The sequence below is a fragment of the Roseovarius sp. CAU 1744 genome, assembly GCF_039839345.1.
Taxonomy (GTDB): domain Bacteria; phylum Pseudomonadota; class Alphaproteobacteria; order Rhodobacterales; family Rhodobacteraceae; genus Roseovarius.
In genome coordinates this window covers 1-111,971 of record NZ_JBDOQV010000013.1, presented here as the reverse complement: position 1 = coordinate 111,971, position 111,971 = coordinate 1, and the positions used below count along the sequence as shown (strand labels likewise).

108 protein-coding genes and 1 tRNA gene (1 of these 109 running past the window's edge) are annotated in these 111,971 nt (G+C 62.8%); 49 read left to right on the top strand and 60 right to left on the bottom strand.

Features of this window, described 5'->3' with window-relative positions; translation table 11 throughout:
* On the bottom strand, positions 1-1,142 hold the 5' portion of the coding sequence (uvrB, locus tag AAFO92_RS22160) for an excinuclease ABC subunit UvrB (protein WP_347539064.1). Its footprint begins 1,051 nt before the window's first position; 1,142 of the gene's 2,193 nt are visible here — the first part of the coding sequence; the start codon lies at positions 1,140-1,142; its stop codon lies off the left edge, out of view.
* A 305-nt stretch (positions 1,143-1,447) separates the two neighbouring features.
* On the opposite strand from uvrB, the gene AAFO92_RS22155 reads away from it, so the two are divergent.
* Positions 1,448-1,759: an ETC complex I subunit gene (locus AAFO92_RS22155; RefSeq protein ID WP_347539062.1), complete on the top strand. Its 312-nt coding sequence runs from the start codon at positions 1,448-1,450 to the stop codon at positions 1,757-1,759.
* A gap of 21 nt (positions 1,760-1,780) precedes the next feature.
* On the opposite strand, the gene AAFO92_RS22150 is transcribed toward AAFO92_RS22155, so the two are convergent.
* Positions 1,781-2,587 carry a GNAT family N-acetyltransferase gene (locus AAFO92_RS22150; RefSeq protein WP_347539061.1) on the bottom strand — a complete coding sequence of 269 codons (807 nt, stop codon included), beginning with the start codon at positions 2,585-2,587 and terminating at the stop codon, positions 1,781-1,783.
* A 214-nt stretch (positions 2,588-2,801) separates the two neighbouring features.
* On the opposite strand from AAFO92_RS22150, the gene AAFO92_RS22145 reads away from it, so the two are divergent.
* On the top strand, positions 2,802-4,157 hold the full coding sequence (locus AAFO92_RS22145) for an MATE family efflux transporter (RefSeq protein ID WP_347539059.1): 1,356 nt from the start codon (positions 2,802-2,804) through the stop codon (positions 4,155-4,157).
* An 85-nt stretch (positions 4,158-4,242) separates the two neighbouring features.
* Here AAFO92_RS22145 and AAFO92_RS22140 read toward each other — a convergent pair whose 3' ends face one another.
* Together AAFO92_RS22140 and AAFO92_RS22135 are read right to left on the bottom strand one after the other, a co-directional pair.
* Positions 4,243-5,559 carry an FAD-dependent oxidoreductase gene (locus AAFO92_RS22140; RefSeq protein WP_347539057.1) on the bottom strand — a complete coding sequence of 439 codons (1,317 nt, stop codon included), beginning with the start codon at positions 5,557-5,559 and terminating at the stop codon, positions 4,243-4,245.
* 3 nt (positions 5,560-5,562) lie between these two features.
* Positions 5,563-5,916 (bottom strand): ethanolamine utilization protein EutQ, encoded by a 354-nt coding sequence (locus AAFO92_RS22135; protein ID WP_347539055.1) that lies wholly within the window; start codon positions 5,914-5,916, stop codon positions 5,563-5,565.
* 76 nt (positions 5,917-5,992) lie between these two features.
* Here AAFO92_RS22135 and AAFO92_RS22130 point away from each other — a divergent pair, with 76 nt between their 5' ends.
* Both AAFO92_RS22130 and AAFO92_RS22125 read left to right on the top strand, forming a co-directional pair.
* A complete protein-coding gene (locus AAFO92_RS22130) occupies positions 5,993-6,637 on the top strand; it encodes a TetR/AcrR family transcriptional regulator (RefSeq protein WP_347539053.1) in 645 nt (214 codons plus the stop codon).
* On the top strand, positions 6,634-8,175 hold the full coding sequence (locus AAFO92_RS22125) for a trimethylamine methyltransferase family protein (protein WP_347539051.1): 1,542 nt from the start codon (positions 6,634-6,636) through the stop codon (positions 8,173-8,175). The genes AAFO92_RS22130 and AAFO92_RS22125 overlap by 4 nt, the downstream gene beginning before the upstream one ends.
* Before the next feature lie 47 nt (positions 8,176-8,222).
* Here AAFO92_RS22125 and ald read toward each other — a convergent pair whose 3' ends face one another.
* Positions 8,223-9,341, bottom strand: a complete 1,119-nt coding sequence (gene ald / locus AAFO92_RS22120) for an alanine dehydrogenase (protein WP_347539049.1) — start codon at positions 9,339-9,341, stop codon at positions 8,223-8,225.
* A gap of 142 nt (positions 9,342-9,483) precedes the next feature.
* On the opposite strand from ald, the gene AAFO92_RS22115 reads away from it, so the two are divergent.
* Positions 9,484-9,942, top strand: a complete 459-nt coding sequence (locus tag AAFO92_RS22115; protein WP_347539047.1) for an Lrp/AsnC family transcriptional regulator — start codon at positions 9,484-9,486, stop codon at positions 9,940-9,942.
* Between the two features lie 259 nt (positions 9,943-10,201).
* Here the strand turns inward: AAFO92_RS22115 and AAFO92_RS22110 are convergent, their stop codons facing one another.
* Positions 10,202-11,221 carry an SGNH/GDSL hydrolase family protein gene (locus AAFO92_RS22110; RefSeq protein ID WP_347539045.1) on the bottom strand — a complete coding sequence of 340 codons (1,020 nt, stop codon included), beginning with the start codon at positions 11,219-11,221 and terminating at the stop codon, positions 10,202-10,204.
* 145 nt (positions 11,222-11,366) lie between these two features.
* On the bottom strand, positions 11,367-13,508 hold the full coding sequence (pnp, locus tag AAFO92_RS22105; RefSeq protein WP_347539043.1) for a polyribonucleotide nucleotidyltransferase: 2,142 nt from the start codon (positions 13,506-13,508) through the stop codon (positions 11,367-11,369).
* 314 nt (positions 13,509-13,822) lie between these two features.
* Here pnp and AAFO92_RS22100 point away from each other — a divergent pair, with 314 nt between their 5' ends.
* On the top strand, positions 13,823-14,794 hold the full coding sequence (locus AAFO92_RS22100; RefSeq protein WP_347539041.1) for an asparaginase: 972 nt from the start codon (positions 13,823-13,825) through the stop codon (positions 14,792-14,794).
* A 98-nt stretch (positions 14,795-14,892) separates the two neighbouring features.
* On the opposite strand, the gene hpt is transcribed toward AAFO92_RS22100, so the two are convergent.
* Positions 14,893-15,435, bottom strand: coding sequence for a hypoxanthine phosphoribosyltransferase (gene hpt, locus AAFO92_RS22095; protein ID WP_347539039.1), 543 nt, complete (start codon positions 15,433-15,435; stop codon positions 14,893-14,895).
* A gap of 85 nt (positions 15,436-15,520) precedes the next feature.
* On the opposite strand from hpt, the gene AAFO92_RS22090 reads away from it, so the two are divergent.
* Both AAFO92_RS22090 and AAFO92_RS22085 read left to right on the top strand, forming a co-directional pair.
* Positions 15,521-15,967: a type II toxin-antitoxin system RatA family toxin gene (locus tag AAFO92_RS22090; RefSeq protein WP_347539037.1), complete on the top strand. Its 447-nt coding sequence runs from the start codon at positions 15,521-15,523 to the stop codon at positions 15,965-15,967.
* A gap of 27 nt (positions 15,968-15,994) precedes the next feature.
* A complete protein-coding gene (locus AAFO92_RS22085; protein WP_347539035.1) occupies positions 15,995-17,278 on the top strand; it encodes an MmgE/PrpD family protein in 1,284 nt (427 codons plus the stop codon).
* A 47-nt stretch (positions 17,279-17,325) separates the two neighbouring features.
* Here the strand turns inward: AAFO92_RS22085 and AAFO92_RS22080 are convergent, their stop codons facing one another.
* The 4 genes from AAFO92_RS22080 to AAFO92_RS22065 form a co-directional block, all read right to left on the bottom strand.
* On the bottom strand, positions 17,326-18,504 hold the full coding sequence (locus AAFO92_RS22080) for an ammonium transporter (protein WP_347539033.1): 1,179 nt from the start codon (positions 18,502-18,504) through the stop codon (positions 17,326-17,328).
* Positions 18,505-18,666: 162 nt separating this feature from the next.
* On the bottom strand, positions 18,667-19,137 hold the full coding sequence (locus tag AAFO92_RS22075; RefSeq protein ID WP_347539031.1) for a CinA family protein: 471 nt from the start codon (positions 19,135-19,137) through the stop codon (positions 18,667-18,669).
* A complete protein-coding gene (locus tag AAFO92_RS22070) occupies positions 19,134-19,634 on the bottom strand; it encodes a phosphatidylglycerophosphatase A (protein ID WP_347539029.1) in 501 nt (166 codons plus the stop codon). Before AAFO92_RS22070 ends, AAFO92_RS22075 begins: the two co-directional genes overlap by 4 nt.
* Complete coding sequence (locus tag AAFO92_RS22065) at positions 19,631-20,767, bottom strand: bifunctional 2-C-methyl-D-erythritol 4-phosphate cytidylyltransferase/2-C-methyl-D-erythritol 2,4-cyclodiphosphate synthase (protein WP_347539027.1); 1,137 nt, start codon at positions 20,765-20,767, stop codon at positions 19,631-19,633. Before AAFO92_RS22065 ends, AAFO92_RS22070 begins: the two co-directional genes overlap by 4 nt.
* Before the next feature lie 157 nt (positions 20,768-20,924).
* On the opposite strand from AAFO92_RS22065, the gene dusB reads away from it, so the two are divergent.
* The 5 genes from dusB to AAFO92_RS22040 all read left to right on the top strand — a co-directional run bounded on the left by dusB (position 20,925) and on the right by AAFO92_RS22040 (position 28,163).
* The gene (gene dusB / locus AAFO92_RS22060) at positions 20,925-21,920 is read left to right on the top strand and encodes a tRNA dihydrouridine synthase DusB (RefSeq protein WP_347539025.1); all 996 of its coding nucleotides are present in this window, start codon (positions 20,925-20,927) and stop codon (positions 21,918-21,920) included.
* A complete protein-coding gene (locus AAFO92_RS22055) occupies positions 21,917-23,011 on the top strand; it encodes an ATP-binding protein (RefSeq protein ID WP_347539023.1) in 1,095 nt (364 codons plus the stop codon). Before dusB ends, AAFO92_RS22055 begins: the two co-directional genes overlap by 4 nt.
* Entirely contained in the window at positions 23,011-24,372 is a 1,362-nt protein-coding gene (locus AAFO92_RS22050; protein ID WP_347539021.1) for a sigma-54 dependent transcriptional regulator, read from the top strand. The genes AAFO92_RS22055 and AAFO92_RS22050 overlap by 1 nt, the downstream gene beginning before the upstream one ends.
* Before the next feature lie 100 nt (positions 24,373-24,472).
* On the top strand, positions 24,473-26,734 hold the full coding sequence (locus tag AAFO92_RS22045; RefSeq protein WP_347539019.1) for a PAS domain-containing sensor histidine kinase: 2,262 nt from the start codon (positions 24,473-24,475) through the stop codon (positions 26,732-26,734).
* A gap of 7 nt (positions 26,735-26,741) precedes the next feature.
* A complete protein-coding gene (locus AAFO92_RS22040) occupies positions 26,742-28,163 on the top strand; it encodes a sigma-54 dependent transcriptional regulator (protein ID WP_347539017.1) in 1,422 nt (473 codons plus the stop codon).
* Between the two features lie 332 nt (positions 28,164-28,495).
* Here the strand turns inward: AAFO92_RS22040 and AAFO92_RS22035 are convergent, their stop codons facing one another.
* Positions 28,496-28,969, bottom strand: a complete 474-nt coding sequence (locus tag AAFO92_RS22035) for a hypothetical protein (protein WP_347539016.1) — start codon at positions 28,967-28,969, stop codon at positions 28,496-28,498.
* A gap of 112 nt (positions 28,970-29,081) precedes the next feature.
* Between AAFO92_RS22035 and trkA the strand changes: the two genes are divergently transcribed.
* The 4 genes from trkA to hflX all read left to right on the top strand — a co-directional run bounded on the left by trkA (position 29,082) and on the right by hflX (position 33,633).
* Positions 29,082-30,458 (top strand): Trk system potassium transporter TrkA, encoded by a 1,377-nt coding sequence (gene trkA, locus AAFO92_RS22030; protein ID WP_347539014.1) that lies wholly within the window; start codon positions 29,082-29,084, stop codon positions 30,456-30,458.
* 4 nt (positions 30,459-30,462) lie between these two features.
* Positions 30,463-31,983: a potassium transporter TrkG gene (locus AAFO92_RS22025; RefSeq protein WP_347539012.1), complete on the top strand. Its 1,521-nt coding sequence runs from the start codon at positions 30,463-30,465 to the stop codon at positions 31,981-31,983.
* A gap of 136 nt (positions 31,984-32,119) precedes the next feature.
* Positions 32,120-32,359: an RNA chaperone Hfq gene (gene hfq / locus AAFO92_RS22020; RefSeq protein WP_085800088.1), complete on the top strand. Its 240-nt coding sequence runs from the start codon at positions 32,120-32,122 to the stop codon at positions 32,357-32,359.
* Positions 32,356-33,633, top strand: a complete 1,278-nt coding sequence (hflX, locus tag AAFO92_RS22015; RefSeq protein WP_347539009.1) for a GTPase HflX — start codon at positions 32,356-32,358, stop codon at positions 33,631-33,633. Before hfq ends, hflX begins: the two co-directional genes overlap by 4 nt.
* Positions 33,634-33,946: 313 nt before the next feature.
* On the opposite strand, the gene AAFO92_RS22010 is transcribed toward hflX, so the two are convergent.
* The 3 genes from AAFO92_RS22010 to AAFO92_RS22000 all read right to left on the bottom strand — a co-directional run bounded on the left by AAFO92_RS22010 (position 33,947) and on the right by AAFO92_RS22000 (position 36,503).
* Positions 33,947-34,258, bottom strand: coding sequence for a polymer-forming cytoskeletal protein (locus tag AAFO92_RS22010; RefSeq protein WP_347539007.1), 312 nt, complete (start codon positions 34,256-34,258; stop codon positions 33,947-33,949).
* A gap of 146 nt (positions 34,259-34,404) precedes the next feature.
* Complete coding sequence (locus AAFO92_RS22005) at positions 34,405-35,067, bottom strand: response regulator transcription factor (RefSeq protein ID WP_347539005.1); 663 nt, start codon at positions 35,065-35,067, stop codon at positions 34,405-34,407.
* Positions 35,064-36,503 carry a cache domain-containing protein gene (locus AAFO92_RS22000; protein ID WP_347539003.1) on the bottom strand — a complete coding sequence of 480 codons (1,440 nt, stop codon included), beginning with the start codon at positions 36,501-36,503 and terminating at the stop codon, positions 35,064-35,066. The genes AAFO92_RS22005 and AAFO92_RS22000 overlap by 4 nt, the downstream gene beginning before the upstream one ends.
* Before the next feature lie 226 nt (positions 36,504-36,729).
* Here AAFO92_RS22000 and dctP point away from each other — a divergent pair, with 226 nt between their 5' ends.
* From dctP to AAFO92_RS21985, 3 genes are all read left to right on the top strand, one after another.
* Complete coding sequence (gene dctP, locus AAFO92_RS21995) at positions 36,730-37,815, top strand: TRAP transporter substrate-binding protein DctP (protein ID WP_347539001.1); 1,086 nt, start codon at positions 36,730-36,732, stop codon at positions 37,813-37,815.
* Positions 37,816-37,919: 104 nt separating this feature from the next.
* Positions 37,920-38,810 carry a TRAP transporter small permease subunit gene (locus tag AAFO92_RS21990; RefSeq protein ID WP_347538999.1) on the top strand — a complete coding sequence of 297 codons (891 nt, stop codon included), beginning with the start codon at positions 37,920-37,922 and terminating at the stop codon, positions 38,808-38,810.
* A 14-nt stretch (positions 38,811-38,824) separates the two neighbouring features.
* The gene (locus tag AAFO92_RS21985) at positions 38,825-41,179 is read left to right on the top strand and encodes a TRAP transporter large permease subunit (protein ID WP_347538997.1); all 2,355 of its coding nucleotides are present in this window, start codon (positions 38,825-38,827) and stop codon (positions 41,177-41,179) included.
* Between the two features lie 78 nt (positions 41,180-41,257).
* On the opposite strand, the gene AAFO92_RS21980 is transcribed toward AAFO92_RS21985, so the two are convergent.
* Positions 41,258-41,818, bottom strand: coding sequence for a hypothetical protein (locus AAFO92_RS21980; protein ID WP_347538995.1), 561 nt, complete (start codon positions 41,816-41,818; stop codon positions 41,258-41,260).
* Between the two features lie 107 nt (positions 41,819-41,925).
* On the opposite strand from AAFO92_RS21980, the gene AAFO92_RS21975 reads away from it, so the two are divergent.
* A complete protein-coding gene (locus tag AAFO92_RS21975) occupies positions 41,926-42,996 on the top strand; it encodes an acyltransferase (protein WP_347538993.1) in 1,071 nt (356 codons plus the stop codon).
* A 104-nt stretch (positions 42,997-43,100) separates the two neighbouring features.
* Here AAFO92_RS21975 and AAFO92_RS21970 read toward each other — a convergent pair whose 3' ends face one another.
* From AAFO92_RS21970 to AAFO92_RS21960, 3 genes are all read right to left on the bottom strand, one after another.
* Positions 43,101-43,928 carry an arginyltransferase gene (locus tag AAFO92_RS21970; protein WP_347538991.1) on the bottom strand — a complete coding sequence of 276 codons (828 nt, stop codon included), beginning with the start codon at positions 43,926-43,928 and terminating at the stop codon, positions 43,101-43,103.
* 90 nt (positions 43,929-44,018) lie between these two features.
* Positions 44,019-44,468, bottom strand: a complete 450-nt coding sequence (locus tag AAFO92_RS21965; protein WP_347538989.1) for an RDD family protein — start codon at positions 44,466-44,468, stop codon at positions 44,019-44,021.
* 56 nt (positions 44,469-44,524) lie between these two features.
* Positions 44,525-44,956, bottom strand: coding sequence for a DUF2852 domain-containing protein (locus AAFO92_RS21960; protein ID WP_347538987.1), 432 nt, complete (start codon positions 44,954-44,956; stop codon positions 44,525-44,527).
* Between the two features lie 194 nt (positions 44,957-45,150).
* Between AAFO92_RS21960 and AAFO92_RS21955 the strand changes: the two genes are divergently transcribed.
* Positions 45,151-45,858 (top strand): M23 family metallopeptidase, encoded by a 708-nt coding sequence (locus AAFO92_RS21955; protein ID WP_347538986.1) that lies wholly within the window; start codon positions 45,151-45,153, stop codon positions 45,856-45,858.
* An 81-nt stretch (positions 45,859-45,939) separates the two neighbouring features.
* On the opposite strand, the gene AAFO92_RS21950 is transcribed toward AAFO92_RS21955, so the two are convergent.
* The 10 genes from AAFO92_RS21950 to AAFO92_RS21905 form a co-directional block, all read right to left on the bottom strand.
* On the bottom strand, positions 45,940-46,686 hold the full coding sequence (locus AAFO92_RS21950) for an ABC transporter ATP-binding protein (RefSeq protein ID WP_347538984.1): 747 nt from the start codon (positions 46,684-46,686) through the stop codon (positions 45,940-45,942).
* A complete protein-coding gene (locus tag AAFO92_RS21945; protein ID WP_347538981.1) occupies positions 46,683-47,468 on the bottom strand; it encodes an ABC transporter permease in 786 nt (261 codons plus the stop codon). Before AAFO92_RS21945 ends, AAFO92_RS21950 begins: the two co-directional genes overlap by 4 nt.
* Complete coding sequence (alr, locus tag AAFO92_RS21940) at positions 47,465-48,505, bottom strand: alanine racemase (protein ID WP_347538979.1); 1,041 nt, start codon at positions 48,503-48,505, stop codon at positions 47,465-47,467. Before alr ends, AAFO92_RS21945 begins: the two co-directional genes overlap by 4 nt.
* A 151-nt stretch (positions 48,506-48,656) precedes the next feature.
* Positions 48,657-49,100, bottom strand: coding sequence for a response regulator (locus AAFO92_RS21935; RefSeq protein WP_347538977.1), 444 nt, complete (start codon positions 49,098-49,100; stop codon positions 48,657-48,659).
* A complete protein-coding gene (locus AAFO92_RS21930; protein WP_347538975.1) occupies positions 49,097-50,911 on the bottom strand; it encodes a CHASE domain-containing protein in 1,815 nt (604 codons plus the stop codon). Before AAFO92_RS21930 ends, AAFO92_RS21935 begins: the two co-directional genes overlap by 4 nt.
* Before the next feature lie 175 nt (positions 50,912-51,086).
* On the bottom strand, positions 51,087-52,577 hold the full coding sequence (locus AAFO92_RS21925) for a replicative DNA helicase (RefSeq protein WP_347538973.1): 1,491 nt from the start codon (positions 52,575-52,577) through the stop codon (positions 51,087-51,089).
* Between the two features lie 231 nt (positions 52,578-52,808).
* The gene (locus AAFO92_RS21920) at positions 52,809-53,486 is read right to left on the bottom strand and encodes an orotate phosphoribosyltransferase (protein ID WP_347538971.1); all 678 of its coding nucleotides are present in this window, start codon (positions 53,484-53,486) and stop codon (positions 52,809-52,811) included.
* 70 nt (positions 53,487-53,556) lie between these two features.
* Positions 53,557-54,513 (bottom strand): threonine dehydratase, encoded by a 957-nt coding sequence (locus AAFO92_RS21915; RefSeq protein WP_347538969.1) that lies wholly within the window; start codon positions 54,511-54,513, stop codon positions 53,557-53,559.
* On the bottom strand, positions 54,510-55,550 hold the full coding sequence (pyrC, locus tag AAFO92_RS21910) for a dihydroorotase (protein WP_347538967.1): 1,041 nt from the start codon (positions 55,548-55,550) through the stop codon (positions 54,510-54,512). The genes AAFO92_RS21915 and pyrC overlap by 4 nt, the downstream gene beginning before the upstream one ends.
* A 73-nt stretch (positions 55,551-55,623) precedes the next feature.
* Entirely contained in the window at positions 55,624-56,562 is a 939-nt protein-coding gene (locus AAFO92_RS21905) for a phosphoadenosine phosphosulfate reductase (protein WP_347538965.1), read from the bottom strand.
* Positions 56,563-56,750: 188 nt separating this feature from the next.
* On the opposite strand from AAFO92_RS21905, the gene AAFO92_RS21900 reads away from it, so the two are divergent.
* From AAFO92_RS21900 to AAFO92_RS21880, 5 genes are all read left to right on the top strand, one after another.
* Positions 56,751-57,659 carry a MoxR family ATPase gene (locus AAFO92_RS21900; protein WP_347538963.1) on the top strand — a complete coding sequence of 303 codons (909 nt, stop codon included), beginning with the start codon at positions 56,751-56,753 and terminating at the stop codon, positions 57,657-57,659.
* A 60-nt stretch (positions 57,660-57,719) separates the two neighbouring features.
* A complete protein-coding gene (locus tag AAFO92_RS21895; protein ID WP_347538961.1) occupies positions 57,720-58,982 on the top strand; it encodes a VWA domain-containing protein in 1,263 nt (420 codons plus the stop codon).
* Positions 58,983-59,103: 121 nt separating this feature from the next.
* Positions 59,104-60,954 (top strand): OmpA family protein, encoded by a 1,851-nt coding sequence (locus AAFO92_RS21890; RefSeq protein ID WP_347538960.1) that lies wholly within the window; start codon positions 59,104-59,106, stop codon positions 60,952-60,954.
* Positions 60,955-61,061: 107 nt separating this feature from the next.
* On the top strand, positions 61,062-62,024 hold the full coding sequence (locus tag AAFO92_RS21885; RefSeq protein WP_347539106.1) for an XdhC family protein: 963 nt from the start codon (positions 61,062-61,064) through the stop codon (positions 62,022-62,024).
* Complete coding sequence (locus tag AAFO92_RS21880; protein WP_347538958.1) at positions 62,021-63,040, top strand: molybdopterin-binding protein; 1,020 nt, start codon at positions 62,021-62,023, stop codon at positions 63,038-63,040. The genes AAFO92_RS21885 and AAFO92_RS21880 overlap by 4 nt, the downstream gene beginning before the upstream one ends.
* A 156-nt stretch (positions 63,041-63,196) precedes the next feature.
* Here AAFO92_RS21880 and AAFO92_RS21875 read toward each other — a convergent pair whose 3' ends face one another.
* A complete protein-coding gene (locus AAFO92_RS21875; protein WP_347538956.1) occupies positions 63,197-63,526 on the bottom strand; it encodes a hypothetical protein in 330 nt (109 codons plus the stop codon).
* Positions 63,527-63,596: 70 nt separating this feature from the next.
* On the opposite strand from AAFO92_RS21875, the gene AAFO92_RS21870 reads away from it, so the two are divergent.
* Entirely contained in the window at positions 63,597-64,043 is a 447-nt protein-coding gene (locus tag AAFO92_RS21870; RefSeq protein WP_347538954.1) for a MarR family transcriptional regulator, read from the top strand.
* A 60-nt stretch (positions 64,044-64,103) separates the two neighbouring features.
* On the opposite strand, the gene AAFO92_RS21865 is transcribed toward AAFO92_RS21870, so the two are convergent.
* Positions 64,104-65,057, bottom strand: a complete 954-nt coding sequence (locus tag AAFO92_RS21865; protein ID WP_347538952.1) for a radical SAM protein — start codon at positions 65,055-65,057, stop codon at positions 64,104-64,106.
* Between the two features lie 181 nt (positions 65,058-65,238).
* Between AAFO92_RS21865 and zwf the strand changes: the two genes are divergently transcribed.
* From zwf to pgi, 3 genes are read left to right on the top strand one after another with little or no spacing between them, the layout of a single operon-like run.
* The gene (gene zwf, locus AAFO92_RS21860; RefSeq protein ID WP_347538950.1) at positions 65,239-66,693 is read left to right on the top strand and encodes a glucose-6-phosphate dehydrogenase; all 1,455 of its coding nucleotides are present in this window, start codon (positions 65,239-65,241) and stop codon (positions 66,691-66,693) included.
* Entirely contained in the window at positions 66,690-67,361 is a 672-nt protein-coding gene (gene pgl / locus AAFO92_RS21855; RefSeq protein ID WP_347538948.1) for a 6-phosphogluconolactonase, read from the top strand. The genes zwf and pgl overlap by 4 nt, the downstream gene beginning before the upstream one ends.
* Before the next feature lie 2 nt (positions 67,362-67,363).
* Positions 67,364-68,974: a glucose-6-phosphate isomerase gene (gene pgi / locus AAFO92_RS21850; RefSeq protein WP_347538946.1), complete on the top strand. Its 1,611-nt coding sequence runs from the start codon at positions 67,364-67,366 to the stop codon at positions 68,972-68,974.
* 140 nt (positions 68,975-69,114) lie between these two features.
* On the opposite strand, the gene AAFO92_RS21845 is transcribed toward pgi, so the two are convergent.
* Positions 69,115-69,660: a fasciclin domain-containing protein gene (locus AAFO92_RS21845; RefSeq protein WP_347539104.1), complete on the bottom strand. Its 546-nt coding sequence runs from the start codon at positions 69,658-69,660 to the stop codon at positions 69,115-69,117.
* Positions 69,661-69,765: 105 nt separating this feature from the next.
* Complete coding sequence (locus AAFO92_RS21840) at positions 69,766-70,197, bottom strand: cupin domain-containing protein (RefSeq protein ID WP_347538944.1); 432 nt, start codon at positions 70,195-70,197, stop codon at positions 69,766-69,768.
* A 196-nt stretch (positions 70,198-70,393) separates the two neighbouring features.
* Here AAFO92_RS21840 and AAFO92_RS21835 point away from each other — a divergent pair, with 196 nt between their 5' ends.
* Positions 70,394-70,669 (top strand): glycine zipper 2TM domain-containing protein, encoded by a 276-nt coding sequence (locus tag AAFO92_RS21835; RefSeq protein ID WP_347538942.1) that lies wholly within the window; start codon positions 70,394-70,396, stop codon positions 70,667-70,669.
* 74 nt (positions 70,670-70,743) lie between these two features.
* Here the strand turns inward: AAFO92_RS21835 and AAFO92_RS21830 are convergent, their stop codons facing one another.
* The 4 genes from AAFO92_RS21830 to AAFO92_RS21815 form a co-directional block, all read right to left on the bottom strand.
* Entirely contained in the window at positions 70,744-70,905 is a 162-nt protein-coding gene (locus AAFO92_RS21830; RefSeq protein WP_347538940.1) for a hypothetical protein, read from the bottom strand.
* 114 nt (positions 70,906-71,019) lie between these two features.
* Positions 71,020-72,294 carry a phosphopyruvate hydratase gene (gene eno, locus AAFO92_RS21825; RefSeq protein ID WP_347538938.1) on the bottom strand — a complete coding sequence of 425 codons (1,275 nt, stop codon included), beginning with the start codon at positions 72,292-72,294 and terminating at the stop codon, positions 71,020-71,022.
* Positions 72,295-72,382: 88 nt separating this feature from the next.
* Positions 72,383-73,252: a DMT family transporter gene (locus AAFO92_RS21820; protein WP_347538936.1), complete on the bottom strand. Its 870-nt coding sequence runs from the start codon at positions 73,250-73,252 to the stop codon at positions 72,383-72,385.
* Positions 73,253-73,312: 60 nt separating this feature from the next.
* Positions 73,313-73,726, bottom strand: a complete 414-nt coding sequence (locus AAFO92_RS21815; RefSeq protein WP_347538934.1) for a Fur family transcriptional regulator — start codon at positions 73,724-73,726, stop codon at positions 73,313-73,315.
* A gap of 349 nt (positions 73,727-74,075) precedes the next feature.
* Here AAFO92_RS21815 and AAFO92_RS21810 point away from each other — a divergent pair, with 349 nt between their 5' ends.
* The gene (locus AAFO92_RS21810) at positions 74,076-75,353 is read left to right on the top strand and encodes a DEAD/DEAH box helicase (protein WP_347538932.1); all 1,278 of its coding nucleotides are present in this window, start codon (positions 74,076-74,078) and stop codon (positions 75,351-75,353) included.
* A gap of 153 nt (positions 75,354-75,506) precedes the next feature.
* Here AAFO92_RS21810 and AAFO92_RS21805 read toward each other — a convergent pair whose 3' ends face one another.
* Both AAFO92_RS21805 and lipB read right to left on the bottom strand, forming a co-directional pair.
* Positions 75,507-75,977 carry a hypothetical protein gene (locus tag AAFO92_RS21805; protein ID WP_347538930.1) on the bottom strand — a complete coding sequence of 157 codons (471 nt, stop codon included), beginning with the start codon at positions 75,975-75,977 and terminating at the stop codon, positions 75,507-75,509.
* Positions 75,978-76,226: 249 nt separating this feature from the next.
* Entirely contained in the window at positions 76,227-76,910 is a 684-nt protein-coding gene (gene lipB, locus AAFO92_RS21800) for a lipoyl(octanoyl) transferase LipB (RefSeq protein ID WP_347539102.1), read from the bottom strand.
* Positions 76,911-76,998: 88 nt separating this feature from the next.
* Between lipB and AAFO92_RS21795 the strand changes: the two genes are divergently transcribed.
* The 3 genes from AAFO92_RS21795 to speB all read left to right on the top strand — a co-directional run bounded on the left by AAFO92_RS21795 (position 76,999) and on the right by speB (position 79,577).
* A complete protein-coding gene (locus tag AAFO92_RS21795) occupies positions 76,999-78,285 on the top strand; it encodes a peptidoglycan-binding domain-containing protein (protein ID WP_347538928.1) in 1,287 nt (428 codons plus the stop codon).
* Between the two features lie 102 nt (positions 78,286-78,387).
* Positions 78,388-78,473 (top strand) — tRNA-Leu (locus tag AAFO92_RS21790).
* 147 nt (positions 78,474-78,620) lie between these two features.
* Positions 78,621-79,577 carry an agmatinase gene (gene speB / locus AAFO92_RS21785; RefSeq protein ID WP_347538926.1) on the top strand — a complete coding sequence of 319 codons (957 nt, stop codon included), beginning with the start codon at positions 78,621-78,623 and terminating at the stop codon, positions 79,575-79,577.
* Between the two features lie 8 nt (positions 79,578-79,585).
* Here speB and AAFO92_RS21780 read toward each other — a convergent pair whose 3' ends face one another.
* The 6 genes from AAFO92_RS21780 to AAFO92_RS21755 form a co-directional block, all read right to left on the bottom strand.
* Positions 79,586-80,392 (bottom strand): ABC transporter permease subunit, encoded by an 807-nt coding sequence (locus tag AAFO92_RS21780; protein WP_347538924.1) that lies wholly within the window; start codon positions 80,390-80,392, stop codon positions 79,586-79,588.
* 25 nt (positions 80,393-80,417) lie between these two features.
* Positions 80,418-81,302, bottom strand: coding sequence for an ABC transporter permease subunit (locus tag AAFO92_RS21775; protein ID WP_347538922.1), 885 nt, complete (start codon positions 81,300-81,302; stop codon positions 80,418-80,420).
* A 48-nt stretch (positions 81,303-81,350) separates the two neighbouring features.
* A complete protein-coding gene (locus tag AAFO92_RS21770; RefSeq protein WP_347538920.1) occupies positions 81,351-82,067 on the bottom strand; it encodes a transporter substrate-binding domain-containing protein in 717 nt (238 codons plus the stop codon).
* A 34-nt stretch (positions 82,068-82,101) separates the two neighbouring features.
* Positions 82,102-82,878, bottom strand: a complete 777-nt coding sequence (locus AAFO92_RS21765; RefSeq protein ID WP_347538918.1) for an amino acid ABC transporter ATP-binding protein — start codon at positions 82,876-82,878, stop codon at positions 82,102-82,104.
* Between the two features lie 380 nt (positions 82,879-83,258).
* A complete protein-coding gene (locus tag AAFO92_RS21760) occupies positions 83,259-84,110 on the bottom strand; it encodes a DUF533 domain-containing protein (protein ID WP_347538916.1) in 852 nt (283 codons plus the stop codon).
* 225 nt (positions 84,111-84,335) lie between these two features.
* On the bottom strand, positions 84,336-85,055 hold the full coding sequence (locus tag AAFO92_RS21755) for an endonuclease/exonuclease/phosphatase family protein (protein ID WP_347538914.1): 720 nt from the start codon (positions 85,053-85,055) through the stop codon (positions 84,336-84,338).
* A gap of 42 nt (positions 85,056-85,097) precedes the next feature.
* On the opposite strand from AAFO92_RS21755, the gene AAFO92_RS21750 reads away from it, so the two are divergent.
* Positions 85,098-85,733 (top strand): hypothetical protein, encoded by a 636-nt coding sequence (locus AAFO92_RS21750; RefSeq protein ID WP_347538912.1) that lies wholly within the window; start codon positions 85,098-85,100, stop codon positions 85,731-85,733.
* A gap of 11 nt (positions 85,734-85,744) precedes the next feature.
* Here the strand turns inward: AAFO92_RS21750 and AAFO92_RS21745 are convergent, their stop codons facing one another.
* Genes AAFO92_RS21745 through AAFO92_RS21735 form a run of 3 tightly spaced genes read right to left on the bottom strand, consistent with a single transcriptional unit; the run spans position 85,745 to position 88,557 of the window.
* The gene (locus AAFO92_RS21745) at positions 85,745-87,166 is read right to left on the bottom strand and encodes a protein adenylyltransferase SelO (RefSeq protein WP_347538910.1); all 1,422 of its coding nucleotides are present in this window, start codon (positions 87,164-87,166) and stop codon (positions 85,745-85,747) included.
* Between the two features lie 6 nt (positions 87,167-87,172).
* Positions 87,173-87,619 (bottom strand): GNAT family N-acetyltransferase, encoded by a 447-nt coding sequence (locus AAFO92_RS21740; protein WP_347538908.1) that lies wholly within the window; start codon positions 87,617-87,619, stop codon positions 87,173-87,175.
* Positions 87,616-88,557 (bottom strand): nucleoside hydrolase, encoded by a 942-nt coding sequence (locus AAFO92_RS21735; RefSeq protein ID WP_347538906.1) that lies wholly within the window; start codon positions 88,555-88,557, stop codon positions 87,616-87,618. The genes AAFO92_RS21740 and AAFO92_RS21735 overlap by 4 nt, the downstream gene beginning before the upstream one ends.
* 183 nt (positions 88,558-88,740) lie before the next feature.
* Between AAFO92_RS21735 and AAFO92_RS21730 the strand changes: the two genes are divergently transcribed.
* Entirely contained in the window at positions 88,741-89,655 is a 915-nt protein-coding gene (locus AAFO92_RS21730; protein ID WP_347538904.1) for an arginine deiminase family protein, read from the top strand.
* Positions 89,639-90,652, top strand: a complete 1,014-nt coding sequence (locus AAFO92_RS21725) for a D-cysteine desulfhydrase family protein (RefSeq protein WP_347538902.1) — start codon at positions 89,639-89,641, stop codon at positions 90,650-90,652. Before AAFO92_RS21730 ends, AAFO92_RS21725 begins: the two co-directional genes overlap by 17 nt.
* Positions 90,653-90,666: 14 nt before the next feature.
* On the opposite strand, the gene AAFO92_RS21720 is transcribed toward AAFO92_RS21725, so the two are convergent.
* The 4 genes from AAFO92_RS21720 to AAFO92_RS21705 form a co-directional block, all read right to left on the bottom strand.
* A complete protein-coding gene (locus AAFO92_RS21720; RefSeq protein WP_347538900.1) occupies positions 90,667-91,248 on the bottom strand; it encodes a TIGR02281 family clan AA aspartic protease in 582 nt (193 codons plus the stop codon).
* Positions 91,249-91,309: 61 nt separating this feature from the next.
* Positions 91,310-91,927, bottom strand: a complete 618-nt coding sequence (locus AAFO92_RS21715; RefSeq protein ID WP_347538898.1) for a MarC family protein — start codon at positions 91,925-91,927, stop codon at positions 91,310-91,312.
* Positions 91,928-92,076: 149 nt separating this feature from the next.
* Positions 92,077-92,613, bottom strand: coding sequence for an OmpH family outer membrane protein (locus AAFO92_RS21710; RefSeq protein WP_347538896.1), 537 nt, complete (start codon positions 92,611-92,613; stop codon positions 92,077-92,079).
* A 54-nt stretch (positions 92,614-92,667) separates the two neighbouring features.
* Positions 92,668-94,521 (bottom strand): ABC-F family ATP-binding cassette domain-containing protein, encoded by a 1,854-nt coding sequence (locus tag AAFO92_RS21705; protein ID WP_347538894.1) that lies wholly within the window; start codon positions 94,519-94,521, stop codon positions 92,668-92,670.
* Between the two features lie 133 nt (positions 94,522-94,654).
* Here AAFO92_RS21705 and ndk point away from each other — a divergent pair, with 133 nt between their 5' ends.
* Entirely contained in the window at positions 94,655-95,077 is a 423-nt protein-coding gene (gene ndk, locus AAFO92_RS21700; protein WP_347538892.1) for a nucleoside-diphosphate kinase, read from the top strand.
* A 54-nt stretch (positions 95,078-95,131) separates the two neighbouring features.
* Here ndk and AAFO92_RS21695 read toward each other — a convergent pair whose 3' ends face one another.
* The 6 genes from AAFO92_RS21695 to AAFO92_RS21670 all read right to left on the bottom strand — a co-directional run bounded on the left by AAFO92_RS21695 (position 95,132) and on the right by AAFO92_RS21670 (position 102,010).
* On the bottom strand, positions 95,132-95,530 hold the full coding sequence (locus tag AAFO92_RS21695; RefSeq protein ID WP_347538890.1) for a DUF4112 domain-containing protein: 399 nt from the start codon (positions 95,528-95,530) through the stop codon (positions 95,132-95,134).
* 568 nt (positions 95,531-96,098) lie between these two features.
* Entirely contained in the window at positions 96,099-97,085 is a 987-nt protein-coding gene (locus AAFO92_RS21690; protein ID WP_347538888.1) for an arginase family protein, read from the bottom strand.
* 102 nt (positions 97,086-97,187) lie between these two features.
* Entirely contained in the window at positions 97,188-98,777 is a 1,590-nt protein-coding gene (locus AAFO92_RS21685) for an ABC transporter permease subunit (protein WP_347538886.1), read from the bottom strand.
* A complete protein-coding gene (locus tag AAFO92_RS21680; RefSeq protein ID WP_347538884.1) occupies positions 98,770-99,807 on the bottom strand; it encodes a glycine betaine/L-proline ABC transporter ATP-binding protein in 1,038 nt (345 codons plus the stop codon). The genes AAFO92_RS21685 and AAFO92_RS21680 overlap by 8 nt, the downstream gene beginning before the upstream one ends.
* Positions 99,808-99,885: 78 nt before the next feature.
* Complete coding sequence (locus tag AAFO92_RS21675; protein WP_347538882.1) at positions 99,886-100,836, bottom strand: glycine betaine ABC transporter substrate-binding protein; 951 nt, start codon at positions 100,834-100,836, stop codon at positions 99,886-99,888.
* 331 nt (positions 100,837-101,167) lie between these two features.
* Positions 101,168-102,010 carry a LysR family transcriptional regulator gene (locus tag AAFO92_RS21670; protein ID WP_347538880.1) on the bottom strand — a complete coding sequence of 281 codons (843 nt, stop codon included), beginning with the start codon at positions 102,008-102,010 and terminating at the stop codon, positions 101,168-101,170.
* 124 nt (positions 102,011-102,134) lie between these two features.
* On the opposite strand from AAFO92_RS21670, the gene AAFO92_RS21665 reads away from it, so the two are divergent.
* From AAFO92_RS21665 to AAFO92_RS21625, 9 genes are all read left to right on the top strand, one after another.
* On the top strand, positions 102,135-103,613 hold the full coding sequence (locus AAFO92_RS21665; RefSeq protein WP_347538878.1) for an aldehyde dehydrogenase: 1,479 nt from the start codon (positions 102,135-102,137) through the stop codon (positions 103,611-103,613).
* A gap of 13 nt (positions 103,614-103,626) precedes the next feature.
* Entirely contained in the window at positions 103,627-104,790 is a 1,164-nt protein-coding gene (locus AAFO92_RS21660; protein ID WP_347538876.1) for an aromatic ring-hydroxylating dioxygenase subunit alpha, read from the top strand.
* 13 nt (positions 104,791-104,803) lie between these two features.
* The gene (locus tag AAFO92_RS21655) at positions 104,804-105,862 is read left to right on the top strand and encodes an LLM class flavin-dependent oxidoreductase (protein ID WP_347538874.1); all 1,059 of its coding nucleotides are present in this window, start codon (positions 104,804-104,806) and stop codon (positions 105,860-105,862) included.
* Positions 105,852-106,448 carry an amino acid synthesis family protein gene (locus AAFO92_RS21650; RefSeq protein WP_347538872.1) on the top strand — a complete coding sequence of 199 codons (597 nt, stop codon included), beginning with the start codon at positions 105,852-105,854 and terminating at the stop codon, positions 106,446-106,448. Before AAFO92_RS21655 ends, AAFO92_RS21650 begins: the two co-directional genes overlap by 11 nt.
* 1 nt (position 106,449) lies before the next feature.
* Complete coding sequence (locus tag AAFO92_RS21645) at positions 106,450-107,244, top strand: alpha/beta hydrolase (RefSeq protein ID WP_347538870.1); 795 nt, start codon at positions 106,450-106,452, stop codon at positions 107,242-107,244.
* A gap of 54 nt (positions 107,245-107,298) precedes the next feature.
* Complete coding sequence (locus tag AAFO92_RS21640) at positions 107,299-108,987, top strand: thiamine pyrophosphate-binding protein (RefSeq protein WP_347538868.1); 1,689 nt, start codon at positions 107,299-107,301, stop codon at positions 108,985-108,987.
* A gap of 4 nt (positions 108,988-108,991) precedes the next feature.
* Entirely contained in the window at positions 108,992-109,828 is an 837-nt protein-coding gene (locus tag AAFO92_RS21635; RefSeq protein WP_347538866.1) for a TauD/TfdA family dioxygenase, read from the top strand.
* On the top strand, positions 109,825-110,190 hold the full coding sequence (locus AAFO92_RS21630; RefSeq protein WP_347538864.1) for a carboxymuconolactone decarboxylase family protein: 366 nt from the start codon (positions 109,825-109,827) through the stop codon (positions 110,188-110,190). The genes AAFO92_RS21635 and AAFO92_RS21630 overlap by 4 nt, the downstream gene beginning before the upstream one ends.
* 80 nt (positions 110,191-110,270) lie before the next feature.
* Positions 110,271-110,903 carry an XRE family transcriptional regulator gene (locus AAFO92_RS21625; protein WP_347538862.1) on the top strand — a complete coding sequence of 211 codons (633 nt, stop codon included), beginning with the start codon at positions 110,271-110,273 and terminating at the stop codon, positions 110,901-110,903.
* Between the two features lie 61 nt (positions 110,904-110,964).
* On the opposite strand, the gene AAFO92_RS21620 is transcribed toward AAFO92_RS21625, so the two are convergent.
* Entirely contained in the window at positions 110,965-111,750 is a 786-nt protein-coding gene (locus AAFO92_RS21620; protein ID WP_347538860.1) for a hypothetical protein, read from the bottom strand.
* Positions 111,751-111,971: the final 221 nt, after the last annotated feature.

Below are 111,971 nucleotides of genomic sequence, written 5' to 3'. Positions count from 1 at the left end.
TCGCCCCGGTACATGCCGCCGATCTGGGGTACCGAGACATGGGATTCGTCGGCAAAGACGATGGCGTTGTCGGGGATAAACTCGAACAGGGTCGGGGGCGGCTCACCGGGGGCGCGGCCGGTCAGGTAACGCGAATAGTTCTCGATCCCGTTGCAGACGCCGGTGGCTTCGAGCATCTCGAGATCGAAATTCGTGCGTTGTTCCAGCCGCTGCGCTTCGAGCAGTTTACCGTCGGAAACAAGCTGATCCAGCCGGACCCTCAACTCTTTCTTGATGCCGATGATCGCCTGCTGCATGGTCGGTTTCGGCGTCACGTAGTGGGAATTGGCATAGACGCGGATCTGGTCGAACGTGTCGGTCTTTTCACCGGTTAACGGGTCGAATTCGGTAATCGATTCAAGCTCTTCTCCGAAGAAGCTCAACTTCCACGCGCGATCCTCGAGGTGGGCGGGAAAAATTTCCAGACTGTCGCCGCGCACGCGGAACGACCCGCGCTGAAACGCCTGATCGTTGCGCCGGTACTGTTGCGCCACCAGATCGGCCATCACCTTGCGCTGGTCATAGTCGTGCCCGACCTTCAGATCCTGCGTCATCGCGCCGTAGGTTTCGACCGACCCGATACCGTAGATGCAGGAGACCGAGGCCACGATGATAACGTCGTCACGCTCCAGTAGCGCGCGGGTGGCCGAGTGGCGCATCCGGTCGATCTGTTCGTTGATCTGGGATTCCTTCTCGATATAGGTGTCCGAGCGCGGCACATAGGCCTCGGGCTGGTAATAGTCGTAGTAGCTGACGAAATATTCGACCGCGTTATGGGGAAAAAACCCCTTGAATTCCCCGTAAAGCTGAGCGGCGAGAGTCTTGTTGGGGGCCAAGATGATTGCTGGCCGCTGGGTTTGCTCGATCACCTTGGCCATGGTGTAGGTCTTGCCGGTGCCGGTCGCGCCCAGCAGAACCTGATCCTGTTCGCCCTCGTTCACGCCGTGGGACAGTTCTGCAATCGCCGTGGGCTGATCGCCTGCCGGCTCGAACTCGGTGACCATTTCGAACCGCTTGCCGCCCTCCAGCTTGTCGCGCATGCGCACATCCGGCGCGGCGGCGTGCATCTGGACGTCGGTCTTGTCGGAGTGGGCATAGGGCATGGGTGACTCCTTTGCGCCACATTTGATTGTTCCGCGCGCCACTTCAAGCCCGGTCACCGGATTTACCGGAGATGCTGACAGGGAGTGTCATTAGCAAAGGGGTGTTGAACGGTGTTCGCTGCCGCTCACGCCGGGCAGTTTGCGTTCAGGGCACGCAGCCCCTGGGGGACGCCCCCAGACCCCCGGAGCCGCCGGGCGGGAGGCACCAGCCGGGCCGCGGGGACTGTCGGCAATTCGCGGCAATTGGACCCTTGCCGCGGCAAACGGATTTTGGGATAACATTTCTGATTTCAGGAGATTTGCCCATGCCCGCCCGCATCTACAAGCCCGCCCGCAACGCCATGCAGTCGGGCACCGCCAAGACGAAACACTGGGTGCTGGAATACGTTGCCGATGCCGCGCGCCGCGTCGATCCGCTGATGGGCTGGACCTCGTCCTCGGACACGCAGGCGCAGGTCAAGTTGCGTTTCTCGTCGAAAGAGGCGGCGCTGGAATATGCAGAGGAACACGGAATCGACGCCGTGGTGCAGGAGCCCAAGACCCGCAAGCCCAATATCCGGCCGGGTGGATATGGCGAGAATTTTGCCACCAACCGCCGCGGTGCCTGGACGCATTAGCGCACTGTGCGCGTGCCCCGGTCAGACGGGCCGGGCCATGTGATACCATTCCAGATAGGGTTCGCTGACGCCCAGCTGGAACGCATCGGTCACGATTTGCGTGAGTTCGGTGCGGTCGATCTCGGCGAAATCGGGCCGGCGCCGGGCTGCCGTGCAGAGGTCCGGCAGGATGGCGGCGCCATCCTCCAGCCCAAGCGTTGTCAATTGGCCGATGCGGTAGGGGGATTCGAACAACAGCGTCCTGGCATCGCGAAACGGGGCGGCCGAAAGGCGCCAGCGTTCGAAACCCAGCACGTTCCAGGCCAGTTCCGTGCTTGAATAGAAATCTTCCAGCGCCATCGTGCCGCGCAGGGTCAGCCCCAGTTTCTGCACGATCCTGATCGAGGCGGCATTGAGCCGGTGGAAGATGATGGCCGACACGCCGGCGGCCCCGGTTCTTGCAAACAGCCAGTCAATCGCGCCGGCGGCGGCCTCGGTTGCAACGCCATTGCCCCAACAGCCGGGGGCCAGGCCATACACGATCTCGGGATCCTCGCCGATATCGGGTTCGGCAAATCCACACCAGCCGATCAGCGTGCCGGGCGGTGCGATGTCGCGATCGGCCAACCGGACAGCCCAGGCACCGTATCCGTGCGTGTGCCATGCGGAATTGTGCCAGTCGATCCGCTTGGCGGCGCTGGCCAGGCAGCGTTCGGGCGATGAGCCGTCGGCGTTGATGTTCTTGCAGACCTCCGGTTCAGCCAGAATCGCCGCCAGGTCAGGGGCGTCAGACGGCTGGAAACCATCGAAGCGAAGCCGTTTCGTGGCCAGATCGGGTATGCGGGTCATGGGTCGGATCTGTGCCTCCGGTGTGGACTCTAGACGCCCTGCGCTGTGGCCTGCACCTTACACCGCCGGGAAATCTTTACAAAAGGACCAGGCCGGCTGATCGCAGCGCGGGACCGGGCCGCCTGTGGCCCGATTGCCGCCCCGTTGGCGTGGCGCCGCCGGATCAGGGCGGCGCTGTCTTGCCTTTGCCACATCGCGGGCGTAGTGCGATCTGATGCAACAGCGCCACGGATACCGCCACCACGCCAAGCGTGTTCTGACCCTTGGTCTGCCGTTGATCGGCAGCCACCTGGCGCAGTTTGCCGTGACCCTGTCGGACGCGGTCATGCTGGGGTGGTATTCGGTCGAGGCGCTGGCGGCAGAGGTGCTGGGCGGCACGCTCTGGTTTGTGCTGTTCATCATGGGGTCGGGGTTCGCCTTTGCGGTGATGCCGATGGTGGCGGCGGCCTATGAGGCGGGCAACGAAACCCAGGTGCGGCGGGTGACGCGCATGGGGCTCTGGGCCTCGACACTGTTTGGCGTCGTGGTGCTGCCGCTGGCAATCTGGTCCGAGGCCTTGTTCATCGGGCTGGGGCAGGATGGCGATACGTCGGCCCTGGCGGCGGACTATCTGACGATCGTTGGCTGGTCGATCGTGCCGGCGCTGCTGGTGATGGTGCTCAAATCCTTTCTTGCCGCATTGGAGCGCACCCAGATCGTGCTTTGGGTCACGGTCGGTTCGGTCTTTCTGAATATCCTGGTCAACTACCTGCTGATTTTCGGGAATTGGGGCTTTCCTGAACTGGGAATTCGCGGGGCGGCGATTGCATCGCTGAGTGTCAGCACCGGTTCCCTGGTAGTGCTAGTGATCTATATCTCGCGGGTGACGCCCGAGTTTTCGCTGTTCCAGCGGTTCTGGCGGCCCGACTGGGAGGCGCTGGCACAGGTCTTTCGCGTTGGCTGGCCGATTGGTCTGACGAACCTGTGCGAGGTGGGGCTGTTCGCGGCCTCCTCGGTGATGATGGGCTGGCTGGGAACGCTGCCATTGGCGGCGCATGGCGCGGCCCTTCAGGTGACATCGGCGGTTTTCATGGTGCATATGGGGCTCAGTAACGCGGCAACGGTGCGGGCGGCCCAGGCCTATGAGCGCGGCGACAATTGCGGGTTGCGTGACGGCGCCAAGGTCGTGACGGTCATGTCGATTTTCACGGCGCTGCTGACCGTGCTGGCCTTCCTGCTTGTCCCGGAATTTCTGATCGGCCTCTTCATGCATCCCGGAGAGCCCGAGCGCGCCGCGGTGATTGCCATCGGCGTGGCCCTCCTGGCGGCGGCGGCGCTGTTCCAGTTGGTCGATGCCGCGCAGGTAATGGCGTTGGGGCTGCTGCGGGGGCTGCAGGACACCAAGATACCGATGCTCATCGCCGCGGTCAGCTATTGGCTCATTGGCGTGCCGGCCAGCTACCTGCTGGGCTTTCCGCTGGGGCTGGGCGGTGTCGGCATCTGGCTGGGGCTGGCCATTGGCCTGGCGCTGGCCGGCGTGCTGATGATGGCGCGGTTCTGGGGGTGGTCCGTGCGCGCCCCGTCGGCATGACCCTGTTGAGACTGGCAGGCTTTGCCCGGCGCCCGGCCCCGCATTTCTGCCGTTCAGCCCAACAGAACCCGCGCGCCGCCTGATTTCACGCTTCGTGCCGGTTGGCCCATAATTCCCACTGGAAACGCGTCCGCACACCCAGGTCAAGGAAGGGCCGGGGCGGCAGCTGTTCCGGCTCGCCGAGGCTTTTCATATCGGCGATCAGCGGGTTGTCGTGGCCCGTGGCCATGTCTGCCGCCAGGATACCGCCGAAAGTGCCCTTGGTCACGCCCACGGCGTTCTGGCACACCGCCGACCAGATATTCGGCGCCAGTTGTCCGAACCCCGGCGCGCCATTGCGCGACAGGCAGACGATACCGCTCCAGGTGTGTTCCATCTCGACCTCGGGCAGCATCGGGAAACGCTGATCGAACAGCTTCTTGTGGCGGCGTTTCACGGCGGCCTGTTCGGCGGCGGACACTCGTTGGGACGGGCAATAGCTGAGCCCCTGGCGGATCAGGATGCGGTTGTCGTTGGTGTAGCGCATGGTGATGCCCGCAAAGGCATTGACCGGCGTCAGGCCCCAGGGCGCGGCAACGCCATAGGCGCGCTGCTCGGTCTCGGTCAGGCGGCGCGACAGGCTGGCATGGGCCACCAGATGCAGGAACCGGCGTGGAAAGAACCCGAACTGTTCGGAAAACCCGTTCGCGGCCATGATGAGTTTTGGCGTCCGTACCGTTCCGCCGGGCGTCGTGAAGGTCACGCCGTTTTCGAACTGTGCCTCGGTGACGGGGGAGTTTTCGAATAGCGTCACGTTCTCGGGCAGGGTGTCCGCCAGCCCGCGGGTCAGCGCGGCGGGGTTCATCAGCACGCATCCGGGCGTGTAAACCGCCGCGGTGAAATGATCCGACCCCAGCTTCGCCTTCAGGTCGGCACCGTCGATCCAGGTGAACGGCTCGTTGAGCGCCTCCAGTTCCTTCACGAACGGCTCCAGCACATCCCGTGTTCCGCGCGGCGACACGGCAGTGTGGTACTTGCCGTCGCGCGACCAGTCACAGGCGATGTCATGGGTCTTGACGGCCTCTTCCAGGTGGTCGATGGCCATGCGGGCCAGCCGCATGAACCGGTGGGATCCTTCCAGCTCGTCCAGGGACGAGCCAACGTTATGCGGCAGGTCGATGGCGAAACCCGAATTGCGCCCCGAGGCGTTTTCGCCTGCCTGCCCCGCGTCCAGCAAGACGATGTGCTGATCGGGGCAATTCTGTGCCAGCCGCCGCGCCGCCGCCAGGCCCGCATAGCCCGCGCCCAGTACGATCCAGTCGGCGGTCACGTCGCCGGCCAGCGGCGGCCTGGCGGTCCGGCCTGGCAGGATCGCGCTCCAGCCGTTGGTCTTGTCATCCTTGGGAAGGCGGTTGATCTTCATGGCTCACCCCTCGGCCCAGTTGGCCGGTTCGATGGCATAGAACAACAGCGCATCCTCGGCGATATAGGTCAGTTCGGTACCGTCGGGCAGCCAGATGCACTCCATCGGGCCGGCAACCAGATCGCCGTCCGCTGTCCGGACGGTCAATTGCCCGTCGAGCACCAGGATCACCTCGTCATATTTGATGGTCCAGGGGATCTCGGCCTTCTTCATCCGCACGAAGCCGCTGCCCAGACGGGTGCCGTCGCCACCCTTGCCGGTGATGACCGAAGACTGGGCCATGTGGCCATATTCGAAGCGCGGCGAAAATTCCGCCGTTGCCAATGATGCGACCCGCGCGGGGATTTTGCCCATCATCCCGGTACCTCCCAAAGTTATTGACGCGAACCATACAGGTATGTATTGATCCATGCAACCCTGTACGGAAATACCGATGACCCTGCAATCCAGCACCCGAACACCCGATCGCCAGCCCCGCCTGACCGGCGATGACTGGATCGAGGCCGCGCTTGAACTGTTGGTCTCAGACGGGGTCGACGCGGTGCAGATCACCGTTCTGGCCCGCAACCTGGGGGTCACGCGCGGCAGCTTCTACTGGCATTTCGACAGCCGCGAGGCGCTTCTTGATGCGCTGCTGGCCGAATGGCGCGCGCGCAATACCGGCGTGATGGTCGAAGCGATTGCCGAGACACGCACGCTGGATGACGGTATCCTCGCCCTTTTTGCCGTCTGGACGGATCACACCCGTTTTGATCCGCAGCTGGACCAGGCGATCCGTGACTGGGCGCGCTATGCCGACGACCTGCGCAAGACCGTGCAGGCCGAAGACGATGCCCGCGTCGCCGCGATCTCCGATTTCTTCAAACGTCACGGCTATGCGCCTACCGAGGCGTTCATCCGCGCGCGGGTGATCTATTTCACCCAGCTCAGCTATTACGCGCTGAATGTGCAGGAACCGATGGCGGACCGGATCAGCTATCTCGCGGCCTATTTCCTCAGCTTTACGGGGCGGGAGATTGATGCCGAAGCCGCCGCACGGCAATCCGCGAAATTCCTGGAAGGGGACGCACAGAAATGAACAGCCAGCGATCGGGGGGGCGCCGTGGCCGCGCGGCAAAACGGCAGAGCGTCGCCGTCAAGCATTTCGACGCCGCCTGGCGCCACTGGGTCAACCCGTACCCGCCCATCGAACAGTTCAGCGCCGATCAGATCGAGGCGATTCACCTGACCTCGCTCAGGGTACTTTCCGAGACCGGCATCAAGGTACTGAGCGCCCCCGCGCGCGATCACTATGTCAGCGCCGGCATGACGCTGGCCGATGATCACGTCATCCGCTTCGACCCGGACCTGGTGATGGAGCTGATCGGCAAGGCACCGGCCACCGTCACGCTGCACAGCCGCGCCCCGGACCGCAACGTGATCATCGGCGGGCGCAATGTCGGTATCACAACCTCGGCCGGATCCCCCAATTGTTCCGACCTGCAGGGCGGCAGACGTCCCGGCACGCAGGCTGATTACGACGCTTTCTGCAAGGTGGCCCAGGCCTTTGACGTGATCCACATGTTCGGGCCGGTGGTCGAGCCGCAGGACGTGCCGATGAACCTGCGCCACCTGGGCATGGCGCGATCGGTGCTGACTTTGACGGAAAAGGTGCCGTTTGTCTATTTTCGCGGCCGTCAGGCGATTGCCGACAGCTATGAGATCCTGCGCATCGCCAACGGGCTGACCGATGACGAATTCCGGACCACGCCGACCTGTTATTCCGTGGCCAATTCCAACTCTCCGCTGCAGTTGGACGAGCTGATGTGCCGGGGGATCATCGACAGTGCCCGCGCGGGGCAGCTGATGGTGCTGACCCCGTTCACGCTGGCGGGTGCGATGGCCCCGGTGACAATTGCCGGTGCGCTGGTGATGCAGAATGCCGAGGCGCTGGCGGGCCTCTGCCTCAGCCAGATCGTGCGGCCCGGCGCGCCCGTCTGCTACGGCAGCTTTACCAGCAATGTCGACATGAAAACCGGCGCCCCCGCGTTCGGCACGCCGGAATATGTCCGCGCGGCCTTTGCCTCGGGGCAGCTGGCGCGGCGCTACAACTTGCCGCTTAGATCGTCGGGGCCGACCGCCTCGAACGCGCCGGATGCACAGGCGGCGTACGAGACTCAGATGTCGCTCTGGGGGGCGCTGATGGGTGGCACCAACCTGCTGTTGCACGGGGCAGGGTGGCTGGAAGGCGGGCTGACCATCTCGGCCGAGAAATTCATCATCGATGTCGAAGTCCTGCAGATGTTCGCCGAACTGTTCAAGCCGATCGAGGTCAGCGACGCGACCCTGGGTCTTGAGGCGATCAACGATGTCGGGCATGGCGGCCATTTCTTCGGCACGCAGCACACCTTGGACCGGTTCGAGACCGCGTTCTATTCGCCGCTGCTGTCCGACTGGAACAATTTCGAGAACTGGTCTGAACGTGGCGCGCTGGATGCGACCACCCGCGCCAACGCGATTTTCCACGAGACGCTAAAGGCATACCAGCCGCCCGCGTTTGACCCCGCGCGGCTGGAGGAAATGGATGATTTCATCGCCCGGCGCACCGCCGAGGGCGGGGCCGATATTTCGCAATAGGGTCTGTACGGGGCAGGGCGCCGCTGGTTTCACGGCGCCTGGCCTGGTCAGCTTTTCACCACTTTCTCGGGCGAAATCACGTCGATACCCAGTGCCTTGCCGACCGCGTAATAGGTCAGCTGTCCGGCATGAACGTTCAGCCCGTTCAGCAGGTGCCTGTCCTCGGCACAGGCCTGTTTCCAGCCCTTGTCCGCCAGCGCCAGCATGAATGGCATGGTGGCGTTGCCAAGCGCCAGCGTCGAGGTGCGCGCCACCGCGCCCGGCATGTTGGCGACGCAGTAATGCATGATGCCGTCAACCTCGTAGATCGGATCGGCGTGGGTCGTGGCCTTGGAGGTTTCAAAGCAGCCGCCCTGGTCGATTGCCACATCCACCAGCACGGCGCCGGGTTTCATCGCCGGGAACTGGTCGCGGCGCACCAGCTTGGGCGCTTCGGCACCGGGGATCAGGACCGCGCCGATCACCATGTCGGCGCCGGTCAGATGCTCGGCCAGCAGACCGGCCGAGGAATAGCCGGTGCGGAAGGTCGCGCCAAAGACATCGTCCAGGTAACGCAGACGCGGCAGAGATCTGTCCAGCACGGTCACCTCGGCCCCCATGCCGGCGGCGATCTTGGCGGCATGCGTTCCCACGACACCGCCACCGATCACCAGCACACGCGCAGGGCCCACGCCCGGCACGCCGCCCATCAGCACGCCGCGCCCGCCATTGGCCTTTTGCAGCGTCCAGGCACCTACCTGCGGCGCCAGGCGGCCGGCAACCTCGGACATCGGCGCCAGCAGCGGCAGGCCGCCGCGGTCATCGGTTACGGTTTCATAAGCGATGGCGGTGCAGCCGCTTGCCAGCAGATCCTTGGTCTGTGCCGGGTCCGGCGCCAGATGCAGATAGGTGAACAGCAATTGCCCCTCGCGCAGCATCTTGCGCTCGACCGCCTGCGGTTCCTTGACTTTCACGATCATGTCGGCGGTGGCGAAGATCTCTTCGGCGGTGTCGATGATGGCGGCGCCGGCCAGTTCGTAATCGGCATCCTCGAACCCGGCCCCTTTACCGGCGCCGCGCTGGATGATGACCTCGTGACCATGCGCCACCGCCTCCTGCGCGGCGTTGGGCGTCATGCCGACGCGGAATTCCTGTGGCTTGATCTCGGTCGGGCATCCGATTTTCATGGGAAGTCTCCTCTTCATCCCTGATTTTTTGATCATACTGCCTTAACGGGCACGCAATCGGGTTGAAATTATCCTCGCAAGAACGGTGGTTTTTCGAATAGTGTTCGAAAACTGCTGGAGTCATGCGAAAGGTTTTGCGCAAATGTCCCTGGACCCGATTGATCGTCGCCTGCTCAGCGAATTGCAGCGCAGGGGCCGGATATCGAACGCCGATCTGGCGGACAAGGTGAACCTGTCGGCCAGCGCCTGCCACCGGCGCGTGCAGCGGCTGGAGGCCGAGGGCTATATCAGCGACTATGTCGCGCTGCTTGATGCCCGCAAGATGGGGGTGCCTGCAACCGTCTTCGTCGAAATCACCCTGTCGACCCAGGCCGATGACGTTCTGGAAGCCTTCGAGAAGGCCGTTCAGCGCATCCCCGACGTGCTTGAATGCCACCTGACCGCCGGGGCGGCGGATTACATCCTCAAGGTCGTGGCCGAAGATACCGAGGATTTCGCCCGGATTCACCGTCAATACCTGACCCGCCTGCCGGGCGTGGCCAAGATGCAATCCAGCTTTGCGCTGCGGACGGTCTTCAAGACAACCGCGCTGCCGGTCTGACGGAATCTGGCGGGCCCCGGTGTTTCCACCGAGGCCCTGGGCGCATCCTGCTCCGTGAGTAGTGGACTGCACCCGTGACTGTTGACCCCCAGAGGCGTGTTCGCCCCAACTTGTTACGGGCTGATTATGGCGGCTGCGGGGGCAGGGTTCATGGGGAAAAAACCGCCATTGCGCCCCGTATGGAAAACCTTACCCATGGCCCCTTGAAACGAGAAAGCCCCGGCCGGAACCGGGGTTCTTCAACCGCGTTTCGGCGGGCCTAGGCGCTGCGGCGCCGCGCCACCAAGCCAAAGGTCGCAACGACCGACAGGATCAATGGCAAACCGGCTGGCACGGGCACCGTCGACAGCTTCCGCCCGACAGCCTCGGCGAACAGCTGGTGCGCCGTGGCATTGGGATGCACGCCATCGACAAACAGAAGCGTGTTGGGGTCGATACCCAGGTCAAGGCAACTGCCGGGGTTGGTGGTATTGGGGTCCAGCGGTGCGCCGACGCTCAGCGTGCAGGGGGTCTGCGTGTCGAAGATGCCAAAGCTGAAAGTTCCGCTCGCCACATCCTCAAAAATCGCGTCGAGAATGCGGTTGGGCTGGAACCCGATGATGTTGATGCCCTCGCTTTCCAGCTGCAGGGCATTCATCGCCAGTTGCCAGTTAAAGAGGTTCGTGGCCTTCGTCGCCGCGGCGGCACCGGAGCTGGCGAATGCCGGTGAGGCGCCGATATCCGGCAGGCTCACCAACAGGAAATCGTCGAAAACACCGGGGTTTATGCTGTTGAGCGCCCGGATCCCGTCAGCCACCGAATTTGCGGCATCAATCGGGTTGAAGCCCTGAAAGATGTCATTTGCGCCGAACCAGACCGACAACAGGGGGTTTGCGCCGGGTGCCGGCGCGGAGGGCTTGAACTCGGGGCTGGGCAGCACCCGCGTGGGCAATCCGAAACCGCCCACGAGGGCCCCGGTAAAGGTGGCGACCTGTCCCGCGAATGTCGATAGCGGGCCGGCCGGGTTGAGGTTGACGCTTCCCGCCGTTGCGCCGCCAAGCGCCAGGTTGCCGGTGTCCCGGCCCGCGGCGATGAACTGATCCTCGATCCGTTCTGCCCAGACCGGGCCATTGGTAAATCGTCCGCCAAAACTGGGCGGATCGAGCTGGGTGAACTTGCCATCATCGCTCAGGCTGTCGCCGAAGCTGTAGAAACTGGAATAGACATCAGTGAAACTGGCCGCCTGCGCGGCCCCGGACATCCCGATTGCCAGGGCCAGCGAATACAAGATCTTCATCATCTCCCTCCTCCCACGAGATAGAATCGCGGAATGTTACCGCGCGAATGCCGAATCTTGCGAAGGTTTCGGAAGGCGACGTCGCGTCAACCAAAAGAAAAAGGCCCCGGCGTTTCCGCCGGAGCCCCGTTGTCAGACAAACCTGAAATCAGGCGTCGTCTTTTTCTTTTTTCTCGGCCTTGATCTCTTCGCCGGTCTCCTGGTCGACAACCTTCATCGACAGGCGCACCTTGCCGCGATCGTCAAAGCCCAGCAGCTTGACCTTCACTTCCTGACCTTCCTTCAGAACATCCGACGGATGGTTCAGGCGGCGGTTTTCGATCTGGCTGACATGGACCAGCCCGTCGCGCTTGCCGAAGAAGTTCACGAAGGCGCCGAAATCGACGATCTTGACCACGGTGCCGGTATAGACCTGACCCTCTTCGGGCTCGGCCACGATGGCGTGGATCATGTCATAGGCTTTCTGGATCGAATCGCCGTTGGGCGAGGCGATCTTGATCGTGCCCTCGTCGTTGATATCGACCTTGGCGCCCGACACCTCGACGATCTCGCGGATCACCTTGCCGCCCGATCCGATGACTTCGCGGATCTTGTCGGTGGGGATCTGCATGGTCTCGATCCGCGGTGCATGAACCGAGAAGTCGCCCGCCTCGGTCAGTGCCTTGGCCATCTCGCCCAGGATGTGCATCCGGCCGTCTTTGGCCTGCGCCAGCGCGGTCTTCATGATCTCGGGCGTGATGCCCGCAACCTTGATGTCCATCTGCAGGCTGGTGATGCCTTTTTCAGTCCCGGCAACCTTGAAGTCCATGTCGCCCAGGTGATCCTCGTCACCAAGGATATCGGTCAGAACGGCATAGTCACCGTCGTCTTCCAGGATCAGGCCCATCGCCACACCGGCAACCGGCGCCTTGAGCGGCACGCCGGCGTCCATCATCGACAGAGAGCCACCGCAGACCGACGCCATCGAGGAGGAGCCGTTGGATTCGGTGATCTCGGAAACGACCCGCACCGTGTAGGGGAAGTCGGTCGCCGCCGGCAGAACCGCCTGCAACGCGCGCCAGGCCAGTTTGCCGTGGCCGATTTCGCGGCGGCCCGGAGGGCCCACGCGGCCCGCTTCGCCGACCGAATAGGGCGGGAAGTTGTAGTGCAGCAGGAAGTTCGATTTGAAATTTCCGTGCAGCGCGTCGATGAACTGTTCATCGTCGCCGGTGCCCAGCGTGGTCACGACCAGGCCTTGGGTTTCACCGCGCGTGAACAGTGCCGAGCCGTGGGTCCGCGGCAGCAGGCCGGTTTCGCAGACGATCGGGCGCACCGTATCCAGTGCGCGGCCATCGATCCGCTTGCCGGTCTTGACCACGTCACCGCGCAGAATGCCCGCTTCGAGCTTTTTCAGCGCCGAGCCAAGGTTTTCGTCCTCGGCCTGCTCCTCGCTCAGCGACGCGACGATTGCCTCGCGCGCGGCGGCCACGGCGGTGGTGCGCTCCTGCTTGTCGGTGATCGCAAAGGCGTCGCGCATCTGGCCTTCGCCGGCGGCCTTGACGGCTTCGAAAAGGTCCGAGTAATCCGGCGGCTGGAAATCGAACGGCTCTTTCGCGGCTTCTTCGGCCAGCGAAATGATCAGGTCGATTACCGGCTGGATCTGCTCATGCGCGAAAGTCACCGCGCCCAGCATCTCGTCCTCGGTCAGCTCATAGGCTTCGGATTCGACCATCATGACCGCGTCCTTGGTACCGGCCACAACCAGATCAAGGCGCTGCTCGGGGTTGTTGCGCAGCTCGTGCATGTCATCGACGGTCGGGTTCAGAACATATTCGCCATCCTCGAAGCCCACGCGGCACCCCGCGATCGGGCCCATGAAGGGCGCGCCGGAAATCGTCAGCGCGGCCGAGGCGGCGATCATCGCGACGATGTCGGGGTCATTGACCAGATCGTGGCTGAGAACCGTACACATCACCAGCACTTCGTTCTTGAAACCCGGTACAAACAGCGGCCGGATCGGACGGTCGATCAGGCGGGCGGTCAGGGTTTCCTTTTCGGTCGGGCGCGCTTCGCGCTTGAAGAAACCGCCGGGAACCTTGCCCGCGGCATAGTATTTTTCCTGGTAATGTACGGTCAGCGGAAAGAAATCCTGACCGGGCTTGGGCTGTTTGGCAAAGGTCACGTTGGCCATCACGCTGGTCTCACCCAGCGTCGCGATGACGGAACCATCTGCCTGACGGGCAACCTTGCCCGTTTCCAGTGTCAGGGTCTCTTCCCCCCACTGAATTGATTTCGTTGTGATATCAAACATTTTTACATCCTAGTTGAGAGCACTCCCAGGCGTATCCCGGGTCTCCCGTTTCGTTGGCGGCCCCATTGCCGCCGACCCCAATCCTATCCATGCGCCCGGGGTCACAAGGCATCACGTCTCAGATGGCGGGGCCATACAGCAGTTTCCGCCCCATTGGAACCCATTTTCACGCAAAGAGCGGATTTCGGAGCAAATCGGATAACCTGCGGTCGCGGCGTGGGCGCGCGGGTTTCTGCCCCCGCGCGGCGCGTCTGGCGGATCGGCGCCGGGCCGTGCTATCGCTGACGGCGACCGCGTTTCTCAATAGGTGCCCGATGCCGGACAACCGCATATTGCTGATCCATACCGGCGGCACCATTGGCATGGTGCGATCGGAGGACGGGTTCAGACCCGCGCAGGGCGTGGTCGAGGACGAGCTCATACGGCAGCGAGAAACCGGCAGCGCCATTCCGCGCACCAGTCTGCAATCGTTATCTCCGCTGATCGACAGCGCCAACGCCACGCCCGAAGACTGGAACCGGATCACCCACACCATCCAGAGACATCACGCCGAATATGATGGTTTCGTGGTCACCCACGGCACTGATACGCTGGCTTTCACCGCTGCCGCGCTGACAATGGCGCTGGAGGGTCTGGACAAGCCTGTCATCCTCACCGGATCAATGCTGCCGCTGAGCGAACCCAACAATGACGGCCGGCGCAACCTTTATGACGCTTTGCAGGTCGTTGGTGCTGCCAAGCCCGGTGTCTGGGTCCAGTTCGCGGGGCGGTTGCTGCATGGCGCGCGGATCCGCAAGACCCATTCGAACTCCTTCGACGCCTTCGCTGCCGAACCCACGGATGCGCCGCCGCGGCGCCCGGGTCGTGCCGGGCTGGTGCGGCATGTCTACGGCGCACCCGATGTCGCGGTGTTGCCGGTGGTGCCGGGCGGGGCGGGGAACCTTCTGCTTCATGCGGCGCAGACCTGCGACGGGATCGTGCTGCGCTGTTTCGGGTCGGGCACCATCCCGAACACGCCCCACACCGACGAGGCGCTGCGCATTGCGGCCAAGCGCAGGGTGCCGGTGCTGGCCGTCAGCCAATGCCCCGAGGGCGGCATTGCCCTGGGCACCTACGCTGCCGGCGCCATCCTGACACGCCATCACGCGGTGGACGGGCGCGACATGACGATGGAGGCGGCATATGTGAAGATGGTTCTGGCGCTGAGCCTGGGCGGCACGGTGACGAAACACCGGCAGTTTCTGTCCGACCCCCTCTGCGGCGAGCGCAGCCTGCCTGAGACTTAGGCACCCGATGGGCCGAACCGCGAACCAGGCGGGCATTCGACATCGTGCAGGACATGACGCAGCGCCTGCCCACCGGGGCGGCGGGGCGCTGGCCGGCGTCAGCCATCGGTAAACCGCACCTTGCCGATACAGGGCAGGTTGCGGTTCCGTTGGGCGTAGTCGATGCCGTAGCCCACCACGAACTCGTCGGGGATCTCGAACCCGATCCAGTCGGCGCTGATATCCGCCTCGCGGCGCGACGGCTTGTCGAGCAGCGCAATGGTGCGCAGCTTGTGCGGCTTGCGGCTCTGAAGCAGGTGCAGCACATGGGCCAGCGTGTGCCCGGTATCGACGATATCCTCGACAACCAGCACGTCGCGCCCCTCGATTTCCCCGCGGATGTCCTTGAGGATGCGCACCTCGCGGCTACTTTCCATCGCATTGCCATAAGAAGACGTCTCAAGGAAATCGACTTCGACATCCATGTCCAGTTCGCGCACCAGGTCGGCGATGAACACGAAAGAGCCGCGCAGCAGCCCGACAACCACCAGTTTCTCGCACCCGGCGAACTCGGCCTTGATCTCGGCGGCCAGGTCCTCGATCCGCGCGGCGATCGACTTGGCCGAGATCATCTGGTCGATCACATAAGGCCGTTCCGCCATGACACACCCCTTGCACTTTTGCCGCCAGTCTATGAAATAGCGCGCTACTGTCACGCCAAAAAACACGCCGGAACTCCAAGACCCGATGCCCACCCACGCCGAGACCCGCCGACTGCCCTTCGAGGCGCAACAAATGTATGATCTGGTGGCCGATGTGGCGCGTTACCCGGAATTCCTGCCCTGGACGGCGGCCGCGCGTATCCGGTCAGTGACCCCTCGTGAGGATGGCGCGCGCATCATGGATGCCGATCTGGTCATCAGCTTCAAACTCTTTCGCGAAAGGTTCCGCAGCCGCGTGACCTTGTGGCCCGGCGATCTGAAAATCGACACCGAATACCTGGACGGCCCGTTCAAGCACATGCAGTCCAACTGGGTTTTCACCGGGGCCGAGGATGGTTGCGATGTTGCGTTCTTCGTCGATTTCGAGTTCCGCAACAAGCTGTTGCAGAAGGCGGCGGGGCTGTTCTTTTACGAAGCCATGCAGCGTATCGTTCGCGCCTTCGAGGAGCGCGCGCATGAGTTATACGGGTAGGGCGGGAGAGGTCGGAGGAGCCGTGGCGTGATTGAGGAAAAACTGGCAACATTCGCCCATGCGCCGATCGCTCCGGGACCGGCGATGGAGATCCTGCGCTTGTCGTTGCTGGATTGGTGCGCGGTTGGCATCGCGGGCCGGGACGAGCCGGTGGCGCGGATCCTGCGTGATCAGGCGTTGGACGAGGGCGGGGCTGCGCAGGCCAGCCTGATCGGATCGGACACGCGCGTGCCCGCCCGCGCGGCGGCGCTGGTCAACGGCACGATCAGCCATGCGCTGGATTACGACGACACCCATTTCGCCCATATCGGCCACCCCTCGGTGGCGGTGATGCCCGCCGCGCTGGCCGTGGCGCAGCTGACCGGCAGTTCCGGCAAGGCGTTGCAGGAGGCCGCCCTGATCGGCGCCGAGGCGTCGATCCGCGTCGGCCTTTGGCTGGGCCGCGCGCATTACCAGACCGGGTTTCATCAGACTGCGACCGCCGGGGCCTTCGGCGCCTGTCTGGCCGCTTGCCGGCTGCTGTCGCTTGACGCGGCCCGGACCATCCACGCGCTTGGCCTGGTCTCGACCCGCGCGTCGGGGCTGAAATCGCAATTCGGTACGATGGGCAAGCCGATGAATGCGGGGATCGCGGCGGCCAACGGGGTCGAGGCCGCGTTGCTGGCGCAGCGCGGATTCATCAGTGCCGGGGACGCGATGCGGCAGCCGCAGGGGTTTGGCCCGACCCATCACGGCGAAGGTCAGGAAAATGCCCTGGACGGGTTGGCAGAGGCGTGGCTGTTCGAGCGGGTCAGCCACAAGCTGCACGCCTGCTGCCACGGGCTTCACGCCATGCTCGAGGCGCTTGGACAGGTCAAAGCTGGCGCGGATCCCGGCAGGATCGAGGTTCAGACACACCCGCGCTGGCTGAGCGTGTGCAATAACCCGGCGCCCGATACCGGGCTTGAGGCCAAGTTCAGCTATCGGGTTACGGCGGCGATGCGGCTTGCCGGGCATGACACCGGCCAGCCCGGCTGCTTTACCGATGCGCTGTGCCGCGACCCGCAGATCGTGGCACTGCGCGACCGGGTCGAGGTGACGGTGACGGAGGGTCTGAGCGAAATGCAGGCCCGGGTGGTGCTGACGCATCGCGACGGGTCGCGGCAGGAGGTGTTCCATGACCTCGATGCGCCAGGCACCCTTCGGCAACGGCAAAGCCGGGTGCGCGCCAAGGCGGTGTCGCTCTTGGGGCTGGCGCGGGCCGACGAACTGTGGGAGCGCATCGGGGCCGAGGCGCCGCCCGACGCGATCGCTGCTTTTCTGAAGGGCTGAAACGGGCCCGCGGCGGGGCCCGTCTGCACCGGTTACGTCCAGCCGGTTCAGCTGGTCATGTCATAGGCGCGTTCACCGTGGACCTGCAGGTCAAGCCCGTTGGTCTCTGTCTCCAGATCGACCCGCAGCGGCGTGGCCAGCGACACCAGTTTCACCAGCGCGAACGTCACCACGATCGTGAACACGCCGACAATCGCCAGCGACCCCAGTTGCGCCGCCCAGCTGCTGGCACCGAAGGCCGCGATCATGATCGTGCCAAAGATTCCGCCCACACCGTGCACGGCAAAGACATCCAGCGTGTCGTCGATGTTCAGCTTTTCGCGGATCAGGTTGACCGCTTCCTGGCAGAGGATTCCCGCGACCGCACCGATGATCAGCGCCGCGACAGGGCCCACGAACCCGCTGGCCGGCGTGATCGAGGCCAGCCCCGCAATCGTGCCGGTAACCATGCCAACAAGCGACGCCTTGCCGAATTTGATCCGTTCCCACAGGGCCCAGCTCAACGAGGCGGTGGCGGCCGAGATATGCGTGACCGTCAGGGCCATCGCCGCGCCGCCATCCGCCGCCAGCTGCGAGCCGCCGTTGAAGCCGAACCAGCCGACCCAGAGCATCGCCGCGCCGACCATGACCAGGCCGGGGTTATGCGGCGGCGTGGTGCGGTTCTTGCGCGGGCCGAGGCAGACGGCGATCACCAGCGCGGCAAGCCCTGCGGTTTCATGCACGACGATGCCGCCGGCAAAGTCCCGGACGCCGGTGTCGCCGAAAATCCCGCCATCCGCCAGGAAACCGCCGCCCCAGATCCAGTGGGTGACAGGGGCGTAGCAGATCAGCATCCACAGCGCCGAGAACAACAGCACAAAGCCAAAGCCGATCCGTTCCACATAGGCGCCCACGATCAGTGCCGGGGTGATGATGGCAAAGGTCATCTGGAAGGCAAAGAGCAGCACCTCGGGCAGGGTGCCCGAGAGCGTATCGGTGCTGATCCCCGACAGGAAGGCCTTGCCCAGCCCGCCCCAGAGCGCACCGCCATCGCCAAACGCGATCGAGTATCCGAGCGCGAACCACAGAACGCTCATCAGGCAGGCGATGGCATAACACTGCATGAAAACGCTCAGCACGTTGCGGGCGCGCACCAGCCCGCCGTAAAAGAGTGCCAGCCCCGGCAATGTCATGAAAAGGACTAGCGCCGTGGCGACGATGATCCACGCGGTGTCGGCTCCGTTCATCTTGAATTTCCCCTATGCTCAGAATTTGACCGTTCTGCGGGTGTGAACGCCGAAACACTGGGCACAACAAGAAAATCATGCCTGTTTAGCGCGATATCGACGGTGAAATGCCACTATCCGCGCACCAAATAGGCGACGGACCGAAAAATGCCTAAAAATGCGTCAGAGTTTGTCTGCGGCTTCTGCCAGCAATTTCAGCGCATGCTGCGTGCTGGCATGGCGCACCCTGCCACGGCCAAGCGGCCCGAATTCGACCGTTTGCGCCGTGGTGGCCTCTTTCGTGGCAATGGCGAAACAGACCCGCCCCTCGGGTTTGTGCTCGGACCCGCCGGGGCCGGCAATGCCGGTGACCGAAACGGCGATATCGGCGCCGGCGCTGGCCAACGCACCATCGGCCATTTCAAGGGCTGTCTCTTCGGAAACGGCACCAAAGGATTCCAATGTCTCCGATGAGACACCAAGAAGGTGTATTTTCGCGTCGTTCGAATAGGTTACGAACCCACATTCAACCACATCAGACGCGCCGGGTATATCCGTCAGCGCAGCCGCGACCATGCCGCCGGTGCAGCTTTCGGCGGTGACGATGCGCAGTCCCTTTTCCCGCGCTGTCCGAAGCAGATCCTCGACCTTCATATCGCCAGTATCCCATGTGCCGCGCCGGCCAGAAGGGCAACACCGATCGCCGCGAAAAGACCGGCGATGACATCATCCAGCATGACGCCAAGGGCGTCGCCCCGGCGGTCGGCCCAACCGATGGGGCCGGGTTTCAGGATGTCAAACAGCCGGAACAGCACGAAGGCACAGATCCAACCGGGCCACAGGCCAAGGATATCGGCATTCACATGGCTGGCGCCCAGCGACAGGGGCAGGATGGCGATCCATTGGCCGGCTACTTCGTCGATCACAATTTCAGACGGGTCATGATCTTCTTTTCCGCGTGTTTCCAGCGCGGTAGCCCACCAACCTGAGGCGAATGACAGAACGATCCCCACGATCAATAACCCGGCGCCCCCGATGGTGTGCAACAGCCAGCCGACCGGCAGGGCGGCAAGTGACCCCCAGGTGCCCGGCGCGGGCCGCAGATGGCCGACAAACCCGAAGGTCGCGATGATATGGGGCAGCTTGTTCATCGGCTGACCAGCGTCACAACAGCCTGCGCGGCGATGCCTTCACCCCTGCCGGTGAAACCCAGCCTCTCAGACGTCGTGGCCTTGACCGAGATACGTTCCAGCGCCACGCCGGTTATCGCAGACAATGCCCGCCGCATGCTATCCGCATGGGGCCCGATCTTGGGCTGTTCGCAAATAAGAGTGACGTCCATATTGTTGATTTCAAATCGATTATCACCTGCCAGCCGGACCGCGTGACTGAGGAAGATATGGCTCTCGGCGCCTTTCCATTGCGGATCCGAGGGCGGGAAGTGGCGGCCGATATCACCCTCGGCCAGAGCACCGTAAATGGCATCGGTCAGCGCGTGCATACCGACATCGGCGTCAGAATGCCCTTGCAGACCCCGTTCATGCGGGATTTTCACGCCGCAGAGCATGATATGATCGCCGCTGCCGAAGCGATGCACGTCGTAACCTGAACCTGTCCTTATATCCATTTGATCTCGTTTTATATTCTCAGCGCGCGCAAAGTCTTCAGGGCCGGTGATCTTGAGGTTATCCTCATCGCCGCCGACGATCATGACGTCGATCCCGGCGGCGCGGGCGACCTCGACATCGTCGGCGGCGTCGCCTTGATGCGCGCGATGGGCCAGGAGGATATCCCGAAAGGAAAAGGCCTGTGGCGTCTGCGCCCGGTAGAGGCCGGTCCGATCCTGCGTGCCCGCTACGCAACCGTCCTGCCCCTGCCAAAGGGCATCGGTCACCGCCAGCGCCGGTGCCGCGGCCCGCGCCGTGCCGTCGCTGACGGCCGAGGCGATCCGGGCGATATGTGCCGGTTTCACGCAGGGGCGGGCGGCGTCATGGATCAGCACTGTCGCCGGGTCGTGCGCGGTCAGTGCCTCAAGCCCGTTGCGTACCGATTGTGCGCGGGTATCCCCGCCGATCACAACCGTCACGTCGTCCGCGGGCGCGAAACGCGCGATATCCTCCGGGTGCAGGACCAGCACGATCCGGCCGATCCCGGGGGCCGCGCGAAACGCATCCAGCGTATGGTCCACGACGCGCCGCCCGGCCAGCATCTGCCATTGCTTGGGCAGATCGCCCCCGGCCCGGGTGCCACGCCCTGCGGCGACGATGATGGCGGCTGTGGTCATGTCCTTTGATTACGGCGCGGCGTGAATAAGCGCAATGGCCGGATGTTAGCACAAAAAATAGGCAATTGCGGTTTGGTGATATCCACTTGGCTGCTGATTTCATTGATTATCGCCCGCGGTCTGCCTAAAAGAGCGATGTTGCACAAGGATTAGGCAATTGGCTTTACCCGTGATCAAGACTACCGATACGCCTGCCGTCCTGCTAGCGCCGCTGGCGGGAATCACCGATCTGCCGTTCCGCTCGCTGGTTGCGCGTTTTGGCGCCTGGCTGGTGGTCAGCGAGATGGTCGCCAGCCAGGAAATGGTCCAGGCCAAACCCGGTGTGCGCGAACGGGCTGAGCTGGGATATGGCATCGCCAACACCGCGGTGCAGCTGGCCGGGCGCGAGGCATACTGGATGGCCGAGGCCGCGCGCATGGTCGAGGCGAACGGGGCGCAGATCATCGACATCAACATGGGCTGCCCCGCCAAGAAGGTCACCAGCGCCAGCGGATCGGGCGCCAGCGGATCCGCGCTGATGAAGGATCTGGATCACGCGCTGAGCCTGATCGAGGCGGTGGTCGGCGCGGTCAGTCTGCCGGTCACGCTGAAGACCCGGCTGGGGTGGGACGACACGACGCTGAACGCGCCCGAACTGGCCCGGCGCGCCGAAAACGCCGGTATCCAGATGGTCACGATCCATGGGCGCACGCGATGCCAGTTCTACAAGGGCAGGGCGGACTGGTCGGCGATCCGGGCGGTGCGGGACGCGGTCACGATTCCGGTCATCGCCAATGGTGACATCGTCGATGTGGCCTCGGCTCAGGAGGCGCTGCGCCTGTCCGGCGCGGACGGTGTAATGATCGGGCGCGGGGCGCAGGGGCGCCCCTGGAAGCTGGCCGAGGTGGCCCATGCTCTGGGTCATGGGACGGCGCCGCTGATCCCGCGGGGGGCGGCGCTGGCCAACATGGTCTGCGGGCATTACCAGGCGATGCTGGAATTCTACGGCGCCGAACTGGGCAACCGGGTGGGGCGCAAGCATCTGGGCTGGTATCTTGACGATGCGGGGACCGGGGTAGAGATGCGCAAGCGCCTGCTGACCTGCCGGGATGCAGAAGAGGTGCTGCGCCTGATCCCCGAGGCACTGGCGGACAGACAGAGGGCGGCGGCATGAGCGCGGCGGACGATGCCATCTGGACCTCGTTGCCGGTTCCGGCCCTGATGCTGGACGAAGATGACCGTATCGCGCGGATCAACCCGGCCGCAGAGGGGTTCCTGATGTCGTCGGCGCGGTCGGTGATCGGTCAGCCGGTCTGGGACAGGCTGGCCGTGGATGCCCCGTTGGAGGAGGCGTTGCAACGCGCCCGAACCCATGACGCGCCGCTTTTCGTCAATGATGTGGATGTGGGCACCGGGGACCGCGCGCCGATGCAGTGTACGCTGCAGATCGCGCCGCTGTCGGCCGCGCCGGGCCGGATGCTGTTGCTGATTGCCCCGCGTGAGCTGGCCGGCCGCGTCAGTCAGAACATCTCCGTGAAATCGGCGGCCCGCTCGGCCATTGGCATGGCCGAGATGCTGGCCCACGAGATCAAGAACCCGCTGGCCGGCATCACGGGCGCGGCGCAGTTGCTCTCGATGGGGTTGAAGTCCGAGGATCTGGAACTGACCGACCTGATCGTCAGCGAAAGCCGCCGGATCGTTTCGCTTCTGGATCAGGTTGAGCAGTTCGGCAATATCAGCGCCCCGGCGCTTCAGCCCGTGAATGTCCATGACGTTCTGGACCGGGCGCGGCGGTCAGCGATCGTGGGCTTTGCCGCGAAGATGACCGTGGTCGAGCATTACGACCCGTCGCTGCCGCTGGCGCTGGCGGATCCGGACCAGCTGTTGCAGGTGGTGCTGAACCTGCTGAAGAACGCGGCCGAGGCGGCGGGCGGATCGGGCGGTACGATCATCCTGCGCAGTTACTACGAACAATCGCTCAGGGTGCGGCGCGGCAACGGGTCCGGCCGGTCGCTGCCGCTGCAGATCGAGATCGAGGATGACGGGCCGGGCCTGCCGCCCGACATCGCCGCGGAGGTATTTGAGCCGTTCGTGTCGGGCCGCGAGAACGGCACCGGGCTCGGGCTGGCTCTGGCGGCCAAGATCCTGTCGGATCATGGCGGCTGGATCTCGGTCAGTTCGACGCCGGGCAAGACAATTTTCCGCATCTCGCTGCCACGGGCCGATCAGGCCGGGGCAGGGCAGGAACAAAAGGAGCAAGACTGATGGATGGCACGGTACTGGTCGCGGATGACGACCGCACGATCCGCACGGTTCTGACACAGGCGCTGACCCGGGCGGGATGCAAGGTGCACGCCACGTCCAGCCTGACCACGCTGATGCGGTGGGTCGGCGAGGGCAAGGGCGATGTGGTGATCAGCGACGTGATGATGCCCGATGGCAACGGGCTCGAGATGCTGCCAAAGATCGCCCGTGACCGCCCAGGGCTGCCGGTGATCGTGATCTCGGCCCAGAACACCATCATGACCGCGATCAAGGCCAATGAGGCCGATGCCTATGATTACCTGCCCAAGCCGTTTGACCTGCCCGATCTGATGAAGCGTACGGCACGGGCGCTGGACACATCCACACGCAGGCCCGCGGAACGCGCGCCCTCCGACGGCCCCGAGGAGCTGCCCCTGATCGGGCGTACGCCCGCCATGCAGACGCTGTACCGTGTCGTCGCGCGGGTGATGAACACCGATCTGCCGGTCCTGATCTCGGGCGCGTCCGGCACCGGCAAAAGCCTGATTGCCCGCGCGATCCACGATTTCAGCGACCGCCGGACCATGCCATTCATCACCGCCACGCCCGGCGATCTGGCAGATCTCGAGGGGCCGGCCAAGCTGATGTCCCGGGCGCGGGGCGGCACCATCGTCATCGAGGAAATCGCTGATCTGGACGCCGAGTCGCAGGGTCGGCTGGTGCGGATGATGGACGCCCCCGGCGATGACCGGCCCCGATTCATGGCCACGACGCAGATCGGCGGATCGGCGGCGATGAAGGCGGCGGGGCTGCGCGAGGATCTCTATTACCGTCTGGGCGGTGCGGTGATCGAGGTGCCGACGCTCTGCGACCGGGTGGACGACATCCCGCTGCTGGTGGCGCATTTCCTGGACCGGGCCGAGCGCGACGGATCAGGCGCGCGGTCGATGTCGGACGACGCCCTGGAGCTGATGCGCAGCTATGTCTGGCCCGGCAATGTCCGGCAGCTGGAAAACGCGGTCCGGCGGATCGCGTTGACCGCGCAGGGCGAGGAAATCAGCCGCGGCGAGGTCGCGGCGATGCTGACGACCCAGCCCGAGGCGCAGCCTGTCCTGGGCCAGGGAGACAGCGAAAGCCTGTCGGAATCAGTCGGCCGCCACCTGCAGCGATATTTCGACCTGCATGGCGAGATGCTGCCGCCATCGGGTCTCTATGCCCGGATTCTGCGGGAAATGGAGCTTCCGCTGATAGAAATTGCGCTGGATGCCACCGGGGGAAATCAGGCTAAGTGTGCCGAATTGCTCGGGATCAACAGAAATACGTTGCGGAAGAAGATAACCGAGCTTGATATTCGCGTGACACGCCGCCGCAAGTTGATGTAAAACTGCAACATAGCTGTGGCCAATGGGGGGCAGGCGCCCGCAAGGCCACCATATGTAGCGGGGTGCGGTCAATGGCACCTCTACTGAATGAGGGCAGGCCGTGGCAACGCGGACACGCAGGATAACCTGGGAAAGCCTGAGCCGTTTGCGGCGGCTGCAGCGCGTTCAAAGTGCCGCCACTTTCGGGCTGGTGGTTCTGGGGCCGGTGCTGGCGCTGGTGACCTACCTGGTCATGGGGCCGCTTGACCAGGGCGCCGCAACCAACACGCTTCGTATCGTTTTCCTCGCCGATATGATCTACGTGATCATCGTCGCCGCGCTTGTCCTGCAACGGGTGGTGCGGATGGTGGCCGACCGGCGCAAGCGCTCGGCCGGGTCGCGTCTGCACCTGCGACTGACCTGGGTCTTCGCGATCATGGCGCTGCTGCCCACGATCACCGTGGCGGTCTTTGCCACGCTTAGCGTGAACATGGGGCTCGAGGCGTGGTTTTCGGACCGTGTCGGCGGCGTGGTCGACAGTTCGGTCGCCGCCGCGCAGGCCTATGAGGACGAACACCGCCGGGATCTGATCACCGATGCGCGGGCGCTGGCGTCCTTCATCAACGCCACGAAACGGGCGGTGGTCTTCATGGATGATGGCGACATCCGCAAGGTGCTCTCGGAAGGTCAGCAGAAAATCCAGCGCGGATTGCGCGAAGCGTTCGTGATCGACGGCACGGGGGAATTGCGCTCGCGCGGGGAACGGTCCTATCTCTTCGACTACGAACAACCCACTCGGGATGAGATCGCGACCGCTCTCGAAGAAGGGATCGTGATCATCCAGGATTGGGACAACAACGAATTTCGGGCGCTGATGCCGTTGGCCGAAATCCCGGACCGGTTTCTTTATGTCAGCCGCAATGTCGACGGCGCGATCCTGAACCTGCTGGACGAAACCCAGGAAACCGCGCGGTTCTACAAGCAGCGCGAAAGCGAACGCGGGCGCGTGCTGTTCGAATTCGGGCTGGTTTATCTGGGCTTTGCGCTGATCCTGATCCTGGCGGCGGTCTGGCTGGGAATGCTTTTCGCCGAGCGCCTGTCGCGACCGGTGGGCCGGCTGACACTGGCGGCGCAGCGCGTGGGTGAGGGCGATCTGGATACCCAGGTGCGCGAGGAGGATGGCGATGACGAGATTGCCATGCTGGGCACCTATTTCAACCAGATGACCCGCCAGCTGAAGGGTCAGCGTGAGAAACTGTTGACCAACACGCAGCAGATCGAGCGCCGCCGGCGGCTGTTCGACAGCGTTCTGGGGTCGGTTTCCTCTGGGGTGGTGGGGCTGGACGCCAAAGGGCGCGTGACCTTCGTCAACAAGGCGGCCGAACGATTGCTGGACTGGCACGAGGACCAGCAATCGCTGTCGCTCAGCGTGGCGGTGCCGGAATTCGGCGCACTGTTCGAGCGGCTGCGTGGCAGCGCCACAGGTTTCGTGCAGGAGGAAATCAAGGTGTCGCGCGGCAAGCGCCAGGAAAACCTGCTGGTCCGGATGTCGAAGCGGCTGAACGAGGAGGGCAAGCGCGAAGGCTACGTGGTGGCCTTTGACGATGTCACCGACCTGGTGGCAGCACAGCGCATGGCGGCCTGGGGGGATGTGGCCCGCCGCATCGCCCATGAAATCAAGAACCCGCTGACGCCGATCCAGCTCTCGGCGGAACGGATCAAGCGCAAGTTCGGCCGGCAACTGGACGACGACAATGCCGCGAGCCTGGAGCAACTGACCGATGTGGTTGTCCGGCAGACCAATGATCTGCGCCGCATCGTCGACGAATTCGCCAAGTTCGCGCGGATGCCCGAGCCCGATACCAAGGAGGAAAGCCTGAACCGGCTGTTTCAGGAAGCGACCCTGCTGCAGGAGGGCGGCCAGCCCGACGTTCAGTTCCAGACGGATTTCTGCGCCGATGACCTGATCGCGCAGGTCGATGCCACGATGATTTCCCAGGCGCTGACAAACCTGATCAAGAACGCAGGCGAAGCAATTGAAAGCCTTTCAGAAAAAGGCGCCCCCGACGGACATGTCCCGACCATTCGCGTCAGCAGCGCGGTCGAGAGCGGCGAGGCGGTTCTGCGCATCGCCGATAACGGCATCGGCCTGCCGCAGGATCGCAGCCGCCTGTTCGAGCCTTATGTGACGACGCGCGAAAAAGGCACCGGGCTGGGCCTGCCGATTGTCAAGAAGATCATCGAGGAACATGGCGGCACGCTGGCGCTGGACGACGCCGAACCCTTCGGTCCCGATGGCCATGCCGGTGCCGTGGCCATCATCCGTTTGCCCCTTCTGGTGCAGGCGGCATCTCAACAACAACAAGATAAACAAGCGGTGTGAGGATAAAATGAGCGATATTCTGATTGTCGATGACGAAAGGGACATTCGCGAGCTGATCGCGGATATCCTGGAAGACGAGGGATACGGAACCCGGCTGGCGGGCAATTCGGACGACGCGATGAGCGCGATTGCCGACAGCCAACCGGCGCTTCTGATCCTGGATATCTGGCTGAAAGACAGCAACATGGATGGGATCGACATCCTCAAGGCGGTCAAGCGCGATTACCCCGAGGTGCCGGTGGTGATCATCTCGGGCCACGGCAATATCGAGATCGCGGTCGCGGCGATCAAGCAGGGGGCTTATGATTTCATCGAGAAGCCCTTCAACATCGACCAGTTGATGGTGGTGATCCGGCGCGGCATGGAGACCAGCCGGCTGCGGCGCGAGAATACCGAGCTGAAGCGGCGCGATACCGCGCCCGCCGAGATGCTGGGCGAAAGCGCCGCCTTCCGCACGCTGGTCAGCCAGTTGGACAAGGTTACCAAATCCAACGGTCGTGTGATGCTGACCGGGCCCGCGGGCTGCGGCAAGGAACTGGCGGCGCGCTATATCCACGCCAACTCCAGCCGCTCCGAGGCGCCGTTCGTGGTGGTGGGCTGCGCGTCGATCGAATCCGACCGGATGGAAGAGGTCCTGTTCGGCCGCGAAGGCGAGGACCGGGGCGTGGAGCCGGGCCTGCTGGAAGAGGCCAATGGCGGCGTGATCTATTTCGACGAGGTGGCGGACATGCCGCCGGGCACGCAATCGAAAATCCTGAGGGTTCTGGTGGATCAGACCTTCATGCGCGTGGGCGGCTCGGACAAGATCGAAGTGGATCTGCGGGTCATCTCCTCGACCAACCGGGATCTGGAGGCCGAAATTGCCGCCGAGAGGTTCCGCCGCGAGTTGTATCACCGGCTGAACGTGGTGCCGATCGCGGTGCCGTCGCTGGAGGAACGGCGCGAGGACATCCCCGAACTGGCGGCACATTTCATCGACATGTTCAACCGTACCCAGGGCCTGCCGCTGCGCAGTCTGAGCACCGAGGCGGGCGCGCTGTTGCAGACCATGAGCTGGCCCGGGAACGTACGCCAGCTGCGCAACGTGATCGAGCGGGTCCTGATCCTGGGCGATGACAGCGATGAGATCGAAGTGCGCGAATTGCCCGGCGAAAGCGAATCCGCGCCGGAAGAGGGGCGTGTGGTGCTGTCCGGTTCGGTCGCGACCCTGCCGCTGCGCGAGGCGCGCGAGGCTTTCGAGCGAGAATACCTGCTGACCCAGATCAACCGGTTCGGCGGCAACATCAGCCGCACCGCCGAATTCGTGGGCATGGAACGCAGCGCGCTGCACCGCAAGCTCAAGTCCCTGGGCGTGGTGACAAGCGCCAAGGCGGGCAACCGTGTGGCGCATGTCAGCGAGGTCGAAGAGGCGGAACCGGCGGAAAGCTAGGAAGGGAATGCGCGTCCTCGGCTTGCAGTAGAGTGTCTGCTTTGACTTTTTCTACCTTGGGTGGTATTTTGTTACGCGGTACCATATGTACTGATATGCAATTTCCGCGTATGATAAGAATTGGCGCGCGTAGTTGGTTTACGCGTTGCCCATGATTGGCTGGGTATATTGAAGAAGGAACGGGATTTAGACGTTAACGGTTTTCCAAGCCACCACTCACGGCTTTGACTGCGGGGCACCGCGGGATTTTTCCGCGCATGCAGCAGTTCGCAAAGGCAATTGAAAGCCTGACTTCTATCTTTCGGATGGGGCCCGATTTCAACCCGCGGCGGTTATGTATCCGGCGTGACGATTTGCCAGCGCCCGGATTTCAGGCGGATGGCGCATGATTTCTCGGAAACCGGCGGCAGCACCTGCGTGGCGCGCAGCGTCGTGGCCTCTGTGGTGGCTGCATCGCAGCGTTTGATCTTGGTGCGGACATACCCCTTGTCGGCCATGCATTGCTCGGTCACGCGGGCGCGCAACGGCAGGTTGGCATCGTAACTTTCGTGGCGCCCGGGCGAAATCAGGCGCCGGTGCCAACTGCAATATCCCGTCCCGTGACAGACCTTGTAGTGCTGATATTGTGGCGGGATGTAGCGTGTGCGGATATCTGTCGGCACCTGCCGCAAGGCGGTCACTTCGCATCGGGTCTCGTCGCGATCCATCCGTGCCACGGTTTCACCCTCTTTGTAATAGAGCTGCAACGGCGCACAGGCAACGGTGAACAGGCAGGCGGCAATGGCTGTTTTTGTGCTGTATTTCATGAATTTACTTGTCCTTGATACATGGCGGGCGCGGGGCGCGGCGGGACAAAGCAATTGACCGCGCATTTGCCTTCTGTCATGCAACACGTTCAGAGAGGATGAGGCAAGACGTATGAAGGTCATCATCTGCGGTGCCGGCCAGGTGGGCTGGCAGATCGCCCGCCATCTGTCCGGCGAGAACAACGATGTCACGGTGGTGGACAATAACCCCGATCTGGTGCGCCGGGCAACGGATACGCTGGATGTGCAGGGGATCACCGGTTTTGCATCCTATCCCGATATCCTGGACCGTGCCGGCGCGCGCGACGCCGACATGGTGATCGCCGCGACCTATTCCGACGAGGTCAACATGGTGATCTGCCAGGTGGCGCATTCGGTCTTTGCCGTCTCGCGCAAGGTCGCGCGGCTGCGCGCACAATCCTATCTGGACGCGATCTATTCCGATCTCTACCGCCGTGATCACATGCCCATCGACGTGGTGATCAGCCCCGAACGCGAGGTCGCGCAGGCGGCGTTGCAGCGGCTGGCGGCCCCGGCGGCCTTCGACACCGAGATGTTCCTTGGCGGCAAGGCGCAGCTGATGGGGCTGCGGCTGGACGAGGACTGCCCGGTGGTCAACACGCCGCTGAGGCAGCTGAGCGATCTGTTCTCGACCCTGCGCGTGGTCGTGCTGGCCGTGCGCCGCGAGGGGCGGCTGTTTGCCCCCGAGGCGGGCGACCAGCTGTTTGTGGGCGACGAATGTTATGTCTTTGCCCCGGTCGAGGACATTCCGCGCACGCTGGAAGTGTTCGGCAAATCCGAGTTCACGCAGGAACGCATCGTCATTGTCGGCGGGGGAAATATCGGCCTTGCCGTGGCGCGCGCCCTCGAAGAACGTGGCGGGCGGGTGCGGGTCAAGGTGATCGAACGCAGCCGCAAATGCGCCGAACTGGCCGCCGATGCGCTGGAACGGACCATCGTTCTGAATGGCGACGGGCTGGATTCGGCGCTGTTGGCCGAGGCCGGGATCTCGCGTGCGGACGCGGTTCTGGCGGTGACCGATGACGACAAGGTCAACATGCTGTCCGCCGTGCGGGCCAAGGCCGAAGGCTGCCCGTTTGCCATATCGCTGATCAACGATCCCACGCTGGTGCCGCTGATGGGCCCGCTGGGCATTGACGCGCATATCAACCCGCGGGCCACCACGGTCAGCTCGATCCTGCGCCACATACGCCACGGCAAGGTGCGCGGCGTCTACTCGATTGGCGATGCCGAGGCCGAGGTGATTGAGGCCGAGGTGATGTCGACCTCGAACATCGCCGGGTCGCCCATCCGCGAGATCGACTTTCCCGAAGGCGTTCTGGTGGGCGGGGTGATGAAGGATGGCGAGATAGTCAAGCCGACCGGCGGGCTGAGGATAGAGGCCGGGGACGTGATCGTGCTGTTCGCACTGGCATCGGATGTGCCGAAGGTCGAGCAGCTGCTCCAGGTCTCGATCGATTTCTTCTGATCCGATGATCACCCGCTTCCTGACACTCCCACTGATCCTGGTACTGACGGGCCTGTCGGCGGTGGCGATGCTGATCCCCGCGCTTCATGCGCTGGTCAACGAGGATCACAGCGTTTCGCGCAGTTTCGCCTATTCCGGCATTCTGGGCATGGCGCTTGTGATGATCGTGGGCCTGGCGATGTCGGGCCGGGAACGCAGCGGGCAAAGCGACCTTCAGAACCTGCTGTCCCTCTTCCTGGCGTTTTCGCTGCTGCCGATCTTTCTGGCCGTCCCGTTCTACGAAGGGCTCGAGACCACCACCTTTCTCAATGCCTATACCGAGATGGTGTCGTGCATCACCACGACCGGCGCGACACTGTTCGAGAACCCCGCGCGCCTGGGGGACACGCTGCATCTGTGGCGCGGCATGGTGGGATGGGCCGGGGGGCTGCTGATCTGGGTCAGCGCCTCGGCGGTTCTGGCGCCGCTGCACCTGGGGGGATTCGAGGTGACCGCCACCGCAGAGCCGGGGCAGGGCGAGGCGTATTCCGGCAGGTTCCAGCGCGCCACGTCCGACCGTCGCATCCGGCAGATCACCCTGCAGCTCGGGCCGATCTATGTCGGGCTGACCTGTGCGCTTTGGCTGTTGCTGCTGATCGGGGGCGATCAGCCGATGGTTGCGCTGATCCACGCCATGTCGACGCTGGCCACCAGCGGAATATCGCCCATCGGCGGGGTGCAGAATGCCGGGTCGGACATCACCGGGGAAATGGTGATTTTCCTGTTTCTGTTATTCGCCCTCTCTCGGCTGACATTTTCATCCGACACGATCACCTCGGTGCGGCCCGGCCTGCAGAACGACCCCGAGTTCCGCATCGGCGTGCTGCTGGTCATCGCGGTGCCCTTGCTGCTGTTCAGCCGGCACTGGCTGGCGACCTTCGAGATCGAAGAGGCCGTCACATTGGAAACCGCGCTCAGGGCGCTGTGGGGCGGGCTGTTCACCGTGTTGTCATTCCTGTCCACGACCGGTTTCGAAAGCGCCGACTGGGGGGTCGCGCGGGACTGGTCCGGGCTGGGTACGCCGGGCCTTATTCTGTTGGGCCTGTCGCTGGTGGGTGGCGGCGTGGCGACCACCGCGGGCGGGGTGAAACTCCTCCGGGTCTATGCGCTCTACCTGAATGGCCGGCGCGAGATGGAGCGCCTCGTGCATCCGTCCTCGGTCGGGCGCGCCAGCGCCGGCGGTCGCCGGATCCGCCGGCAGGGGGCGTTCATTGCCTGGATCTTCTTCATGCTCTTCGCCTTGTCGCTGGCCTTTGTCACCGTCGTTCTGGCGTTTCTGGGAATGGAGTTCCAGGAGGCGACCGTGCTGGCGATCGCGATGATTTCAACCACCGGCCCGCTGGCGCAGGTGGCCGCCGAAACCCCGATCAACCTGCTGGAACTTGGTGTGGCGTCCAAGCTGGTGCTGTCGGCGGCGATGATCCTGGGCCGGCTTGAAACGCTGGGGATCATCGCGCTCTTTAATCCCGGATTGTGGCGCGATTGATACGGTTGGGCTGGCATCGCAGATGCGAACTTGCATTTTGGGGTGGAAACCTCGCCCGTAGCACTTCATACTCGCGCGGCGTGACAGTTTCGGTGCCGATCCGCGGCACGTGCAAGAACAAAGGTTTTGAGGACAGATGGCTGCTGACAGACAAAATTTGCAAGACGCATTTCTGAATCAGGTTCGAAAGACCAAGATCCCGGTCACGGTATTCCTGATCAACGGGGTCAAGCTGCAGGGCGTGATCACCTGGTTTGACAATTTCTGCATCCTGCTGCGCCGGGATGGTCAATCGCAGCTTGTCTACAAGCACGCTGTCTCGACCATCATGCCGTCGCAGCCGGTGAACCTCTACGATGGTGAAGACGCCTCTTGACCGAGACCGCGCGGGAGGCGACCCGGGCCTGGGTTCTGCATCCTGACATCAAGACATCCCCGTCAAACCGTGATCCCCAGCTGGCGCTGGCGGAAGCGGTGTCACTTGCCCATGCGCTGCCTGAACTGGAGGTGGCCGGCGACGGGGTCGTACGCCTGCCCAAGGCACATCCCGGGATGCTGTTCGGCAAGGGCAAGATCGACGAGCTGAAGGCGGTATTCGAGGCCGAAGAGATCGCGCTGGTGCTGATCGACGGGCCGGTGACGCCGGTGCAGCAGCGCAACCTGGAAAAGGCCTGGGGGCTCAAGCTCTTGGACCGCACCGGGCTGATCCTGGAAATCTTCAGCGATCGCGCGGCCACCCGCGAGGGCGTGCTGCAGGTCGAGATGGCGGCGCTGAGCTATCAACGCACGCGGCTGGTCCGTGCCTGGACCCACCTGGAGCGGCAGCGCGGCGGGCTGGGTTTTGTCGGCGGTCCCGGCGAGACCCAGATCGAGGCCGACAGGCGGGCGATCGACGAACAGCTGACCCGCCTGCGCCGGCAGCTTGAAAAAGTGGTCAAGACCCGCACGCTGCACCGCGCGTCACGCGCCAAGGTGCCGTTTCCCATCGTCGCGCTGGTGGGCTATACCAACGCCGGAAAATCCACGCTGTTCAACCGGATGACCGGGGCGGAAGTGATGGCCAAGGACATGCTCTTTGCCACGCTGGACCCGACCATGCGGCGGATCGAACTGCCGGGGCAGGGCCCCGAGATCATCCTGTCCGACACGGTGGGGTTCATCAGCGACCTGCCGACAGAGCTGGTCGCCGCCTTCCGCGCCACGCTCGAGGAAGTGCTGGCCGCCGATCTGATCATTCATGTGCGCGACATCTCGCACCCCGAAACCGAAGCGCAGGCCGAAGATGTGCACGCGATCATGGAAAGCCTCGGCGTGTCCGGGGAAACCCCGCAGATCGAGGTCTGGAACAAGATCGACCGGCTGGATGGCGATGCCCGCGCGACGGTGCTGACGCAGGCCGGGCGCCGGGACGACGTTCTGGCGCTGTCGGCCATCTCGGGCGAAGGGATGGATGCGCTTGTGTCGGGCATCACGGACGCGCTGGCCGGCGGCATGGTGGAAACCACCCTGACGCTGGGTTTCAACGAAGGCCGCAAACGCGCCTGGCTGTTCGAACGCGGACTGGTCGAGCGGGAAACACAGGCCGAGAACGGTTTCGCCCTGAAAGTACGCTGGAACCCGCGGCAAGAGGCCCAGTTTCGGCAGCTGTAGCGGTCACGCCGCGGACCCGGCCATTGGCCGCTTTGCCGGACACAGCCGCCATTCGGTTGCGTTCCCTCCGCGCGGAACCAGGGCCGCAGACCGCCGCGCGATCGCCAGACCGCCCCCGGGCTGGCGACAGGCCGACAGAAACGCATCCCTCAGAGGTTATCCGGACTTGGCAGCCAAAAAGTGCCTCGACCTCCGGTGCGCCGCCATCCCGCGGTCTGGCCATCGCACGGCTTCGGCTGGATTACCGCTTTGGGTTCGAACCGGCAGTTTGGTGTTCATGCAGAGCCCTGGCATTCCGCCTTGGCGTGACTTGTCAGCCGGTGACTTTGATCTTGCCGGTAATCTTCACGCCGCTTTCGGCTGACATTGTCTTGGCGTGAACGGTGGCATGGACCTGTGACGCCGTTCCCAGCTTGAGGTCATCGCATTGAAGAATGCCCTCGTGTTCGCCCTCTATGGTGATCTGCTTGGCCGACAGTTTGCCATTTGTCGACCCGCCCGCCTGGACCAGCACGGCATCGGCGGTAATGTCACCGGTCACCTTTCCCTTGACCTCGATTTGCCCTTCGGCGGACCTGACATTGCCGTCAATGACCAGGTCTTCTGCGATGATCGTGTTTGCCATTTCTCAGCCACCCCCGGGGCCCCTCGGAAACCAGCCGTCAGTTTGTACCTGGACGGGGTCCAAGGCAAGAGCGAGGGTACGCACGCGCAAGAATCCGCGGAAGCCTGAACAACGGTTTTTCGTACGGATCCCGCGCTGCGACCGGATCAGATCTGTACGCCTGTGCCCTGCAACACGCCATGGGCCATCGCGTAGCGGGTCAGCCCGGCGGTCGAGCTGATGCCAAGCTTGCGCTTGATGTTCTTGCGGTGTGTCTCGACCGTGCGGACCGAGATGTCGAGGTCGATCGCGACCTCCTTGTTGGATTTGCCCTGCGCCAGCTGCAGTAGGATTGTCTGTTCCCGGTTGGTCAGCTGCTCGCGGTCGGTGTCGTCGAACGGCGCCAGCGAGCCCTGCGCGCCAGTGCAGAGGTAGCGCTGACCCTGCATCACCACGTCGATCGCCTGCTTGATCTCGTCCGTCGGCACATCCTTGAGCACATAGCCCGCCGCGCCGTGATTGAGCGCCGAGGAAATGTATTCCGGGCTGTCATGCATGCTGAGGATCAGGATGCGGGTTTCTGGCCGCCGCTCCAGGATGATCTCGGTTGCGGTCAAACCGCCGATGCCCGGCATGTTCAGATCCAGCAGTATCACGTCCGGTTTCAGCGCCTCGACCTGGTCGATCACCTCTCGGCCATCGCTAAGCGTAGCGATGACGGCCACGTCGTCATAACTTTCAAGGATCGATTGAATGCCCTCGGCGACCATCGGGTGGTCGTCGACGATGACGATGCGGGTCGGGCGAGGGGGGCGGGCGGGTTTGGTCATGCTCTGGCCTTCTTGTCGGGGTCGGTCATGGAGTCGGATGATTTCTCGGGCGGGAGCAGGTGGCTGAGCGGTACCGTGGCCTCGATCACCGTGCCGGTCCTGCTGGACAAGATGCGCAGGTTGCCGTCGAGCTGTTCGATGCGTTCCTGCATATTGCGCAGCCCCAGCCCGGACGAGGGCTTGCTGGTCGCCCGCGACTGATCCAGGCCGTGGCCGTTATCAGAGATGTGCAGGGTGGCGCCGCGCGCGTGGCCGCGCAGGTCCACGGCCAGTTTGGTGGCTCCTGAATGACGCTCGACATTGGTCAGCGCCTCTTGGGCCACGCGGTAGAGCGCGATCTTGGCATCATCGTCCAGCCGGTTGCGGAAGACCACCGTGTCGAAACTGGTCTTGATCCCGGTGCGCTTGCCGAAATCCTCGGTCAGGGATTTGAGCGCGGGACCGAGGCCCAGATCATCCAGCACCCCGGGGCGCAGATCGCGGCTGATGCGGCGGACCTCCTGGATGGCGCCCGAAAGGTATTCCAGACCGCTGTCCAGCGTTTCCGCCGCGCGCCCGTCGCCCGAGGACAGGCGCCGCCGCGTGATATCCAGCGCATAGCGGACGCCGACAAGGATCTGGCTGATCCCGTCATGCAGCTCGCGCGCGACGCGGCCGCGCTCTTCCTCCTGCGCGTCGAACACACGCTGGGTCAGTTTCTTCAGCTTGGCATCGGCCAGGCGGCGTTCGCGGATGGTGATGAACAGCCCCGAGCCGAAGACCAGCAGCAAGGTCGCCAGCGTGATCGCCCCGATATAGAGAAAGGTGCGGCGGATGCGGTTTTCGACCTGCGCACGCGAGGCGGCAACCGTGGCCTTGACATCATCGATGAAGACCCCGGTGCCGACGGCCCATCGCCAATCCTGCAGGCCGATCACATAGGCCACCATGCGGGCGGTCTCGCCGGTGCTGGGTTTGACGGAATCGTATTCATGATAGCCGCCGCCCGAACGGGCCAGTTTGATCAGCTCGTCGGTGATCGCGGTCCCGCTTGGGTCGGTCCGCCCGGTCCAGTTCTTGCCGATCAGATTGGTCTGGCGCGGGCTGACAAGGTTGTTGCCGTCGTAATCATAGACAAAGAAATAGCCGTCCCGGCCGTACAGCATGGCCGACAGGATCTGGGTGATGGTCAGCTTGGCAGCTTCGTCGTCAGGGGCAGCGCGGCCGTATATGTTGAAGAACGCGTTGCGGGCGATCGACAGGTAATTCTTCAGCTCGGCCCGTTTGGCGGCAATCAGCTGTTGTTCGAGGTTGTGGATCTCGCGCTGCGCCAGCTGCCGCGCCTCGAGCGTCACCAATACCGAGATCACCACCGCCGCAAGCACAAGCGGAAGGGTCGCGGTCAGAAAGAGTTTCTGACCGTAATTCTGCCAAAACCTGTCACGCAGTCGACGCATGGCGAATCGATACGTCGATTCAGCGGCGATTCCCATAGATTGACGTCGAAATGCCCGGAAACCCGGTCATATTGGTAAAGCCGTCTGACCAAATTCACCGTTTCTACGCAGTACTCGGTATTTCCAACCGTTCGGGCCCGCGCTAGGGTACCCTCACTTGCAACGATCCGCGTGCTGTCCCCGTCAGGGTACGGCGCGCTTTCAATTACTCGGGAGGTACTACTATATGGATCGTCGTTCTTTTCTGAAAAATTCCGCTCTGGGCGGGTCGGCCGCAGCAGCAACGGCACTGGCGGCGCCGGCCTATGCGCAGGGCAACCGGACGCTGACCATGGTGACATCCTGGCCGCGCGGTTTCGCCGGTCTGGCGGATGCGGCTGACAAGACGGCCGAGAACATAAACGCCATTTCGGACGGCAAGCTGACCGTCGACGTGAAGCACGCGGGCGAACTGGTGGGCGCGTTCGAAAGCTTCGACGCGGTAACCGCCGGACAGGCCGACATGTATCACGCGGCAGACTATTATTTCGTCAACCAGCACCCGGCCTTCGCCTTTTTCACCGGCGTGCCCTTCGGCATGACCGCGACGGAACAGAATAACTGGTACTATCATGGCGGCGGCATGGAGCGTCACCATGAGCTGGGCGAGATCTTCGGCCTGAAATCCTTCCTCGCCGGGAACACCGGGGCGCAGGCGGGCGGCTGGTTCAACAAGGAAATCAACAGCCCCGCGGACCTGCAGGGCCTGAAGTTCCGGATGCCCGGACTGGGCGGCAAAGCGCTTGGCCATCTGGGCGTTTCGGTTCAGAACCTTCCGGGCGGCGAGATCTACCAGGCGCTGGCCTCGGGCGCGATCGACGGCACCGAGTGGGTTGGCCCGTGGTCGGACGAGAAGGTCGGTTTCCAGGAAATCGCCAAGTTCTACTACACCGCCGGCTTCCACGAACCGTCGGCCGGCCTGTCGGTTGCGGTGAACCTGGACGTGTTCAACGATCTGACCCCGGCCCAGCAATCCGCGATCGAGGTATCTGCCGGTCACGCCAATGTCTGGAACCTCAGCCAGTACCTGATGAACAACGCCGACGCGCTGGCGCGCCTGGCAAGCGGCGGCATCAAGGTTCTGGAATTCCCCGATAGCGTCTGGGACGCGTTCGGCGGCGCCAGCCAGAAGGTCTATGACGAATTCATGGGCGATGATCTGTTCAAGTCGATCTATGACGACTACGTCGCGTCGATGCGGTCGTCCTCGGGCTGGATTTCGAAATCCTCCGAGGCCTATCGCGCACAGCGCGACCGGGTCATGGGCGGCTGACTTACCCTTCGGAATGTGACATACTCGGGCGGGCTCTGGAAAGGGCCCGTCTGACATAACTATGCCGGGCAGAAAATGCCCGCTCTCAAGGGATTAGGGGTGCCATGCTGGATGCAATTCTCTGGTTTTTCCAGAACATCGGCCTTGCCTTCTACAATTTCGGCTACGCGATCACCCAGCCACAGCTTTGGCTGAACTGGTCCGACAAGGAAGCGCTGATGCGCTTTGTCTATTACGGCGGGTCGGTCGAGTTTTTCTACGTGGTGTTCACGGCCTTCCTGGTGCTCACGGCCTTCGGCGTGTGGAAGAACCGGTTCATGTGGGGCTGCGTCTGGGCGCTGGAAGGGTTCGCCAACACGGTCGGCCGTTTCTTTGCCTGGGCCGGGCTGCTGATGGTGATCCAGCAGATCGTCATCGTCTTCATTCAGCGTATCTTTGCCCGGCCGGACATCGTGCTGGGCTTCGGGATTCCGCTGGAGCTTGATATCAGCTGGTGGAGCGAAGAGCTGAAATTCTACAACGCTCTGGTCGTTGCGCTGTGCTGTACCTACACCTTCGTTCAGGGCGGGCATGTGCGTGTCGACCTGATCTATTCGGCGATCAGTTTCCGCGCCAAGCGGGTGGTCGACATGATCGGCTGCCTGCTGTTCATGATGCCGATGGCGGTGCTGACGTGGATGTATGGTTGGTATTTCCTGTGGCGGCACCTGATCGTGCCCAAGCCATCGGCCAGCGATGCGCTGGACCGGCTGTTGCTCAAGGCCCGTGCCGTGCGCTGGAACGTGGAAACCATCGGCTTCAGCCCCAACGGGTTCAACGGCTATTTCCTGTTCAAGATCCTGCTGGTCGCCTTTGCCGCGATGGTCTTCATCCATGCAATCGCGTTTTTCTACCGGTCCTACCTGGAATGGAAGGAAGGGCCTGAAAGCGAAAACAAATACCTCGACAAGGACAGCCTTGGCGAAGGTGAAGAAGCCTATGAAGGCACGCATTGAAGGGACTCTGAGACATGCTATTCGGACTTGATGGCGTCGAAATCGGCCTGATCATCGTCTTTCTCTGCCTTTTTGGCGGTATTCTGTCGGGGTTTCCCGTGGCCTTCGCGATTGCCGGGGCCGGGATGCTGTCCTTTGGCATCATCGCCGCGCTCGACGATGCCGGGTTGCTGGTGCACCAGGCGATTGATACCGGCAGCCAGGCGTATAACGCGCTGATCGCTTCGGGGGTGAAATCCGAAACGGTGTCGGTGTTCCGATATCCCGATCTGCCCAGGATCGCGCAGCCGGTCTTCGTACAGGGCTGGGAGGTCGCGCTGGACCGCAATATCAGCTTCATCGTCAACCGGATGAACGAACGCGTACTGGCCGGCCAGTCGATCGAGACACTGCTGGCGGTGCTGATGTTCGTGATGATGGGCATCACGCTGGAACGCTCGAGGATTGCCAATGACCTGCTGACCACGATGGCGCGCGTGTTTGGCCCGCTGCCCGGCGGTCTGGCCGTTTCGGTGGTGGTCGTGGGGGCGTTCCTGGCCGCCTCGACAGGTATCGTCGGCGCGACGGTGGTCACGATGGGCCTGCTGAGCCTGCCCACCATGCTGCGCAACCATTACAGCCCGGAAATCGCGACCGGGGTCATCGCCGCCAGCGGCACGTTGGGGCAGATCATTCCGCCCTCGATCGTGATCGTTCTTCTGGGGACGCTGGCCGGGGATCTCTATTCCGCCGCGCAGGAGACGCGCGCCGTCGAAGCTGGCTGTACCGACGCGCTGACCTATCTGGGTACCCCGGCGGTCGTTTCTGTCGGCACGCTGTTCCAGGCGGCGCTTCTGCCGGGCATCCTGCTGGCGCTGCTCTATGCGGGCTATGCGTTCTGTTACGCGCTGCTGAACCCGTCCAAGGCGCCGTCGGTGCAGATGTCGGAGAGCCTGTCCGAGCCGGTGACCCGTGGCGAGGCATTCACCTGGTTTGCCGGCGTCCCGGTTCTGCTTATCGGTGGGATGCTGCTGCTGAATTCGGTCAATATCATCGGCTCGCAAAGCTTGATCGTGGACAGTTTCACCGATGCGGGCCAGACCGCCTCGCTGCGCACCAATGTCGGGGCGGAGTGCAAGCAATCGATGATCGAGCTGCACGGCCAGGAGGCCTGGGACGAGGCAATCGCCGAGAATGAGGCAATCAAGGAGGCCGGCGGCGTCGCGGAAAGCGTGAAACTGTCGCCAGAAGAGATTGCCGAGTTGGTCGCCCAGAAAGAGGCCGCGGCAGCGCCCATCGGTACCGGTGTGGCGATCATCTTCCTGCTGCTGGGGCTGATCCTGGCGGTTGCGCGCGGCGTCAAGCCATCGGCCACGCCCGCGCCGCTGCTGATCGGGGCGCTTGGTATCGTGCTGGGGCTCTTGGTGGATATCCTGCTGATCGCCCCGTCAACCAGTTCCGGCCTGAGCCTGATCATGCTGGCGATCCCGCTGGCGATGGCGCTCTATGGCTGCAGCCACGCCGCCGGTCGGCTGGCCGAGAACGAACTGATCCGCGTGGTGTTTCCGCCGCTGGTGCTGATCATCGCGGTTCTGGGGTCGATCCTGGGCGGTATCACCAACCCGACACCGGCCGCGGCGCTTGGGGCGGGCGGGGCGATCATGCTGGCGGCCTATCGCAAGCTGCGCGACGAAGAACGGTCGGGCAAGGTGATCATCTATGCCACCTTCGCGATCATCATCACGATCCTGATGGGGATCAATTTCGACCTGCGGATCAATATCGAAGGGGTCGGCCTTGAGACCTGGATTGCGTTCTTTGTGGCCAAGGCGGCCTATCTGTTCGCGCTCTTCGGGCTGCTGTTCTCGTGCTGGGTGCTTTACGCGGGCGGCGTCCTGTCGCCCGTCGTGCGCGAGACCGCCAAGGTCACGTCGATGGTGTTCACCATCCTGATCGGGTCGCAGTTGCTGAACCTCGTGGTGATCAGCTTCGGCGGCGAGCATTACATCCAGCAGTTCCTGAAAAGCTTCGACAGCGAATTCAAAGTCTTCCTGATCGTCATGATCGTGCTTTTCGTGCTGGGCTTCGTGCTCGATTTCCTCGAGATCATCTATATCGTGATCCCGATCGTGGGCCCGGTGATCTATGGCGGCACCTTCGATCCGAAATGGGTGACGATCATGATCGCGGTGAACCTGCAGACCTCGTTCCTGACACCGCCCTTCGGATTCGCGCTGTTCTACCTGAGGGGGGTCGCGCCAAAAGAGGTGACGACCGGCCATATCTATCGCGGGGTGTTTCCCTTCGTGCTGATCCAGGTGCTGGGGCTGGCGATCCTGTGGTTCTTCCCGGCCATCGTGACCATCGTACCGTCGCTGATCCCGAACTGACCGCGAAGGCGCAGGGCGGTCGCTCTGCTGTTCGCTCGACAAGAGCCCGGAGGCGTTCATAGCGCCTCCGGGGTTTTCTTACGGGTAAACGTTGGTCACAAGGTCCACATCCTCGAATACGCAGCCTTCGGTGGTACCGACCGTATCGAATTCCTCACCATTCGCGCTGAACCCCGCCCAGGGTGAGTTTGTGGTGCTTTCGTCCGTTGTGATCAAAACATCACAGAAGGCGTTTGATATGATGTTTCCCAAATCTGTCGTCTGGTTGAACCCAATCATCCAATTGCCGGTGGTCAATGCAACGTTGCGGCCAAGAAAGCAGCCCGGTGGAACGACCTGAACCGGACCCGCGGCTGTACCAGGGTCGTCATCGCTAAAAATCGGATCGAACGGTATGTTGTTGGTCGGCGTGCCTGCGTTGTGCGCGGCCTCGTTATCCGGACCAGGCTCGGCGATCAGAATAAAGTTCGCGGCAACGGCGTTGCACGTAGTGATTGAAGGCGTCGATTCGTGCAGCGGCGCGTAAACCCGTACTGACATTCTCAGGATGCGGAAGGGATCTGCCTGTTCCAACTGCGCGCAATAGCTTAGAAGCACAAGAGAGACCGGCAACAGAACGAGTGTAATCAGTCTATTCATGGCAATAACCTTTCGAAAATGAGAGCAGTGTACCACATCCTTGACCCGGCTCTGAAACCAGTGGGCGCACAGGACCCTAAGTCCGGGCGCGGAGCGACGGGGCCATCATGCTGCTGAGGCGATACGGCGATACGGATTTCATCACCGGGCTCAGGGCGATTGCCGCGCTCATGGTGGTGGCGGTGCATACCCGCGCCTTCGACGGGCTGGGCCCGATCGGCGAGATCGCCAGCGACAACGGCAAATACGGCGTGCAGATATTCTTTGTGATCTCGGGCTATACCATCGCCGCGACCTATCTGAAGGCCGGGGCCTTCGCGCCCTATTTCATCCGCCGTCTGCTGCGGATCGCGCCGCTTTATTACATCGCCGTGCTGGTGTTTTTTGTGCTGATCGCCAGCGGGGCCATGGTTGCCCCTTACTTCATGCAGCTCTACGGCAGCCGGGCGGACGCCTATAACCTGCTGGCGCATCTGAGTTTTCTCAGCGCGTTTGACGCCCGTGTCGCCAATTCCCTGATCGGCGTGGAATGGACGATCCCGATCGAGATCTTCTGGTACGCGGTGCTGCCGTTTCTGCTGGCCTGGCGATTGTCGCCGCGCAGCTTTGCCGGGATGTTCCTTGCGCTGCTGGTCCTGTCGGGGCTGACGCGGCTTGTGGGCGAGCTGTGGTTGCCGAAACACGCGGCGCATTTCCTGCCGATGACCTACGGCGCCTATTTCTTCCTGGGCGCGTGGTGTCATCACCAGCGCGCAAAGCTCAGGGATGACATGGGGTTTAACCGGGGCAGGTGGCAGATGGCGGGCTACGCGCTGTTTGCGCTGGCATTGCTGACCAAGACCGGCATGTCCGCCGCGCTGATGGCGCTGGCTACGGCGATCATCATCGTCAGCTACCGCGTGCGCGAAGGCCGTATGCAATGGCTGCGGTCGCGGGGATTTGTGCTGGTGGGATCGGTGAGCTATTCAATTTACCTGTGGCACCTTCTGGTCATTTACCTGCTGATCGGCGGGCTGGGCGAGCGTTACGTGGCCATGCCCGGGCTGATGAAATTCGCCGTCGTTTCCGTGTTGACGATCCTGCTGTCGATCCTGTCCTATCTGGTGATCGAGCGGCCCACCAACGCGGCGGGGCATCGCCTGTCAAAACGCTACGAAGAGGCCCGGAGCCCGGCCTAGCGCGGTGCTTCAGGTGCACGCCGACGCGTCGGCGTGATGATACCTGTGTGGCGCCGGCCTTGGGCCTTCTGGCCACAGCATTTCAGACGGAATCGGGGGCCGCTTTACCGGCTGGGGCGCAGCGGGCGGCCATCGGGCAACGAGATGTCGGCCACCTGTTCGGCAATCGGGTCGTTGCTCAGCGGGTGGCGGCGCGAATCGTAATCCGACGGGTCGCGCATCTTCTCCCAGTCGCCGTTCACATAGACCTCGAGCCCGGAAAACCCGGCCTTGTAGCCCATCTTGGCGCTGCCCGGCACCCAGTAGCCCAGATAGACATGCGGCAGGCCGGCCTCGCGCGCGATGCGAATGTGATCGAGGATGATATAGGTGCCGATGCTGTCCTTGCCGCGGTCCGGGGTGAAAAAGGAATAGACCATGCTGACACCGTCATCCAGAACGTCCGTCAGGCAGACCGCGACCAGCTCGCCAGTGTCGCGATCGGTATATTCGACCACGCGCGTGCGAATGGGCGTTTCCTCGACCATGGCGGCGAATTCGAACGCATCCATGTCGGCCATGCCGCCGCTGGCGTGGCGGCTTTCAAGATAGGTTCGGAACAGCTCGTATTGTTCGTCCGTGGCCCAGGGCGAGGTCGCCCGCCGTTCAAGCGCCTGATTGCGTTTCAGGGCGCGTTTCTGGCTGCGCGACATGGTGAAATCTTCGACCGCGATACGCGCCGACAGGCAGGCCGCGCAATCCGCGCAGGAGGGGCGGTAAAGCACGTTCTGGGACCGCCTGAACCCCTGTTTCGACAGGCCGTCATTCAGCCGCTGCGCGCCTTCGCCCTGCAGCGCGGTGAACAATTTCCGCTCCATCCGGTCCTCGAGATAAGGACAGGGTTGCGGGGCCGTCACATAGAACTGGGGCGCGATGGGCAGCGTATGGCGCATGGTACCTGTTTCTTTGGCGTAGCGGCACGATAACAACAACCCGGTAACAGGCCAAGAGATAATGGAATTTGAGTTAAATCTGACGCGTCGTCAGTCGCGCGCACGCCGGTTTATGGCGACCGTACCCAGCACGTGATCGCTTAGCCCCTGTCCCCGTAGCGTGGTCAGCATCAGCACGACCGAGATCACCTGAAGGATCGCGAAAGCCCAGGAAACACTGTATCCGAGCGTGTGCAGAAAGGCCATCGACAGGTCGAACCGGTCACCCCGCTCAGTGCGGAACTCGATCGCGGTCAGGCGCATCCCCCAGGTGGCAGAACTGCGCGCGATGGTGACGACGCGGTAGACGAAGCTGACCGTCAGAAAGAGCAGCGGAAAGAAGAACAGCCCCGTGAACGCGGTGAAGGGCAGGATCAGCAGGCAGATCACCAGCACCACGACCGTGTCCACCACCCAGGCCAGCAGCCGTTTGGTGGGGACATCGGCGTAGAAATCCGGTTGTGACTGCGGATCGGGGATATGCCAGTTTGTATCGCTCATGTCTGTTCCGAATATAGGGGGGCGGAAGGCCCGGTTGAACCCCGGGCCAGCAGCAATCAGTCGGATTTTTCCGCGCTGTCATCCGCTGCCCTTGGCTTGGCGCGCTCGTCCATGAACTGATCGAACTCGGCCTTGTCGCGGGCATCGCGCAGGCGTTGCAGGAAGGCTTCGAAGTTTTCCTGTTCTTCTTCAAGGCGGCGCAGGGTTTCGGTCTTGTAGGCGTCGAAGGCGGCATTGCCGGTAGGCCGGTAGACCCCGCCGTGACGCTGTTTGCCGTCGAACCGGGCGCTGCGTTTGCTTGCACAGGTCATTTTCTTGCTCCAGATCATGTAGGCCAGAAGGGCGACCCCAAGCGGCCAGAAGAGGATGAACGAGACGATCATGGCGACAAACCAGGCGCCACGGCCCTTGCTGTCCAGCCATGCCTCGGCCCGGTAGAGCCATCCGCCGAAGCCGGAGGCAGGTGAGGATTGCGCAATGGTGGCCATCTATTGTTCCCTTTCGTTAGGTGCGACTGAATGTGAATGTCTTTCACATTCCTTAGATTGGCATTCGACCTGCCGGTTGCAAGAGCGGATGTGAATCTTTTTTACATGCTGCGGAAATCCCGGCGAAAGGTAAGGATTCCAAGACTAAGGGAAATCTGCGGATTTGCTATGCTGGGCCGCAGGAGGGTGTCCCAATGCGTTTTATTCCATTTGTTTTATTCCTAAGCCTTTGCATCATCACCATCGGCCTTAGCGCCTGCACCGAAACCAGCTATCGCCTGCCTTACGCGAATGGCACCGAGGTCGAGATCACCGCCGATCACAAGACCCACACCACGCCAGAGGCCGAGATGTTCGATCTGCGCGGTACCATGCCCGAACAGACCCTCGTGGCCGCCAAGTCCGGCTGGGTGCGCCACGTGAAGGAAAGCGGCGACAGTTCGGCCTCGACCAATAATTTCGTCTGGATCGAACACCCGCTGGATTATTGCCAGCCTGCGGGTTCCGCGCCGCCCGGCAGCGGCGGGATTGCCCAGCCCTGCCGGACATGCCCCGAGGGATTGGGCCGCTGCAACGAATGGACGCTCTACGCCCATATGAAGCAAAACAGCGTCGGCCCGGAGGAGGGGGATTGGGTGGCCGAAGGTCAGCCGATCGGGATCGAGAGCGACGTGGGGTTCACCCCCGGCGGGCGCCATGTGCATTTCGCGATCTGGACCTTCGAGAAAGAGACCAGCACGGCGGTGCCCGACGCGAACGGCACTTACGAGGATTACATCGCCCATGCCACCCAGTTCCTGGGGCTGGAGGGTCGGCCCGAGCTGGTACCGTTATTCTGCACGTCCCAGGGCCTGCGCTATCCCCGGCAGGGTGACGTGCACGTGGCAGCGAACTGCCCGTGAGGCGCCGGTTGGACGGTCTTGCCTACAGCCCGGCGCGTGGGTGATGCGCGACTCGGCATTCAGGCCAGCAAGCGGTATGCGTTATCGCACCGCCTCGATCGGCCCGTCGGCGCTGCCATTGATGAACTGTTCTAGGTAAGGATCGCCCGAGGTATCCATCTGCGCGACGGTGCCGGTCCACTGGATCACGCCGTCATGTAGCATGGCCACGTGATCGGCGATGGCGCGGACGCTGGTCATGTCATGGGTGATGGTCATTGCCGTGGCCCCCATCTCGACCACGATTTCCCGGATCAGGTCGTTGATGACGCCCGACATGATCGGATCAAGCCCGGTAGTCGGTTCGTCGAAAAAGATGATCTCGGGTTCGGCGGCGATGGCGCGGGCAAGGCCCACCCGTTTCTGCATCCCGCCCGAAAGCTCCGCCGGGAACAGGTCCGCCACCTCGGATTTCAGGCCGACGCGGCGCAGTTTCTCGATGGCGATGGCGCGGGCCTCGTCCTTGGGGCGTTTGAGCGAGCCGCGCAGCAGGCGGAAGGCGACATTCTGCCAGACCGGCAGGCTGTCAAACAGCGCACCGCCCTGAAACAGCATCCCGAACCGCGCCAGGAAACTGTCGCGCTCGGCCTTGGTCACGTCCTCGCCATCCAGGGTGATCATGCCGCTATCCGGCGTGACCAGCCCCAGAATGCTCTTGAGGCACACTGACTTGCCGGTGCCCGATCCGCCGATCACCACCATCGACGTGCCCTTGGGGATGCTCAGGTTGACCCCCTGCAGCACCTTGTTGCTGCCAAATGCCTTATGAACGTCCCTAAGCTCGATCATAGCGAAAACAGGATGCTGGTGAGGATGAAGTTGGCGGCAAGGATCAGGATCGCGGCGCTTTCGACCGCGCTCTTGGTGGCGCGGCCCACGCCCTGTGCGCCACGGCCCGTATTCATGCCGTGGTAACAGCCCAGAAGCGTGGCGATGAAGCCGAAGGCGGCGCCCTTGATGAGCGACGAGACCACGTCGCGCGTCTCGATGAAATTCACGGTATTGATCAGGTAGGCGCTGGCATTGAACCCCAGCGATCTGGTGCCCACCACGTAGCCGCCCAGGATGCCGATGATGTCGCCGATCCCGACCAGGAAGGGCACCATGACAAGGCCGGCCAGCACGCGTGGCACGGTCAGGTATTTCATCGGGTGAGTCGACAGGGTGACCAGCGCGTCGATCTGTTCGGTCACTTTCATGGTCGCGGTTTCGGCCGCGATCGAGGAGGTCACCCGCGCCGCGATCATCAGCCCCACCAGTACCGGCCCCAATTCGCGCACCATGCCGATGGCGACAATCTGGGGCACCACAGCCTCGGCGTTGAAACGCGCGCCGCCCGAGTAGATCTGCAAGGCCAGGGCGCCGCCGGTGAAAATGGCCGTCATGCCAACGACAGGAAGGCTGAAATACCCAATGTTGAGAAGGCTTTGCAGGATTTCCTTGAAGTAGAACGGCGGCCGCAGCATATGGCCGAGCGTCTGGCCTGCGAACAGGGCCAGCCGACCCAATGCGGCAAGTCCGCGGGTAACCGGCCGGCCAATGGCGGCCAGGAGGGCAAAAAACCAGCTCATCCGCCGGTATAGCGCCGCTGATAGCGCGCGCCCATCGAGGTCAGGATTTCATATCCGATGGTTCCGGCAGCGTCGGCAAGCCGGTCGATGCCCTGACTTTGATCCAGCAGGTCAAGGGATTTTGGATCAGGGTCTTCCAGGTCGGTGATATCCACGCCGATCAGATCCATCGAGATACGCCCCGCGACCGGGCAGCTCTGATCGCCCTGTCGCAGCACGGTGCCTGACCCCATGGCGCGGATGATGCCATCGGCGTAGCCCGCCGCGACGGTGGCGATGCGGGTCGGGCGCGTGGCGGTAAAGCTGTTGCCGTATCCCACCGTCTCGCCCGCCTCAAGATCGCGGCACTGGATCACCGGGATGGCAAGCGTGACGACGGGCCGGGCATCCGCATAGGGCGCGCCGCCATAAAGGCCGATGCCCGGGCGGGCCAGGTCAAAATGATAGTCTTCGCCCAGCAGGATCCCGCCGGTATTGGCAAGGCTGAGGGGGACGTCAAGATCGGCGGTCATCTCGCGAAAGGCGGCCAGTTGCTGTGCGTTCATCGCGTGGTCGGGCTCGTCCGCGCAGGCGAGATGGCTCATGATCACCGTCGGTTGCTGGGCCATCGCGATATCGCGAACCGCGCCCCATTCGCCCGGTTCCATGCCCAAGCGGTTCATCCCGGTATCAAGCTGTATGCCAAACGGATGGCCGGGCAGTGCTTCGACATGGCGAACCAGCTGATCCATCGAATTGACCATCGGTGTCAGGGCCATATCGCCGATCATGTCCGTGTCGCCGCGCATATGGCCCGAGAACACGTTGATTGCCGGGCCGGGCCCAAGCGCCTGACGCAGTGCCGCACCCTCTTCGGCGGCGGCCACGAAAAACGTGCGCGCACCCACGCGGGCCAAAGCACGCCCGACGCGATCAGCCCCCAAACCATAGCCATCGGCCTTGACCACGGCGGCGGTTTCCGAAGCGCTCATCGCATCGAGCGCGCGCCAGTTCGCGGTCAGCGCGCCAAGGTCGATCGTGAGTGTAGCTGTTCCCATGGGATGGGGTTTTGACATGCCTGTCGCGCGGGTCAAGGGGGAATGCGCCGCGCGGTCCGGCGGTGGTCACAATCCTGGCGACTGTGGCAGGCAAGCCTGTGTCGCTGGCCGGTTCAGGTGCCGTTTTTTTGCCGTGGTCGTGCGGGGGATATCAGGCGGCACAGGGCAGTTCGATCACCGACATGAATTGCTGCCACATTTCTATCCGCTCGTGAAAGACGTTTGAATCCATGGGCTTGACGATATAACCTGCCACGTTGTGCGCATAGGCATTGTGGATGTCCGACCGCCGTTCCGAGGTGGTCAGCACGAAGACGGGGGTATGGCGCAGCGCCTGGTTCGCACGCAGTTCTTTCAGAAACTCGATACCGTTCATCCGCGGCATGTTGATATCCAGAAGAATGACCGTCTGCGTGCTTTCAGTGGGTTCGTGGCAAGATGTCCCCAGAAATTCGAGAGCCTCAATGCCGTCCTTGGCGCGCGTTACATCCACTTCGATGCCCAATCTCGCAAGTGCACGCCTGAGCGCCCGCGCATCAAGTTCGCTGTCTTCGACATGCAGCAGCGTGAACGCCTTGTCGGATAGTTTGGTCATGCCGCTACCCGCACCTTTTCCTCGGTGTCCAGAATCTTTGGCCAATCGAAGTAGAAACTGCAGCCCTGGCCCGGTGCGCTGTTCAGGTGAACCTCTCCGCCGTAGAGGTTGACGGATTTCTTCACGATCGCCAGCCCGATGCCGGTGCCGCCGGCAACCTTGCCTGTGTTGAGCGTCTGGAACATCTCGAAAACCTTGTCGTGATAGCGCGCTTCGATGCCGGCGCCGTTATCCGTCACGGTGAATTCCAGCCGCTCGCCCTTGTCCTGCACGTCGATGGTCACCTCCAGGGCGTCGGCATCAGGGTGATATTCATGGGCATTGCCGATCAGGTTCTGCAGAACCTGCTGCAGGCGAACGATGTCCGTCTTGAAATCGACCTTGTCGCCCGTCAAGCTGTATTGATGAGGCTGAAGGCCGATTGCGGTGCAAATTCCCCTGACCAGTTTGGAGATATTTACCGCCTTGGGTTTGGCGACCTGCGTTCCGACGCTGGAATAGGTCAGGATGCCGGTGATCAGGCTGTCCATGTGACGTACCTGATCGTCAAGCAGGTTGAGGTTCTCAACCAGTTCGGTCGCGGCGGCCTGGTCTGTGGGCAGGTCGATATCCTCGCGAATGCACTCGGCCAGGAACCCGATCCCCCGCAGGGGTGTCTTGAGGTCATGGGACGCCACATAGGCAAACCGCTCCAGATCTTCGTTGGACCGTTGCAGGGATTCCGCCCTGTGGCGGGCCTCGTGGGTCATCAGATCGGCAAACCGAAGGGCGCGCTTGTTTGAATTGGCGAGCATCACAAACAGGCTGAAAAGCAGCGCGTCGATGATGATGCCGCCCAGCAGGATCATTGTCGGTTCGTTACTGTGGTTCGCTGCCTGAAACCGCGGCGTGTCCCAGATCTCGAAATTCCAGTCGCGGCCATACAGGGACACCTGGTAGGTCTTTCTGAACTCCGGGCTGTGGCGCGCGCTGCCCTCGGATGCGTCGCTGTACAGGTCGCGCCCATCATCGCTGATCGCAAAATGGACCAGGCGGTTCTCGCGCCCCAGCACGCCCTTCATCAGCTTGCGAAAGACAAAGGGGGCATAGACCATCCCGACGAAATTTCCTTGCCGCTGTTCCAGCGTGGCCGACTGGCCATTGCGGTAATAGGGCATGAAAAACAGGAACCCCGGCGTTTTCCGGGCGTCCTGAACCAGATAAATGGGGCCGGTCACTTGCGGTCGCCCGGTGTCTCGTGCCCGCAACGTCGCCTCCAGGCGGTTTTGTTCGTGTGCCATATCAAGGCCGATCGCCCTGAAGTTGGTGGCTTCGGATTCGATATAGGTGATGGGGTAGAGGATGTCGGATTCATGCGTCGGGTGAATGTCGAATCCGGGCCGCGTCCGGCGCTGCTGGGCGATGAACGCCGCCGCGGCAAAACGGTCGATCCGGTAGATGACACCCATGCCATTGATGCCCGGGTATTTGGTTTCGATTTTCAATGACCGGGTGAATTGCCGCCATTCAGAATGGGTGAAATCGCCGCCCGACGCCTGGATGGCGGCGACACCCGAGGCAAGCGTGTTCTCGTAATGCTCCATCCGTTCCTTGACCAGCCGGATGACCTGGTCCGCATAGCGGTCAAATCGTTCTTCGGCACGGATTTGCACCTGAAGGCTGGTGAAGTACCAGGCGCCGGTTGTCAGCAGCAGGGACAGGAGAACGGCAAGCCAGTGCACGGCGGACAGTTTGCTCATCCGCGCGATGTAATCGCGTTCCTTGCGTGTACTGTCGTTCAGAACAATCTGCTCGTCCTTCGAATTTTCCATGTCTTGTCCCATGGTACACCCCACATGCGGTTCACGCTGGCCTTGCGAACGGCGTATGGATGCCCACCAAAGGTAAACGTCGCGTTAACCAAGGTGACGGGAACGGTGGTGGAAAATTTAACCTATCCGGCCTGTGACGAGTTCAGTTTGGCGCATGAACCCCCGGATCGGGCGGTCAGAATTCCTGATCGTTGCCGATCTGCTGCCAGGGTTTCACAAGGTTGCCGAAACGGGTGTATTGCGCTTCGAAGCTGAGCTCGACCGTGCCGATGGGCCCGTGCCGCTGCTTGCCGACGATGACCTCGGCCTTGCCGTGCAGGCGGGCCATGCGCTCCTGCCACTCGGCTGTTTCCTCCAGCTTTTCTTCGGACGGTTTCTCACGTTCGACGTAGTATTCCTCGCGGAACACGAACATCACCACGTCGGCGTCCTGTTCGATCGAGCCGGATTCGCGCAGGTCCGACAGCTGCGGACGCTTGTCGTCGCGGGCCTCGACCTGACGCGACAGCTGTGACAGCGCGATGACCGGGATCTCCAGCTCCTTGGCGATCGCCTTGAGACCCATCGAAATCTCGCCAATCTCCTGTACACGGTTGTCCGACGTGCCGCGCACCAGCTGCAGGTAGTCGACAATCAGCACATCCAGCCCGTGCGTGCGCTTCAGGCGGCGGGCGCGGGCGGCCAGCTGGGCAACGGGAATGGCGGCGGTGTCGTCAATGAAAAGCGGGCAGGATTCCAGTGTCTTGGCGGCATCGACGAAACGGCGGAATTCGCTTTCGTCCATATCGCCCTGACGGATCTTGTGCGAGGAGATTTCCGAGGCTTCGGCCAGTATCCGGCTGGCCAGCTGTTCGGCGCTCATTTCAAGGCTGAAGAAACCCACGACGCCGCCATTGACCGCCCCCTCGGTCCCGTCGGGGAACGTGCCGCGCTTATAGGCCTTGGCAATGTTGAACGCGATGTTCGTGGCCAAAGAGGTCTTGCCCATCGACGGACGGCCCGCAAGGATCAGCAGGTCGGATTTGTGCAGGCCGCCCAGCTTGGTATCCAGGTCCGCCAGACCGGTCGAAACCCCGGCCAGCCCGCCATCGCGCTGATAGGCGGCATTGGCCACGTTGACCGCGTCGGTTACGGCTTTGAGGAACGATTGAAAACCGCTTTCGGTCTGACCCTGTTCGGCCAGCGTATAGAGCTTCTGCTCGGCCTCGACGATCTGGTCTCGGGGCTCGCTGTCCACGTCCAGCCGCGCCGCCTTGCCGGCGATTTCATGACCCAGCCCGATCAGCTCGCGCCGGATCGCCATGTCATAGATCATCTGGGCATAGTCGCGCACCGCGAAGGAACTGATCGCGGCCCCGGCGAGGCGGGTCAGATAGGCCGGTCCCCCGAGTTCCTTGAGCCCTTCATCTTCTTCGAGAAACGCCTTGAGCGTAACCGGAGAGGCCAGGTTGTTCTTGGCGATGCGGGCGGCGGCGGTTTCGTAGATGCGGGCGTGAACCGGGTCATAGAAATGCTGCGGGCCGATGATGCTGGCGACGCGGTCATAGACATCATTGTTGGTCAGAATCGCCCCCAGCAACTGCTGTTCCGCCTCGATCGAATGCGGCATGGTTTCCGCGTCCTTGACCTCGGCGCCGGTGGCATTGAAACTGGTGAATTCGTTCACGTCCGCTCCCTCACTTTGTTCTTTTTTGACTGTCCCCCCGGGCGTTCTAGCGCATCTGCAAGGGAGGCTCTATCTGGGCAGAATTGTGGATATCCGCCGGGATAAAGAGGTGCACAAACCGGTTGCCCGCCGGATGCGCCCAGATACTGTAGCATGAAGGTGCGAAAAGTCTACATGCTGTAGCAGCGCGGCGATTCGAGGCGCGTGATCCGCGGTTTTCCACAGACAGTTTTATTTCTTGTTTTCTTCCTGCCACTTACGCGGATCGTTCAGAAATGCCTCGACCGCATCCAGCGTCGCCGCGGTGAAGCTGCCCTGCGCGCGAGCCTCGGCCAGCACATCCCACCAGGTGCACAGATGGTGCAGCGTGACGCCATGATCGCCCAGTGTCTTTTCGGTTTCGGGGAAGATGCCGTAATAGAAAATTACCGCCGTATGACCACAGGTCGCGCCGGTCTCGCGGATGGCATCGACAAAGCTGAGCTTGGAGCCGCCATCGGTGGTCAGATCCTCGACCAGCAGCACCCGCTCGCCCTCGCTCATCGCGCCCTCGATCCGGGCGTTGCGACCATAGCCCTTGGGTTTCTTGCGCACATAGGTCATCGGCAGGGCCATGCGCTCGGCCACCAGAGCGGCAAAGGGGATGCCCGCGGTTTCGCCGCCGGCGATGTTGTCGAACGCCTCGAAACCCGCGTTCCGCATCACCGTCACGGTCAGGAAATCCATCAGCGTCGCGCGGATGCGTGGAAAGGAAATCAGCTTGCGGCAGTCGATATAGGTTGGGCTGGGCAGGCCCGAGGCCAGGGTGAAAGGTTCGTCGGCGTTGAAATGCACCGCCTCGATTTCCAACAGCATCCGCGCGGTCAGGCGGGCGATTTCCTCGGCCGGGGGATAGGCGGTGGGGATCATTTGGCCGGACTCCTTCAGGTGATTCAGTAACAGCGTTCTAGCGTGGCGGCGCAGAGGGGGCCAGAGCGGTTCAGTCCGGCCGGAGAATCTGGGCAAATCTTTCAGCGTCGATATTGCCACCGCTCAGCACGGCGCCAACCCGCTTGCCCTGCAACTGGTCCTTTTCGGCCATGACCGCGGCCAGGGCGACCGCGCCGGCGCCTTCGGCGACGTTATGGGTGGCGCGAAAGACCAGCCGCACCGCCGCGCGGATTTGCTCGTCACTGACCTCGGCAATGTGGTCGGCACCGGCATTGATCAGCGTCACGGCCTCGGGGTGCGGTTCGCGCACGGCAACACCTTCGGCAAAGGTGTCGGCCTTGTTGGTCGCCACCGGATGTCCCGATGCAAAGGAAAGCGCATAGGCATTGGCCCCGCGTGCCACCACGCCGACAATCCGGGTTTTCAGGCCCAGCATGTCGCGCATGCCGATCATGCCGCAGATCCCCGACCCCAGCCCGATCGGGACATAGACCGCATCCATCTCTCCGGCGGCATCGAAGAATTCATGCGCATAGGTCGCCACGCCGGTGACCAGATCGCGGTGAAAGCTGGGGATCATGTCCAGCCCCTCATCCTTGGCCAGTTGCCGTGCAAAGGCCACGGATTCGATGAAATCGGTTCCGGTTTCGATCAGCCGCGCGCCAAGCGCGCGCATGGCGGCGTTCTTTTCCGGCGAATTGTTTTCGGGCACGACGACCGTGGCGGGTATCCCCTCGATCCGGGCGGCGTTGGGGATGGACTGCCCGTGATTGCCGGTCGATGCGGTGATCACCCCGTTCAGCAGCCCGGCCTCTTTTCGTCGGCGCATATGCACCAGCCCGCCGCGAACCTTGAATGCCCCAAGCGGGGTCTGGTTCTCGTGTTTCAGCCACAGGTCACAGCCAAGCTCCTGCGCCAGCAGGGGCCAGTTATGTTGCAGGGTTGGCTGAACATGCGCATGCACGATGCGCTGCGCGTCCTCGAACTCGTCGCGGGTGAACATCATGCCGTGCTCACGTGCCAGTGGACCGGCATGCCTGGATCGAACACCGTGACAGGGCCGGCTTCGGTGTTGATCCTGTCCGGAAAGACCACGGCGTCGCCCTTGGTCAGGCGGATCAGGGTTTCGTTGGGCGGAAGGCCGTAGAATCCCGGCCCGTTGAGCGAGGTAAACGCTTCGAGCCGGTCAAGCGCGTCTTCCTCTTCGAAGATATGGGCAAGGATCGACATCGTGTTGGTGGCGGTGAAGCAGCCGGCGCAGCCGCAGGCGCTTTCCTTGTTTGCATCCGTGTGCGGCGCGCTGTCGGTGCCCAGAAAGAAGCGGGCATCACCCGAGGTTGCGGCGGCACGCAGCGCCAGGCGATGCTCTTCGCGCTTGGCGACGGGCAGACAGTAGTAATGCGGCCTGATCCCGCCGACCAAAAGGTGGTTGCGGTTGATGACCAGGTGATGGGTGGTGATGGTGGCGCCCAGATCATCCTGGCTCCGGGCATAATCCACGCCATCGCGCGTGGTGATATGTTCCATGACGGTCCGCAGGCCGGGGGTGGCGCGGCGAATGGGGTCAAGTACACGGTCGATGAACACCGCCTCGCGGTCGAAGATGTCGATCTCGGGATCGGTCACTTCGCCATGCAGGCACAGCGGCAGGCCAATCTCGGCCATGCGTTCCAGCACGCCGCGTACCTTGTCGAAATCCTTGACCCCGCTGGCCGAGTTGGTGGTGGCCCCGGCGGGGTAGAGTTTGACCGCCGAGACAAGGCCGCTGGCATGGGCGGCGGCCACATCCTCGGGGTCGGTATCCTCGGTCAGGTAGAGCGTCATCAGCGGCGTGAAATCGACAACGTCGGGCAGTGCGTCCAGGATACGGTCGCGATAGGCCGCGGCCTGTGCCCCCGTCACCACTGGCGGCACCAGGTTGGGCATGATGATCGCGCGGGCGAAATGGCGGGTGGTCTCCGGCAGGACAGCGCGCAACATGGCCCCGTCGCGCAGGTGCAGGTGCCAGTCATCGGGGCGGCGTATCGTCAGGCTTTGGCTCATGCCACGGCCTTACACAATCGCGTCCCCCCGCGCCAGATGCGATCGGTGGAATTTGGCGAGGCGGCGGCGGATCTCAGCGATTGTAGATCCCCAGCCGGCTGCGCGCCCGTGCAAAGGCCTTGCGAAACGGCGGCGCCTCGCGTTTCTCCAGTACCTTGCCGGCCAGCAGCATCACCAGATAGGGGCGGTTGTCGGTGGTCAGGCGTTTGAGCAGGCTGAACTGATAGCTGGCATCGTCCCGGCGGGACCGAAACAGGCGCGCCAACCGATGGCGGTTCAGCTTGCCGGCGCTGAGTTGGGCGATGGCCCGCAAGAGGATGTTCATCCGCACCAGCGACCTCTCCATCTCGCGCCCCAGGTGCCGCATCCGGAACCGCGTGACATTGGGCCGGTTGAAAAGGGCCGCGTGCATCGCGTCCTCTCGGATCTCGGGATCATAAAGGACAAATGCCTGATCGGCGGCTTCCAGCATGTCCGGGGCATAGCCGTAGCGGTCGGTGAACGACACCCGGCGCATATGGCGAAAACGCCGGTCCCATTCCGCCACGTCCGGATCCAGCGAGGCCTGCGGCTGCAACAGCAGGACCTGCGCGCCGGGGGCCGCCACCGAAAACGCTGCCGCCGCATAGCCGCAGGCGCCCGCCCCGTAAAAGATCACCTGTTCGAAATCCTCCAGGAACCCGTCATCGACCAGCCGGTCGAAATAGGCATAGACATGGCGGTCGCGGAACCAGGTATCACCTTCGCTGACCAGGCACAGATGCGACCAGCCAAGCGCCTTGACCATTTCCCATCCCATCGGGTGACACAGATCGGACAGCGCGTCGATACCCTGATGGGTTTCAAACGTGACCAGAAGGGTTGGCTTCTCTTCGACAAGGATGGCCGCATGACGGTCGCCCAGCCGTTCGACATAGCCGTCCTCGTCGGTGATCGCCGTGAGCTTCTCTAACCAGTCGGTCCAGGCCAGCCCTTTCAGGGGTGTTTCATATCCATCGGGCATGTCCTTCATCGTAATCCGTTCCCTGGTACTACTGCCCGTCCTGCCACGCGACGGGTCTAAAGTTACTGTGATCTATCATCCGGGTTCTCGGGCCAGATTCCAAGCTTATTCCGACATCGCTTTGCCAAACCGCTCCGGACCCGGCCTTGACGCCGCGGGCGGGCCCGTGCAGTGCTGGCACCAAACGGAGGGTTGCCATGGGTGTTCCCGGTTCGATCGACGCGGTACAAGAGTTGCTGGACGGCGAAGGCTATGTCTGTAGCAGGCCCTTGGGAACCGTGGTTTTTTTGGCGCTGAGCCTGGGCCGCCCGCTTTTCCTGGAAGGCGAGGCCGGGGTCGGCAAGACCGAGATAGCCAAGGCGCTTGCCGCCGGGCTGGGCCGCCGGCTGATCCGGCTGCAATGCTACGAGGGGCTGGATGCGGCCTCGGCCGTCTATGAATGGAATTTCGCCGAACAGATGATCGCGATTCGTGCGGCCGAAGCCTCGGGCGGGGTGGACCGGACCCATCTGAAGGATGAGCTTTTTACCGAGGAGTTCCTGATCGAGCGTCCGCTGCTGCAGGCGATGCGGCCGCAATCCGGCGGTGCGCCGGTGTTGCTGATCGACGAACTGGACCGCACCGACGAGCCGTTCGAGGCGTTCCTGCTGGAGGCGCTCAGCGATTTCCAGGTCACGATTCCCGAACTGGGCACCATCGCCGCGCCGGAACCGCCCATCGTGATCGTCACCTCGAACCGCACCCGCGAGGTGCATGACGCGCTCAAGCGGCGCTGCCTCTACCATTGGGTGGATTATCCCAGCTTCGACCGGGAAATCGACATCCTGCAGGCCCGCGCGCCCGAGGCCGCCGACACCCTGAGCCGTGAAGTCGTGGCCTTCGTTCAGCGCCTGCGTACCGAGGATCTGTTCAAGAAACCCGGCGTGGCCGAAACCATCGACTGGGCCAAATGCCTGCTGGCGCTGGACGTGATCTCGCTCAGTCCCGAGGTCATCGCGGACACGCTGGGCGCAATCCTGAAATACCAGGATGACATACAGAAACTCGAAGGTTCCGAGGCCAAGCGCCTTCTCGACGACGCAAGGGCGACGCTGGAGACCGCATGAGGGTTCACTGTTCTCAAAATACTCACGGGGTGCGGGGTCAGCGCCGCCGCACGGACGGTCATGGCTGAACAGCTGCCGCCTGACCTGCCGGAAAACCCCAAGCTGACGCACAATATCACCCATTTTGCGCGCGCGCTGCGCCGGGCGGGCCTGCCGATCGGGCCGGGGCGGGTGATTGACGCGGTTCGTGCCGTCGAGGCGGCGGGATTTACCGACCGGCAGGATTTCTACTGGGCGCTGCACGCCTCCTTCGTGAGCCGGCCCGAGCAGCGCGAGGTTTTCGCGCAGGTCTTCCGGCTCTATTGGCGCGATCCGCGCTACATGGAGCACATGATGGCGATGATGCTGCCGGCGCTGCGTGGCGCGCAGGAGGACCGGGCGGCGAGATCGGCAGAAAAGCGGGCAGCCGAGGCGCTTCTTGACGGGGCACAGCGCGAACTGCCGGAGCCCGACGGGGCAGGTGAAGAGACCCTGATCGAGGTCGACGCCAGCGCCACCGTGTCTGCGACCGAGCGCCTGCGGTCGCTGGATTTCGAACAGATGAGCACGCAGGAGGTGGCGCAGGCCAAGCGGATGCTGGCGCGGCTCAGCCTGCCGGTAAAGCCTTTGGCCTCGCGCCGGGGCCAGCCCAGCCATGCGGGCGGGCAGGTGGATGCGCGCCGGACCCTCCGCCAGGCCATGCGCCGGGGCGGCGAGATGCGCCGGATCGCGCTGAAGAAACCGCGCCCGCGCTGGCCCAACCTGGTGGTGCTGTGCGACATTTCCGGATCAATGAGCCAATACAGCCGGATGGTGCTGCATTTCCTGCATGCGGTGGCCAATACGCGCGGGCAGGGCTGGGCGCGGGTCCATGCGTTCACCTTTGGCACGCGTCTGACGAACATCACCCGCCACCTGGCGACGCGGGATGTGGATGCCGCGCTGGCCGCCGCCGGATCTCATGCGCAGGACTGGGAAGGCGGCACACGGATCGGGGAATGCCTGCATGCGTTCAACCGCGACTGGTCGCGGCGGGTCATGGGGCAGGGCGCGGTGGTGCTGCTTATCACCGACGGGCTTGATCGTGGCGATCCGGACGGGTTGGAGCGCGAGATGGAACGTCTGCACCTGTCGGCGCGGCGGCTGATCTGGCTCAATCCGCTGCTGCGTTGGGAAGGTTTCGCGCCCAAGGCGCAGGGAATTGCCGCGATGCTGCCCCATGTCGACAGTTTTCGCGCCGGGCATTCCATCGCCACGATCGAGGAACTGGCGGAGGCGATCGCGCGGCCCGGCGACAGTGGCGAAAAACTGCGGTTTCAGGCTGATCTCGCGCGCGGTTATTGAATAACATCCGCGCCGCTCCCCAGTTTCATCTGCACAAAGCAGGAAATCTTTGAAACCCGATGTGGGGCAAGCGCGTTGTCCTCCTGGATCATAGTTGAACTGCCAAACGGAGTGACAAAAAATGACCAAGAGTTTCCTGAACTCGACGACCGCGCTTGTCGTGAGCGCGACGCTTGCCATGCCGATGCCGGTCTTGGCGCAAGATGCCGCCCCTGCCGTCGCCTGCGTTGACGCCGAGGGCAAGCCCTGGAACCAGCTTCCGCAGCGCGGCGCCGAGCACAAGGAGACGCGCAAGGCAGCAAAACAGAAGGACAAAAACCCCTTAGTGGCCCTGACCGACCAAACCGGCGAATGCCTTGTCCTGGACGGGCAGACGCAGCTGGTGGTTGAAGGAACCGTTACCGAGACCGGGGCTGTCTATGCCAGCTTCAAACAGGTCATGATTGCTGTCAAATCAGCATCGGAGGCAAACGGTGAGGCGGCTGCCGAGGGCGACGCCGGTGCGCAGGCTGCGGCTGATCAGCCGTCTGACGCCACTACCGCCGAAGCACAGGTGGAAGGCGAAAGCGCGACCGATAGCCAGGTCGAAGCCGAAGCGGATGCCTTGGCTAATGAATTGGCAGAGGCCGAGGCCCAGGCAGAGGCAGACGTTGCAGTTGAAACAGCAGCCGGGGTCGACACCGGAACGGGTTCCGAGACTGATGCGGGTGGAGAGGCCGAAGCGGCTGCAAGCGACGAGACCAAGCAGGCAGAAGAGGAGTCTGAGGCCGTTGAGACCGAAGCCCAGGACAGCAAGCCGGAAACCGCGGAAGCGTCCGGGTCAGCCACTGCCGAAAGCGATGTGACCGCCGATGCGGACACCCCCGAGGTGCAGCAGGAAGACACGGTAGAAAGCACCGCGGACGCAAATGAAACCGTGACGGCCGAAGCCGCCACCACCACTGAGGACGACAGCACGGCCAAGGCCGAAAAGGTTGAGAAGCGCAAAATCCGCCAAGAGCAGATCCGGAAGAGCAATCAAGAATTCGCCAACGCGGTCGCTGCTCAGGCCGCTGCCGCGGCGTCAAACAAGGATGAAGGGTTGAGCGATTTCGAAAAATTCGCCATCGGCGCCCTGGGCATTGCCGCTGTCGGCACGCTGCTCAAGAACGGCGACAAGGTCGTCTCAAATTCCGGCGACCGCGTGGTTGTTCAGCGTCAGGACGGCAATTACGAAGTGTTGAAGGACGATAACGTGTTGCTGCGCCAGCCGGGTGTCGAAATCGAGACCGAGCGTTTCAGTGATGGCTCGACCCGCGAAACGGTCTACCGCGAGGATGGCACGCGCGTCGTGACCATCAAGGCCGCCAACGGGCAGGTGCTGCGGCGCGTGCGCGTGCTTGAGGATGGCACGCAGATCCTTCTCTTTGACGACACCGGCAACATCGAACCGGTACAGGTGACAGAGCTGCCGAAACAACGCGAATCCTCCATCGACGTGAGCGATATTTCGTCGGATGAGTTGCGAATGGCGCTGGCCGCACAGGAGCAGTCGGCGGTCGACCGTCGCTTCTCGCTGCAGCAGATCCGGCAGATTCGCGCCGTACGCGAGCTGGTCCCCGTGATCGAGCTGGACGATGTGACCTTTGACACCGGCTCGGCCGCAATTCGCGCCAGCGAGGCCGAAGAATTGCGGGATCTCGGGCTCGCGATGAAACGGTTGATCGAAGACAATCCCTACGAGATCTTTCTGGTCGAAGGCCATACCGATGCGGTGGGCAATGCCACCTTTAACCTGGCCCTGTCGGACCGGCGCGCCGAATCCGTGGCGTTGGCACTGACCGAGTATTTCGACGTGCCGCCGGAAAACATGGTTGTCCAGGGCTATGGCGAATCGAACCTGAAGATCCTGACGCCGCTGGCCGAGCGTGAGAACCGTCGCGCGACCGTTCGCCGGATCACGAACCTGCTGCGGACGGCGTCGATGCAGTAGGGCCAAGACACTGACAAACAAAGGAGCAGGGCCGTTGGCCTTGCTCTTTTTTCATGCCTATAGTGGCGCTTGGAATGACCGCGAGGATTCCCAGGCTGGAAGGCGCGATGGAACTGTTCGACAATATGCCTGAAACCGCGCTGCGGTGGCACCGCGAGGGGAAGGGGGCTGCACTGGCCACGGTGACGCAGACCTGGGGCAGCGCGCCGCGCCGCGTGGGCAGCCAGCTTGCGATCTCCGGCGAAGGTGAGATTGCCGGCTCGGTCTCCGGCGGGTGCGTCGAGGGGGCCGTGGTGGCCGAGGCGCTGGACGCCATCGAAGCGGGTAAGCCGGTGATGCTGGAATATGGCGTCAGCGATGGTGATGCTTTTGCGGTGGGCCTGGCATGCGGGGGCACGATCCGGATTCTGGTCGAACCCGTGGGAAGCGTGATGCGCGAGCCGGTTCTGACCGCGCTGGTGGATGCGCGGACCGCGCGAAAGCCGGTTGCCTATGTCACCGGCCCAGACGGGCGGGCGCTGGTGCGCGATGGTTTCGAGGCGCGGTTCCGGATGGACCGGTCAGGTTTCGAGGAGGATGGCAAAACCTTCGTTGCAATCCACAACCCGCCCCTGCGGCTGATCATTGTCGGCGCGGTTCACATTGCCCAGGCCCTGGTGCCGATGGCACGGATCGCCGGGTATGACCCGCTGCTGATCGACCCGCGCGAGAGTTTCGCCTCGGAAGCGCGATTTCCCGGGGAAACCCTTGTCCATGACTGGCCTGACGAAGGCGTGCGCGCCTTCGGGCTGGATACCCGTACCGCACTGGTCCTGCTGACCCATGATCCGAAACTGGACGATCCGGCCCTGGAACAGGCCTTGGGCTCTGAGGTGTTCTATATCGGCGCCCTGGGGTCTACCCGGACCCATGCGAAGCGACTTGAAAGACTGACGGCCAAAGGGTTCTCCGACGATCAGCTGGCGCGTATCCACGGGCCGATTGGCCTGGATATCGGCGCGTCCGGGCCGACGGAAATCGCGGTTGCGATCCTGGCAGAGATGACCCGCGTGTTGAGGCAGGGCGCGTGAAATTCGGCCCGCTGCCGGTGGTGCAGGCCAGGGGCACGATCCTGGCCCATTCGGTGCGCCTGCCCGGGGGGCGGCTGCGCAAGGGGTTGCGGCTGGAGGACACGCATCTGCAGGCGCTGAGCGCGGCAGGGCATGACAAGATTGTCGTCGCGCGGCTGGAGGCCGCAGATCTGCACGAAGATGCGGCCGCCGGCGAAGTGGCGGCGGCACTGGCAGGCGGCAGCACATCGCTCAGATCCAGCGAGGCCTTTACCGGCCGTGTGAACCTGATCGCCGAACATCCGGGCGTGGTGCAACTTGACGCGGATGCGATCCATGCCGCCAACGCGGTCGATCCCGCGATCACCGTTGCCACCGTGCCACCATTTCACCAAATCCACCCGCGCGGCATGGTCGCGACGGTCAAGATCATCCCCTACGGCGTCAGCAAATCCTCGGTTGAGGCGGCCTGCGAGGCAGCGCGCGGGGCGATCACGCTGGCACGGCCGATCTGCCGGACGGCCAGCCTGATCGTGTCCGAAATTGCCGGCGGGCCGGGGTCAAAGGGGGTGGAGGCCATCGAAAACCGCCTTGCCGCGTTGGATATCGGGCTGAGCGAATCCCTCTCCTGCCGCCATGAAGAGGGCGCCATCGCGGACCGCGTGCGCGCGGCCACGGGCGAGATCATCCTGATCCTGACCGGCTCGGCCACCTCCGATGCCCATGACACGGCGCCCGCGGCCCTGGTGCGGGCTGGCGGGCGAATGGAGCGGTTCGGGATGCCCGTGGATCCGGGCAATCTGCTGTTTCTGGGCGAGTATCGCGGCAAGAAGGTTATCGGCCTGCCCGGCAGTGCCCGTTCGCCGGTGCTGCACGGGGCGGATTGGATATTGTCCCGCGTGGCCTGCGGTATCCCCGTGGGCGATGCCGAGATCGCCCGAATGGGCGTCGGCGGATTGCTGAAGGAAATCCCGACCAGACCACAGCCCCGCACCGCGCGAAAGCCGACCGGGGAACACGCGTCAGATCAGGACTAGATCACGATTGCGCCTTGTCACAAGAAGCCCCGCGCGCGGCAGCAACCACACCCGTAATCTCCGGCGGAACCCCAGCCATCCGGATCGTGTATGCCGACCCGAGACATGGTACGAAAGACCTTGGAAGGCGCGGCGGAAACAGCTGCTTCGAGCCCTTTAGCTGTCTTCATTCAGGCAAGCATAGTTTCCAAGGTCTGACACGACACCAAGTTCGTCCATAAAGACCTGAGGGTTGAAACCGGTGCGCTTCTGCCGCTCCTTCGCCGCGCTACTTGCTTCATCATAGCAAGCGCGATTTCGCCACCGGACGAAGGTGACGATGTTGAAACGCCCCGTGCCTTCGATCTGTTCAAGTATCATATTCTGCTCACAGCCCGTTGCTTCGCCCAAAGCATCATGCGTCCGCCTTAGGCGCTCAATGAAGCGAGGTCTGGATGCGGCTGGAACGCTGAATTTGTCGATCCTGAAAAATGGCTCTTCCGACACGGTAGGCTCCTAATGTATTGTGTTTGCAGATTTGACACCATGTTGTCAAAATTGAGTGGGAGGATCAAGTATGGATGCAAGAGCTGACAAGCTTGGGGGCCTCGTGCTTGAAGTGTTTCGCTTGAACGGCTGCCTAATTGCGGCGGGTGACGAAAAGGTGGCGCCGTTCGGTCTCAGCAGTGCTCGCTGGCAGCTTCTTGGTGCCGTCATTCGGACATCAGAACCTCATACCGTCTCACAAATTGCGAGAGAAGCAGGCGCGTCACGCCAAGCCGTTCAACGCCTGACGAATTTGCTTGTTGATGAGGGTTTGCTCGAAATGACAGAAAACCCCCAGGACAAGCGTGCGCAGCTTGTAAAGGTGACGGAGCAAGGCCGGTCAGTCTATTCTAAGGCCGACCGAGTCCGGCAGATGTGGCTGGGCGACGTGGCCGAAAGTCTCGACCTAGATGAGGTTGAACACGCGATTAGGTTATTGCAGCGGCTGCGGTCTCTGCTGTCTCGCGCAGATTGTTGAAACGGGACGACAGCTTTGTCCCGCAAAGCGGAAATCGGGATGTACGTGCTGTTATCCCTATCAGGCCGAGCAGCTGGCGCCGCCCAGGACGCAGAATTTGGCGCAGTGCGGGTGGTTCAGCGCAACATCGCGTTCGGCTTCGGCCAGGGTGGTGCCCAGTTCGAACTCGGGCGAGTAGGGCAGCAGCGTACAGGCCAGAACGGCGGGTTTCGCGGCCCCCTTGCGCTTGATCACCATCCGCGACGAGGCGCACATCACCGCGTCGGGTGACTTGTTCAGGATGCTCCAGCAATCGGTGGTGATCTCGGGCACTTCGGCGGTTTCGTCCATCTCCGGGAACAGAACCGTTTCGGCGGGGTTATCAGCGTCGATCGCAAACCCGTGCCGGGCGTAAAGGTCGCGGTAGCCATCGCGCGATTGCGCGTCGGTCTCACCCCATACGGTGCGCCCGGCAACGGCCATGCGGATGCCATTGTCACGCAGCCAGCCCATGCCCTCGAGCGTGCGGGCAAAGGCACCTGGCCCGCGTTCGTCGTCATGCAGCGTTTCCGACCAGTGATCGACCGAAATGCGCAGGGTGAGCCGATCACGATATTCCGCAGCCAGCTCCAGCAATCCGGCGCGGACTGATTTGCGCATCATCGGGCGCATCGCATTGGTCAGGATCAGCACCTCGTGGCCGCGCTCCAGCGCCGCGCGGGCCATGCCGTTCATCTCGGGGTTCATGAAGGGCTCGCCGCCGGTAAAGGCGATTTCGCGGATCGGCCAGCCTCGCTCCTCGATCTGGTCCAGATAGTCGCGGACCTCATCGGTGGTGATATAGACCAGCCGGTCGTTGGTGGGGGAGCTTTCGATATAGCAGTTCAGGCACTCGATGTTACAAAGCGTGCCGGTGTTGAACCACAGGGTCTCCGGGTGACTGAGCGCCACCGTTGCCCGCGCTTGCCCGTCGGCGGTAACCTCCGGGTTCTGAAACTTGCCGGCATTTGCCGGTGTGGTAATGGTGTCTTTCATCTTACTACCCGATTTCCCTTTGTTTTTCGGCTTATCCCGTCCTTCCATGCAAGGGAAGTGGGCGAAAGGATACTGACACCATTGTGAACAGCCATGAGCATGTTAGAGTTGTGATTGCGCTCCGGACGGTGTGACCTGAGGGGTGATTACGGCAGGGCGGTAAAACGGCAGGAGTCGTCAAATGGTGTCGCGTATCATTCCGGTTGAACCCGCTGATCTTGTGATCTTCGGCGGCACGGGCGATCTGGCGCGGCGCAAGATTCTGCCGGCGCTTTTCCGGCGGTTCTGCGCGGGGCAGCTGGGGACCGACTCGCGCGTGATCGGTGCCTCCAGAACCGAGCTGAACAATAAGGATTTCCGCAAGATGGCGTCGGAGGCGATCGCCGAGTTCTCCGACCATGAAGGGTGCGACATGGGGCGGCTGGACGGGTTTCTGGCGATGCTGCACTACGTGACCGTGGACGCCAAGGGTGCGACTGGCTGGAAAGCCCTTGCCAAGCTGGTCAAATCGGACCGTATCCGTGCCTATTACTTCTCTGTCGGGCCCGGTCTGTTCGGCGAGCTGGCCGAGCGTCTGCACAAATACGGGATGGCCGACAGCGATTGCCGGATCGTCGTGGAGAAACCGTTTGGCAGAGACCTGAAATCCGCGCAGGAACTGAACCGGGTGCTGGCGCAGCATTTCGACGAAACCCAGATCTACCGGATCGACCATTACCTGGGCAAGGAGACGGTGCAGAACCTGATGGCGGTCCGCTTCGGCAATATGCTCTTTGAGCCGCTCTGGAACAGCCAGTATGTCGACCATATCCAGATCACCGTGGCCGAAGAGGTGGGCGTGGGCACGCGCGGCGGTTATTATGACCGTTCGGGGGCGATGCGCGACATGGTGCAGAACCACCTGATGCAGCTGCTCTGCCTGATCGCGATGGAACCGCCGGCCAAGTTCGATCCGCACGCCGTGCGTGACGAAAAGCTCAAGGTGATCCGTGCGCTTGACCCGGTCAAACCAGATAACATCGTGCGTGGCCAGTACGAAGGCGATGGCAAGCGTCCCGGCTATCGCAACCAGGTGGAAAACCGCGACAGCACGACCGAGACCTTCGTGGCGCTCAAGGCGCATGTCAGCAACTGGCGATGGGCGGGAACACCGTTCTACCTGCGCACGGGCAAACGGCTGAAGGAACGCGCCAGCGAGATCGCGGTGGTGTTCAAGGACACGCCGCATTCGATCTTCGAAGAGGATGCCGGACGGCACCGCAACATCCTCACGATCAAGCTGCAACCCAACGAGGGGATCGAACTGGGCGTGACGATCAAGGAGCCGGGGCCGGGCGGGATGCGCCTTGTGGATGTGCCGCTGGACATGACCTTTGCCGAGGTTCTGGGGCCGGATGAGGCTGATTTTCCCGACGCGTATGAGCGGCTGATCATGGATGTGATCCGGGGCAATCAGACACTGTTCATGCGCGGCGACGAGGTCGAGGCAGCCTGGGCCTGGACCGATCCGATCATCGAGGCCTGGGATGACAGCCGCGAGGTGCCGATCGCCTATTCCACGGGCAGTTCAGGGCCGGATGACGCGCTGATGCTGATGCACCGGGACGGGCGCCGCTGGCGGGAGATCAAGGCATGAATATCATCGATTATCCGGATCAGGAGATGCTGGCGATCAACCTGGCCAACATTCTGGCGGGCCGGCTGCGGGCCACGCTCGATCACGAGGATCGCGCCCTGCTGGTCGTGCCGGGCGGGTCCACGCCGGGGCCCATTTTCGACGACCTTTGCGATGCCGACCTTGATTGGTCGCGCGTTGACGTGATGCTCAGCGACGAACGCTGGGTGCCCGAGGTGCATGTGCGCTCGAACACGCGCCTGATCCGCGAGCGCCTGCTGACCGGCCGCGCGGCAAGGGCGCGTCTGGTGCCGCTCTATGCCAAGGCCGACAACCCAGAAAACGTGCTACCGGAACTGGAGGCGGTGATTGCGCCTGCTCTGCCGATCTCGGTTCTGTTGCTGGGGATGGGGTCGGACATGCACACCGCGTCGCTGTTTCCCGGGGCGGACCGGATCGAGGAGGCGCTGGCCCGGGATGCGCCGATCCTCGTGCCGATGCGTGGCGGTGGCGCGCCAGAGCCGCGTGTGACCCTGTCGGCGCGGGTATTGAACGAGGCGATTTCCAAACACCTGGTCATCACGGGCCAGCCGAAACGCGCCGCGCTCGAGCGCGCCCGCGGATTGCCCCATACGCAGGCGCCCGTCGGCGCTGTGCTGTCCGACATGACCGTGCACTGGGCTGAATAGACATGACCACGTGGCAGGAGTTGAAGGCGCAGGCGGCGCGGGCGATCAAGAGCGACATGATCGACCTGTTTGCCGATCCGGGCAGGGCGGGGGATTTCAGCACCCGGTTCGACGGGATGCTGTTCGACTATTCCAAGACCTACCTGACGGACGACTCCCGTGCCGCACTGGTAGCGCTGGCGCAGGAACGAGAGGTACCGGCGCGGCGCGATGCCATGTTCCGGGGCGCACCGATCAACGAGACCGAGGGGCGGGCCGTGCTGCACACGGCGCTGCGCAACCTGTCGGGTGGCGGCGTTACGGTCGACGGACGGGACGTGATGCCCGGTGTGCGGGCAACGCTGCAGCGGATGGCGGAATTCGCCGACCGGGTGCGAAACGGCGCCTATCAGGGCGCCGGAGGGATCATCAGCGATGTCGTCAATATCGGCATCGGCGGTTCGCATCTGGGCCCCGAGATGGGCACGCTGGCGCTGAGCCCTTACCATGACGGGCCGCGCTGTCATTTCGTGTCGAACGTGGACGGGGCGGATATTTCCGAGGCGCTCAAGGGGCTGAACCCGGCGACGACATTGGTGATCGTCGCCTCGAAAACCTTCACCACGATCGAAACCATGACCAACGCCAGAACGGCGCAGGAATGGATGGCGGCGTCGGTGGCAGAGCCGGGCAGACAATTCGCCGCCCTTTCCAGCGCCGAGGACAGGACCGCCGACTTCGGCATCGCGCCGGAGCGTGTTTTCGGCTTCGAGGACTGGGTTGGTGGGCGATATTCGATCTGGGGGCCGATCGGGCTGTCGCTGATGCTGGCCATCGGGCCCGAGCGGTTTCGTGAGTTTCTGGCCGGGGCCGAGGCGATGGACACCCATTTCCGCGAGGCGCCGTTGGCAAAGAACATGCCGGTGATGCTGGCGCTTGCCGGTCTCTGGCACCACCAGGTCTGCGGTTTTCCCACACGTGCCGTCTTGCCCTACGATCAGCGCCTGGCACGCCTGCCGGCCTATTTCCAGCAGCTCGAGATGGAATCCAACGGCAAGCGGGTAACAATGGCGGGCGAGGCGATTGACGGCCCGTCGGGTCCGGTTGTCTGGGGCGAGCCGGGAACCAACGGCCAGCATGCCTTCTATCAGCTGATTCACCAGGGCACGCAGGTGGTACCCTGCGAATTCATGGTGGCCGCGCAGGGCCACGAACCTGACCTGACCCATCACCACCGCCTGCTGGTGGCCAATTGCCTGGCCCAATCCGAGGCGCTGATGCGCGGACGCTCGCTTGATGCGGCGCGTGCGTTGATGGCTGACAAGGGCCTTGCCGGAGCGGAGCTGGAACGCCAGGCGCGGCACCGCGTCTTTGCCGGCAACAGGCCGTCAACCACGCTGATCTACGACCGGCTGACGCCGCGCCGTCTGGGGCAGATACTGGCGCTTTACGAACATCGGGTTTTTGTCGAGGGGGTCGTTCTGGGCCTCAATTCCTTCGATCAGTGGGGGGTGGAACTGGGCAAGGTGCTGGCGACGGAGCTGGAGTCGATCTTGACCGGTGAGGCCGACGCGGCTGAAAGGGACGGATCAACCCGGCAACTGGTTGACTTTGCACGAAATACATCCGGCTGATCCGCCCCGCCCGCGCGCATGGTGCACGGGCCGGACGAGCGGGTATGGAAACTGGCAAAGTTGATACTCTTCCCCCAGGATACCGCCCGCCCAACCGGGGCTGCGGTCAGCAAGCCCCGGAACAGTTTGGTGCTGGCGGTTTATTTCGGAACCAGCACTGAATTGACCACGTGGATCACACCGTTGGACTGATCCACATCGGCAATCGTGATCTTTGAGGCATTGCCCGACTCGTCATAGATGTAGACGCTGTTGCCCTTCACCTGGGCCGAAAGCGCATCGCCTGACACCGCGTTGAAGTGGTAGAAACCGTCGGCACTGCTGCGTGCGGCCTCTGCGATCTGCTTGGCCGACCAGTCACCGGCCACCACATGCGCGGTCAGAACCTTTTGCAGCATGGCCTTGTTTTCGGGCTTCAGCAACGTCTCGACCGTGCCCTCGGGCAGCGCGGCAAAGGCAGCGTTTACCGGGGCGAACACGGTAAAGGGGCCGTCCGAATTCAGGGTGTCGACCAGGTCGGCGGCCTTGACCGCGGCAACCAGTGTCGTGTGATCGGCCGAGTTGACGGCATTCTCGACGATGGTTTTCTGTTCATACATCGGCGCACCGCCGACCATCGGATTTCCGGCCGGGGCGGCACTGGCAATGGCTGTCAAGGCCGCGGCAAGAGTGATTTTTTTCGCGATTTTCAAAGGTCTTCCTCCGTTAATGGCCCGCTTTTCGGGCCCATGTACCGACAACCACGGCGCAGGGCGGGAAAAAGTTTCAGCGGAGGTGAAGAAAATTCTCTGTCAGTCCTGGTCTGCACCCGGGATATCGAATCCTGGGGCGGCCAAGGTGAAGTTTTCAAACGAGAAACCAGGTGACACCGTACAGCCGACCAGCGTGTAATCGCCGGTGCAGGTGGCTTTCTGCCAATGACCGGGCGGGACGATGATCTGGGGCCGTTCACCTGCTGCCAGGTCAGTGCCCAGCCGATGCTGCGCGGCAGGGCCGTCATCGGTCCCGGAGATCGACAGGATCAGCGGTGCGCCGGCGTAGAAATGCCAGATCTCGGCGGAATCGACCTTGTGCCAGTGGTTCGTCTCATCGCCCTGCAACAGGAAATAGATGCAGGTGCCGGCGGGGCGCCCGGCGCCGTCGGCAACCCAGGTTTCCCGGTAATGCCCGCCCTCGGGATGCGGGGTAAGGCCAAGCAGGTCAATGACTTCTTCTGCGATCATGGCGGCAAGCTAGCGTGCCGTCAGACGAAGGAAAAGGGCATTTGGCGGCGGCGGCCCGGTTCATCGCGAGGCGGATGATTGGCACCTTGGCGCGCCACGGCGATTATCCGCTGCTAGCCCCGCGACGGCGGAACTTCGTGCGCATTACCGCGTTGATCACGGCGTAGGATGCTCGAACTTTATAGAGGAAGAAATCATGAAGAATTGGTTATTTGCAATCGCCAGCAGCGCCGTGATGGTCCTGTCTGGCTGTGAGAACATGACGCAGGAGGGGCGTGTGGTCGCCGGTGCCGCGGGCGGCGCGGCGGCGGGCCTGATCGCCGCCGAGGCGTTTGGTGCCGATAGCGACTGGAAAGTGATTTCGGCGCTTGCCGGGGCCGCTGCGGGTACTGTCGTCGCGCAGAACCAGGCCCGCAACACCTGTGCCTATGCCCGTGGCGACGGCACCTATTACGAGGCGCCTTGCCCATAAATGTGCCCGCAACGAAAAAGGGCGCGAATGGATCCCGCGCCCTTTGATTTCTTGAATGCCCGCGTCACCGCAGTTCAGATTGCAGCGGGGCAAGATCCTAACGCGGCATCCAGATCGTGAACCGGGTCATTGGGGCTGCATTCCTCCCTGGAAATCGGATAGGTCGTGGGATCGGCACAGGCCGAAAGCGTGACCACGAAAAAGAGTAGGGAAACCAGTCTGATAACTGCCGACATTCGAGTGTTCTCCTTTTGATGTCGGGGCGTGAAGCCCGTTACAAAAGGGGGGGTATCAGCGGGGCGGGAACGCGGCGTTGATCCAGGTCAACTGACTGCGCGAACGCCACCGTTTTAGCGCAGAATTGACGCCCCGGCATATTGCGCGGTTTCGCCAAGCGCTTCCTCGATCCGGATGAGCTGGTTGTATTTTGCCAGCCGGTCCGAACGCGCGAGGCTGCCGGTCTTGATCTGCCCGCAATTGGTGGCCACGGCCAGATCGGCAATGGTGGCATCCTCGGTCTCGCCCGAGCGGTGCGACATCACGTTGGTCATGCGTGCGCGGTGCGCCATGTCGACCGCCTTGAGCGTCTCGGTCAGGCTGCCGATCTGGTTGACCTTGACCAGCATGGAGTTCGCCGCACCGCGGGCGATCCCCTCGGCCAGGCGCGCCGGGTTGGTCACGAACAGATCGTCGCCCACCAGCTGCACCTTGTCGCCGATCTCGGCCGTAAGCGCCGCCCAGCCATCCCAGTCATCTTCGCTCATCCCGTCCTCGATCGAGATGATCGGATAGTCGTTCACCAAAGCCTTGAGGTATCCGACATTCTCTTCGGGTGTCAGGGAAACCCCCTCTCCGGCAAAGACATAGCGGCCATCCTTGAAGTATTCAGTGGCCGCGCAATCAAGCGCCAGATAGATGTCTTCGCCTGGCTTGTACCCGGCCTTCTCGATGCTTTTCAGGATAAAATCCAATGCCTCGCGGGTCGAGGCGATGTCGGGGGCAAAGCCGCCCTCGTCGCCGATGCCGGTGGAAAGGCCCGCAGCCGAAAGCTCTTTCTTGAGCGTGTGGAACACTTCGGCACCCATGCGCACGGCGTCGCGGATATTGCCCGCGCTGACCGGCATGATCATGAATTCCTGGATGTCGATCGGGTTGTCGGCATGTTCGCCGCCGTTGATGATATTCATCATCGGCACCGGCAACACGCGCGCGGACGTGCCGCCCACATACCGGAACAGGGGCTGGGCCGAGTAATCCGCCGCCGCCTTGGCGCAGGCCAGGCTGACGCCGAGAATGGCGTTTGCACCCAGGCGGCCCTTGTTGGGGGTGCCGTCCAGTTCGATCATCGCCATGTCGATGGCGACCTGCTCGGTCGCATCAAAACCCTGCAGTTCCTCGGCGATTTCGCCGTTCACCGCTGCCACGGCCTCCAGCACGCCCTTGCCCATGTACCGGTTCTTGTCGCCATCGCGCTTTTCCACCGCTTCATGGGCGCCGGTCGACGCCCCCGACGGCACCGCGGCACGGCCCATTGTGCCGTCTTCCAGGATTACATCCACCTCGACCGTGGGATTGCCCCGGCTGTCGAGGATTTCGCGCGCGTGAATGTCGATGATTGTGCTCATGATCCGTCCCTCGGCTGGCAGTCAGTTTTGCGGCTGTCATAGCAGGTGCTGCGGGAATGTAAATGCGACCTGGTAGCGCTAACAGAGGTCACGCCACCACCCGCGCCAGCCGCCGCTCGCGCAGGATCGAATAGAGCCCGCTGCCGATGATCAGCGCGGCGCCGGTATAGGTCAGCCAGTCGGGCTGTTCGCCGAAGATCGCGATGCCGAGGATCAGTGAGAACACCAGGCGCGAATAGCGGAATGGCGTGACGGCGGAAACATCCCCGATCCGCATTGCCGCGACGATGGCGTAATATCCCACGACGCTGAAGAAGATCATCGCGCCCAACTGCAACCAGTTCGTGGCCGAGGGCTGGACCGCGCCGCCATCAATGACCAGCAGGGCCAGCCCGATCAGAATGACGGTGGCAAAGGCATATCCCGACAATTGCATCGACGACACGGACGGCGGCACCACCCGGGTCGACAGGTCACGCAGGGCCAGCCCCGCGACACCGATCACCGCAAAAAGCGATGCGGGCTGAAACCCTTCCAGCCCGGGGCGAATGATCAGCAACACGCCGAAGAAGCCGACGACGATCGCGCTCCAGCGGCGCCACCCGACCTGTTCGCCCATGAAAAGCGCGGCACCCAGCGTGACACAAAGGGGGGTGGCCTGAATGATGGCCGCAACCGTCGACAGGGGTATCAGGGTAAGGGCGGTGATGTAGCCGAAGGCGGCAATCATCTCGCCCAGGTTCCGCAGGAGGACCGGCGTTACGAGGAAATCCCGTGAAACGAAGCGATCCCCTTTCAACACGCTGATCGCGCCGAAAATTACCGCGCCGCCGATACCCATCATGAACAGGATCTGCCCAACCGGCAGGTCGGCGGAAACGAATTTTATGAAAGTATCTTCAAGCGCGAAACCGGCCATGGCCAGAACCATCAGCGCACTGCCGCGAATGTTGTCCATCACTGCCTCGGGGGTCGTTTCAGATCTCAGCCCTACGCGCGGCGCGCGCGATTGGCAAGTTCAGTCTTTCTTGATCGGAACGCCATAAAGTTCGAGCTTGTGACCCCTGAGCCGGTACCCCAGCCTTGTGGCGATCTTTTCCTGCAGCGCCTCGATCTCGGGATCGACGAATTCGATGACTTCGCCCGAATTCATGTCGATCAGGTGATCGTGATGGGCGCGGTCGGCATCTTCGTACCGGGCGCGGCCGTCGCCGAATTCGAGCTTGTCGAGAATGCCCGCCTCTTCGAAGAGCTTTACGGTGCTGTAGACCGAGGCGATGGAAATCGCGGCGTCGCGCGCCTGCGCCCGCTGATGCAGTTGCTCCACGTCGGGGTGGTCCTGCGACGCCTCGAGTATCTCGGCGATGATCCGGCGGCGCGGGGTCATATGCAGTCCCTTGTCGCGGCAGCGGGTTGTGATGGTCTCTCTCATCGGATCCTCGTGTCATTCGGTGGGCCTGCAATATCGGGAATTTGCAACGGTTTCCAGTCAGCCGGAAAGCTTCGGTTGACTTCTTCGCCGCAACCCACCATGTAGCGCGCAACCGACATTTCCTGCCGCGTGAGCAGAAATGCTGCCACCAATGAGGCAGCCGCAGAGAAAAGTGAAATGTCGCCGATATGATCCCAAAATCACGCGTGGGGCCAGACGTCTGACCGGCCGGGGCGCGATGTTGCACCTGGTGAGGGTCGAGGCGGAACCACGAAAACGACCCCGGGGCCTGATGGCGCGGGGTCGATGAACAAGTGTCGTGCCACCGGTGCGGCCCGAAAGGAACGAAGTGAACCTATTTGCGGAAATGGGGCTGCCCGCCCCGCTGGTGAAGAAACTGCTGGCATCGGGCATCGAAGAACCGACACCGATCCAGACCCATGCCATTCCCCATGCGCTGGATGGCCATGACGTGATGGGCCTGGCCCAGACCGGTACCGGCAAGACCGCGGCCTTTGGCCTGCCGCTGCTGGCCCAGCTGATGGAGATGCGCGGCAAGCCTGAGCCGCGCACGGTGCGCAGCTTGATCCTGGCACCCACGCGCGAACTGGCGGGCCAGATCCGCGATGCGCTGATGCCGCTGGTCAAGGACACGCCGGTGCGGATCGGCGTCGTCGTCGGCGGGGCCTCGATCAACGCACAGATCAAGCGGCTGGAGCGTGGCACCGATGTGCTGGTGGCCACACCGGGGCGTCTGCTGGACCTGCTGGACCGGCGCGCGCTGCGCCTTGATGCAACAGGGTTTCTGGTGCTGGACGAGGCCGACCAGATGCTGGACCTGGGCTTTATCCATGCGCTGCGCAAGATCGCGGGGCTTTTGCCCGCGGAACGCCAGACCATGCTGTTTTCGGCCACCATGCCCAAGCAGATGGAAGAGATCGCGGCCAGCTACCTGACCCATCCCAAGCGTGTGCAGGTGAACCCGCCGGGCAAGGCCGCGGACAAGATTGCCCAGTCGGTCCATTTCATCGCCAAGACCGAGAAGCCCGGCCTGTTGGTCGAACTGCTGGACCAGCACCGAGAGGAACTGGCGCTGGTATTCGGGCGCACCAAGCATGGCTCGGACAAGCTGGCGAAAAAACTGGAGGGCGCGGGTTTCGCCGTGGCCGCGATTCACGGCAACAAGAGCCAGGGACAGCGGGAACGCGCGCTCAGGGCGTTTCGCGAGGGGCAGGTCAAGGTGCTGGTCGCCACCGACGTGGCGGCGCGCGGCCTGGACATCCCGGACGTCAAGCATGTCTATAACTTCGATCTGCCCAACGTACCGGAAAACTATGTTCACCGCATTGGCCGCACCGCGCGGGCCGGGCGTGACGGCATGGCCGTGGCGTTCTGCGCACCCGACGAGATGGGCGAGCTGAAGGACATCCAGAAGGTGATGGGCATCACCATTCCCGTCGCCTCGGGCAGGCCGTGGGAGAAACCTGAAGAACCGGCCAAGCCCAAGGGGCGGGGCGGTGCCCGCCGGCGATCCCGCAAACCAGGCGCCGCGCCGCAGGGTCAGAAACCGGGTGGCGGCCGCCCGAACCGGCGCCGCCGCAACAAGGCGGCGCGCAAGGCGGCATGACAGGCCGAACCCACGGCGGCGGTTCATCCTTGCCGTGGGTTCTTGCCTCGTTCAAAACAAGCAAGGTCGAACCGGGCAGGCCACACGGCGGCGTTGAGCCCAAATTGCCTGGTTCTGTGCACTATCCTTAGGTCGGCTATGCGAAAATTTCACTCAAAAGATATAGATATGAGGGCCTTCCAGCTTAGATTCCCACCAAGCTTCAAGCTCACCAAAACTGTCAATCAATTCTCCCACAGCCTGTTCTGGCGTATAAGTAAAACTAAAGCTGCGGAGTATTTTACCCAGCGGCTTCGCATTGCTGAACCAGTGGTACAGGTCTCCGCCCCGGGAGCGCTGTAGTCGTCCACCATAGTTATAGCCTTCGCCGCGGTGTTCAGGTTTGTCTACGAACTGCTCCTTCAAGGCAGACGTGCCTTCGAAAGGAAACTCACAGAAATTCACTACGAAGTAGGGACGAAGATACTTTTCCCATTGCAAATCAAACCAATGCACCATGTCGCCCTCGACACGAGAGAAGGGTGCAATCAAAGAGCTAGCCTTTCCGCGTACGAACCCTTGTTCTTTTGCAAACGGATAAAAGTGCAATTTCATTGCATCTCTCAGTGGCTTCGACTGGCTCAAAAATTTGCATCCTTAGTGCAAAGAAAGTCTGTTTCACACCTGTGTTTTCTGCTGCTGTAAATTGCAGCAGAGTAGGAAAACACTACTGACGTATGTTCCACTTTGTCCAGTCGTTCGACAACAACGTGTAGAAGAGTGTTGATGCAACATCTATATGGGGAAATTGATTTTTCGCGCTATCTACTGAGATGGATTAAGAAGACACGACATACCAAACAGCGAATGACTGCAATGTCCGCATCTCGGACCTCAAGGAATCGCGAACAGTTGGTCGAAGGTCTTGCGCAGCGCCACATCCAGATCCGTCATCGTCACCGGCAGGCCCAGATCGACCAGGCTGGTGACGCCGTGGTCGGAGATACCACAGGGGACGATGCCGCTGAAATGCTCCAGATCGGGCTCGACGTTGATTGAAATCCCGTGAAAACTGACCCATTTGCGCAGGCGGATGCCGATGGCGGCGATCTTGTCTTCGGGCTTGGTGCCTGTTGCGGTCAGCGGTTTGTCGTCGCGCGGAACCCAGACACCGACACGCCCTTCGCGGATTTCGCCCGTTACGTTGAACTGGTCCAGCGTGGCGATCACCCAGTTCTCGAGCTGCTGAACGAATCGGCGCACGTCGCGTCCGCGCTTGCCGAGATCCAGCATCACATAGACCACCCGCTGCCCCGGCCCGTGATAGGTGTATTGCCCGCCGCGCTGGCTGGCATAGACGGGAAAGCGGTCCGGGTCGGTCAGATCCTGCGGTTTCGCGCTGGTGCCCGCAGTGTACAGCGGAGGGTGTTCCAGCAGCCAGATCGCCTCGGGGGCTTCGTTTCTGGCGATTCGCGCAACGCGTGTTTCCATTTCCGCAACAGCCACATCGTAGGGGACGGGCTCTGCCGAAACATGCCATTGCACGGCATTTTGATGGTATTCGACAGGGTCGGGCAGCAACACGGAGGTATTCCTTACTTTGGGCACGGAAAAAATGTGCTAGGTTATCGGCCAATACACGCTAGTCATTTAAGGGAGTAAAACCATGTTTTCAAAACGTATCGCTATGATCTGCGCCGCGGCGTCGGTGGCGATGACCCCTGCGACCAAGGTTGCGGCAGATATCGGCGACGGGATTGTCGGCGGGCTGGTCGGGGGCGCGGTCAGCGGCATCATCGTCAACGAATCCGCCAAGCACCGTGAACGCCAGCGGGCCAAGCCGCGCGTGATATACAAGAATGTGCCGCGCAGTTACAGCCCTGCACGCGCGCAGGTGCGCGAAAACCAGATCGCGCTGAACTATTTCGGATTTCCTGCAGGGACACCGGACGGGGTGCAGGGGCGCAATACGCGCAACGCGGTATCCCAGTACCAGGCGCATATGAACTACCCGATCACCGGATATCTCACGGAATACGAACGCCAGTTCCTGGTCAGCTCGTATCACCGGGCGCAGTCGGGCGGTGTGGCGACATCGCAGCTGATCGCCCAGCGGGGCGGCACACGCGGCCTGCTGCACGCCTATCGTGATGAAGCCGCGGGTGTCAGCACGGCGTCGGTTCAAACCGAGCAGACGCAGCAATTGGCGCTTGCGGAACCGGAGGAACAGCCGCAGGCGGCAGGCCTGCCGAACCTGATGGGCGATGCCGCCACGACCGGCCCCTCGCTGGCCTCGCATTGCAGCAGGATCAGCCTTGTCACCAACAGCAATGGCGGCTTCGTGACCCAGGCCAGCATGACCGATCCGATCTTTACCCTGAATGAGCAATTCTGCGTCGCGCGGACCTATGCGATCGCCGAGGGCGAGGAACTGGCAAGCCGCGTCGAAGGGTTGAACATGGCGTCGCTGGAACAGCAATGCGAAGGCTTTGCGCCGGCGATGAAGCCCTACCTCACGGCGCTGTCGCTGAAACCGCAGGAAACGGTGGTTTCGGATGTCAGCAGCTTCATTCTTTCCTCGGGCATGGCTCCGGCCCAGCTGGCTGGCACCGCACGGATTTGCCTGTCGGTCGGCTATCGGACCGATGACATGGATGTCGCCCTGGGGTCTGCACTGCTGCTGACGGCCCTTGGGGAAACCGGCTATGCCGAGCTGATGGGCCACCACCTGAACGAAGGCTTCGGTGCGGCCCGCCGTCCCGACCTGGCGCTGACCTGGTACCAGACCGGGCTGGAGGCGGTCGAGCGCAGCGGCAAGCCGGTCTTTGTGCCGAACAACCCCGCGCGTACCGACCTGATCCGCGCCGCCGTCACCCAATCGGCCGGCCAGGCATCGGGCGGGGGCACGACAGCGACGGGAACAGGCCTGCCGAGCTTTACCATCGCAGAGTAGACCAGCCGGGGCCGCTCCGGCGGCCCCGCCACAAAAACCTGTCAAAAACTGCTTCACAAGCCGCGGGCACGTTGGTATAGCCTCGCCACCAAGCCTAGATGTGCGGTCGTGGCGGAATGGTAGACGCGCAGCGTTGAGGTCGCTGTGGGGTAACACCCGTGGAAGTTCGAGTCTTCTCGACCGCACCAACTCTTCTGAAATCGACGGTTGCCGAAAATGGCGGTGAAACCGGTTGACTGGCGGCGGATGTTACGGAAACTGATCCGTATCTGACGCAGCGCGCTGACACTTGCCCACTGTGCTCAGGGTCACTGGCCGAGAGAAGGGGGAAGCCGATGAGCGGACACGGGTATGAATCGGGGCGGTTGAACCTGCCATTTGTCGGCATCTCGACCTTTGGCAAATTCCCCTATGTGCAGGACTGGGACGCGATAGACGCCGATGTGGCGGTGCTGGGGGCGCCGTTCGATTTCGGAACGCAATTCCGGTCCGGCGCGCGGTTTGGGCCGCGGTCGATCCGCGAGGCCTCGACCCTGTTTTCCTTTGGCCATGGTGGTGCTTACGACCACGAGGATGACATCACCTATCTGCCCGCCGGCAACGTGCGGATCGTCGATATTGGTGATGCGGATATCGTGCATACGGACACGATCAAGAGCCACGCCAATATCGAACAGGGCGTGCGGCAGATCCTGCAGGCGGGCGCGATCCCGGTGGTGCTGGGCGGGGATCACTCGGTCAATATTCCGTGCGTGAACGCGTTCGAGGGGCAGGAACCGATCCATATCGTCCAGATCGACGCGCATCTGGATTTCGTCGATGAGCGCCACGGGGTGCGTTACGGCCATGGCAACCCGATGCGGCGCGCGGCGGAGAAACCCTATGTCACCGGCCTCAGCCAGATCGGGATCCGCAATGTCTCGTCCACCGCCAGGGAAGGCTATGGCGATGCCCGCGCGATGGGGTCGGACATCCTGTCGGTCCGGCAATTCCGCACGCTGGGTGTCGAGGGGGTGCTGGCGCGTATCCCCGAAGGCGTGCGCAATTACGTGACCATCGACATTGACGGGTTCGATCCGTCGATCGCGCCCGGCACCGGCACGCCCAGCCATGGCGGATTTCTCTATTACGAGGTGCTGGAGCTGCTGGACGGGCTCTGCCGTCGGGGCAGCATCGTCGGGCTGGACCTGGTCGAGGTGGCACCCGATTACGACCATACCGGCACCACGGCGATCCTGGCAGCGCAGATCCTGATGAACACGATCGGGCGCATGCTGCACCACCGCGCCTAGGGCCGGCGTCAGCGGATCACGTTCATCCGCAATCTGATCTTCTTGCGCGATTCCTGCGGCAGGTGGCGGTTGAGGCGCGCGTTGATGACACCGAACAGGCCGACCACGATCAGCGTGAGGATGATGAAATACATCGCCAGGATCGGGTAGGGCACGAAGGGATTGAACGTCTTGTCGGCGAAATAATTCGCATAATAGAGCGCATCACCCCGTTGCTGCCATGCCGGGAAGCCCGAGAAAAAGACCAGCGCCGTGGCGTGAAACAGAAAGATCGCCTCGTTCGTGTAGGCGGGCCAGGCCAGGCGCAGCATCGTCGGCCAGACGATTTTCCGGAACCGGGGCCAGCCGGAAAACCCGTAGGCATCTGCGGATTCAACGTCGCCCTTGGGAATCGAACGCAGGGCGCCATAGAAGATCTCTCCGGAATAGGCGGCCGTGTTGAAGAACAGCACCACCAGCGCACCCAGCCAGGCGGCGGTGAAGGGTTCGAATATGGGGAAACTCTGCTTGAGGCTGAGAAACAGGAAATAGCCAAAGAAGAACTGCACGAAGAGCGGTGAGCCGCGGAAGATGAAGATGAACCATTCCGAGGGTTTGCGCAGCCAGATATTGCGCGATCCCTTGCCCAAAGCCAGGGCGGTGGCCAGAAAGAACCCCGCCACCAGCGCCAGCACGCCGAAATAGATGTTCCAGATCATGCCCGAGCCGATCAGGGTAAATTGCTGGCAAAGCGTGAAATCGTCGCGCGGCAGCAGCCGTTCGCCGAAGCCGACCGAGCGCAGGGCGTAGTCCTGAATTGTCTGCCAGCAGCTCATGCCATGTTCCCCGGATGCGCGAAACTCATGCGGCGGCCTTTCTCTGGGCTTCGCCGCCGGTGGTGGCCTGTCCCCGGGTCAGCCGTATCATCAGCCGTTCGATGAAGATCTCGGATACGCGGGTGAAGGCCAGGTAAAAGACCAGCAGCGCCAGGAAATACCACATCCGCCAGTCGCCATGCGGATAATCGGTGAATTTCGCGGTTTTCGAGCCACCCATCTCGCGCGCCCAGTAGACGATATCCTCGACCCCCAGCAGGAACAGCAGGGGCGTGGCCTTGATCAGCACCATCCACAGGTTGCCAAGACCGGGCAGGGCATAGACCCACATCTGCGGCACCATGATCCGCCGAAACGCCTGCCGCCGGGTCATGCCGTAGGCTTCGGCGGTTTCCATCTGGGCGCGGGGCACGGCGCGCATGGCACCGAACAGGACATTGGCCGCGAAGGCGCCGAAGACGATGGCGAAGGTGAAGACCGCGATGAAGAAGCCATAGGTTTCATGCACCCATTGCGGCGCGGTCCCCAGCGGCATCTTGGCCGCCGCGCAGACCACGAAATCATTGCCCTGCCGGATCGGTTCGGCCCATTCCGGGCACAGCACCTTGTGCCGGGTCCATTCGATCGCCTGGTCCAGCGCGATCACGAAAAACAGAAAAAATGCGATATCGGGCACGCCGCGCACGATGGCGATATAGGTCTTGCCGAACCAGCGCAGCGGGGCGATCTGCGAGCGCGCGGCGGTGGCCCCGAAATACCCGAACAAAAGCGCCGTGGGCGCGGTGATCGCCAGCAGCAGCAGGACCGTCCCGAAGGACAGGTAGAACGCCATGTGCTTGCCGGTGGTCAGGTAGCAGCTGAGCCAGGTCAGGCCGGAAAGCGCGCTTGGATCGGTGCAGTATGAAAACATGAATTCGTGCGGCGAGGCCCGCGAGGGCCCCGCCGGATCCCTGTCAGATCAGAAGGTTTCGCCGATGTCCCATTTCTTGATGAGCTCGTTGAGCGAACCGTCGTCCTTCATCGACTGGATGGCCGTGTCGAACTTGGCTTTCAGTTCGGCGTCGCTTTCGCGGACACCCATGCCGACGCCACCGCCCAGCATCTCGGTCTTCTCAAGCAGGACCAGCTCGGAATCCTCTTCGGCGATCGGGGCCAGGTAGCCCTTGTCGGCCAGGACCGCATCGGCCTCGCCATTACGGACAGCCGCGATGGTCTCCTCGGGGGTCGCAAATTCCACCAGCGTCGCCCCGGTCGAGGCGATATGGCTGGCTTGAATGGTGCCGGTCTGGGCCGCAAGCACGCCGCCTTCAACGTCGACATCGGCCGACATCGCCAGATAGGCCGACGGGTCGGGTTGCGTATAGTTCTGCGTGAAATCAATCACTTCGTCACGCTCATCCGTGATCGACATGCCGGCGATGATGACATCGTAGTTGCCGGAGACGAGGTTCGGAATGATGCTGTCCCATTCGTTGGTGACCCATTCGCAGGTCAGTTCCGCGCGCTTGCACAGCTCATCGCCCAGTTCGCGCTCGAACCCGTCAACTTCGCCCGCGTCGTTGATGAAGTTCCACGGAGGGTAGGCGCCCTCGGTGCCCAGGCGGACGACGTCAGCGGCCAGGGCCATACCCGCGCTCAGCGCGAAGGCGGCGGTTGTAAGTATCAGCTTCTTCATGAGTTTTCTCCCTTTACTCAGTAATTTTCTTGTCTCAAGCGGCCATGGTCGAACTGAGGAACTGCTGCAACCGCTCGGATTTGGGCGCACCAAAGAGGTCCTTGGGCGCGCCTTCTTCCTCGATCAGCCCCTGATGCAGGAACACGACGTGATCTGACACATCAGCGGCCATTTTCATGTCATGGGTGACGATCATCATGGTCCGGCCTTCGTTGGCCAGATCCTTGATGACCTTGACGACCTCCTGCTCAAGCTCGGGGTCGAGCGCGCTGGTGGGTTCGTCGAACAGCAGCGCCTGCGGTTCCATGCAGAGGCCACGGGCGATGGCGGCGCGCTGTTGCTGACCGCCCGAAAGCTGCGCCGGGTAGACATCGCATTTGTCGCCGATCCCGACCTTGTCTAGGTAGTGGCGGGCCTTTTCCTCGACCTCGGCCCGGTTGCGGCCCATGACCGTCACCGGCGCCTCCATCACGTTTTGCAGGATCGACATATGCGCCCAGAGGTTGAACTGCTGGAATACCATGCTCAGATTGGTGCGGATCCGCAGCACCTGCTTCGGGTCGGCGGGGTGGCGGTTGAGGCCCTCACCGTGCCACTTGACCGGCTCACCGTTGAACAGGATGTCGCCCTGCTGGCTTTCCTCCAGCAGGTTGGCGCAACGCAGGATCGTGGATTTGCCCGAGCCCGACGATCCGATCAACGACACGACATCACCCTTGTGGGCGGTAAGATCGACGCCCTTGATGACCTCAAGCGCACCATAGGCCTTGTGAAGATTGCGGATTTCGATGACGGGCGTCTGGTCTGTCAAGGGGTCATCCCGGGTGGCTGCGATCTGCTTCAGGACGGTAATAGGGCCGAAAAAATTGCGTAATGCAACTTGCAAAACGAGGGATAGCGTCAAAATAGTTCCGAATTGACGCCCGGTAAGCCCGTTTCGGAAGTATGCCGGGAGGGCTTGCTGGCTGGCTCAAGGCCCGCTCAGAGGCCAGAGCACCAAGTCAACAAGAGCCGCGCGGTGGCCAGACCGCGGGTTGGCGATCGCGCGGTAGCCTTCGGCCTTTATTCCGCGCGGCCACCCAGCCGAAGGTCGGCATTGATCCGCAGAGCTGCCACGTATCTCGCACGGGCCGGAGCTGAATTCATCGGCGGCGAGAGATCACCCACACCGCCCCGGTTCCCAGCCAGGCCTCAGGAATAGATCCGCTGTGCCCCCATCTGGTCGTGGATATGGTTGGCCATCTCAGGGGCGATATTCATCGCCGTGGCCAGTTGATGCAGGTATTGCGCCTCGTTCTGGTTATCCAGGTCGATGCCCATCAGCGACATCGCATAGACCTGCTGTTCCAATCCGCGCGGCGTGTCGCGGACCAGGTCCTGAACGTCGATGCGCCGCTGCATTTCCTCCTGAACAAACCGGCGCTCTTCGGGTGAGACGTCACCCAGGCGGTCCATCAGCCTCGCCTGTTCGGCCTGGTCGATCTCGCCATCGGATTTCATCGCCTGGATCATCGCCCGCAGCATCAGCGCCGCCGCGGCCTCCTGATCCTGCGACGGCTGAACCTCGGGTTCGTCCTGGCGCGCGATCGCCTGGTTGAGCAGATCGCCGAACCCGCCCTGAGAGCGGCCCTGAGACGCACCGGCACCCAGCAAGCCGCCCAACAGGCCACCCAGGCCACCGCTAGTGCCGCCGCCTTGCTGTGCGGTACCGGCCAGTCCGCCCAGCAGGTCGTTCAGCCCACCGCTTGCACCGCCCTTCGCAGAGGCGCCGCCGCCAAGCTGCTCCAGCAACCCGCCAAGACCACCCGTTCCGGCGCCTTGCCGCGCACCTCCGGCACCACCCCCCAGGATCGATCCCAACATGTCCTCAAGCCCGCCGCCCGATTGCGCCTGAGCCTGCCGTTGGGGGGAATGCGCCCCGCCGAACAACCCGCCGGAACCGGCCTTGCCCTTGCCGCTGCTCATCTGCTTCATCATGCCGCTGGCGCCTTTTGCCAAGGCAACACCGATGGCCACCTTGGCCAGTGTCTTCATCATACTCATGGAAATCCTCCCAGGTTCACCGGGCTCCACTGTGACACAGAAACTGCAAACCGCGCGAGGGGAATAGTCGCTGAACCAACTCATCGGTGAAGATGGCCAACTATCCAGGTTCGGTGCCCTGACCGTGCCAAAGCTGGGATTGGCACTCGTCGATCCGCGCCCGTCGCGAGGTACTTTGTCAGCGATTGGTGCCTGCCGGTGGTGTTCAGGCAGGCGCGGCGGAACTTACGATGCCCGGCGGCTGACCATGGCGGGCGCGATCTCGATCCAGACAGGCAGGTGGTCCGAGGCGATCCTGGCCGGGCGCGAAGAGTGAACCCCCGTCGCAAGTGTCATCAGGTCAGGGCTGAGCGCGAACCGGTCCAGCCTTGCAATCGGGCGCGGCGCGGGAAAGCTGGGCCCGGTGCGGGCAAAGGTGAAGCCCTGCGCGGTGGCATCCAGCGCGGCGCCGTTGCCCCAGTCGTTGAAATCGCCTGCCAGTATGGTCGGACGGGCGGGTTCGCGATGAAGCATCCGCATGATGACCGATACCTGCAACAAGCGGTGACGGCGGATCAGGCCCAGATGCAGCCCGACGATGCGCAGGGGTTGGGCGCCGATGGCAATGTCGGCAAGGATCGCGCCGCGCGGTTCCAGCCCCGGCAGGTTGAGATGCGACATGCGCTCGATCACCACATCTTGCCGGACCAGCATGGCGTTCCCGTGCCGCCCGAGCGAACCGCCAGGCGCGCCGAAGGGCAGGATCCGCCAGCCATCCTCTTCGATCATCTCGTGGGGCAGGGCGGCCGGCCGCGGCGGGATGCGCTTGTCAGCTTCCTGCAGCACAACCACATCCGCGCGGAGATCGTTGATAACCCGCATGGTCCGGTCGGGCCGGCGCCTCAGGTCCAGCCCGACGCATTTTTGCAGGTTATAGGTTGCAATTCGGATGGCCGATGCCCTCATATCACCCAGATACCATCACGAAAGCGAAAGGAAGTCACCAGAATGTTCTCGGAACAGACCGCGCTGGCACGGTTGATCTGGTCGGCGCTTGCCCTGACCGCGATCGTCGCGATGGTTCAGTACAGGTGGTCGCTGGCCTTTGTCGCGCTGGCGACGCTGGCCCTGTCGCTGGTGCCGGTCGCCGTCGCCCGGTGGGCAGAGATCAAGGTGCCGCCCGGTTTCATCACCGCGGTCGTGATGTTCGTGGGGGCAACGTTGTTCCTGGGTGAGGTGTTCGACTTCTACAATCGTTTCTGGTGGTGGGATATCGCGATGCATGGCGGCTCGGCCATCGGGTTCGGCCTGGTCGGTTTCGTTCTTGTCTTCATGATGTTCCAGGGCGACAGGTTCGCGGCCCCGCATTTCGCGATTGCCTTCTTTGCCTTCTGCTTCGCGCTTTCGATCGGCGCGGTCTGGGAGGTGTTCGAGTTTTCGATGGACCGGCTCTTTGGTCTGAACATGCAGAAATCGGGCCTGTCCGACACGATGGGGGACCTGATCGTCGACATGATCGGGGCCGGGCTGGGCGCGGCCTCCGGCTATGCCTATCTCAAGGGGCGGCAGTTTGGCGGGCTGAACGGCGTGATTGACGAATTCATTCGGCGCAACCCGCGTTTCTTTCGCAAGAAGCGTAAATAGGCGGCGGCGCCTCATGTGCCGCAGAAGGTCTGCTGCACGACCTCGGACGGCTCTGGCGGTCTCTGCAGATCGGCTGCCTCCGGCTGCGCTTCATAGGGGCGCATCAGCACCTCGACCAGCCGGTGAAACGGGGCGTAATCGCCCTCGACCGCCGCCTGGATCATCTGCTCGACACGGTGGTTGCGCGGGATGAAGGCCGGATTGGCGGCGGCCATGACGCCTTCGGGATCGTCCACGGCCTCGAGCCGCTTGCGCCAGCCGGTTTCCCAGGCGTCAAAGCTGGCCGGGTCGGTGAACTGATCGCGCGCCTTGCCGGTGCCGAGCGCGCGGAATGTATTGGTGAAATCGGCCCGCTCCCGCGTCATCCGGGTCAGCAGGTCGTTTATCAGCGCGGTATCCTCGGGCGTTGCTGCCGCCAGGCCGATCTTGCGGCCAAAGGTGGCCAGCCATTCCGCCCCGATACGTTCGGGCATGGCGTGAACCGCCTCGGTAAACGCCTCGACCGCCTCTTCGGTATCCGGCATCAGCGGCACCAGCGATGTCGCCAGCTGCGCCATGTTCCAGACGATGATCTTGACCTGGTTGTCATAGGCATAGCGCCCATGCGCGTCGATCGAGCTATAGACAGTCTGCGGATCATAGGTGTCAACAAAGGCGCAGGGGCCGTAATCGATCGTCTCGCCGGACAGGGTGGTGTTGTCGGTGTTCATGACCCCGTGGATGAACCCCACGGATAGCCACTGCGCGATCAGACGCGCCTGTTTGTCGATGACCCGTCTGAGCAGATCGGTCGGATTGTGAACCTCCGGGAAATGCCTGTCGATCACATGGTCATAAAGCGTTTGCAGCGCCTCGGTGTCGCGGCGGGCGGCAAAATACTGGAACGTGCCGACGCGGATATGGCTGGCGGCGACGCGGGTCAGCACCGCGCCGGGCAGGGCGCCGGATTCGCGGTAGACGGGCTCGCCGGTGGCCACGGCGGCCAGCGCCCGGCTGGTGGGAATGCCAAGCGCGTGCATCGCCTCGCTGACCACGTATTCGCGCAGAACCGGGCCCAGCCAGGCGCGCCCGTCCCCCATGCGTGACCACGGTGTCGGCCCCGACCCCTTCAGTTGGATGTCGCGGCGGTTGCCGGCGGCGTCCACCACTTCGCCCAGCAGGTTGGCGCGCCCGTCCCCAAGCTGCGGGGAAAAGCCGCCGAACTGGTGCCCGGCATAGGCCTGGGCCAGCGGTTCGGACCCGTCGGGCACACGGTTGCCGGAAAACACCTGTGCCGCATCGTCCGGTTCGCCGGGTGTGATCCCCAGCTCATCCGCCAGTTCGGTGTTGAAACGGATCAGGTGCGGGTCTTTGGCGGGTGTCGGGTTGAGGCGCGCATAGAATTTGCCCGGCAGGCGGGCATAGCTGTTGTCAAATGGAATATGGAGCGACATCTTTCCCTATATTTTCCGCGACATTAGCATGTAATTCTCACGTGGTTCAAACCGCAGCCTCGTATACAGGTTATGGGTGCGTGCATTGTCACGCGACACCTCGAGATGCAGGGCCTTCATTCCGGCACTGCCCAGAGCCTTGGGCAGTTGCCGCAGCACTTCTGAGCCGATCCCGCGCCCGCGCACACCGGGGCGGATGAAGAACTCGTCGATGAAGCCGTCCATGCCGCCGAATTCCACCGACCAGCCGAAGGTAACGACAATATAGCCGATCGGCGCGCGGCCGGGTCCGATCAGGTAGACAGCACCATGCGGAGAGCCCTCAAGCAGCGGCAGGATCGCGGCGCGGCGCGCCTCGTCGTCCAGCGTGATGCCCTCTTCGTGGTGAAAAGCGGCGACCAACGGGATCAGGCGGTCCAGATCCCCGGATTTGGCAAGGTTGAGAGCGGTCACAGGCGGGCCAGCCTTTCGGTCAGAAGGTCAAAGAAACCCGGGGCGTCGACATGCCCCATGAAGGTTGCGTTGGCGGGACGGTCCGTGACCTGCCACCAATCGGCCACGGTCATGCCCATCGTCAGTTCCGAGCCGGTCTCGATCTCGACATTCACATGCCGCCCTGAGAACAGTTTGGGCCGGATCAGATAGGCGATCACGCAGGGATCATGCAGCGGCGCCCCGTCTGATCCGTATTTCTCGCGGTCGAAACGTTCGAAGAAATCCGTCATCTGCGCCACGGCCAGCCCGACCGGGGTACCAAGATCGCGAATCCTGTCATTCCGGTCACGGGTGACAAGCACCTTATGCGTAACATCCAGCGGCATCACTACGATCGGGACACCGGAACGAAACACGACATCGGCGGCCTCGGGATCGACATAGATGTTGAATTCAGCCGTGGGCGTGACATTGCCCACCTCGAAATAGGCGCCGCCCATCAGGACGATTTCCTGCACCTTTTCAGCGATGTCCGGCGCCTTGCGGAAGGCCGTGGCGATATTGGTCAGCGGCCCGATCGGGCACAGCGTGACCGTCCCCGCCGGGTTGCTGCGCAGGGTGTCGATGATGAAATCGACCGCGTGGCCGTCGGCCAGCGGCATCGTCGGGTCCGGCAGGTCCGGCCCGTCCAGGCCAGTGCGGCCGTGCACATGCTCTGCGGTGACAAGTTCCCGGCCCAGGGGGCGTTCGCAGCCGGCAAATACCGGCACCTCAGGTTTCCCCGCCAACTCGCAGATAATGCGCGCATTTTTCGATGTCAGGCTCAGCGGTACATTGCCGGCAACGCAGGTGATCCCCAGGAGGTCAACCGCCTCCGGGCTGGCCAGGGCCAGCAGGATGGCCACGGCGTCGTCCTGGCCGGGATCGGTGTCGATGATGATTTTACGAGCGGTCATGGCGGGGCTTTCGTCTGGTTGCGGCGACCATGCAGGCGCGGGCGGGGAATGTCCACTGGTCGCATCTCGGGCGGCTGTTTTTTGCAGGCGGATGGCACGGGGATATTGCCAGCGCGGAACAGGTCTGCGTTAATTTCCGGAGGTGACATAAGCACCTGCGCCACGGACAGGAGGGAGTGTCAGATGTTGGAGAAAACAGCACGATCCCGGTCTTGGGGGATCACCAACGATTACGGTAAGCTCAACGATGTGCTGCTGGGCCGCCCGGACCATTACCGCTGGGTCGAGGCCGGGCCGCTGATTGGCCGCACGCTGGCCAATGCCGACAAGACCGGCCACCGGTTCGATCTGCAGCTTGCCATGCACCAGCACGCCCAGATGGTGGCGATCTATGAAGAAAACGATGTGACCTGTCATTACCTTGCGGCGGACGAGGTGTTGCATCGGAATTTCTTTGCCCGCGACAGCTCGGCCATGACGCCCTGGGGGCCGCTTATCTGCCACATGCAGCTGAAATGCCGCCGGGCCGATTACGCGTCGGTGATCCAGTTCTATCAGGACCATGATGTGCCGATCTGGAAATTCGCGACAGCCGGGCACTTCGAGGGGGGCGATTTCAACATCATCGAGCCGGGCCGCGTGCTGATCGGCTATTGCGGTGAGCGGTCCGAGAAGGCGGGCAGCGAGCAGGTGGCAGAATTTGTCCGGGCCGAGGGCTGGGAGGCCGTCGTTGCCCCGATCAGCCGGGAATTCGTGCACATGGACGGGCTGATCGTGCCTTTGGCAGAGAAACTGGCGGTGGCCTGTGTCGATGCGATGGAGCCGTGGTTGGTCGATGTGGTGCGCGGCTGGGGCATCGAGATCGTCGAGGTCGCGTACCGCGAGGCGAAGAACCTGGGCGTTAACCTGGTGGCCCTGGGCAATGGCAAGGTTCTGTCGATGGCGGGCGCAGAGGATCTGAACGCCAGGATGCGTGCGCTCGGGTTCGAGGTATATGACCCGGATATGTCGATGTTCATCCTGGGCGGCGGCGGTGTGCATTGCCTCAGCCAGGCCCTGAGCCGCGAGAAGGTCCAAGGCGATGTCCGCGATTCTTGACAGGGTCGCGGCCTTTCCCCGGACCGGGCTGGTCAGTGGGCCGACACCGCTGGAACCGTTGCCCCGGCTATCGGAACATCTGGGGGTTGAGCTGTGGATCAAGCGCGATGACCTGACCGGGCTGGGCGGCGGCGGCAACAAGATCCGTCAGCTGGAATTCTACCTGGGCGCGGCGCAGGCCGACGCGGCTGACACCATCCTGATCACCGGCGCGGTGCAATCCAACTATGTCCGGTGTGCCGCTGCGGCGGCGGCGAAATGCGGCATGAAAGCCGTGTTGCAACTGGAAGAGCGCGTGGCCGGCAAGGGCGAGAATTATCGGCGGTCAGGCAATGTCCTGCTGGCCCGGCTGCTGGGGGCTGAGCATATTCACTATCCCGTGGGCGAGGATGAGGCCGGGGCAGACAAAGCCTTGCGCGATCACGCGGACAGGCTGCGGCAGCAGGGGCGCAGGCCCTATGTCATACCGCTTGGGCTGCGGAACAAGCCTTTGGGCGCGCTTGGCTATATGCGCGCGGCCCAGGAGGTTCTGGCCGAAGACACCGGGTTCGACGCCGCTGTTATCCCGTCCGGCAGCGGGGCCACCCATGTCGGGTTCCTGGCCGGTCTGCGGGCGCTTGGGTCGGGCATGCCGGTGCACGGTATCTGTGTCCGCCGCAACGCCGCCGCCCAATCCGCCCGGCTGCAGGAATTGTCCGACCGTCTGGCGGCTTTGCTGGGGGTTACGCCGTGGCTGCGCGCGGAGGATATCCGCACCCATGACAACGCGCTGGCGCCCGGCTACGGGCAGGTCAGCCCGGGGCTGCGCGCGGCCATTCACCTGATGGTCCGATACGAGGGGCTGTTTCTGGATCCGGTCTATAGCGGCAAGTGTCTTGCCGGGCTGATTGACCTGATCGGGCGTGGCGAGATCGCGCCCGGATCCCGCGTGCTGTTCATACATACCGGCGGGTTTCCGGCGCTTTTTGCCTATCAGGACGAGCTACTGAACGGGTAAGGCGACGCCCCGGATCAGCGCGTCAGGATCAGCCGGCCATCGGCAATCTGGATGCTGGAATAGCGCTGCAGATAGCTCATGCCCAACAGCGACTGATCCAGTTCACCCCTGTTCACGACGGCGACGACGCCGGTATCGCGGATCGGGCCCACCTCGATACTGTCGAGGCGCACGGGCGCCGTGCGCACCTCGCCATTGGCGGTAAAGGCGCGGCCCACATAGGCCAGATCGTCGGGGTTCAGCCCGGCGGCGCGGGCGTCTTCCTGATTGAGGACGATATCACTGGCGCCGGTATCGACCACGAAAGTAACCGGCTGGCCGTTGACCTCGGCGGTCAGGTAGTAATGCCCGTCATCCTGCCGCGGCAGCTCGATCCGGTCGCCATCGGCGGCGATCCTCTGGGTGAATTGTCCGACGGGCCGAATGTCATCCCACAGGCCATAGGCAGCGATCACGCCGACGAAGATAAGCCCCCAGATCAACGCCTGCTGAGCGACCGTGCCAAGCTTTGCGCGGTTCTGCGCGACGAACCAGAAGACAACGGCAAGCCCGAGGACAATCAGATAGATCAGATGTGCGGTGTCGAAATCCTGCATGGGGCGCCTCGGGGGGGTTAATCTGTGTCAGATATAGGGGCAGGGGGGCGGCCGCAAAAGATCATCCTCCGAACCCGAAACCCTTGATACCGTCCAGCACGAACTGTACCGCAAGCGCGGCCAGCAGCATCCCCAGCACGCGGCTCAGGACGACGATGCCGGTCTTGCCCAGAAGCCTCTCGAAGAACGAGGCCAGCAGGAAACAGAGATAAACCAGCAGCAGCACGCTCAGCATCACGCCGATCACGACGCCCAGCCCGGCCCAGCCCGGTTGCTGCCCCGCCAGAAGGATAACCGAGGTGATCGCGCCCGGCCCGGAAATCAGCGGGACCGCCAGGGGAAAGACCGAGGGATCCTCGTGGTCGTCCTCATCGGCACGATCCTTGCGGCGTTTGCTGCGGCGTTCAAACAGCATGTCCAGCGCGGTGAGAAACAGCAAGATCCCGCCCGCGATGCGGAACGCCGGCATGGAAATACCGATGAAGCCCAGCAACTGCTCGCCAAGGGCGGCGAAGGCGATCAGTATGAACGCCCCGGTCAGGCAGGCGCGCAGGGCGACCGCCCGCCGCCGCGCCTGATCCATCCCCTGCGTCAGCGCAAGGAAAATGGGCGTCATGCCGGGCGGGTCCATGATCACGAAAAGCGTGACAAAGGCAGTTATGAGAAAGGCAGTATCCATCGCGCCCGGTTCGGTTGCTGGTCGCGCCTCTTTCACCACGGATAGCGCGGTTTGCCAAGGACGAACTGCCGTTTCGGCCGGGGCACGCCCGCCCGGGACATGCCGTCAGGCGGGTCGGGCACGCGCCGCCCGGCAAGGGCGCGAAGGCGTCACTTCAACCGGTCGATGACCATCTGGGTGATGTTGATGCTGTCGCCCACCATCAGAACGACACCGGATTGCTGGTTCAGGATCAGGTCGTAGTTGAACTCTTCCTGGATCGCGGCAAAGACCGGATCGAATTGCTTCTGGATGTCCTGTAGACCCTCGCTGCGGATCTTCTGCGCTTCGCGTTGCTTGTCGTCGCTGAAACGGCGAAGCTGCAGGGTGGCGTCCTCATATTGCTTTTGCAGGTTGATCAGCTGTGTCTGATCGGTGCTGCCAACGCCGTCCGCAACCTTCTGGCGCAGCTCCTGGATGATTTTCTGCTGGGCTTCGATCTGGGCCTGCGCTTCGGCCTGGAACGCCTGAAGCTTTTCGTTCAGGGCGGACCCGGCAGCGGATTGGGCGATCACCTGCTCCATGCTGACGACGGCGATCTTGATCGGCTCGTCCTGTGCCTGTGCCTGGGCCGGTTGCGACAGCGAAGTGACCGCAAGAACGGACAGGGCAAGCGCGCTGGCTTGAATAAGGGTGCGGATCTTCATTGGGGCTCCTGTAGGGGCTGGGTGCAAAAGTATGGTTGCGGGGAACCTAGCGGTTTACATCCGGGATTCAACCTGTTCCAGTTTTTCCAGCGCCTTCATCCACAAGCCTTCGGCACGATCCAGCCCATCCATGACCTCGCTGTACTTCTTCTGCCACTTGGTGGCCTCGGCCACGTTGTCCTCGTCGTACATTGCCGGGTCGGCCAGCTTGTCGGCGATCCGGTCGCGCATCTCGTTGAGCTTCTCGACCCGCTCCTCGCATTTGCGCACTTCCTGGCGGCGGGCCAGCAGCATGTCGCGGGTCGGACGCTTGTGGGGTTTGGGTTTGGCGTCGGATCTGGCCGGTTTGTCGCTGCCCAGAAGCATCTGGCGATAGGTCTCCAGATCGCCGTCATAGGGCTTTACCGCGCCGTCTTTGACCAGCCACAGCCGGTCCGCCACGAGGCTGAGCAGATGCATGTCGTGGCTGACCAGGATAACGGCACCGGAATAGGCGGTCAGCGCCTCGACCAGCGCCTCGCGGCTTTCGATGTCGAGGTGGTTGGTGGGTTCGTCGAGGATCAGCATATGCGGTGCGTCGATCGTGGCGATCATCAGCGAAAGCCGCGCCTTCTGCCCGCCCGACAGCTTGCCCACGATCGTGTCTGCCTGCTCGGCCCCGATGCCGAACCCGCCCAGGCGCGCGCGCAGCTTCGCCGGCGCCTCGTCCGGGCGCAGGCGGCGGATATGGTCGATGGGGGTTTCGTCCACATGCAACTCGTCCACCTGATGCTGCGCGAAATAGCCCACGCGCAGCTTGGACGATTGCGTCTTGCGGCCCTGCATCAGTTCCAGCCGGTCCGACAGCAGTTTCGATAGAGTCGATTTCCCCTCGCCATTGCGGCCCAGAAGGGCGATGCGGTCATCCTGGTCGATCCTGAGATCGAGCCGCGACAGGACCGGTTTGCCGTCATAGCCCACCACGCCGTTCTCAACGCGAATGATCGGCGGCGACAGCTCCTCGGGTTCGGGGAAGGTGAAGCGCTTCAGCGCGGCCTCCTGCGGGCGGGTAATCGGCTTCATCTTTTCCAGCGCCTTCAGGCGTGACTGCGCCTGCCGCGCCTTCGAGGCCTTGTAGCGGAAGCGATCGACATAGGATTGCATGTGCGCGCGCCGCGCCTCCTGCTTTTTCGCCTCGGATTCGGCATTGGCGATCCGGGCGGCGCGGGTCTGGGCAAAGGTGTCGTAATTGCCCTGGTACAGCGTCAGCTTGCGATCCTCCAGATGCAGGATCGACCCCACGGCGCGGTTCAGCAGGCCGCGGTCATGACTGACGATCAGCACCGTATGCGGATAGCGCGACAGGTAGGATTCCAGCCACAGCGCGCCTTCGAGGTCGAGATAGTTGGTCGGCTCGTCCAGCAGCAACAGGTCGGGCTGGGCAAAAAGCACGGCGGCAAGGGCCACGCGCATCCGCCAGCCGCCGGAAAAGGCCGAACATGGCATCTGCTGTTCGGCGTCGGTGAAGCCCAGCCCCTTGAGGATCGACGCGGCGCGTGCCTCGGCAGACCAGGCGTCGATATCTGCCAGGCGGGTCTGGATCTCGGCAATGCGGGCGGCGTCCGCGGCGGTGTCGGCCTCGGCCAGCAGCCCGGCGCGTTCGGTATCCGCGGCCAGCACCGTGTCGATCAGCGACACTTCGTTGCTCGGCACCTCCTGGGCGACACCGCCGATACGGGCGCGGGCGGGCAGGGCGATTTCGCCGGTTTCCAGCGCCAGTTCACCCCGGATCAGGCGGAAAAGCGTGGTCTTGCCGGTGCCGTTGCGGCCCACGATACCCACCTTGTGCCCCTCGGGGATCGTGGCGCTGGCGTGCTCGATCAGCGGGCGGCCCGCCACCGCGTAGGATATATCATTGATGCGCAACATGGGCGCGGTGTGCCGTATTGCCGGGGCGGCGTCAATCGCGGCTTTTCAAGCGCGATTGCCCATGTTATCGGGGCCGCAATCGCGAGGGGCGGGCAGAGGGCCGGCCCCGACATCAACGGAAGAAGAGACTGACATGGCTGTCGAACGCACACTGAGCATTATCAAACCCGACGCAACCAAGCGCAACCTGACCGGCAAGATCAACGCCAAGTTCGAAGAGGCAGGCCTGCGGATCGTCGCGCAGAAGCGCATCCACCTGACCCCCGCCCAGGCAGGCGTGTTCTATGCCGTGCACAAAGAGCGTCCGTTCTACGGCGAACTGTGCGAGTTCATGGCCTCGGAGCCGGTCGTGGTGCAGGTGCTGGAAGGCGAAGGCGCGATTGCCAAGAACCGCGAAGTCATGGGCGCAACCAATCCCGCCGATGCGGCGCCGGGCACGATCCGCGCGGAATTCGCGGAATCCGTCGGCGAGAATTCGGTCCACGGGTCGGATGCGCCCGAAACCGCGGCGGTCGAGATTGCCTATTTCTTCTCGGGCCTCGAACTGGTCGGCTGAGCAGACTCGAAATTCTGTTGAAGAGGCGGCGCACGGCAGGTGTTGCCGCCTTTTTCATGGTGTCAGCTCCGTTGGCGCAACAGTCTGGGCACGGCTGGTGCGTTTGGCCAGGTTGGCCTCAAGCAGGCGCATGTTCCTGATATTCGCATTATAGGCGATGTCGAACAGATCGCCGACCAGCGGGACCGAGCCGAAGATCACGTCGATCGCCAGGTTTGCCAGCATGACAAACTGCGCGCCAGGTGTCGCGCCCAGCTGGCGCCCTTTCCAGACCAGCCAGAGGGCCGGTACCAGCGCCGCGGCGTCTCCGATCACCGGGATGAAACCCAGGATGTTGTCGATCCCGACGGTCAGCCGCGTTCCGGGGATGCGAAACAGCGCATCCAGCCGGCGTGCCACCAGTTTCAGATGCGCCAGTTCGGTGTCGATATCCTGCTGAAACGTCTCCTCCATACAGTATACATATGTATGCTGATGGAGTTGTTTTAGTGATGGTGTGTGGGAATCCGATGTCGCCGAATCAAGGAAGTAATGAATAAGGTATATGCATCAATGCACTACAGGCGTTACCTAATCCAGTCCCGCCGAATTTCCTTTCGGTCAGGTTGACGCAAATACCAGCGCCATCACTCGTCCAAAATCAATACATGCCGGTCAGATACTGGCAAAATCCGTAAAGGTAATTGGTTTTGGCTTGGGTTTATACGTTCCCGGCGGCGGTTGAACCGCCATGCTCGTCGGTTTCGTCTCGTCCTTGACGGGCGGGCTGGGAGGGGTGGCTGTTGCCATAGTTCTGCTCCAATTTTCCTGGGGCAGCTATTCAGCCAAGTCGGGCTGAACAGAGCCCATCACTAAGTACATTCGCAGACAGTGACTTAATATTGCGCCAATAGTACGGCCGAAACCAGACAAGTTTTATTACATGTTTGCAATTCGTTACGCAATTGACACAATTCCCTGATCCGGGGATCGGTGCGCTGGTGGGAATGTCGGCAGGGAATTCAGGGCGAAATTTACTTGCTCAAAGTGGCTTCGACGCGCAATTTTCCGCAATCATTGAGATCATCTCGAACATCACGGCGGCGGCGGTCAAAGCCGTGATATTGTTGGGAGAATCCTTGGTGGGCATCATGCAGACCACATCGCCGCCGATGATGTTCAGCCCGCGGGCGGCGCGCAGGATGCCAACGGCCTCGTCAATATCGAACCCCTTTTCGCCCGGCTCCAGATTCGAGACGGCAGGGGCGACGGTTGGATCCAGACAATCCAGATCAAATGTGATGTAAATCGGTCTGTCGCCTAGGGTTTCGCGTGTTTGTGCTACCACGTCGGCAAGGCCGCGTTCGCGGAATTCCTTCATGGTAACAATGTTGTAGCCATAGTCATATGACGGCTGTAGCCAGTCGAGGCTGCGGGGGTGACCGCGCAGGCCGATCTGCATCGAGCGGGTCGGATCGACCTGCCCCTGGTCGGCCAGGTAGGCCCCCCAGTGGGCCGCGGATTTTCTGGCGCCCAGGAAATGATCCACCTTGGTAAAGACATCCGTATGCGCGTCCAGATGCAGGAAGCTGACCGGTTCATTCTGCGCGAGGGTTCCACGCCCAAGCGCCTGCACGATGCCGCCGGTGATGGAATGGTCGCCGCCCACGGATACCGGCCGCGCGCCGGCCTGATCAATCGCCTTGTAGAAGTCGGTGATCTGCTGGATGCAGTGTTCGTTATCATTGGCGCGGGGAAAGGGCACGTCGCCCATATCGGAAATTTTACAGCTGTTCCAGGGGTCTATGCCGAATGCCGAATGTACGCGCCGCTGCACGGCCGAGACATGGCGCAGAGCGCGCGGGCCAAGATGCTGGTCGCGCTCGGTGGTGCCGTTGCCGGTGGAATGGGGCACGCCGACCAGCACGATGTCCTTGTTTTCCGGGCCTTCGTTGGGGCAACGGAACATGGTGGGGATGCCCCACCAGTAGAGGTTGTCCATCATGGATTTCTGATAAGGGTCGGTCATATCAGATGTTCCTCTTGGTAATAGCCGCGGGGGAATGAGTATTTACCAGAACGATGAAAGGGGCCGGTCCGGCGGTGGAAGGCCGGGCCGGTCGATGATGTGTCAGTCCTTCTGATCCTCGCGGCGGAAGGCGCCCTGGACAATGCGGTCCATCACCATCGCGAGGAAGAGGATGGCAAAGCCTCCCAGAAGGCCAGGCCCCTTGGCGGCGTATTGCAGCGCCTCGAGAATTTCCTTGCCCAAGCCCCCGCCGCCGATCAGCGAGATGATCACCACCATGGAGAGGCACATCAGGATCGTCTGGTTCACCCCGGTCATGATTGAGGGCAGGGCGAGGGGGATCTCCACATCCTTGAGCAACTGCCATTTCGACGCACCAAAGGCCACGGCGGCCTCCTTGATGCTTTCGGGCACGCCGCGCATGCCAAGCGCGGTCAGGCGGATCACCGGCGGCATCCCGAAGATGATCGTGGCCAGGATACCCGGCGGGTTTCCGGTGCCGAAAAAGGCGATGATCGGGATCAGGTAGACGAAGGCGGGCAGGGTCTGCATCAGGTCAAGGACCGGTTCGGCCGCCTTGTAGGCGCGGCGGGATTTACCAAACCAGATGCCCAGCGGAATACCGATCACCACGCAAAGGATGACCGAGGCGCCGACGAGGGCGACGGTTTCCATCGCGATCTCCCAATAGCCCAGAAGGGCCGTGTAGGCCATCGCGGCGACGGTGAAGATCGCAACGCGCGGCCCGGCGGCGCGCCAGGCGGTGACGGCGATTACCAGCATGACCACCGGCCAGGGTGAGCCGTTGAGCGCAACGGTCAAGGTATCAAGCACGACGCGAACACCGTAGACGATCCCGTCAAAGATATCGCCTCCGGCCGCGGCGGCGGCGTCGATCCGGGCCTCCATCCAGCTGGCGACCCGCGAGAACAGCGTGCCGTTGCCTTCGCCCAGAATGAGGGCCGAGGCGCGATCTTCGGGAAACTGTTCGAGCAGTGCGAGCGATTTGTTCACCGTGAACTTGTAGACGATCAGCGGACCGATAGCGGCGGCGAGGACCGCGCCCATCATCGTGTTGCGCTGCGAGCGACCGCTTTCGGTGCCGTCCGGGTCGATCCGCCATTGCGAATATTGCTTTTCGTAGGCGCGGTCGGCGTAGAAACCCTGTACCAATTTGAAGATCAGCAGCAGCAGGAATCCCGACAGCATGATGCTGAAGGCTTCGGCCTGTGCTGCCTCGGCCTGGGCTATGCTCTTGTCGGCGGCAGACTGGATGTTGGCCGCCAGCTTGTTGAACCGGTCGATATCGGCCTGTTCGGTCGCGGCGGCGGCCTTGTCCAGCAGCTCCTGTGCGCGGGCGCTCTGGCGGGCGGCACGTTCGGCCATGTCGGCGCCGGGATTTCCCCACCAGCCGCGGCCGATCTGAACCCAGGCGATGACTTCGAGGATGAGGAAGGTCCAGAACATGCCCCAGATGGCGCGGCTGGCGGCCCAGAGCGGGCCCAGCACGGCGGCCCACAGGTTGAACGTGTTGGGCAGCAGACCGGTGGCGTCGTGAATCTTGTGAAAGGCGCCGATGTAGTAGTCACCGTTCACTTGCGCGAATTCCCGGATCGAGCTGTCCAGCGCGTCGCGGTCGACCTCGATATCCGAGGCGGCGGTGACTTTGAGTTCGGTGGCGGTATCAGTCATCTTTGCCCCCCTGGATGCCGCGCAGCAGGCGCGGTTTGGTGACGATGCCCACATCCGTGCCGCTATCGGTGATGACGACGGGCTGTTCGGTAGTGACGGCAAGGTCGATGAGCTGGTCCAGATCGGCGCCGTGATCGGCGCGCGGGGCGCCGTTCAGATCGCCCTTGTGGCTCTCCAGCGGCTCCATGATCGAGTGGGCCTTGACCAGCTTGAGCTTGGAAATGCCCTGTACGAATTCGCGCACATATTCGTCCGCCGGGTTCATCACGATATCCTCGGGCGTGCCGATCTGCACGATCACGCCGTCCTTCATGATCGCGATGCGGTGGCCGATGCGGATTGCCTCATCAAGGTCATGGGTGATGAAAAGCGTGGTCTTCTTCAGCTGCGCCACCAGCGCCTTGAACTGGTCCTGCAACTGCAGGCGGATAAGCGGGTCGAGCGCCGAGAAGGGTTCGTCCATCAGCAGGATTTCCGGGTCCGAGGCCAGCGCGCGGGCGATACCGACGCGTTGCTGCATCCCGCCCGACAGTTCCTTGGGCAGGCGGTCCTCGTAGCCGGTGAGGTCGACCAGACCAAGCGCGTGATCCGACACCGCCCAGCGTTTGGATTTGGACACTTTGCGGATTTCCAGCGGGTAGGCGACGTTATCGCGGACCGAGCGGTGCGGCATCAGTGCCATGTGCTGGAACACCATGCCGATCTGCTGGGCGCGGATGCGGCGCAGCTCAGTCTCGGAAATGGCCGAGACATCCCGGCCCATGATTTCGATCTTGCCCGCCGTCGGTTCGATCAGCCGGTTCACGTGGCGCACCAGCGTGGATTTGCCCGAGCCCGAGAGGCCCATGATGCAGAAGATCTCGCCCCGCGGCACATCGAACGTGGCGCCCTGGACACCGACAACGCAGCCGAACCGGCTGAGCACTTCGGGCTTGCCGATGCCTTCCGCTTTCACGGCGGCCATGGCCTCGTCGGCGCGGGTGCCGAAAATCTTCCAGACATCCGTCAGCTTGACGACTGTTTCGGTCATTTCCATCCCCTTGATATGCCGCAGGCCGCCGGCGAAAGCGCGGCGGCCTGTCGGACTGTCATTACCGGATGGCGCGGATCACTCTGACATCCAGCCCAGAACGGCGTCTTCGTTCTCGGACACCCATTGTTCGGCGTAGGCCAGCGGCTCCGTCTTGTCGATCACCAGCGCATAGGTCATCGCCGAGACGGTGTCGGTGTCGAACTTGACGTTGGACAGCATCTTGGCCACGTCGGGATGCGATTCCTCCAGCGACTTGGCGTAATGCACGTGCAGATAGGCCAGATCCCAGGCCACCGGCGCGTCGGAGATCTCAAGCCAGTTGGGATCGTCGGTGGGCTGGGTCACGTTCCACTTCGATGCGTCGTAGGCCGGCTCTTCGAGGATCTGCATGTCATGCAGCGCAAAGACGTAATGCGGGGTATAGCAGAAGCCCGCCCAGGGATCGCCCGCCTTGATCGCGTTATCGAGATTGGCATAGGCCACGGTCTCGTCGATCTCGGTCAGTTCCATCGTCTGGTCATAGCCGTAGGACTTGGCGCGGATCTTTTCCACGTTGGTCGAGGCCCAGCCGGGCGCGCCGATCCACAGTTCGCCGGTGCCGTCGCCATTGCTGTCGAACAGTGCGGCGATGTCGGGGTTGGTCAGGTCGTCGATCGAGGTGATGCCGTGTTCATCGGCAGTCGCCTGATCCACGCACATGCCCTGGAACGCCTCGACCCCGTTGGGGTTCATGGCGACGGTGCCCTTTTCCTGCACATAGGTGTCGTGCAGGTTCTTCTGGTTGGGCATCCAGACCTCGGGGTGGACATGCATCGCGCCTGAATCCATCGCCTCGAACACGATCGGGTTGGTGCCGTTCTGAAGCTCGACTTCGAGCCCCATATTCTGTTCGATGGCCACTTTCAGGATATGCGCCGTGGCATTGACCGACGGCCAGTTCGGCACGCCAATCACGATGTCGGCGGCCATCGCGGGCGCGGCCACAGCGATGGCTGTACCGGTCATGAGGGCTGTGAGTTTCTTCATTATGGTATTCTCCCTTGTTGATGTCCCGTTTCCGGATCTTGTTTTGCGGTAGTTAAGTGTCCGACTTTTTCGTCGGTTGTTAGGACCAGATATCGCGCCATGATAAGTCCAGACTGCCGACGAAACCGGGATCAGCCGGTTGTTGCTCTCGATGCGGCCTGGCTGGCGCTGTTCCCGACCTCCCGTTGCGAGAACCGTTGCGGCGAGGTTGAGTGTTTCAAAACACACCCCCGATGAAAAGTAAAAATTTTTGCATGTATCGTGCGGCTTTTTTAGACTACCGAAAACGGGATTTCAGCTTGTCCGCAAGATGGCCGCAAACGGCGCCCGGTCAGCCCTGCTGACGCAGTCGCGCCATCAGCGGCGGAAACCAGCGCCAGTTCTTTTCGGCGGTGTCGTTCACGATCAGGTTCTTCTTGCGCAAATAAACCGGCGCCTCGGTCAGCTCGTGTAGCAGGCCCTGCGTTACCAGCGGATCGGCCAGCGCCCGCGGCAGGTAGGCCGAGCCGCCCCGCGCCAGCAGGTGTTCCAGCGCCCAGCGGCTGCTGTCAAAACTGATCCGGGCGATGCCGGTGTCATGGTAGGTCTCGCCATGCGCGCGGCGGTAATCCTCGCCATGATCGACGAAGATATAGGTTCCGGTGCCGCGGATCGGGGTGTCCGGTTTGTCGGAATACAGCGCCAGTTCCTCGGGTGGCAGGGCGTGCACGGTCTGATTGCCGCGGGTGGTGGCGTCATAGGTCAGGATCACGTCGACAAGGCCCGCGCCCAGCCATTCCTCAAGATCGCGTGCGTTGCCCTGATGGACCGAGACGGCCATTTCCGGGTCGCCGGATGTGACGCCTTCGAAGAACGCCTTGCCGGGCCCGTACCACAGCCCCGGATCGCAGCCGAAGGTACAGACCGAGCTCAGCCCATCGGGCAGGGCGGTTTCATACCGCGCCTGGCGCCAGAGCCCCGTCATCACCCGCGCGTAACGCAGAAGTTTCGCCCCCGCGGGCGTCAGCGTCGTGCCGGATTTCTGGCGGTTGAGCAGTGTCTGGCCCAGCTCTTCCTCAAGCGTTTTAAGCCGGGCCGTGACGGTGGACTGGGTCACGTTCATTTTCTGCGACGCGCGTACAAGGCTGCCGGTTTCGACGATGGCGATGAAGGTCTGAAGCGAAGTGATGTTCATTCTGGCGACTCTCAATACAAAGTTTTCGCATTTATGGCGCAAAATATTTCGTTTTCAAGAAGTGTGGGAATCTGTCAGTTTCGAACCTGCCACAAGATAACCGAGTGAAAAGACCACGGAGCGCATGACCAAGACGTATCAGATGCTGATTGACGGGGCCTGGGTGGATGCCAGCGATGGCGGCACGTTTTCCACCTTGAACCCGGCCACCGGCGCAGACTGGGCAGTGGTGCCCGAGGCGACGGCCGAGGACGTGGACCGTGCCGTGCGGGCAGCGCACCGGGCGTGCTACGAGGGGCCCTGGGCAAAGATGACGGCGACCGAGCGGGGCCATTGCCTGCGCCGCCTGGCGGACCTGCTGGCGGACCGCTCGGAGTATTTCGGCGAGGTGGAAACCCGCGACACCGGCAAGATGCTCAAGGAAACCCGCTGGCAGGCGAAATACATCGCCGAGTTCCTGCATTTCTACGCCGGTGCCGCCGACAAGGTGCATGGCGAGACGCTGCCGATCGACAAGCCCGACATGTTCGTCTTTACCGACCGAGAGCCTCTGGGCGTGGTGGCCGCGATCGTTCCCTGGAACAGCCAGATGTTCCTGACGGCGGTCAAGATCGGCCCGGCGTTGGCGGCCGGCAACACGGTGGTGCTGAAGACATCCGAGTTTGCCCCGGCGGTGATCCTGGAATTCGGGCGGCTCTTTGCCGAGGCAGGTATTCCGGATGGCGTGATCAACATCGTCACCGGCCATGCGGACCCCTGCGGCAAGGTGCTGACCAGCCACCCCCTGGTTGCGCGGATTTCCTTCACCGGCGGGCCGGTGGCGGCCCGGCACATCCTGAACAATTCGACCAGCAATTTCGCCGAGGTCTCGTTGGAGCTGGGCGGCAAGTCGCCGTTCATCGTCTTTGCCGACGCCGACATGGAAAGCGCTGTCAATGGCTCGGTCTCGGGCATTTTCGCGGCCTCGGGGCAGTCATGCGTCGCGGGCTCCCGGCTGATCGTGCACGCCGACATCGCCGATGAGTTCCTTGCCCGGATGGTGGAGATCGCGCAGAACGCCAAGATCGGCGATCCGATGCTGGAAGAAACCGAGATGGGGCCACTGTGCACCTATGGCCAGCTTGAAAATATCGAACGGCAGGTGGCGAAGGCGGTCGAAGAGGGCGGCAAGCTGCTCTGCGGCGGCAAGCGGGCCAAGGGGCAGGCAAGCGACATGTTCTACGAGCCCACGATCATCGACTGCCCCGGACCGCAGCTTGAGATCGTCGACACGGAGCTTTTCGGCCCGGTCCTCAGCGTCTTGCGCTTCAGGACCGAAGAAGAGGCCCTGGCGCTGGCCAATGATACCGAGCACGGCCTTGCGGCGGGCATTTTCACCCGCGATTCAGCGCGTGCGTTGCGGATGAGCCGCGCGGTGCGGGCCGGGATCGTCTGGGTCAATACCTACCGTGCCGTCTCGCCCATTGCGGAATTCGGCGGGATGAAGAATTCGGGCTATGGCCGCGAAAGCGGGTTCCAGGCGATGTATGACTATACGCGACCCAAGACAGTATGGATGAACACCTCGTCCGAGCCATTGGGCAGCCAGTTCGTGGCACGCTAGGAGGGTGGGTGCGATGTTTCAGTTGAGCGAAGATCTGATCGGAACGCTCGCGGGGTGCCAAGAGCCGGATGGCGGGCCGACCCTGCCGCCTGAATGTTACACCTCGGACGTGATTGCCGAGGCAGAGATCGACGCGGTGTTCCGGCGGTCCTGGATCGCGGTGGGCCGGTCCGACATGGTCAAGACGCCGGGCGATTTCATCGCGCTTGACGTGGCGGGCCAGAATATCATCCTGCTGCGCGACAGGGACGGCACATTGCGGGCCTTTGCAAACGCCTGCCGGCACCGGGCGGCACGGCTGGTCAGCGGCGCAGGAAATTGCCGGGGCCTGCGCTGCCCGTTTCATTCCTGGATGTACCATCTGGACGGGCGGCTGGCGGCAGCCCCGCGAATGGATGAGGCCACCGGATTCAGACGCGAAGATCATGGCCTGGTCCCTTATCGCGCGGCCGAACGGCTGGGCTTTGCCTTCGTCTGCCTCGACGACACTGCGCCCGACCTGGATGAACAGCTGGGCGAATGGGCCGGGTTGCATACGGGATGGCCGCTGGCGGATCTGGTCTCGGCCCGGCGGCAGAGTTTCGAGGTGGATTGCAACTGGAAAGCCTTCCTGGAGGTTTTCAACGAGTATTACCACCTGCCCTTCGTGCATCCGGATTCGATTGGAGAGGTCTATGGCGAACCCGATCCGGGTGACGCCGCCATGGGCGCCTTTGCCAGCCAGTTCGGCGCCACCGCGGGCACCGGTGGGCTTTTGCAGACCGAACAGGACAAGGCGCTGCCGCCGATGCCCGGGCTGGCGGGGCGCGCGGGCGAGGGCGTGCGGTACACCTGGGTCTTTCCGAACATGAGCTTCGCCCTCGGGCGCGACGCGCTTTGGGTCTACGAGGCCTATCCGCTGGGCGCGCATCGCTGCCTGGTGGTGCAAACCGCCTGTTTCCCGGCCGAAACCCTGGATCTGCCCGGGGCCGAGGCACGTATTGCGGCGTATTTCGACCGCCTGGATGCCGCGATCGGCGAGGATATTCCAGCGCTTGAGGATCAGCACCGGGGCTTGCGCTGCCCGGATGCGCGGCCGGGGCGGCTGCAGCCGCTGCTGGAGGTCAACCTGATCAAATTCGCACGCTGGTATGCCGACCGGATGACCGGGGCCGCACAGCGAAACGCCAGAATTTAACAAGGAGAAAGTGATGAAGTTTCAGCTTGCTATCAACCTGGAGCGCATGGACGAAGGTACGGATATGAAGGCCGTGCGCGACCATACGCTGGAAATGGTCAAAATGGCCGATGCGGCCGGGTTCGAGATTGCCTGGGCCGCCGAGCATCACGCGCTGGAGATGACGATTGCGCCCAACCCGTTCCAGATTCTGACCTGGTGGGGCGAACATGCCAAGAATATCCGCCTGGGCGTGGGCGTGGTCAATGCCGCCTATTGGCATCCGATCAACCTGGCGGGCGAGGCCGCGATGCTGGACCTGGTCAGCGACGGCCGGCTGGAATTCGGCATCGGGTCGGGCGCCTATCAGCGCGAATTCGACCGGATGAAACCGGGGCTCGATCAGAAGGACAGCTGGCGCTACATGCAGGAGATGCTGCCGGTGGTGCAGAAACTCTGGCAGGGCGATTACGCCCATGACGGCGAGTTCTGGCATTTCCCCACCGCCACCTCCTGCCCGAAACCGGTGCAGGAGAACGTGCCGGTCTGGGTCGCGGCGCGCGCGCCGATCACCTTCGACTATGCGGTCGAACATGGATGCAACATCCTCAGCTGGCCGCTGACCATGCCGTTTTCCGAGGCCGAGACCTATCGCGCGCGGCTGGATGACGCGATTGCCCGGAATGGCGGCAAATACGACGGCACCTGGGCGGTGATGCGCCATACCGCGGTGTACGAGAGCGAGAGCGACCGCAGGGATGCGATGTCTGCCATCCGCAGCGTGCTGGGACAGTTCGGCAACCTGATGATGAAGAAGGGCGAGGTCAGGAACGGCTTCCCGGACCGGGTACCGCTGGAAGAGCTGGACGGCAATGCACGGGTCGATCCCGAGATGCTGGAAGAAAACCTGATGTTCGGCAACCCCGGCCAGGTGATCGAGAAACTGAAGAAATACGAGGCGATCGGGGTCGATGCCTTCCTCTACTATGCCTCGATGGGGATGGACATGGATCAGCAGAAGCGCTCGCTTCGGCTGTTCATCGACAAGGTCATGCCGGCCTTCGCAGAACAGGAGCTGGCCGATGCCGGTTGAGATTCGCCGTACCCTGACGATCACCCAGACGACGCTGCGCGAGGGGTGGAAGAACGTGCCGATCCCGACGCAGCTGGTGGCGGCACTGGCGATTATCCGCAACCCGTGGTTCGGACGCGGCCATGTCGAGGATCTGGGCCCCGAGATCCGCGAGCAGGGGCCAGAGCTGGGCAAGTTGCTGACCGAGATGATCCTCAACGTTACCGGTGACCGGCTTGAGGGATATGGCAAGGCCTCTATCGTCGGCATGGGCGGTGAGATCGAGCACGCCCAGGCGCTGACCCATACGCTGTGGTTCGGCAACCAGTTCCGTGATGCGGTCAGTGCCAAGACCTATCTGGCCTTTACCAATACCCGCGGGGCGGCGGGCACATCGCTGATGATCCCGCTGATGGACAAGGATGATGGCGGGCGGCGCTCGCATTACCAGACCATCCATACCTGCGTGCCCGACGCGCCCGCCGAGGATGAGATCATCGTGGCGCTTGGTGCGTCCGTGGGCGGGCACCCCAATCACCGGATCGGCGACCGCTATACCGACCTGCGCGAAATGGGTCACGACGTCGACAATCCGGCGGGGGTCTGAGATGCCTGTCAGCACGGCGGGCACGGCCTATGATCTGGCGGGACCCGAGGGCGCGCCGGTGGTGGCGCTGATCCACGGGTTGGGGCTGACGCGGGCCGCGACCTGGCGCGCGATGATCCCGATGCTGGCCACAAGGTTCCGGGTGCTGAGCTATGACCTCTGCGGTCATGGCGACACCGCCTTGCCGCAGGACGATCCCAGCCTGACGGTGCTGAGCGAACAGCTGGTCGCGCTGCTGGACGAATTGGCGATCGACAAGGCCGCGCTGGTTGGCTTTTCGCTGGGCGGCATGATCAACCGCCGCTGCGCGATGGATCATCCGGACAGGGTCTCGGCGCTGTGCATCCTAAATTCGCCGCATGAGCGCGGCGCGGACCAGCAAAGGCTGGTCGAGGAACGTGCGCGCGACACGTCGGCGGGCGGGCCGGGGGCCACGATCGAAGCGACCTTGGCGCGGTGGTTCACCGAGGAGTTCCGGCAGGCGCACCCGGAGGTGCTGGACGAGGTGCGCGCGGTGGTGATGGCCAATGACCACGAGAATTACGCCAGGCACCGGTTCGTGCTGGCCGCCGGGGTCGTGGAGCTGATCCGCCCGGTGCCACCCATCAGCCATCCGGCGCTGGTGATCACCTGCGAGAATGACAGCGGATCGACCCCGGCGATGAGTCACGCAATCGCGTCGGAAATCCAGGGCGCGGAGGTAATCATCCTGCCCGCGTTGCAGCATATGGGGCTGGTCGAGCGCCCCGAGTTATTTGCCGAACCGGTCAGGGCGTTCCTGGGCCGGGTGCTTTAGGTGCAAGGGCCGCGGACCCGTCAGGGCACGCGCGACAGAGATGGGAAATGCGACATGAAAACCATGACAGGCGGGCAGGCGGCGGTCGAGGCGATCCGGGCAGAGGGTACAACCCATGTGTTCGGCCTGATCGGCTCGGCCACGATGGAGATGTTCGACGCGCTCTACGACGCTGACGACATCCGGTTCATCGGCGTGCATGACGAGCGCACCGGCACCCACATGGCCGACGGGTTTGCCCGGATGAGCGGTCAGGCGGGGGTGATCCTTGCCGGTCAGAACGGGCCGGGGGCGACCAACCTTGTCACGGGGCTGGCGCAGGCCAAGGCTGCCTATTCACCGGTGGTCAGCATCGCAGGCGCACTTGCCAGCGGACACCGGTATCGCGACGCGTTCCAGGAGGTCGATCAGGATGCACTGTTCAAGCCGGTCACGAAAAAGACCTGGACCGCGACCAGCGCCGAGCGCGTGCCCGAGATGCTGCGCGAGGCCTATCGCGAGGCGCTGGCCCCGCGGTGCGGGCCGGTGCAGCTGAACCTGCCGCGCGACGTGTTGTCGGCCCAGGCCGACTTTGGCGCGTTTCAGACCCCCGCCCAGTACCGCCCCTTTGCGGCGCCCGGCGGCGCCCCCGGGGCGATCGAGGCGGCGGCCAAGCTGCTGGCGGGCGCCAGCCGCCCGGTGATCATCGCCGGGGGCGGGATCAAGAATACCGGCGGGGCGGCGCAATGCCTGCACCTGGCCGAGGCGCTCAACTGCCCGGTTGTCACCTCGCCGGGGCATGGCGACGCGGTGCCTTTCGGCCATCCGCTGAACGCCGGGCAGATGGGCCCGCGCGGCAATATCGTGGCCTCGCGGCTGGTCAAGGAGGCCGATGTGATCCTGGGGCTGGGCACGCGGATCGGCTTCAATTCTACCTTCTATAGCTATGATAACATTAACAAAGACGCTAAGATCATCCATGTAGAGCTGGAACCGACGGCAATCGGCCGCTATTTCCCGGCCGAGATTGGCATCATGGGCGACGCGCCCACCGTCGCCACGCAGCTGCGCGAGGCGCTGAGCCGGATCAACATCCGGGGCGCCGCCGATGAATGGCTGATCGGTTTTCAGGCCGAGCGCGAAGCCTATCTGGCGAAACGCGACGCCGAGGCGCAGGTTGACGCCATGCCGATCCATCCGTCGGGCCTGTTCAAGACATTGCGTGATGTGATGCCCCGCGATGCCGCCGTGACGATGGATGCGGGAACCTTGTGCCTTCAGGCCACGGACGCGCTGAATTACTGGCAGCCGAAATCGCTGTTCACCCCGCTTGATTTCGGGCTGGTCGGCTTCTCCTTCGCCTGTGGTCTGGGGCTGAAACTGGCCGCGCCGGAACGCCCGGTCATCTCTCTGATGGGCGATGGCGGGTTCGGGATGACGGTGTCGGAACTCTCAACGGCGGTGGATTGCGGGATCAACACCGTGACCGTGGTGATGAACAACCGCTGCTGGGGTGCCGAGAAAGCCTATCAGCGCGATTTCTTCGGCGAGCGTTATATCGGCGCGGATATCTCCAGCCCGCCCTTCGACAAGCTGGCGGAACTTTACGGCGCCAAGGGCTACAAGGCCACGACGCTGGATGAAATGGCTCAGGCGATCGAGGATGCGCTGGAATGCGGCAAACCTGCCGTTATCGACACGGACGTGGACCCCGCGGCGCTCTACTCTTTCCGAAGGGACAGTTTCAAACACCGGGGAGGATGAGGCAATGAAAGCCCAGAGGATTACACCGGCGATCGGGGCCGAGATTACCGGCGTGGACCTGAGCCGGCCAGTGCCGGAGCACGTGTCGGACGCGCTCTACGCGGCGCTGCTGGAGCACCAGGTGATCTTTCTGCGCGATACCCGGATCACGCCACGGGCGCATATGGCGCTGGCGCAAAGCTTTGGCGAGATTGACGAACCGCATCCGCTTTATCCGCATGTCGACGGGTTCGAGCGGATCGTGAAGCTCGAAAACGACAGCGGCGCGCCGCCGGACACCAACAGCTGGCATACCGATCTGACCTTCAAGGCGGTGCAGCCTTTCGCCTCGATCCTCGTCGCGCGTGTGGTGCCCGAAGTGGGCGGCGACACGATGTGGTCCAGCAATTACGCGGCCTATGACCGGCTGCCCGAGGGGATGAAAGCGGATCTTGAAGGGTTGGAAGCGGTGCATGACCTGGGCGATTTCCGCAATTCCTTCGCGGGCAAGGAAAAGCTGGACAGCGCCGTGGCGCGCTTCGGCCACATGGTGCGGCCCCTGATCGGCACGCATCCGGTCACGGGCCGAAAATTCCTGAACTATAACGAAGCGTTCGTGACCCATATCCTGGGGCTGACGACAAACGAGTCGAACAGCCTCAGGGTCTGGCTGGCCAATCACATGAACCGGCCCGAGGATCAGGTGCGCTGGCGCTGGAAGGCGGGCGATCTGGCGATGTGGGACAACCGCTGCACCATGCATTACGCGGTGGCCGATTACCTGCCGGCCTACCGCTGCATGAACCGGATCACCGTGGTGCGGGATCGTCGCGACGGCACTGGAATGCAAGAGGCATCATGACAGACGAAAAATATCCCGCGACCAAGGCGCAGCGCGAGACCCAGGACTGGAACCCGATGTGGGACATGCTGGCCGAGATGGACCCGGATTACCTGGAGGCGTTTCTGGCGTTTCGCGCGGTGCCGCAAAAACAGGGGCCATTGCCGCAGAAGACCAAAGAGCTTATCTTTATCGCGATCAATGCGGCGACAACGCATCTTTGGGCGCCCGGCGTGCGCCGGCATATCCAGAACGCGCTGCGCGAGGGGGCCACCAAGGCGGAGATCCTCGAAGTGATCCAGCTGACCTCGATCATGGGTATTCATTCCATGGCGCTGGCCGCGCCGATCCTGAATGAAGAATGCGAGAAAGCCGGCCTGTGACCGGACCCTGTTTTACATCGCTTCGGCAAGGGGTTACTTTGGCCTGACGGCCGCGGCTGGCCGGATACGGGAAAGAATTTATGGCCAGTGGCAAGCTCAGTCAGGATCCGCACAAGGTTGGGGATACGCGTGAAAAGAACCTGGAGGTGGCGATTGGCCGCGAGGTGCGCGATTTCCGCCGTCAGCGCAGCATGACCGTGGCCGATCTGGCCGAGGCGACGGGCCTGTCCGTGGGAATGCTGTCCAAGATCGAGAATGGCGTGACCTCGGCCTCGCTGACCACCCTGCAGGCGCTGTCGGCGGCGCTGAGCGTGCCGGTGACATCCTTCTTTCGCCGTTTTGAGGAGCGCCGCGAGGCGGTGCACGTCAAGGCGGGCGATGCGGTCGAGACGGAGCGGGCTGGCACACGGGCAGGGCACCAATACAACCTGCTGGGTCATCTTGGGGCGAACAGCAGCGGCGTGGTGGTGGAGCCCTATCTGATCACCCTGACCGAGCAATCCGACACCTTCCCGACCTTCCAGCACGAGGGTATCGAACTGCTCTACATGCTGGAGGGTGAAGTTGGCTATCGCTATGGCGAGCAAAGCTTTCACCTGCGCCCCGGCGACAGCCTGTTTTTCGACGCTGACGCGCCGCACGGGCCGGACCAGCTGATCAAACTGCCGGCGCGCTACCTGTCGGTGATTTCTTATCCTCAGTCCAGTCATTAGGGGTATTCGCAGAGCAAATTTGACCAAAGGCCGTTTTGCGGACTAAGCGGTCGTTGAATTCTCACTCCTGTACGAGCTCGTTGAATACAAAGTTGGCGATTTCCACCCCCTCCGCTTCGAGGTCGAATTCGCAGACTCCATTTGCATCCTTTGTGCATTTTGGAGTCCAAACTGCCACAAGCACCTTTGAAATAGAAAAAGCCGCGCGACAGTACTTTTGACCTTCGGCACATGCCATTTTTGCAGTGTCCGACAAAGGCTCCAGCGTATCTAGCAGGTCGCCAACCGTGGTATCTTTCATTCCCGTCCAAGAATGATGCCTGAATATTTCCATGCCATAACCAATCACCAAGAATAAGTCGTTTGGAAGGTGCTTTAGCTCCTTTCGCAACTGGTTCGAACAAGCTTTTTGGCTCCATTTTTTCGTGAGTTTTGGGCAAATCTCGCGGGAAATACGATACTCACCGTAACTTCCGTAGGAACCAAAATTCAATTCTAAAGCAGATACTTCCACAGGCGTTTTAGGATTGGACGCGATTTCGTGCGCTGCCTTCTTATATTCTTGTGTTTCAAACCACCTTGGAGTCCCAAACGCCGAACTGCTGCGGAACCTGGGAAGAGGGTTTTGGTTGTCTGGCGGCACGTACAATCTTTTAATAGACACTGCGGGAACCGAAACAACCACGTTGCCCAAACTAAAAAATAGGTTGGTCGAGAGGAAATCAGGGTCAGGTAAATCCTCATCTTCTTCAAGGGCATTGCCGCTTGACCAAAGCGCTAGAAGAAAACAGACTAAGCCGATAGAAATAACGACTTTGGCTTTCGGCAAAAATTGATATCTCTCCATGAAGGGCACAATTATATCTTTGATATGCAAAACCAAGTTAGAATTTGTGCAGAAATCCGTTAGAATGTGATGAGTAGTTCAAAGGTCGGCTTTGGGCTGATTTTGTTGAAAAACTCTTCCTTGATTGGTGCATGAACTGCTGATTCAATTCTCTCAACGAGCGGGAGAATGAGCCATGATGGGACCGAAGCAGGAAGCGCAGGCGGCGCTGTTCTATGAGT

What these genes read in the sequence shown, in the direction of transcription:
- AAFO92_RS22155 (WP_347539062.1), top strand. Translation starts at nt 1,448, where the DNA reads ATGCCCGCCCGCATCTACAAGCCCGCCCGCAACGCCATGCAGTCGGGC.
- AAFO92_RS22150 (WP_347539061.1), bottom strand. Translation starts at nt 2,587, where the DNA reads ATGACCCGCATACCCGATCTGGCCACGAAACGGCTTCGCTTCGATGGT.
- AAFO92_RS22145 (WP_347539059.1), top strand. Translation starts at nt 2,802, where the DNA reads ATGCAACAGCGCCACGGATACCGCCACCACGCCAAGCGTGTTCTGACC.
- AAFO92_RS22140 (WP_347539057.1), bottom strand. Translation starts at nt 5,559, where the DNA reads ATGAAGATCAACCGCCTTCCCAAGGATGACAAGACCAACGGCTGGAGC.
- AAFO92_RS22135 (WP_347539055.1), bottom strand. Translation starts at nt 5,916, where the DNA reads ATGATGGGCAAAATCCCCGCGCGGGTCGCATCATTGGCAACGGCGGAA.
- AAFO92_RS22130 (WP_347539053.1), top strand. Translation starts at nt 5,993, where the DNA reads ATGACCCTGCAATCCAGCACCCGAACACCCGATCGCCAGCCCCGCCTG.
- AAFO92_RS22125 (WP_347539051.1), top strand. Translation starts at nt 6,634, where the DNA reads ATGAACAGCCAGCGATCGGGGGGGCGCCGTGGCCGCGCGGCAAAACGG.
- ald (WP_347539049.1), bottom strand. Translation starts at nt 9,341, where the DNA reads ATGAAAATCGGATGCCCGACCGAGATCAAGCCACAGGAATTCCGCGTC.
- AAFO92_RS22115 (WP_347539047.1), top strand. Translation starts at nt 9,484, where the DNA reads ATGTCCCTGGACCCGATTGATCGTCGCCTGCTCAGCGAATTGCAGCGC.
- AAFO92_RS22110 (WP_347539045.1), bottom strand. Translation starts at nt 11,221, where the DNA reads ATGATGAAGATCTTGTATTCGCTGGCCCTGGCAATCGGGATGTCCGGG.
- pnp (WP_347539043.1), bottom strand. Translation starts at nt 13,508, where the DNA reads ATGTTTGATATCACAACGAAATCAATTCAGTGGGGGGAAGAGACCCTG.
- AAFO92_RS22100 (WP_347539041.1), top strand. Translation starts at nt 13,823, where the DNA reads ATGCCGGACAACCGCATATTGCTGATCCATACCGGCGGCACCATTGGC.
- hpt (WP_347539039.1), bottom strand. Translation starts at nt 15,435, where the DNA reads ATGGCGGAACGGCCTTATGTGATCGACCAGATGATCTCGGCCAAGTCG.
- AAFO92_RS22090 (WP_347539037.1), top strand. Translation starts at nt 15,521, where the DNA reads ATGCCCACCCACGCCGAGACCCGCCGACTGCCCTTCGAGGCGCAACAA.
- AAFO92_RS22080 (WP_347539033.1), bottom strand. Translation starts at nt 18,504, where the DNA reads ATGAACGGAGCCGACACCGCGTGGATCATCGTCGCCACGGCGCTAGTC.
- AAFO92_RS22075 (WP_347539031.1), bottom strand. Translation starts at nt 19,137, where the DNA reads ATGAAGGTCGAGGATCTGCTTCGGACAGCGCGGGAAAAGGGACTGCGC.
- AAFO92_RS22070 (WP_347539029.1), bottom strand. Translation starts at nt 19,634, where the DNA reads ATGAACAAGCTGCCCCATATCATCGCGACCTTCGGGTTTGTCGGCCAT.
- AAFO92_RS22065 (WP_347539027.1), bottom strand. Translation starts at nt 20,767, where the DNA reads ATGACCACAGCCGCCATCATCGTCGCCGCAGGGCGTGGCACCCGGGCC.
- AAFO92_RS22055 (WP_347539023.1), top strand. Translation starts at nt 21,917, where the DNA reads ATGAGCGCGGCGGACGATGCCATCTGGACCTCGTTGCCGGTTCCGGCC.
- AAFO92_RS22050 (WP_347539021.1), top strand. Translation starts at nt 23,011, where the DNA reads ATGGATGGCACGGTACTGGTCGCGGATGACGACCGCACGATCCGCACG.
- AAFO92_RS22040 (WP_347539017.1), top strand. Translation starts at nt 26,742, where the DNA reads ATGAGCGATATTCTGATTGTCGATGACGAAAGGGACATTCGCGAGCTG.
- AAFO92_RS22035 (WP_347539016.1), bottom strand. Translation starts at nt 28,969, where the DNA reads ATGAAATACAGCACAAAAACAGCCATTGCCGCCTGCCTGTTCACCGTT.
- trkA (WP_347539014.1), top strand. Translation starts at nt 29,082, where the DNA reads ATGAAGGTCATCATCTGCGGTGCCGGCCAGGTGGGCTGGCAGATCGCC.
- AAFO92_RS22025 (WP_347539012.1), top strand. Translation starts at nt 30,463, where the DNA reads ATGATCACCCGCTTCCTGACACTCCCACTGATCCTGGTACTGACGGGC.
- hfq (WP_085800088.1), top strand. Translation starts at nt 32,120, where the DNA reads ATGGCTGCTGACAGACAAAATTTGCAAGACGCATTTCTGAATCAGGTT.
- AAFO92_RS22010 (WP_347539007.1), bottom strand. Translation starts at nt 34,258, where the DNA reads ATGGCAAACACGATCATCGCAGAAGACCTGGTCATTGACGGCAATGTC.
- AAFO92_RS22005 (WP_347539005.1), bottom strand. Translation starts at nt 35,067, where the DNA reads ATGACCAAACCCGCCCGCCCCCCTCGCCCGACCCGCATCGTCATCGTC.
- AAFO92_RS22000 (WP_347539003.1), bottom strand. Translation starts at nt 36,503, where the DNA reads ATGCGTCGACTGCGTGACAGGTTTTGGCAGAATTACGGTCAGAAACTC.
- dctP (WP_347539001.1), top strand. Translation starts at nt 36,730, where the DNA reads ATGGATCGTCGTTCTTTTCTGAAAAATTCCGCTCTGGGCGGGTCGGCC.
- AAFO92_RS21990 (WP_347538999.1), top strand. Translation starts at nt 37,920, where the DNA reads ATGCTGGATGCAATTCTCTGGTTTTTCCAGAACATCGGCCTTGCCTTC.
- AAFO92_RS21985 (WP_347538997.1), top strand. Translation starts at nt 38,825, where the DNA reads ATGCTATTCGGACTTGATGGCGTCGAAATCGGCCTGATCATCGTCTTT.
- AAFO92_RS21980 (WP_347538995.1), bottom strand. Translation starts at nt 41,818, where the DNA reads ATGAATAGACTGATTACACTCGTTCTGTTGCCGGTCTCTCTTGTGCTT.
- AAFO92_RS21975 (WP_347538993.1), top strand. Translation starts at nt 41,926, where the DNA reads ATGCTGCTGAGGCGATACGGCGATACGGATTTCATCACCGGGCTCAGG.
- AAFO92_RS21970 (WP_347538991.1), bottom strand. Translation starts at nt 43,928, where the DNA reads ATGCGCCATACGCTGCCCATCGCGCCCCAGTTCTATGTGACGGCCCCG.
- AAFO92_RS21965 (WP_347538989.1), bottom strand. Translation starts at nt 44,468, where the DNA reads ATGAGCGATACAAACTGGCATATCCCCGATCCGCAGTCACAACCGGAT.
- AAFO92_RS21960 (WP_347538987.1), bottom strand. Translation starts at nt 44,956, where the DNA reads ATGGCCACCATTGCGCAATCCTCACCTGCCTCCGGCTTCGGCGGATGG.
- AAFO92_RS21955 (WP_347538986.1), top strand. Translation starts at nt 45,151, where the DNA reads ATGCGTTTTATTCCATTTGTTTTATTCCTAAGCCTTTGCATCATCACC.
- AAFO92_RS21950 (WP_347538984.1), bottom strand. Translation starts at nt 46,686, where the DNA reads ATGATCGAGCTTAGGGACGTTCATAAGGCATTTGGCAGCAACAAGGTG.
- AAFO92_RS21945 (WP_347538981.1), bottom strand. Translation starts at nt 47,468, where the DNA reads ATGAGCTGGTTTTTTGCCCTCCTGGCCGCCATTGGCCGGCCGGTTACC.
- alr (WP_347538979.1), bottom strand. Translation starts at nt 48,505, where the DNA reads ATGGGAACAGCTACACTCACGATCGACCTTGGCGCGCTGACCGCGAAC.
- AAFO92_RS21935 (WP_347538977.1), bottom strand. Translation starts at nt 49,100, where the DNA reads ATGACCAAACTATCCGACAAGGCGTTCACGCTGCTGCATGTCGAAGAC.
- AAFO92_RS21930 (WP_347538975.1), bottom strand. Translation starts at nt 50,911, where the DNA reads ATGGAAAATTCGAAGGACGAGCAGATTGTTCTGAACGACAGTACACGC.
- AAFO92_RS21920 (WP_347538971.1), bottom strand. Translation starts at nt 53,486, where the DNA reads ATGATCCCCACCGCCTATCCCCCGGCCGAGGAAATCGCCCGCCTGACC.
- AAFO92_RS21915 (WP_347538969.1), bottom strand. Translation starts at nt 54,513, where the DNA reads ATGATGTTCACCCGCGACGAGTTCGAGGACGCGCAGCGCATCGTGCAT.
- pyrC (WP_347538967.1), bottom strand. Translation starts at nt 55,550, where the DNA reads ATGAGCCAAAGCCTGACGATACGCCGCCCCGATGACTGGCACCTGCAC.
- AAFO92_RS21905 (WP_347538965.1), bottom strand. Translation starts at nt 56,562, where the DNA reads ATGAAGGACATGCCCGATGGATATGAAACACCCCTGAAAGGGCTGGCC.
- AAFO92_RS21900 (WP_347538963.1), top strand. Translation starts at nt 56,751, where the DNA reads ATGGGTGTTCCCGGTTCGATCGACGCGGTACAAGAGTTGCTGGACGGC.
- AAFO92_RS21895 (WP_347538961.1), top strand. Translation starts at nt 57,720, where the DNA reads ATGGCTGAACAGCTGCCGCCTGACCTGCCGGAAAACCCCAAGCTGACG.
- AAFO92_RS21890 (WP_347538960.1), top strand. Translation starts at nt 59,104, where the DNA reads ATGACCAAGAGTTTCCTGAACTCGACGACCGCGCTTGTCGTGAGCGCG.
- AAFO92_RS21885 (WP_347539106.1), top strand. Translation starts at nt 61,062, where the DNA reads ATGGAACTGTTCGACAATATGCCTGAAACCGCGCTGCGGTGGCACCGC.
- AAFO92_RS21870 (WP_347538954.1), top strand. Translation starts at nt 63,597, where the DNA reads ATGGATGCAAGAGCTGACAAGCTTGGGGGCCTCGTGCTTGAAGTGTTT.
- AAFO92_RS21865 (WP_347538952.1), bottom strand. Translation starts at nt 65,057, where the DNA reads ATGAAAGACACCATTACCACACCGGCAAATGCCGGCAAGTTTCAGAAC.
- zwf (WP_347538950.1), top strand. Translation starts at nt 65,239, where the DNA reads ATGGTGTCGCGTATCATTCCGGTTGAACCCGCTGATCTTGTGATCTTC.
- pgl (WP_347538948.1), top strand. Translation starts at nt 66,690, where the DNA reads ATGAATATCATCGATTATCCGGATCAGGAGATGCTGGCGATCAACCTG.
- pgi (WP_347538946.1), top strand. Translation starts at nt 67,364, where the DNA reads ATGACCACGTGGCAGGAGTTGAAGGCGCAGGCGGCGCGGGCGATCAAG.
- AAFO92_RS21840 (WP_347538944.1), bottom strand. Translation starts at nt 70,197, where the DNA reads ATGATCGCAGAAGAAGTCATTGACCTGCTTGGCCTTACCCCGCATCCC.
- AAFO92_RS21835 (WP_347538942.1), top strand. Translation starts at nt 70,394, where the DNA reads ATGAAGAATTGGTTATTTGCAATCGCCAGCAGCGCCGTGATGGTCCTG.
- AAFO92_RS21830 (WP_347538940.1), bottom strand. Translation starts at nt 70,905, where the DNA reads ATGTCGGCAGTTATCAGACTGGTTTCCCTACTCTTTTTCGTGGTCACG.
- eno (WP_347538938.1), bottom strand. Translation starts at nt 72,294, where the DNA reads ATGAGCACAATCATCGACATTCACGCGCGCGAAATCCTCGACAGCCGG.
- AAFO92_RS21820 (WP_347538936.1), bottom strand. Translation starts at nt 73,252, where the DNA reads ATGGACAACATTCGCGGCAGTGCGCTGATGGTTCTGGCCATGGCCGGT.
- AAFO92_RS21815 (WP_347538934.1), bottom strand. Translation starts at nt 73,726, where the DNA reads ATGAGAGAGACCATCACAACCCGCTGCCGCGACAAGGGACTGCATATG.
- AAFO92_RS21795 (WP_347538928.1), top strand. Translation starts at nt 76,999, where the DNA reads ATGTTTTCAAAACGTATCGCTATGATCTGCGCCGCGGCGTCGGTGGCG.
- speB (WP_347538926.1), top strand. Translation starts at nt 78,621, where the DNA reads ATGAGCGGACACGGGTATGAATCGGGGCGGTTGAACCTGCCATTTGTC.
- AAFO92_RS21780 (WP_347538924.1), bottom strand. Translation starts at nt 80,392, where the DNA reads ATGAGCTGCTGGCAGACAATTCAGGACTACGCCCTGCGCTCGGTCGGC.
- AAFO92_RS21775 (WP_347538922.1), bottom strand. Translation starts at nt 81,302, where the DNA reads ATGTTTTCATACTGCACCGATCCAAGCGCGCTTTCCGGCCTGACCTGG.
- AAFO92_RS21770 (WP_347538920.1), bottom strand. Translation starts at nt 82,067, where the DNA reads ATGAAGAAGCTGATACTTACAACCGCCGCCTTCGCGCTGAGCGCGGGT.
- AAFO92_RS21760 (WP_347538916.1), bottom strand. Translation starts at nt 84,110, where the DNA reads ATGAGTATGATGAAGACACTGGCCAAGGTGGCCATCGGTGTTGCCTTG.
- AAFO92_RS21755 (WP_347538914.1), bottom strand. Translation starts at nt 85,055, where the DNA reads ATGAGGGCATCGGCCATCCGAATTGCAACCTATAACCTGCAAAAATGC.
- AAFO92_RS21750 (WP_347538912.1), top strand. Translation starts at nt 85,098, where the DNA reads ATGTTCTCGGAACAGACCGCGCTGGCACGGTTGATCTGGTCGGCGCTT.
- AAFO92_RS21745 (WP_347538910.1), bottom strand. Translation starts at nt 87,166, where the DNA reads ATGTCGCTCCATATTCCATTTGACAACAGCTATGCCCGCCTGCCGGGC.
- AAFO92_RS21735 (WP_347538906.1), bottom strand. Translation starts at nt 88,557, where the DNA reads ATGACCGCTCGTAAAATCATCATCGACACCGATCCCGGCCAGGACGAC.
- AAFO92_RS21730 (WP_347538904.1), top strand. Translation starts at nt 88,741, where the DNA reads ATGTTGGAGAAAACAGCACGATCCCGGTCTTGGGGGATCACCAACGAT.
- AAFO92_RS21725 (WP_347538902.1), top strand. Translation starts at nt 89,639, where the DNA reads ATGTCCGCGATTCTTGACAGGGTCGCGGCCTTTCCCCGGACCGGGCTG.
- AAFO92_RS21720 (WP_347538900.1), bottom strand. Translation starts at nt 91,248, where the DNA reads ATGCAGGATTTCGACACCGCACATCTGATCTATCTGATTGTCCTCGGG.
- AAFO92_RS21715 (WP_347538898.1), bottom strand. Translation starts at nt 91,927, where the DNA reads ATGGATACTGCCTTTCTCATAACTGCCTTTGTCACGCTTTTCGTGATC.
- AAFO92_RS21710 (WP_347538896.1), bottom strand. Translation starts at nt 92,613, where the DNA reads ATGAAGATCCGCACCCTTATTCAAGCCAGCGCGCTTGCCCTGTCCGTT.
- AAFO92_RS21705 (WP_347538894.1), bottom strand. Translation starts at nt 94,521, where the DNA reads ATGTTGCGCATCAATGATATATCCTACGCGGTGGCGGGCCGCCCGCTG.
- ndk (WP_347538892.1), top strand. Translation starts at nt 94,655, where the DNA reads ATGGCTGTCGAACGCACACTGAGCATTATCAAACCCGACGCAACCAAG.
- AAFO92_RS21695 (WP_347538890.1), bottom strand. Translation starts at nt 95,530, where the DNA reads ATGGAGGAGACGTTTCAGCAGGATATCGACACCGAACTGGCGCATCTG.
- AAFO92_RS21690 (WP_347538888.1), bottom strand. Translation starts at nt 97,085, where the DNA reads ATGACCGACCCTTATCAGAAATCCATGATGGACAACCTCTACTGGTGG.
- AAFO92_RS21685 (WP_347538886.1), bottom strand. Translation starts at nt 98,777, where the DNA reads ATGACTGATACCGCCACCGAACTCAAAGTCACCGCCGCCTCGGATATC.
- AAFO92_RS21680 (WP_347538884.1), bottom strand. Translation starts at nt 99,807, where the DNA reads ATGACCGAAACAGTCGTCAAGCTGACGGATGTCTGGAAGATTTTCGGC.
- AAFO92_RS21675 (WP_347538882.1), bottom strand. Translation starts at nt 100,836, where the DNA reads ATGAAGAAACTCACAGCCCTCATGACCGGTACAGCCATCGCTGTGGCC.
- AAFO92_RS21670 (WP_347538880.1), bottom strand. Translation starts at nt 102,010, where the DNA reads ATGAACATCACTTCGCTTCAGACCTTCATCGCCATCGTCGAAACCGGC.
- AAFO92_RS21665 (WP_347538878.1), top strand. Translation starts at nt 102,135, where the DNA reads ATGACCAAGACGTATCAGATGCTGATTGACGGGGCCTGGGTGGATGCC.
- AAFO92_RS21660 (WP_347538876.1), top strand. Translation starts at nt 103,627, where the DNA reads ATGTTTCAGTTGAGCGAAGATCTGATCGGAACGCTCGCGGGGTGCCAA.
- AAFO92_RS21655 (WP_347538874.1), top strand. Translation starts at nt 104,804, where the DNA reads ATGAAGTTTCAGCTTGCTATCAACCTGGAGCGCATGGACGAAGGTACG.
- AAFO92_RS21650 (WP_347538872.1), top strand. Translation starts at nt 105,852, where the DNA reads ATGCCGGTTGAGATTCGCCGTACCCTGACGATCACCCAGACGACGCTG.
- AAFO92_RS21645 (WP_347538870.1), top strand. Translation starts at nt 106,450, where the DNA reads ATGCCTGTCAGCACGGCGGGCACGGCCTATGATCTGGCGGGACCCGAG.
- AAFO92_RS21640 (WP_347538868.1), top strand. Translation starts at nt 107,299, where the DNA reads ATGAAAACCATGACAGGCGGGCAGGCGGCGGTCGAGGCGATCCGGGCA.
- AAFO92_RS21635 (WP_347538866.1), top strand. Translation starts at nt 108,992, where the DNA reads ATGAAAGCCCAGAGGATTACACCGGCGATCGGGGCCGAGATTACCGGC.
- AAFO92_RS21630 (WP_347538864.1), top strand. Translation starts at nt 109,825, where the DNA reads ATGACAGACGAAAAATATCCCGCGACCAAGGCGCAGCGCGAGACCCAG.
- AAFO92_RS21625 (WP_347538862.1), top strand. Translation starts at nt 110,271, where the DNA reads ATGGCCAGTGGCAAGCTCAGTCAGGATCCGCACAAGGTTGGGGATACG.
- AAFO92_RS21620 (WP_347538860.1), bottom strand. Translation starts at nt 111,750, where the DNA reads ATGGAGAGATATCAATTTTTGCCGAAAGCCAAAGTCGTTATTTCTATC.